Genomic DNA, 111027 nt, shown 5'->3' on the forward strand with positions numbered 1-111027 from the left:
GACGACCTCGTCCTGAATGAAGGCGGTCGAGGGCTGCTTGATCTCGTGAACAGGGATAGCGATGTTCTCCTGGACACTCGGGTCCCGAATGCACCGATGAGACTCGTGCAAGACCAGATGATAATCCCTCTCAGAAACCCACGTGACATCAACGTCCGTCTCACCGTCTAACTCGTCCTCTAAACTCTTTATTGCCCCCGCGCCGGCATACCCCGACCCGAGCACGACCACGTTCTCTGTCATACCGAGGACTCCGAAACCAACTGATACAAACCCTTTGAAATCCCTCTCAGCGGGGACAGGATTCTCCGGTGAGACTCGCCGCCATGCAAAATGATGCGATCCCGGTGACCGCAGGAAAACAATTCAAAAGACCAGTGACACGGACTAGTGTTCCGGCTCGCCCGCCGGTGCCCGCATATCGTCGATAGCGAGGATGAGTTTGTTGTTGGTGTCGTCCTTCCCTTCGAGGGTCCCGATAATCTGGAGCTTCGACAGCGGCGTCGGACCGACTGTCACTGAGTCACCCTCGTGGAATTCGGACATCGTGCCCTGCAGCTGAATCTCCGCACGGCACTCCTCGGGGTGGTGGACGCTGGTCAGGTCAATCTCTTCGACGTTCGAATGTTCGACAAGCTCGCCGTTGTGCCGAAGCGGGACCTCCGCGGCCTGGTCCATGTCCTGGATCTGGAGCGCGTCGTAGGCGTTGGCGGTGGGCTTGTACCCTCCCTTGGGGCCGGGGACGCCCTCGACAAGCTGCAGGGCTTTGAGACTCTGCATCTGGTTGCGAATCGTACCGGGATTTCGGTCGACCTTCTCGGCAATATCCTCGCCTTTGACAGCGCTTTCACTTTCCCGATAGAGATTTACCAGTTCCTGCAGAATGTTCTTTTGACTGGGTGTCAGTTCGATAGATGACATAATGTCCTGTTCGGTACAGCCGTCCTTAAATGCGACGGTAAACCGTCTGGAACCGTCTTAGAATCGCGGAAAACGTTAGTACTTTATTGCATCGCTGATCTGACATAGATATGGAAGGTAATCGCGTTTTGGTGACCGGCGGTGGGGGGTTTATCGGGGCAAACCTCGCGAACAAACTGGCCGAAAACAACGACGTTGTCGCCCTGGATGACGGCTACCTCGGCACGCCGGAAAACGTATCAGAAGACGTAGAGTACGTCGAGAAGAGTGTCCTCGATGACGACCTGCCGACTGACGTGGACGTGGTGTTTCACCTCGCAGCGCTCTCCTCCTACGCGATGCATGAGGACAACCCGACCCACGGCGCTCGCGTGAACGTCGAGGGGTTCGTCAACACTGTCGAGCAGGCCCGGGACGACGGCTGTGACACCGTTGTCTACGCCTCCACTTCCTCCATCTACGGCAGCCGGACCGACCCGTCGCCAGAGGACATGGACGTGACGGTCAACACCGGCTACGAGGCCTCGAAGATGGCCCGGGAGACGTACGCGGAGTACTTCCAGAACCACTACGACCTGACACTGGCCGGGATGCGCTTTTTTTCGGTGTATCAGGGCTACGGCGGCGCAGAGGAACACAAAGGGGAGTACGCCAACGTCATCGCGCAGTTCGCCGACGACCTGGCAAGCGGCGACGCACCGAAGCTGTACGGTGACGGCGAGCAGACCCGGGATTTCACCCACGTCGACGACATCGTCCGCGGGCTTGTTCTGGCCGCCGAACACGAACTAAACGGCGTGTACAACCTCGGTACTGGCGAGGCCTACGACTTTAACACGGTCGTCGAAATGCTGAACGATGAACTGGGAACGGACATCGAACCGGACTACGTCGAGAACCCGATCCCTGAGGACGTGTACGTCCACGACACCTGTGCTGACTTCTCGAAGATGCACGAGGCGACAGGCTGGGAACCTGAGATACGTTTCGAAGAAGGTATCGAACTAGTCTGTGCACCCTACACGTAGGGGCCGCTGAATATCGCTTGCCCAACGCTGGGTCTTTATTCGCCGCCCGTGGAGGCGACGGTATGCAACAACAGGTTCGTGTCCTCGGCGTCCCAATGGACCTCGGGGCCGACCGGCGTGGCGTCGACATGGGGCCGTCAGCGATACGGTACGGCGGCCTCGCTGACCAGCTGACAGATATCGGGATCGATTGCGTCGACGGCGGCGACATCGCCGTGCCGCGGCCGGAGGAACGCGACCCCGACGCCGGCGGCCTGAAAAGCGGTCACGCGAAGTTTTTCAGGGAGACGAAGGAAGTCTGTGAGGACGTGACGACGGCGGTCGATGCGACGCGCAGGGAAGGCCGGTTCCCGCTCGTTCTGGGTGGCGACCACTCGATCGGTATCGGAACCATGGCCGGCGCAGCCAGCGATGACGAGGAGCTGGGCGTCATCTGGTTCGACGCACACGGTGATTTCAACACACCGGAGACAACACCCAGCGGAAACATCCACGGGATGTCGCTGGCGGCCGTCCTCGGTCTCGGTGTGTTCTCCGACCACGAGTGGGCGCACACGCCAGCCGTGAGCGAAGAAAACGTCGTCATCGTCGGGCTGCGAGACGTGGACGACAGGGAACGTCGGCTGATCGAAGACAGCGATATCACGGCGTACACGATGTCGGATATCGACGCCCGGAGCGCACCGGCGGTCGTCGACGAGGCACTGGACATCGCGACCGACGGGACAGATGGGATTCACGTCTCACTCGACCTCGACTGGCTCGACCCGACGGAGGCCCCTGGCGTCGGGACACCGGTTCGTGGCGGCGTCTCCTACCGCGAGGCTCACATTGCGATGGAATACGTCGCTGAACAGCACGACCAGCTGCGGTCGATGGAACTGGTCGAGGTGAACCCGATTCTCGACGAACACAACCGCACTGCGGAACTGGCCTGTGAGCTCGTCGCCAGTGCCTTCGGCAAGCGCGTGCTGTAACTGCGACGGGGTCGCCGAAAACAGCGCGGCCGGAACCCGCTACTCGTCGGTGACAGCAGGAACGACCGTCACGCTCGCCACGCGGTCGTCGTCTTCGAGTCCCATAATCGTCACACCTTTCGTGTTCCGACCGACCTGGGACACGTCGCCGGCGCGGATACGCATGATCTGGCCCTGTTCGGACATGATGACCAGATGGTCCTCGTCTGTGACCGCCTTGGCCGTCGACACCCGACCGTTGCGGTCGTCGGTCTTGATATCGATGAGCCCCTTGCCGTACCGGGACTGCGTGCGGTACTCGTCGAGTTTGGTCCGCTTTCCGAAGCCGTGTTTCGTGACGGTCAGCAGCGACCGGGGGTCGTCGTCGTCAGTGGCGACCATCGCCGCAACCTTGTCGTCACCCTGTAGTTTGATGCCGTTGACACCGCGAGCCGAACGACCCATCTCGCTGACTTCGCTCTCACTGAAACGGATGGTCATCCCTGCCTCCGTGGCGATGACGAGGTCGCCGGTGCCGTCAGTGACATCGACGTCGATGAGTTCGTCGCCGTCTTCGAGTTTAGCGGCAATGATTCCCGTCGAGAGGATGTTCTCGAACTCCGAACAGCAGGTCCGCTTAACGTAGCCGTTCCGGGTCACCATCGTGATGCACTCATCGTCGCCGAACTCGTCGGTCGAGACGACGGCGGTCAGTTCCTCGTCGTCGTCCAGGTCGATGAGATTGATAGCGGACTTGCCCCGCGCAGTCCGAGACATCTCCGGGATCTCGTAGGTTTTGAGCCGGTAGACCTGCCCCTGATTGGTGAAACAGAGCAGGTAGTCGTGGCTGTTGGCCCGGAACACTTTCGAGACGCGGTCGTTCTCCTTGGGGTCGGCTCCGATGATCCCCTTGCCGCCGCGGTTCTGGGGGTCGAAGTTCTCGACCGGCATCCGCTTGATGTAGTCGTCCTCGGTGATGACGACGACGCAGTCTTCTTCAGGGATGAGGTCCTCGTGGGTGACCTGGCCCTCGTCCTCGATGATGCTCGTCCGGCGGTCGTCGTCGTACTCGTCTTTGACTTCCCGGAGTTCGTCGGCGATGACGCTGTCGAGCTTCTCGCGGCTGTTGAGGACGGATTCGAGGTAGTCAATCGTGTCCTGTACGTCCTCGTACTCCTCCTCGATTTCAGCCGCTTCCATCGAAGTGAGCGAGCCGAGTTGCATCCGGACGATGTGAGCGGCCTGCTCTTCGGAGAACTCGAAGGACTCCTGCAGACCGGCCCGAGCGGCATCGCGGTCCTCGCTGTCGCGGATCAGTTCGACCACGTCCTCGACGTTGTTCAGGGCCTTCAGCCGGCCTTCGAGGATGTGGGCGCGCTCCTCTGCCTCGGCGAGGTCGTACTCGGAGCGCCGACGGACGACTTCGCGGCGGTGGTCGATGTAGTGCTGGAGGCTCTCTTTCAGCGAGAGGACCTTCGGCTGACCGTCGACCAGCGCGAGGTTGATAACGCCGAAGGTGGATTCCAGATGATGGTCGAGCAGCCGGTTCTCGACCACGTCGATGTTTGCCCCACGCTTGAGTTCGACGACGATGCGGACGCCGTTGCGGTCGGACTCGTCGCGCAGGTCCGAGATGCCCTCGATTTTCCCCTCGTTCACGTCGTCGGCGATTCGCTCGACGACGCGGGCCTTATTCTCCTGATAGGGGAGTTCACTGATGACGATGCGACCCTCCTCGGGGTCGACTTCGTACTCTGCGCGAACCCGCAAACGGCCCCGGCCGGTCGCGTACGCCGAGTAGATGGCATCGCGGCCAACAATGTTGCCGCCGGTCGGGAAGTCCGGCCCCTTGACATGCTCCATCAGGTCCTCAACGGTGGCGTCGGGGTTTTCCAGCAGGTGGACCGTCGCGTCGACCAGTTCGCCGAGGTTGTGCGGCGGGATATTGGTCGACATGCCGACGGCAATCCCGGACGACCCGTTGAGCAGGAGGTTCGGGACCTTCGACGGCAGCACGTCGGGTTCCTGCAGGCGGTCGTCGTAGTTGCTGGAGAAATCGACTGTGTCTTTCTCGATGTCTTCAAGCAGTTCCTCGGCGATAGGGGCCATCCGTGCTTCCGTGTACCGCATGGCGGCCGCCGGGTCGCCGTCCATTGAGCCGAAGTTCCCCTGGCCGTCTATCAACGGATATCGCATCGAGAAGTCCTGTGCCATCCGGACGAGCGTGTCGTAGATGGCCGAGTCGCCGTGTGGGTGGTAGTCACCCATCGTGTCCCCGACAATCGAGGAGGACTTCCGGTGGGCGGTGTTCGAGGAGACGCCCATCTCGTGCATCGCATAGAGGATACGCCGATGAACGGGTTTGAGTCCGTCCCGAACGTCTGGGAGCGCCCGACCCGCGATGACCGACATCGCGTAGTCGATGTAGGACTGCTCCATCTCGTCCTCGATGCGGACGTGCTTGATCTGCTCTGCCGGGGCGTTCGCGTCGTTAGCGTCGGAACTCATATGTCGACCCACTCCGCTTCAGGCGAGTGCTCCTTGATAAACTCCTTGCGCGGTTCGACAGCGTCGCCCATCAGGATATTGAACATCTTGTCCGCGGCTGCGGCGTCCTCGATGGTTATCTGCTTGAGAATCCGGTTGTCGGGGTTCATCGTCGTCTCCCAGAGCTGGTCGGGGTTCATCTCACCGAGGCCCTTGAACCGCTGGACCTGCGTGGGGTTCCCGTCACACTTCTCCTCGATGATTGTGTCGCGCTCCGCGTCCGTCATCGCGTCGTAGGTGTTCCCGCGGTAGCGAATTCGGTACAGGGGCGGCTGGGAGGCGTACACGTAGCCTGCTTCCAGCAGCGGCTTCATGTGCCGATAGAACAGCGTCAACAGGAGCGTCCGGATGTGTGCTCCGTCGACGTCCGCGTCCGTCATCAGGATTATTTTTTCGTAACGCAGGTCGTCGATGTCGAACTCGTCGCCGATACCGGTCCCCAGCGCGGTGATGAGGTTCCGTATCTCGTTGTTCTCAAGAATCCGGTCTAGCCGGTGTTTCTCGACGTTCAGAATCTTCCCCTTGATCGGGAGGATGGCCTGGAAATCCGGGTTGCGGCCCTGTTTGGCGCTGCCACCCGCGGAGTCACCCTCGGCGATGAACAGTTCGGCTTCCTCGGGGTCCCGCGTCTGGCAGTCGGCCAGCTTTCCGGGCAGTGCGGTCGAGTCGAGCGCAGACTTCCGGCGGGTGAGTTCCTCGGCCTTCTGTGCGGCCTTCCGTGCCTTCGCGGCCTCGACGGCCTTGCCGACGATGGCTTCGGCCGTGTCGGGATTTTCCTCGAAGAAGGTCGCAAGTCCGTCGTGCATCGCCGATTCGACGATGCCGCGGACCTCGCTGTTGCCGAGCTTGGTCTTGGTCTGCCCTTCAAACTGTGGGTCGGGGTGTTTAACAGAAATGACAGCCGTCAGCCCTTCGCGGATGTCGTCGCCTTTGAGTGTATCATCCAGATCTTTCAGTAGATTATTGTCGGTCGCGTAGTCGTTGACCACCCGTGTCAGCGAGGTTTTGAATCCTGTGAGGTGTGTCCCGCCCTCGCGCGTGTTGATGTTGTTAGCGAAGGCGTGGATCGAACCTTGCAGGTCATCTGTCCCCTGCATGGCGATTTCGACCTGGACCGGCCCTTCCGCGATCTCCTCTTCGTCCTCGAAATAAATGATATCTCGGTGGAGCGGGTCCTTGGTCTCGTTCAAGTACTCGACGAACTCACGGATGCCACCGTCGTAGGCAAACGTCTCCGTGTCACCGTCGCGTTCATCGTGGATAGAGATGGCGACGCCGGAGTTGAGGAAAGCGAGTTCCCGCAGTCGGGACGAAAGCGTCGAGAACTTGAACTCGCCGGTCTCGAAGATTTCGTCGTCGGGCCAGAACCGGACCGTCGTGCCCGTCTCCTCGTCGGGTTCGAGGTCGCGGACCTTCTTGAGGTCGTACTCCGGTTTACCGTGGTCGAAACGCTGCTTCCAGAGCGCGCCGTCGCGCCTGACTTCGACTTCGAGCCACTTGGAGAGGGCGTTGACCACGCTCACCCCGACCCCGTGGAGGCCACCGGAGACCTGGTAGGACTTGTTGTCGAATTTTCCACCAGCGTGGAGAATCGTCATTACCACCTCGACGGCCGGACGGCCGTGTTCTTCGTGGGTATCGACGGGGATGCCTCGTCCATCGTCGCTGACAGAGACGGAGCCGTCGTCGTGAATCGTTACGTCGATGTTGTCACAGTAGCCGGCGAGCGCCTCGTCGATCGCATTGTCGACCACCTCGTAGACGAGATGATGGAGGCCGCGAGCGTCCGTCGACCCGATATACATCGCGGGTCGCTTCTGGACGGCTTCCAGCCCTTCGAGGGTCTGGATCGACTTTGCGCCGTACTCATCAGACTCTCCTGACATAGGAACTTACCAGTTCTAATAGAGGGGCACGTATAAAGCTCCCGCACGCGCGCGGGGCCGCGGTTTCGGGGATAGCGTTCACTTTCACTCCGGTGGCGATTACCTTTTAACCCCGACGCGGGTACGTACCGCACGACAATGACCTCGTATCAGTCGCGACTCGGCGAGGGCGAGGGGATCGCCGAGGAGTTGGCCGAATCCCAGCGGGCCATCTCCATCGCCGAGTTCTTCGAGAAGAACAAGCATATGCTGGGCTTCGACTCGGAGGCCCGGGCGCTCGTCACGGCTGTCAAGGAAGCCGTCGACAACGCGCTCGACGCCTGCGAGGAGGCCGGTATCCTCCCCGATATCTACGTCGAGATTCAGGAGGCCGGGGATTACTACCGGCTGGTCGTCGAGGACAACGGGCCCGGTATCACGAAAGAGCAGGCCCCGAAAATCTTCGGAAAGCTCCTCTATGGCTCCCGCTTCCACGCCAGAGAGCAGAACCGCGGCCAGCAGGGGATCGGAATCTCTGCGGCGGTCCTCTACTCGCAACTGACCTCCGGCAAGCCCGCGAAGATAACCTCCCGGCCGAAGGGCCAGGACGAGGCACAGTACTTCGAACTCATCGTCGACACGGACACCAACGAACCCGAGATCAGCGTCGACGAGACGACGACGTGGGAGCGCCCTCACGGGACCCGGATCGAACTGGAGATGGAGGCCAACATGCGCGCCCGCTCGACGCTGCGGGACTACATCCAGGACACCGCCGTCGTCAACCCTCACGCCCGCATCGAGTTCGACGAACCGGGGCTGGACGAGTCCCTGAAGTTCGAGCGCGCGGAAGGTGCGGACCTTCCCGACGAGACCGAAGAAATCCGCCCGCACCCCCACGGCGTCGAACTCGGGACCCTGCTGAAGATGCTCGAAGCCACCGACTCCTACTCCGTCTCGGGGTTCATGCAGGAGGAGTTCACCCGCGTGGGCGGCAAGACCGCCGACAGCGTCATCGCGAACTTCAACGACCGCCACTACGGCCGCGGCATGGCCTGGCAGCCGCCGAAAGTCGGCGAGGACGCGGACATCGAGGCCGCTGTCGAGGACGCCGTGGCGAACAAAGGCGCTGAAACCACGGCGACCTTCGCCGCCGCCGTTTCCGAGGCGATTCACGACCGCGCCCGGGTCGCGTACCACGAGGTCGAAGCCATCGTCGATTCGGCGGCCGAAGACGCCGAGGCCGACGGCGACACCACGTTCGGCGCGACAGTTCGAGAAAACGCCGTCGAGGCCGCTTGGGATGCCGTCAGTGATACCCTGTCGAGCGACCTCTACACCCTCATCGACGACGTAACGACGAAACGCAAAGACGACGCGGTAGTCGAGGGGCTGGCGAGCCGGTTGGCCGACAAGTTCGCCGACGAGGGCCGCCACCGACTGACCCGCGACGAACTCCGGGAGTACGTCGACCGCGCGGCCGACATGACCGAGGAGCAGGACGACGCCACCTTCGGCGAGACGGCCCGCGAGAACGTGCTGGAGGTACTCTGGACCGCGGCCGTGAACATCCCGGAGGACCCGCCGAAGGTAGACGACATCGCCGCCGACCGCGATACGGCGAGTCAGTTGCTGTCGGCGATGCGCGAGACGGACATCATCGCGCCGCCGACGGACTGTCTCTCCCCCATCAGCGCGGAACTCGTCGAGGAAGGCCTCCGGAAGGAGTTCGACGCGGACTTCTACGCCGCCTCGACGCGTGACGCGTCAGTCCACGGCGGCGACCCGTTCATCGTCGAGGCCGGCATCGCCTACGGCGGCGAACTGGAGGCCGAGGGTAGCGTCGACGTGATGCGTTTCGCCAACCGCGTACCGCTGGTGTACCAGCGCGGTGCCTGTGCAACCACAGACGTGGTCAAGTCCATCCGCTGGCGCAACTACAACCTCGACCAGCCCGGCGGCTCCGGCATCCCGAAGGGGCCGGCTGTCATCATGGTCCACGTCGCCTCGACGAACGTGCCCTTCACCAGTGAGTCCAAGGACGCCATCGCCAACGTCCCCGAGATGGAAGACGAAATCGAACTCGCCATCCGGGAGGCCGCCCGCGAACTCAAGAGCTACCTGAACAAGCGCCAGTCGATGCAACAGCGCCGCGAGAAACAGGACAAACTGGCGACCATCCTGCCGGAGATGGCCGAGAAGCTCACCGAAGTGACCGGCAACGACGACCTGCACATCGACGACTCGCTGGCCCGCATCATGAACAACGTGCTCGTCGAGCGCGAAATCGAGGACGGCACCGTCCGCGTGACCGTCGAGAACAACGACGACACGAACGCCGACATCGACCTGACCGACATCGTCACTGCCGAGCCACAGGACACGAACGGCGCGACCGTCGTCGAGATGGACGGCGAGTGGTTCGTCAAGTGGTCGCCGACGGTGGCGGCCGGCGAGACCGCTGTTCTCGAATACAGCGTCCCCGACGAGGCCGAGTTCACCGTCTCGGTCGACGGCGTCGAAGAGGAGAAACTCACGGTGAACGCCTGATATGAGCACCGACTCAGACACCACACCCGACACCGAGGAAGCGCGCGAGCAACTCATCGACCTCGCGGCGGACTTCTACGACCAGTTCGCCGACGGCGAGGTGCCGACGATGACCATTCCAACCCGGACCAAGTCGAACATCGTCTTCGACGAGGACGAGCAGGTCTGGGTGTACGGCGACCGGAACTCCACGCGGTCGGCCAAGACGATATCCGGGGCCGAGAAGATTCTGAAGGCCGTCTATACCATCGACTTCCTCTCACAGCAACTGGAGGAAGACCGCTCGTCGACCCTGCGTGAACTGTACTACCTCTCGGAATCCTGGGACCTCGACGAGGCCCAGTTCAACACGCAGGACGAGTCGAACAACCTCATCGAGGACCTCGAAATCGTCTCCGACGTCAAACGCGAGGACTTCCACATGCGCCCGGAAGAATCCGGCGCGAAGGTGATGGGGCCGCTACTCCTCCGCGAGCAGACCAACCGCGGCGACCGCGAGATTCACTGTCAGGACGACGTGGGGCAGGGCGGCTACCAGATTCCGAACAACCCCGACACCATCGAGTTCCTCGACAACGACGCGGAGTTCGTCCTCTGCGTGGAGACCGGCGGGATGCGGGACCGCCTCGTCGAGAACGGCTTCGACGACGAGTACGATGCCCTCGTCGTCCACCTCGGCGGCCAGCCCGCGCGGGCGACCCGGCGGCTCATCAAACGGCTCCACGACGAACTGGACCTCCCGGTCACGGTGTTCACTGACGGTGACCCGTGGTCGTACCGCATCTTCGGGTCGGTCTCCTACGGCTCCATCAAGAGCGCGCACCTCTCGGAGTACCTGGCGACCCCCGAGGCCCAGTTCATCGGCATCCGCCCGGAGGACATCGTTGAATACGAACTGCCGACGGACCCCCTGTCGGACTCCGACGTCAACGCCCTAGAGAGCGAACTTGAGGACCCGCGCTTCCAGACTGATTTCTGGGAAGAACAGATCGAGCTCCAGCTCGACATCAACAAGAAGGCCGAGCAGCAGGCGCTCGCTTCTCGGGGCCTCGACTTCGTGACGGAGACATACCTGCCCGAGCGGCTGGACGAGATGGGTATCCTCTGATTAGGTCTCGTCAAGTACGACCGGAGCGCCGCGTTTTGCGACGTCGTCGGCGAACGCGCCCGAGTCGGCTTCCAGAGACTCGAACGTGTTGTAGTGCATCGGGAGCACGAGGTCCGGGTCCATCGCCTCGGCCAGCTCGGCGGCTTCGTGGCGGTTCATCGTGAAGTTCTTGGCGATAGAGGGGACGAACAGCGAGACGTCGAGTTCGGCGTGGCCGTCCAGCACGTCGGTGTCGCCGGGCCAGAACACGCGCGTGTCGTCCAGCGAGACGAGGAACCCACAGCCGATACCCTTCGGGTGAATCGGGTTGCCGTCGTCTTTCACATTCCGGCCGTCCTCGTGGTTGTACGCCGGCATGGTCCAGATGGGCACGTCGTCGACTAACACGTCGGCTTCCATCGACACTTTGCGGACCTCGTAGTCGAGGTCAGCGAGGCGGTCGAGGTCACGGTCGGTCGCGTGGACGTTGATACCCTCGAAGGCGACGACGGTGGCGTCCTCGCCCGCGACGCGGCGGATGCCGTCGGGGTCGTAGTGGTGGATGTGGGTCACACAGACGATGTCGCCGTCATTCGGGGCGTAGTCCCGCGTCGGCGGATGGCCGACGCCGGGCGTGTCCGGTTCCCACTCGCCGGTGAGCACGCCGTAGCGGCCGGGGTCGAAGTAGACGACCGTGTCATCGCCTTCCAGCCGCAGCGTCGCGTAGCCGAGCCACTCGGCGGTGATGCCGTCGTGTCTGACTGTCATGTACGGGCGTTCTCGGAGCGGCCCATTACGCGTGTCGGTCCGTCCCAGTCTCGACGGTCTTACTGGGACTCGGCCAGCCGCTCGACCCGTTCGAGCGAGTCGGCGTCGGCGGGCGTCTTGTCCTCGCGGACCGAGAGGAACCGGGGGAACCGGAGCGCGTAGCCCGAGTCGTAGGACTGGGAGGCCTGTATCTCCTCGTAGCCGACCTCGAAGACGACCGCCGGGGTGAGCGCCACGTCGCGCCCGTCCTCGGCGCGGACGTGTGGCTCGAACCGCTCGGTCAGGTCGTCCAGTTCCTCGTCGGTGATACCGGTCGCGACGTTGCCGACGGTGGCGTAGCCGTCGTCGGTCCGGACCGAGAGTTCGAACGACCCGAGGACGTTCGCCCGGCGGCCCTCGCCCCACTCCGCGCCGGTGACGACGCAATCCAGGGTCTCCACGTCGGGCTTGCGCTTGCGCCAGTGCTTGCCCCGCTTGCCGGGCGAGTACGCCGCTGTCGGGTCCTTCAGCATGATGCCCTCCTGACCGGCGGCGAGGGCCGCGGCCTCCAGGTCCTCGATTTCCTCGGGGTCGCCGGACAGCCACATCTCAGAGACGGCGTCGCTCCCGTCGGGGAACAGCGATTCGAGGCGGTCGTGGCGCGTCTCCAGCGGCGCGTCCAGCAGGTCCTCACCGTCGGCGTGCAGGCAGTCGAAGGCGTGCAGGCGGACCGCCACGTCCTCGCGGGCCGCGGCCACGTCGTGTTTCCGGCGGAACCGCCGCAGCACTTCCTGAAACGGGAGCGGGTCGCCGTTGGCGTCGACCGCGACCACCTCGCCGTCGAGGATTGCCGGGGCGTCGAGCGCCGCCTCGACGGCTTCGACCACCTCCGGCAGCGGGTCGGTGACTTCCTCCATGTTCCGCGAGAACAGCCGGGCGGTTTCGCCGTCGAAGTGGACCTGCACGCGAGCGCCGTCGTACTTCCACTCGACGGCGGCGCGGTCCCAGTCTTCGAGCGCGCCGGCGACTGTCCCGGCCTGGGCCAGCATCGCCTGGACCGGGCGGCCGATTTCCAGCGTGATGGTCGCCAGTCCCGCCTCGCCCTCGTCGCGGGCCATCTCGGCGACCGTGCCGTAGTCGTTCGACACCTGGACGGCCCGTTCGACGGCGTCGACCGGCACGTCGAAGGCGGCCGCGACGGCGTCCCGGACGGTCCCCTCGCCGACGCCGATGCGCATCTCCGAGAGGACGAGCCGGGCGAGGTAGCTCGCTTCCGTCGGCGAGCACCGCGAGAACAGGCCAAAGAGGATGTCGACTTTCGTCCCCTGGCTCCCGCTGCCATCGACGGCGGCCAGGTCCCGTAGCTCGGCGTCGAGTTCCGCGACGGTCAGCGCGGCGGTCCCGCCGGCACCGAACGCGGCGAGGCCCTGCTGGCCGCCGAGGTCGTAGCTGGCCGCGACGGCCCCGATTTCGCCCATGTCGGCGAGGCGCTCCTCCACGTCGTCAGCGCTGATATTCTGGCCCGCTGCTCGGGCAATCGCCTCGTAGCAAAGCCGCGGCCCGATGTCGAGCGTGCGCGACTCGTAGGCCGGGAACACCCGGCCCTGGACGAAGCGAGCGAGCGTCGAGAGGTCCGATCCCGCATCGGTGAACAGGTCAGTGACCGCCTCCGTAATCGCGGTATCGGCACTCTCGGCTTCGATTGCGTCGGCCCGGTCGGCGAAGGCGGCAAACTCCATCAGCGCCTCCTACCCGATTGGGCACCGTAAATCCAGCGTCACTCGACCGTGTACTCGACGGTGACGTTCTCGCCGGCCGTCGACGACGCATACGGTCGGTCCGGCGACCCCGAAGTGTCGCTGACGGGATAGTCGAGTTGCTGGTTCCCGTTGGTGTCCTGATGGGCGACGAGCACGAGCGACTGGCCGGTCGACGGCGGCCTGTCCAGCGTTATCTGGACATCGCTGTGGGACCCCGACGAGAGATACTCAGAGGTCCCGAGCACTCTACCGTCCGCTTCGAACTCCCGGACAACAATGAACCCGCCCTCTGACAGCGATGCCGATTCGACCGTTATTTGATCACCGGAAACAGCAGGGCTGGTGACCGTCATCGACGCAACCGGCGAGGAGAGGAGAATGAAGGCGACGTAGGCGACGCCCAGCAAAATCGCGGCGTGTTTCGCGCCGTCCTTGAGCGTCCCTTCACCCAGTTGGCCGCCGATGAAGCCGGTGAGAACTGCTTGAATGAGAGCAGTGTGGAAGAACACGAGCGTGTACGCGGCCTTGTCGACGCGCCCGAAGCGAGCGAACTGGTCGACGCCGACGCCGAGGCGGTTCGACTCGCCGGCCGGCGTCGGCACGCTGGAGGGCAGACTCGGGACGAGCACTTCCTGTACAGCGACGATGATGACCAGAAACACCAGGAAGGCGACGTAGATGACGACGAGGTAAGTGAGCATCTGCTGGCGTCGCCGCCGTTTCAGCCGGAGGTCGGCCCGTGACTGGGTCGCCGCGATGCGAAACACCGGGCCGAGCTGGCCCGAGGCGTGCATCGCGTGAGTCAGCAGGGTCACGATGCGCGTTATCGCCGTCGTCTGGACGCGGCGGCCGAACCGGACCAAGGCGTCAGTGACGTTCGCGCCCATCCGGATGTCGGCCCAGATGCGGTGCATCTCCTGTGTGAGGACGCCGATGTCACTGCCCCGGACCCGTCGGAGGCTCTCCACGACGGTCATCCCCGCCTCGTTCAGGCTCGCCAGCCGTTCGAGCAGGTCGGGTGTCGCGTTCTCGATACGTGAGAGCCGCTGGGTGTAGACGAACCGCACCAGCGCAAATGGCCCCAGAACCAGCAGGAGCGACTGGATAACGAGATCGTCGAGAATGCGGACGTTGATAGACGAGGTCTGAAACGCCGCAGGGGCGCGGAGGAGCAGTAGCACCACAGCGACTGGGACGGCGAGGTAGAGGACGTACACCGGGTTCCAGACGAGCGACTGGATCGGGGAGCTGAGCAGGTCCCGAAGCGATTTGACGCGGTCGTAGAACCGCAGTCGGAGCCAGTTCGCTTCGTCGGCCGGGACGACGCCGCTGTCGGGCAGGCCGAGACGGCCGGAGGCGAAACTGGGCTTGCCGAGCGACGCCGTTTCGTAGCGCTCTAGAACGTCCGTCGTGCCGGCGCTCCCGATGCCGAGCGACTGGAGCTTGATATCCAAGTACACCATGAACCCGACGTTGGCGAGCGGGATGACGAGATACGCCATCATCTGTAACAGCCAGAGGGTGTCCGTCGTCGTCAGGCCGAACACGAGCAGAATCGTCATCAGGAAGAGCACGGCGGCGACGAACACGGTGACGTACGCCTCGGCGACCGTGGCCAGCCGTTCGAGCAGATCCTCCTGGCGTTCGGCGGCCTCCTCCTGATGGCGCTCGTACTGCTCGCGGAGGAACGGGGCCAGCGACTGGCCGCTCTGGAGGACGCTGGAGAGGTTCTCGGTGAACGTCTTGAACTGTTCGCTGGGGGTCCGCCGGGAGACATGTTCGAGCGCCGTGATCATGTCCCGGCCGAACAGGTCCATCTCCCTGACGGCGACACCGACTTCCCTCGCCGTGTCGCCGTAGATTTCCTGATTTCGGGCCAGTACACGCATCACGTCCGGGAAGGACATCCCACCACGGGACAGCGCGTACATGAAGGCGATAGTGCGGGCCATCCCCTCGTCGATGTTCCGGCTCCGCACATCCGCCTGATTCTTGAGCCGCTCCCAGCGGTAGAGGTACGCGAGTCCGGCCGTTACTGCGCCGGAAAGCACGCCGCCGCCGATGAGGATGTACAGCGTCTGTGTCGGCGTCAACACGAGCTCAAACGTCCGCAGGCCGAAGGCGGTCACCATCGTCGAGGGGAGTCTCTGCGCAAGCTCCACCAGCGCCGGCAGAATCAACAGCAGGCCGCCGATAGCGTACGCGCCGGTTATCGCTCCCGAAACAGCACCAGCACAGGCGTACACCAGCGTTCTGGCGGCGTAGCCGCGGTAGGTCTCGTCGACGTATGCGGCTTCGAGCTGGCGTTCCCGCTCGGGCGACTGTCCCACATACCGACCGAAAAGCCGTCGGGACAGCCGCGTGACGTTGCGGTCGAAGCGCTCGTTGACCGTGCTGTAGCCGATAAGCCCGAGAATCCCAACGACGACGGCGAGCGGTGCCAGACCGAGCGGATTCAGCGCCATGTCAGGCTATCTCGTCGTCGATGTTCGCCATGACCTGCTCTTTGTCCGCGTAGTACTTGTTGACCATCGCCGTGAACTTCCGGTAGTCGGTGATGCCTTCGGACTGGAGATAGCGAAGGAACCGCTGGCGGTTGCGGAGTTCGGTGAGCAGTTCCGACTGTGTCCAGCCGCGCTCTTCGCGGATCTCGTCCAGTAGCTCGCTGTTGTTCTCGGAGAAGCGGTCCTCCGTGGCCCGCCAGTTGTACGTCGTCGAGTAGTCCAGTTCGCCGGTCCGCTGGTCGATGCCTTCGATTTCGGCGAGCGTCTTCGCGCGGCGGACGCGCTCGTCGCCCGAGCGGGCCAGCACCTGCACACAGAGGATGTCGAGGCTCTGGACCATCGGCCGCGGGACGTTGATCGGCTCGTTCTCAAGCCGGTTGATGACGGTCTGGACCGAGTCCGCGTGCATCGTCGAGAACGTCGTGTGACCGGTGTTCATCGCCTGGAACAGCGTGATGGCCTCCTCACCGCGGACCTCGCCGACGATGATGTACTCGGGGCGGTGCCGGAGCGCGGACCGCAACAGGTCGTACATCGTGATGTCCGAGTCGTCCAGCCGCTCGCGGGTGACCGAGGAGAGCCAGTTATCGTGGTACAGGGATAGCTCGCGGGTGTCTTCGATTGAGAGCACCTTCGACCGGGGCGGCAGGAACATCGCGAGCGCGTTCATCGACGTGGTCTTACCGGCCGCCGTCCCGCCCGCGAAAATGAGCGACTTGTTGGACTCGATGGCCAGCCAGAGGTAGGCGAGCATCTCCACGGAGAACGTGCCGTACTCCAGCAGTTCGATGGGCGTGAACGGCTCGTCGGCGTATTTCCGGATAGTGAACGCCGAGCCGCGGGGAGTCACCTCCTCGCCGAGCGCCAGTTCGATACGGGAGCCGTCCGGGAGCGTCGTGGAGACGACTGGGTCCGAGACGGAGACGTGTCGGCCCGAGCGCTGGGCCAGTTGGATGACGAAGTCGTTCAGTTCGTCGGCGTCGTAGGTGATGTTCGTCTCGATATCCGTGTAGCCGTCGTGGTAGACGAAGATGGGGAGGTTCGCCCCGTCACAGGAGATGTCCTCGATATCCGGGTCGTGCATCAGGGGGTCGATGTGGCCGTAGCCCTGGAAGGAGCGATGCAGGTAATAAAACAGCCGGTAGAACGTCTCCGGCTCGATGACGACGCCGTACTCCTCCAGCCTGGCTTCGAGTTCCTCGGCGAGGACACGCTCCGGATCAGTGTCGACGTCGTCGCGGTAGATGAGTGGGATGCGGATGTCTTCAAACAGGCGGTCGAGCAGTTCTCGCTCGATGTCGGTCAGCGACGGCTCGACGACGTGATACAGGTGCTCGTCGCGGTCCGGGTCGTGGTTGATAGAGGCGAAGGCGAAGGGGGCGTTCAGCCAGTAGCGTTCCACCTCGTTGTAGCCGTCGAGGCCGTCGAACTCGACCAGTGTCCCGTGGCGGCTGGGGTCGTAGTTCGCCGTCGGAACCGCCGCCCCGCTCAACACCGTCGCGGTCCGCGAGAGCCACGACTGGATGTGGCCGAGCGGGTCCGAAACGATGTCACCGGGTTTGGGAGATTCTGGATTCGACATCGGTAGTGTAGTGGGGAGCACACGGTGCTCCGCGCAATATACCTCTGCTATCGTATCCACCTACTTAAATTCGCTCGCCAAATTATCAGGAGTATAATCGCCAGCGGTCGGACGAACGGGACCGGACTGGCAGTCACGCTCGGTCGACGGTCAACAGGAGATAGGCGAACACGAGCGCGACAAGCGCGCCGACGGGGACCGTGATGCCGGGAAACGACGTGATGAACAGCCCGCTGGCCGCGAGCGTGAGGACGCCGACGAGGCCAAGCAAGCCGCCAAACAGGCGAACCGGGTCCACGGGGAAGGTCGCTTCAACACGGTCCTCAGCGGCGTAATAATAGATGCTGAGGCCGAACGGAAGCAGGAAGACGGCTAGGGCTGCGAATCCGAGTGTTCCGGCGAGCGCAAGCGGGTCCGACTCCTGAAATGTGGCGACCTGCCAGGCCCAGAGAAACGGCCGCTCTCCGGGGAGCGTCGCACCGAAGATAAACTGGAACCGGAACGGGAGAAACCGAAGCCCGACGACAGTCACCCCATCAATCTCGAACAGCGACACCGACCACGGGGCCAGTCCCACGAGCCACGTCGCAAGCACCGCGAACTCGCCGGCGTACTCTGACTTCACCCAGGCCATGCTACTGTCAGAGGGTGGGCCGGTCCGGTAAAAGCTACCGATACCGACAGTCGGTGCGCCGTTACGTTCATTTGGCCGGGACACGTACCAGTAAACACCGGAATGAGGCGTGATTACTTCACTGTCGACATCCAGGCTTCGGCCACCGACAACGACGACCCGACGATCGCGATTGTATACGATGGGCCGACAGGAGAGCTTCGCGAGCGCCTCACCAAAGTAGACGGTGGCACACTCGATGGCGAGGACATTGACGTGACCTTCCGCCGCCAGCCTGAAAGCGACGGCGTGCTCTCGCTAACGAACCGACTCACCGGTGAGTACGTCTTCGAGGCGACAGCACCGACAGCGGCTGTCGACGCGCTCGTCTCCGCGGCGGACGCTCAAGAAGACCCACAGTTTAGAGTCCGTCTCACCGACGGCGAGGGCGAGTCACGGACCTACGAGTTGCGGACGCTGCTCGTCTATGACCACGACGGGAGCCTCCTGCGCGGACAGAGCCTGATCCCCGGCGGCGTCGAGTTATAGCGGCGTCCGCTGCTACAACCGCTCGACAATCGCCGGGAGAACCTGCGTGACATCGGCACGAAGCACGTGCGCCGCACTCGCGTCACGCGGCGTTTCCTCGTAGTTTATCACGATCAGCGTGCTACCCGCCTCCGCCGCGATTTTCGGAAGCAGTGATGCGGGCTGTACCGACAGGGACGACCCTACAGCCAGGAACACGTCGCTGTCCCGGGCGAGGCGCTGGCCTTCGTTCATCGCCACGTCGGGCATGGCCTCGCCGAACAGCACGACGTCCGGGCGGTAGACGCCGCCGCAATCACAGCGCGGCGGCGGGTCGCCGTCTGCAGCGACCTGCTCGAACACCGCCTCGGCGTCCCGACGGTGACCGCAGTCGTCACAGACCACGCGCCGATGGGTCCCGTGTAGTTCGATGACCCGGTCCGTGCCGGCGTCGTCGTGCAGTCCGTCGATGTTCTGCGTGAGCACAGCGTCGAGATGCCCCGAAGATTCGAGCCTCGCCAGCGCCTCGTGGGCGGCGTTGGGTTTGGGGTCTACATCGCCGTAGATGGCCTCCCGAAGTGAGAGTCGGTCCGCCCAGAAACCCGCCGGGTCGGCGTCGAGCCGACGGCGGTGGAAGTCCGCCGGGTCGTGGCGCTCCCAGATACCGTCGTCGCCGCGAAAGGAGGGGATGCCCGACGCCGTCGAGACGCCCGCGCCGGTGAGTGCGACGCCAGTTTCGGCGGTGCGAATCGCCTCTGCCACAGCATCGAGCGTCCCATCGTCGACATCGTCGGTCCCGTGCCTGTCGTCGGCCATACGCTCGCTTCGCAGTGCGACGGTGTGGGTCTATCGGATTGGATTCGGTGTGGGAGACGACTGCGGACGCTCCCTTGTATCCCGAGTCGCTCCGGAGCCAGCCGTATCGCGCCACAGTGTGCGCTCCTGAACCGCTATCCCGACCCACAGTAAACTGGGACGGATTCCGCGTGGTCGCAGGAAGAGAAAGACGGATTTAAATCGCCACCGCTCGCCTCTCTGCATGACATGCGCTTGCACGAATACCAGGCGAAGCAAGTCTTCGCTGACGCGGGCATCCCGACGCCCGCCTCGCAGCTGGCCGAGACAGTAGATGAGGCCGTCGACGCGGCCGAGGAAATCGGATATCCGGTCGCCATCAAAGCACAGGTACACGTTGGCGGCCGCGGCAAGGCCGGCGGCATCAAGCTCGTCGAGTCCAAGGAAGAGGCTCGCGAGGCCGCCGAGGACATCATCGGGATGGACCTCAAGGGCTACCACGTCTCGAAGGTGCTCGTCGAGGAGGCCGTCGACTTCGTCAACGAACTGTACGTCGGCGTGACGATGGACCGTGGCGAGGGTCGCCCCGTCGCCATGGTCTCGACGAAGGGCGGCGTCAACATCGAGGAGGTCGCCGAGGAGGACCCTGACGCCATCGCTCGTGAACACATCGACCCGGCCTTCGGAATGCACCCGTTCCAGGCCCGGAAGGTCGTCTACGAGGCCGGCGTCGACCGCGAGGTCGCAAACGACGTTGCGAGCGTCCTCACGACGCTGTACCAGCTCTGGGACGACCGTGACGGCGCTGACACGGAAATCAACCCGCTGATGATTACCGGCGACGACGAGGTTATCGCGGCCGACGCCGTCATGAACATCGACGGTGACGCCCTGTTCCGCCAGCCCGAGATCGCGGAGATGGGCGAGGAAGCGGCGGAGGGCGACGAACTCGAACAGAAGGCCGACGAGTACGGCTTCGACTACGTCCGGCTCTCGGGCAACGTCGGCATCATCGGTAACGGTGCGGGCCTCGTGATGACGACGCTGGACCTCGTCGACTACTACGGCGGCGAGCCGGCTAACTTCCTCGACGTGGGCGGCGGCGCGAAGGCCGACCGCATCGCGAACGCCCTCGACATGGTGTTCTCCGACGACAACGTCGACTCGGTCGTGTTCAACATCTTCGGGGGCATCACCCGCGGCGACGAGGTCGCCAACGGCATCAACCAGGCACTTGAGCAGTTCGACGAGATTCCGAAACCGGTCACCGTCCGCCTCGCCGGCACCAACGCCGAGGAGGGGATGGAGATTCTGAACGAGGACCTCGTCACGGTCGAACACACGCTGGAGGACGCCGTCCAGCGTGCAGTCGAGTACGCGAAGGAGGTGGAAGCATGAGTGTGCTAGTCGACGAAGACACGCGCGTCGTTGTACAGGGAATCACCGGCGGTGAAGGGAAGTTCCACACCGAACAGATGCTGGAGTACGGCACCAACGTGGTCGCCGGGGCCGTCCCCGGCCGCGGCGGGCAGGAGGTCGCCGGCGTGCCGGTCTACGACACGGTCCAGCAGGCCGCCCGCGAGGAGGACGCCAACGCCGCCGTCGTGTTCGTGCCACCGGCCTTTGCCGGCGACGCCTGTTTCGAGGCCCTTGACGCGAGGGGCATCGACCTCGTCGTAGCCATCACCGAGGGCATCCCGACCCAGGACATGGCGCGGGTCTACCGCAAGCTGCAGGAGACCGACACGCATCTCGTCGGGCCGAACTGCCCCGGCGTCATCACGCCCGGCGTCGCCAAGCTCGGCATCCTCCCGGGGAACATCTTCTCGTCCGGGAACGTCGGTCTCGTCTCCCGCTCGGGGACGCTGACCTACCAGGTCGTCGACAACCTCACCAACCGCGGCATCGGCCAGTCGACGGCCATCGGCATCGGCGGCGACCCCATCATCGGGACGGACTTCATCGGGGCCTTGGAGCAGTTCGAGGCCGACCCCGACACGCACGCCGTCGTCATGTGCGGCGAAATCGGCGGCGAGGACGAGGAGGAGGCCGCCCGCTACATCGGCGAGCACATGGACACGCCGGTCGCCGGCTTCATCGCCGGCCGCACCGCACCGCCCGGGAAGCGGATGGGCCACGCCGGCGCTATCGTCTCCGGCTCCGGCACCGGGACCGCCGAGTCGAAAATCAACGCGCTGGAGAACAACGGCGTCCCGGTCGGTGACACGCCGGAGGAAGTCGCCGACCACGTCGAGGACCTGCTGTAGGGCACCGTCGGTTTCTTATCAACCGTTTTCGTAATATCACGGGATGACGCCTGCTCGTGGGACCGTCTATCTCGTCGCCGGGCGCGAAGTGACTGATCTAGCTGAGGCACTTTCCGAAGCGCTGACCACGGACGGGGCAACAGCCGAGGCGGTCCCAGACACGAGCGACGTACAGAACCGGCTGAGTGACGGGAACATCAGGGGTGTCGTCATCAGTGACGACGGCGACTGTGACGGGGTTGCGGTATTCGAGGGGCTACGGGCAGCGGGTACCGATATTCCGATAGTATTCGTCGGAACCGACCCCGAACCGGACCGGGTCACCGAGGCGCTCCGAGCCGGCGTCAGTGATTACGTGACCGCAGCAACGCCGGCATCCCTGCTGGCCGCGAAGCTCGAAGCGTACGCGACCCGGTGGCCGACTGACTGGTGGGTCGGTGCCAGCCAGTGGAACGATATTTCCAGCGGCGTCTCCCACGACGCGAAGAACCCGCTGAACGTCGTCATGGGCCGGTTAGAGCTTCTCGATATCGGTGAGCCGCATGAAGACGCATTGCTTCGGTCCGTCACCCGGGTTGAGTCGCTCCTTACCGACCTGTCTCGTATCGGAAGCATCGGACGCCCCGTTTCGGAACCCGACTCGCTCTCGCTTTCTGACGTCGCTACCGAAGTCTGGGCCGCAGCGAGCTACGAGGACGCGACGCTCGAAGTGACGACAGACGCGGCTATCGACGCCGAAAACGACCGACTGCAGTTGCTCCTTCGCGAGCTGTTTGACAACGCCGTCGCTCACACCGAGGGACCGGTGACCGTCACCGTCAGTGACACCGAGTCGGGATTCTACGTGGCCGACGATGGCCCGGGGATTCCCGAATCAGACCACGACAAAGTGTTCGAACAGGGCTTCGGGACGACGCGGGAAGGGGAAGGATACGGACTGTTCCTCGTCGACACCGCGGCGCGGGCACACGGATGGACGGTGTCGGTCGGGGACAGCGAATCCGGCGGCACGCGGATTGACGTGACGACAGTCTAGCGGCGTCGTGACAGACGATAACCGTGGACCGCTTGGAACGGTAGCTTGCGTGTCTGCTCTCGAACTGGCTGTTGCCGAGATGTGTACGTTGGTAGTCAGCGTTGGGAACCATTACTGTCCAAGATATGAGGTGTACGAACTATCGAAAATCGACGGACGGCGGACGACCCGAACCCTCTGTCAACGGAAAGAAGCGGGCGTGAACGTTCCGGTATCGCTATAAGGGATGAATCTGTATCTTCGAATATGCCTCATATTTGTCGGAACTGCAAGCGGACCTTCGGCACAGAACTCGAACTCGAACTCCACCGCGACACGTGTTCGGACGGGCAGCTCTACTGTGACGAATGTGGTGACCGGTTTACCGAGCGAGCGGCGACGGAGGACGGCTGGCACTATCGATGTCCGAATGACGACTGTGACGGCACCGGGATCGACGACGACATCCACAAGGTATCTGACGCACGCGTAACCAAACAGTAGCATCGGGAAGGACAGGCTAGGTTAGCAATCCGGTGGACGGCAGCGCGGAGAACTCGACACACGCCTGTTCCGTTGGCCAGTAGCAGTAAATGCTCACCTAACAAACTGATGCAGAAGTGACAGACCCGGATCGCCTGCCAGCCCATATTCAGGGGGTTGGATGGACTCTTCTGCTCGGGGTTATCGGCAATTACTTTTATTTTTCTGATTCTGGAATTCCGGCTGTCCTCACGGCCGATTTCGTCGTCAGTATGCTGGCAGTCGTGCCGTTTGCCGCGGTGATTATCGTCGGTGGGTTCTGGCTAGAAAACTCAGCATTGACTTCGTCACGGTACCAGCGGGTCGGAATCTGGTTCACCGGCGGGCTCAGTGGCTTCCTGTTACTGAACCTGGTGATGATGTGGACCTGGCCCGCCGAGTCGCTCCGGTGGACTATCGGATGGGCGCTGTTTGCGATTGGTGTCGGCGGCTCCGGTGGTCTGGTCGCGGGCATCTTTGAAGCGCGAGCGATTTCGCGAACCGTCGAGGCCGAACGACAGCGGTTCCAGCGGCGGGCCGTCGAGCAGCGCAACGAACGCCTCGACGAGTTCGCGGCCGTTGTTGCACACGACCTCCGAAACCCGCTCAGCGTCGCGTCCGGTCAGCTCGAACTCGAACGAATGGACCGCGACTCGGAACACCTGGAAACGGCTGCGACAGCGCTGGACCGGATGGAAACGCTCATCGACCGGACGCTGACACTGGCCCGAAGCGGACACGTCATCAGCGAACCGGAGCCCGTTGACCTCGAAGAACTGGTCGAGAGCTGCTGGGAGGCAGTGCCGACGGCGGATGCGACACTAGCAAATGAAGTAACAGCCGTCATCGACGCCGACCCGGATCGGCTCCGTCACCTGTTCGAGAACCTGTTTCGGAACGCCGTGGAGCATGGCTCCACGGGCAGTGTGAATTCCGACGACGCCCTCGAACGTGGCAGTGCTGACCTGACGATTCGTGTCGACGAGCTGTCTGGGGGGTTTTATGTCGCCGACGACGGTTCCGGAATTCCGCCGGAAAAGCGTGATGCGGTGCTTGACGACGGCTATACTGCCACCGACGGTGAAGGCGGGCTGGGGCTGGCAATCGTCCAGCGCATCGTCGAAGCCCACGGCTGGGAAATCGACGTGACCGAAAGCGACGAGGGTGGGACGCGCTTCGAGATAACGGGCATCGCGAGGACGGACGACCCAGAGGAAGACACTCGCACGCGCTCGAAGACGCCAGTACAGCCCTGACGGGTCGGCCCGGCGTTACCTACGCCTCGCGTTGCTTTCCCAGAGCGGCGATCCGTTGGCACGCTCGGGCACACACCGGGGCGTAGCCAGTCGCCAGCGGCGGAATCTCGAACCCAACGACGGAGCCGGTGGTCCGTTCCTCGGCGAAGTGGCCGGTCGCGGGGAGCCGTGCGATGGTCCACGTCCAGCGATACGGCGCGCACGCCGTCACCTCGAACGGGAGCCACACCGCGTCGGCGACGCGAACGCGACCGGTCGTCCCCGCGGTGATGTACCGGTCCGCTGTCTCAACGGCTGTGACAGACGGCCCCCAGTCTGCCCAGCAGTCGGTGTCGGTCAGAACATCCCACACGGTGTCGACCGACGCATCGACATCATGTCGGACGAGCAGGCGTCGGCCGTCCGGTGTTCGTTCGAGTGAGACGCTACTCGCGCCGAGTTCGAGTGCCATTATCAGAAGCAATAGGCCGGAGCCAAGGTATAGGTTAGTTCACTCACAACGAACCGGCAGATGATTGACGCCCGGGATATTCGGAAGGAGTACGGCGGTTTCGTCGCTGTACAGGGCAGTTCGTTTTCGGTCGACCGCGGCGAGGTGTTCGGTATCATCGGGCCGAACGGGGCCGGCAAGACGACGACGCTGAAGATGCTCGCGGGCCTGCTGGAGCCGACGAGCGGCTCCGCCGAGGTAGCGGGGCTCGACACTGAAACCGCGGAGATGCGCCAGCAACTGGGCTTTCTGCCCGAAGAATCGCCGCTGTACGAGGAGATGACGCCGATCTCCTACCTGAAATTCTTCGCCGATCTCTACGACGTTGACCCGGACGTGGCTGAGGAGCGGATGCACGACACGCTGGACGAACTCGAACTCGAACACCGCGACCGGAAGCTCGGCGACATGTCCAAGGGGATGAAACGGAAGGTTGCCATCGCCCGGTCGCTCATCAACGACCCAGACGTGCTCATCTACGACGAGCCGGCGTCGGGGCTGGACCCGCTGACGACAAACTACGTCATCGAGTTCACCGAGCAGTTGGCGAAGGAGGGCAAAACCATCGTCTTCTCGGCACACAATCTCTTTCACGTCGAATCTATCTGTGACCGGGTCGTCATCATGAACGAGGGCGAAATCGTCGCCCGCGGCGACCTCGACGAACTCCAGACCGAGTACGGTCACACGCGGTATCACGTCTATACGACCGTCGACGTGCCCGACGCGGTGCAGGAAAACGGCTCGTACAAGCGGGTCGTCGAGAGCATGGACGCCGTCGAAGCGACGCGCGAACAGGCGGAGGAAAACGGTGGAGAAGTAGTCGACATACGAACGGAGGAGTCCAGCCTTGAGGAGGTGTTCCTCAACGTCGCCGAGGCCGGGACCCGCGGCACGCGATACGTCGGGGAGGACGCGGAGTAGATGCAACCCGACAAGCTCCTGCGCGTCGCGAAGTGGGAGGTGACAAAAAACGCCGGCGGTGTCGACAAGCGGACCATCGTCGTGATGGCGCTGTCCCTCGTTGCGATGGGCGCGGTCGCCGCGATAGCCGTCAGCGGTGGTACCGGCGCGGGCATGGACGACGGCATCTACCGGATTGGCGTCGACGAGAGCAGCCCGTACTACGACGTGGCAGCTAATGACTCGACCTTCGATATCCGCGAGCCGGACCCTGCTGCCATTGAGCGACGCCAGCAGGAACTCCTGTATCGGGGGATACGGCTTCAGAACGCGCCACAGACGGCCAAAGAGCGGGCTGCGCTTACCGAACTCCGCGACAGCACGGCGCAGTACAACGACCGGACGCTCGCTCGGGACGACAACCAGACCGCCGCGTTTCCCGTTTCTGTGACGCTCATCTACGAGCAGCAGTCGGGGAGCAGCCAGCTCGACCCCCGGAGCGGCGACAGCGGTGACGGGTCTGGCTCCTCGGAAGACGACACCAGCGTCTCCGATGGGGAAGAGACGAGTACTTCGATCGGGAGCGATTCGGACACCAGTGGCAGTACTGGAGCGGGCGACGACAGCAGCGATGATAGCGACGGAAGCAATAGCGATAGCTCGGCAACGGGCGATGACAGCGATAGTAGCGGTAGCAGCCAAGAGACTGTCGACAGCAATGTGAGCAACAGCGGCTCGGTCGCGAGCGGTAACGGCGGAACCGCCGGTGGCAGCGGCGCGAACCTCGGCGCTATCGGCGCGCGGTTGACCGGCGATGTCCAGGGCGGCACCCCCTCTGATATCTCGCCACCGTTCCCCTTCGAGTCGCTCGTGCTTGCCTTCCTCTACATCGTGCCGATGAACTTCGTTATTCAGGCCTACGGCTCGTCGATGCTCTCGGAACGGTTGAACCGCCGCGGTGAACTCCTGCTGGTGACGCCAGCCTCGCGGGGCGACATCATCGGCGGCAAGACGCTCCCGTACCTCGCGGGCGCTGTCGGCGTGGCGGCGCTCATCACCGCGGCGCTCCGGTTCGGGAACATCGCGCCGGCGGGGAGTTACGTCGCGGTGCTGGCGGTGGTCCCACTCGTCGTCCTCTTCCTCTCGGCGACGTTCTGCGGGGCGATGTTCGCCCGCTCGTTCAAGGAACTCACCTTCGTGACGGTGACAATCACGGTGACGCTGACCTCCTACGCGTTCGTGCCGGCCATCTTCACCGACGTGACGCCGATTGCGCTCATTTCGCCGCTGACGCTCGTCGTGATGGACCTCACCGGCCAGCCGATCGGGCTCTCGTCGTTCGTCTTCTCGACGGCACCGCCGCTGCTGACCGGACTGGTGCTGTTCGGTCTGGGGGCCGGTCTCTATCGAGAAGAGGACATGTTCACCCAGCGGCCGATTCCGCTGAAGGTGCTCGACGCGCTGGCCGGCGGTATCACTGGTCGCCGGAGCGCGCTGAAGATGAGCGTCGTTCTGTTGCCGCTGGTCATCGTCGCCGAGCTGGCTGCCATCGCGTTCCTGTTTGTCCTCGATTCGGTGTCGCTGAACGTCTTCGGGACGAACCAGTCGCTGGGCATCGTGCTCGTGCTCGGTGTCATCGTCGTTATCGAGGAGGTGGCCAAGAGTCTGCACGTCTACGCCGGCTACGAGCACGCCCGCTACGAGCGGACGCTCCGGTCGGCGCTCGGCGTCGGTGCGCTCTCCGGACTCGGCTTTTTTATCGGGGAGAAAGGGCTGCTTATCGCACGGCTGTCAGACTTAGAGAGCCTCCCCATCGGCGAAGCCGCGCTGCAGGGCGCAACGCTGCCTGCCGGCCTGCCGCTGTGGGTCGCGGGCCTGCTGTTCCTGCTCCCGCTGGCACTGCACACAGTGACGGCGGCCATCTCGTCGGTTGGCGCGAGCCGCGGGCGGCGCGCCTACGTGACTGCCCTGACTGTGGCCATCGTCGTCCACTTCGCCTACAACTTCGCGGTGGTGAGTACCCTTGTCTGAAGACCGTCCGGTCTGGCGCGACCCGCGAATCGTCATCGCGCGGCGTGACATTCGGTCGCTGTCCCGCGAGAAGACCATCGTGCTGGCGTTGCTCATTCAGCTGTTCGTCGCGGGGTTCTCCTCGTTCCTCGTCGTCGGCCTCACGTCGCTGTACGACCCGAGCTCGGTCGCAGCCGGCGAGGTGGAGATGGCCGTCACCGGCGACGCCCGGGAGGAACTGGTGGCCGCGGCCGCCGAACAGGACGGAACCAGCGTTACCGCCTTCGAGAACGAGAGCGCGGCACAGCGGGCGTTCGACCAGCGCCAGGTTGACGCGATACTGCGCGGCGACTACGTGCCGTCAGCGCGCGGGCCAGGAGAGCAGATAGCGGTCACTGCTATCGTGCCGGAGGGGAGCATTCGATCGACGCTCATCGTCGTCGAAGTGCGCCGGGTCCTCAGCGCGCTGGAGCGTCAGGAGCGGCTGGAGCGGACGCCGTATCTCGACTCGCCCCCCGTACCACTGCCTGAGACCGTCAGTGCGAGCCAGTACTTCGGGTTCACCTACACCATCCTGATTCCACTGCTCCTGTTCCTGCCGCCGTTCATCAGCGGTTCGGTGGCCGTCGACACCGTCACCGAGGAACTCGAACGCGGGACGATGGAACTACTCCGCGTGGCCCCGGTGTCGCTGCTCGACATCATCGACGGGAAAGCCCTCGGAATGGTGTTGCTTGCCCCTGCACAGGCGCTCCTGTGGCTCGCCCTGCTGTCGACGAACGGTATCGCCGTCTCGAACCCGGCCGCGATTCTGCTGTTTATCACCGCCGTCACCGTCGTCGTCGTGACGCTCGGCGTCGTGCTGGGCGTCACGCTCCAGAACCGTCGCCCGGCGCAGTTGCTGTTCTCCGTGCTCACCCTCGTCCTCTTCGGTGGGGCCGTCGTCCTCCCGGAACACCCGGCGACGACGGTGGCGAAGCTTGCAGTGGATAGCCCGACCCTACTGACCTACGGCCACGTCGGTGGGGCGGTCCTGCTGGCGGTCGCTGGCTACGTCGTAGCCAGACTATACATCGGGCGGGTCGCGGCGGAATCACTGTAACCAGCGGCGAACCTTTTTCGCCAGCGCGGACGCGAACCTGAGCATGGAGTACACGACACTCGGGTCGACTGGCATGGAAGTCAGCCGGCTCTGTCTGGGCTGTATGAGCTTCGGAACCTCGGAGTGGCGCGACTGGGTGCTCGACGAAGCGGAAAGCCGCGAGGTCATCGAGCGGGCCATCGACCTCGGCATCAACTTCTTCGATACGGCCAATATGTATTCGATGGGCGAGTCCGAGCGTGTTCTCGGAACCGTCCTCGACGACTACGACCGCGACGGACAGGTCGTGGCGACGAAAGGATACTTCCAGATGGACGAGGACAACCCAAACTCCGGGGGGCTCTCGCGGAAGGCCATCGAGCAGGAACTGGCGAACTCGCTGTCCCGGCTCGGGATGGACACCGTTGACCTCTACCAGACCCACCGCTGGGATTACGACACACCTATCGAACAGACGCTCCGGGCGCTGGACGACGCGGTCCGACGGGGACAGGCACGGCACGTCGGCGCGTCGTCGATGTGGACCCACCAGTTCGTGGATGCGCTCCGGACGAGCGAGCGCGAAGGACTGGAGCGGTTCGAGACGATGCAGAACCACTACAATCTGCTGTACCGCGAGGAGGGGCGCGAGATGCTCCCGCTGTGTGAGAAGGAGGCCGTCGGCGTTATCCCGTGGAGTCCGCTCGCCCGGGGCTATCTTACCCGCCCGCACGAGCGGGTCGAGGAGACGGTCCGGGGCGAGACAGACGACTACGCTCGTGAACACCCCTACTTCGAGGGCAACGGCCGCGAAATCAACGAGCGCGTGCAGGAACTGGCCGACGAGTACGACGCCTCGATGGCACAGATTGCGCTTGCCTGGGTGCTCGACAAGGAGTGGGTCGACGCACCGATTATCGGGACGAGCAGTCTCGAACACCTCGAAGAAGCGGTCGCGGCGCTGGAGATCGACCTCACGGCGAGCGACGTAGAGTGGCTGGAAGAGCCATACGAGCCAGTTCGGGTGTCGGGCCACGAGTAAGCCGCCGAAACGGTTATTGCGCTGTATGATGAAGCTTGATACTAAGGAAAGGTAACAATGACCAATGCTCGGGGGCCGAGCAACGAGGCGTTCGAGGAGCCGACGAGCGGTGACGCCTGCGTGTGTCCGGTACGGAACGCAATTGAGCACTACGTGACCGGGATACTGGGACTTGCCGCGACGCTCATCGTCGGTGTGCAAGCGTATCCGTGGCTCCAGTCCGTCACCGGGACCACGACGTATCTCGGCTCGACGTGGCTGGTGTTTAGTTTCGCTGCGATATGGCTCGTCTGCTGGATCGCACTGGAACTCGCCTGGGAGTGGCGTGCCGGCCGGATACACCTGCTGTAGCGGGCAGTCAGCTGCGAACGTCGGCCGCGACCCGTTGCATTGCCGCGAAGTCGTCGTCGGAGTAAGCGATGAGTCGCACGTCTGTCAGAGAGTCGGGCTGGTACTCGTCGATAACAGTACAGATAACTCTGATACCCGCCTCAAAGTCGAACCCGGCGATGCCACAGCCGATGGCCGGGAGGACGACTGATTCGCAGTCCAGCGCGTCAGCTTCTGCCAGTGCGTTTCGGGTCGCTGTGCGGATGCTCTCAGCGGTCGACTGGCCGCCCGGTGGCATCGCAGCGGCGTGGATGACGTACTCGGCGTCGAGGTCGTAGGCGTCGGTCGTGGCGACACCGCCGAGGTCGACCGGGCCTTTCGCGACGGCTTCATCGTTCAGGCCCGACCCGGCGGCGCGCTTGAGCGCCCCGGCGACGCCGGAGCCCATCCGGAGGCTCGTGTTCGCCGCGTTGACCAGTGCGTCCGCCGACTGTGTAGCGATGTCGCCCTGGATTACCTCGAACTCCATACGCGACGCTGGGAGCGGCACTGACAAAGTTTTAGCGCCAGCGCGACCGAGCGGTTTTATTGGTGCCTGTCACCGAACCCCACAGCAGGCAAAAACCCCTCTGGTCCCTACAAACAGGTATGGACCTGTTGACGATGACGTGGCGAGACGTGGGGTTCATGCACTGGCCGATCGAGCCCGACAGTATCCAGACGACACTGCCGGATCAGCTCGACGTCGACACGTACGACGGGCAGGCGTGGCTCAGCGTGGTCCCGTTCCAGATGGCGGACATCAGACCACGAGGCAGTCCGATTGGGCGGTCCTTCGGCGAGCTAAATCTCCGGACCTACGTAGTCGCCGACGGGACGCCGGGGGTGTACTTCTACAACCTCGACGCTGACGACCGCCTCAGCGTCACGCTGGCACGGCAGCTGTTCCAGCTGTCCTACTACCAGGCGTCGATGCAGGTCCGGACTGACGGCGACAGCGTCGAGTTCCGGAGTCGCCGGACCAGTTCGCGCGCGCCACCGGCGGATTTCCACGCCACATACGAGCCGACCGAACCGCCGTCGCCGCCCGAACCGGGCTCGGTGGAGTCGTTCCTAGTAGAGCGGTACCGCTTTTATGCCGCGAGTGACGACGGGACGGTGTATTACGCCGACATCGACCACGAGCCGTGGCCACTGCAGAGAGGACACGCAGATATTCGGATGAACGGCCTGTTCGCCGCGTCGGGCTTTGAGAACCCCGATGGCGACCCGCTCGTCCACTACTGCGCCGAGATTCCAGTGACTGCGGGTCGGCTTCACCGGCTCGACGGGGGTGCCCAGTACACTGATTAGCGTGTCGGCCCCAGTGAGTATGTGGTCGCCCTCCGTCCGCTGCAGGTCACGCTTGATGACGTCTGCTTCTGTCACTGGCCGGTCTCCGAGGCCGCGGTACGATCGGCGGTCCCCGACTGGCTCACCGTCGAGACGGCCGACGGTGACGCCTGGGTGTCGGCCGTTGTAGCGACCGTCGACCGCGTCGAGACGTTTGGTATCGAGGTTGCTGGGCCGTCTGAGTTGCTCACGGTTCGAACCTACGTCCGCGGGCCGACCGGCCAGCGCGGGGTCTGTGTGCTCGGGCTGTTCGGTGACGACAGGCGGACAGCGACGGCGGTTTCGGAACTATTTCGCATTACGGTTGGTGATGCCGTCCCACGGACGCTCTCAACGGCTGACCGTCGCCGGGTCCTTGACGCCGGGGAGCGACGACTGTTCGAGTGTCGGTACACGGCCGGCGGTGAGCCAGTGGCGATTCCACCGGACTCACTGGCCTCTTTCCTCGTCGACCGGCAGCGATATTTCACGACCGGGCGCTTCGGGACGCACCTCGTCGGCAGCCTCGGTCACGACCCGTGGCGACTCGACCGCGTTGACGCCACTGTGACCGGATCTGTACTCTCAATAGTTGATATGTCGGCCCCTAACTCGGACCCGTTGGTCCACCACAGCCCTGCGCTTCGGGTTTCGGTCGCCCCACCGGTACCGCGATAGCCGTGACCAGCGGGCAACCTGGCTCCCTTGAAATATAAGTACGGACAGACCGTTGGGGGAACAAGGACCCTGCCGCCTATATGACAGCTGAAACTAATATACGAACGCTTGTTGTTGACGATAGCGATTTTTTCGCGGAGATGACCGCCGATACGCTCACGCAACAACACGACATCGAGTCCGTTGCTGCAAACAGCGCCATGGAAGCGCTGGAACGACTTGACGGGGGCGGGTTTGACTGCGTCGTCAGTGACTACGAAATGCCCGAGATGGACGGGCTGGAACTGCTCGAGGCAATCAGAGAAACGAACCCGTCTATCCCGTTCATTTTGCTGACCGGGCGCGGGGACGAAGAGACGGCGAGCGCGGCTATTGCGGCGGGCGTCGCCGACTACCTGCTGAAACTGGAAGTCGTCGAAGACAAGCAGTACGGTCGGCTAGCGAACCGAATCGAGAACGTTGTTTCCCAAGAGCGGACCCGCAAGAAGTTCGAATCGCTTGTGTCGGACTCGCCGGACGGTATCGTCCACCTGACGACTGACGGGACCATCCTCTCAGCGAACCCCTCGATGGCACGCAGACTGGGTAGCGACCCCGACACGCTCGTCGGACAACAACTGAGCGATGTGATGGACAGCGAAGCGGCCAATCAGCGTCTCGAAGCCGGGAAAAGCGCAGTCAAAAACGGGACTGCGACTCGCTCCGAGGACGCCGTTGGGGGACGACACTACCACAACCAGTACATCCCTGTCGACAGCCACCGCAAGGCGGATACCTTCCAGCTGGTGTCACGCGATATCACGGAACGCGTCGAACGCCAGCGCGAACTGGAACGCCAGAACGAGCGACTCGAAGAGTTCGCCAGCGTCGTCAGCCACGACCTGCGGAACCCGCTGAACGTCGCTCAGGGCGCGGTCGATCTGCTTGAGGAGCCCGCCGATAGCGAGGAAGCCGAACTGGTCGCCAAGATCGACCGGTCACTGGACCGGATGGGCTGTATTATCGAGGACGTGCTCACGCTGGCGCGGCAAGGCCAGACGGTCAGTGACCCACAGGAGACAGAGCTGTCGACGCTGGCGTCGACCGCGTGGACATGGATCGAGGCTGAGCAGGCCTCCATGTCGGTCGAGTCGAGCACGGAGCTCAACGCCGATAGCGGGCGTGTCCAGGACATGCTGGCGAATCTGTTCCGGAACGCCATCGAACACAACGACGGCGACGTGGAAATCGAAGTCGGACTACTGGGGTCCGACGACGGCTTCTACATCGCAGACAACGGCGAAGGTGTCGAGGGCGACGCTGAGGACGTGTTCGAGATGGGCTACTCCTCGACGGAGGACGGAACCGGATTCGGCCTGGCTATCGTCGAACAAGTCGCTGAAGCCCACGGCTGGGAAGTGTCTCTGACCGAGAGTGACAGCGGCGGGGCGCGTTTTGAAGTGGCAGGCGTCGAACTGCACAACTGAGACGGACTTTTCACTGCTGGGACCCGAGCAGTGGTAATGACAGTTGCGGGGGTTATCATCGACCTCGATGGAACGGTGTACCACGGAAACACGCTGTTGCCGGGCGCGGCGTCGGCAATCGATACGTTCAGGCAGCGTGGTCTGGGAATCTGCTTCTTCTCGAACAACCCCATCCACGACGGGAGCGAGTATGTCGAGCGGTTGCAGGGATTGGGTGTCGACGCCCGCGAGGGCGAGGCCTGTTCCTCCGGCGTCGTCACCCGCGAGTACCTCAACGGATCTCATGCGGGTGACGACGTGTTCGTCATCGGGAGTGAGCCGCTCCGCAGCATGGTCACGGGGACAGAGGCACGGCTGGCCGAAGACCCAGCCGAGACAGACGTGTTACTGGCCTCTTGGACGGACGGCTTCCACTACCACGACATGGTCGACGCGCTCCGGGCCGTCGACGACGACACCGTCTTCCTCGGAACCGACCCGGACCGGACGTTCCCTGGCGAAGACGGCGACCCGGTTCCGGGCTCCGGAGCGATAATCAACGCCGTCGCTGGCGTCATCGAACGGGACCCGGACCGGATACTCGGGAAGCCTTCGGAGATTGCCGTCCAAGCGGCCCTGGAGCGGTTGGACTGTGGGCCAGCGGACTGTCTGGTCGTTGGCGACCGGCTGGAGACGGACATCGCAATGGGCGAACGGAACGGAATGACGACCGTTCTTGTCCGGACCGGCGTGTCCAACGAGCGGTCGCTGGAACGGAGTGCTGTGACACCTGACTATGTCATCGACTCGCTGGCGGAGATTGAGGACGTGCTGGTGGCGCTCGACGCATGACACCGTTCTGGTAATTCACCTGCGGCTTTATTTTGACTGCGGCAGTAGCTTTCAGTGGTGTTTCCAATGGGCAAAGACATCCTCATGATCGTCGGTGATTTCGGCGAAGACTACGAGATAATGGTGCCGTTCCAGGCGCTACAGATGGTCGGCCACGAGGTCGACGCAGTGTGTCCCGACAAAGCGGCCGAAGAGACGATCAAAACAGCGATACACGACTTCCGCGGCGACCAGACTTACATGGAGTCCCGCGGCCACGATTTCGTCCTCAACGCGACGATGGCCGACGTGAATCCCAGCGACTACGACGCGCTCGTCGTCCCCGGTGGGCGTGCCCCCGAGTATCTCCGGACGTATGACGAGGTGCTTGACGCTGTACGGCACTTCTTCGAGGAAGACAAACCAGTCGCGGCGCTGTGTCACGGTCCACAGATTCTCGCCGCCGCCGACGTACTGGACGGCTACGAGATGACATCGTACCCGGCCTGTCGCGCAGAGTGTGAGGCCGCCGGCTGTTCGTGGGTCGACGAAGTGGTCACCGACGGCAACCTCGTCACCGGGCAGGCCTGGCCCGACCACCCCGAGTGGCTCGCGCAGTTCATGGCCCTGCTCGGGGACGACGTATCCCACGGCGAGCCCATCCCCGCCGACGACTGAGAGAGCACAAGATTAGATGGATTCATAACAAACAAATAATCTGGCCGTTTCCCTCCGTTGAGGCGGGTGGGTACTGGCATAGTGCACCATTACGTTCGCCCGCCTCGTTTTCCACAATTACAAAATATAACAGATTCCAGTAACGAACTGCCACCGCCAAGAAGGGACCGAGTGCGTGTCACAGTGCCACCAGATTTGTTATGCTGGGGAGAGAACAGTCGTGTGTAATGCCCTCCGACACCTCCCGAAACGACGACCGCGGCTGTCCGAAGTGCGGCCACACTGGGACTGACGTGGGTAGCATCTCAACCACCGGCGGCGGTCTCTCGAAGATGTTCGACATCCAGACGAACCAGTTCCAGGTCGTCACGTGTACGAACTGCGGCTACTCTGAACTATACCGTGACACCGGGTCCGCTGGCAGTGACCTGGCAGACATCTTCCTCGGGTGACGATGGCCGCCGTAAGCGGACTGTTCGTCGTGGTCGTGTTACTCGCACTGGTTGCACCGCTGGCCCTGTACGCGCTGGTCAGAAGCGAACACGACCAGCGGGTCGAGACGGACCGGGAGACTGCCGAACGGCTTGCCCGCCGCGATACGAACGACGAGGGTCGAACCCGGTGAGTGGCCCGGGCCGTCTCGTCGACCGCAGCGGCGAGTTGTTCACACAGTGATACAGCACCACGATTGTCAGAACGGCGCAAGGTTCGAATAAACTCAAAACAATGGGAAAGTGTACCGATGTCGAACCTTTTATCATAACACTCGCACAACGTCCGACCATGGTTGACAAAGAAGACCTCAGATCACAGTTCGTTGATGCGTTCGAGGAAGCTGACTACCCGATTTCCAGTCCGATGGACCTCGTTCCGGCACTTCCGGGCGGCCCGTCGACGAAGTTCGAGTCCGGTGACTTCTCGATGACAGCGATGGAACTGAACACGAAGCTCAACGGGGAGTTCCCGTACGAGAGTGTCGACGATTTCGTCGACGACGTCATGGCCTCGCTGGAAGATCAGGACCTCATCTAAACAGACCACACTGAATCCGACCGCGGTACCGCTTTTGCGCCACAACTCACAGGGTTCCGAAGAGGGCACCGGTCGCCGTCTCCGCGTACCCTTGAGGTTTATCAGGGCAACGTCCCTACCTAGGGTATGGTCGGTTTGTCGGGGATCGAGACGCTCGTTCGGACGTTCGGACCGTTTCTCATCCCCGCAACGCTGTTCGTTCTGGGTGCCATCGGCTATCTGTTTCTGTGGCTCCTGACCCGGAACCGACGAGAAACATACGCCGCCGACGAGTGACAGCAGGCGGCCGGGCGCACGAAGTTGTTGGAACCGTCAATTTTTTGCGTTAGATTCGTCTAATCCGGTGTATGCTGAGTGCCAAGATGGAGGATTATCTGAAAGCCATCTATCGCCTCGAGCGGGACGGCGACCCGCCGATTGCTCCGTCTACTATCGCCGAGATGCTGGACGTGACCGCACCGACCGTCACCAGTATGGTGGAAAAACTGGCCGACCGCGGGCTGATCGAACGCGAGAAGTACAAGGGCGTACAGACAACCCCGGAAGGCGAGACAGTCGCCCTCGAGATCATCCGCCATCACCGCCTGCTCGAGACGTTTCTCACCGAGCAGTTGGGGTACGACTGGGCCGAAGTCCACGAGGAAGCGGAGGTACTCGAACACCACATCAGCGAGGAGTTCGAGCGCCGAGTTGCGGCGGTCCTCGACGAACCGGAGTTTGACCCCCACGGGGACCCGATTCCCAGCGATTCGCTCGACCCCCTTGACGACGAGTCCGCGACGGCGCTGTCAGAGCACAGCGAAGGTGGGCGACTCGAAGTCGCACGTGTCCGGGACCGCGACCCCGACGAACTCACGTATCTCTCCGACGCCGGCGTCACGCCGGGGACCGTGTTGACTGTCGAGGAGGTCGCGCCCATCGGGATGGTGACGGTCCAGCTAGAGAGCGGGTCGTCAGTGTCGCTCCCGGACCACATCGCCGATGCGATTCAGGTCCGCGCACCGGATACGCAGGGCGAGGACGGAGTGAGTCAGGCGTGAGCGACGCGACGTGGCTGACAGTGGTCGCGATAGCAGCCGGTGCACAGCTTGCGGTCCTCCCCGGCGAGAAAGTACAGTTCATCATCGCCGGCCTGTCGACGCGGTTCAATCCGTTCCTCGTCGTCAGCGCCGCGGGCACCGCCTTCGCCGGCTGGACGGCACTGGAGATCTGGTTCGGCTCCGCAATCACGGCGGTACTACCCGGTATCGTTCTCGAAAGCCTCACCGCCGGGATGTTCCTGCTGTTCGCGATACTGCTGGTCCGCAGTGCCCCGGCAGCCGACACAGAGCAGCAGGAACCCGCGTCCGGGTTCACCACTGACGGCGGACAGCTAGACGTTCGCGTTCCCGTCGTCGACTGGCAAGTGCCGAACAAGCTCGGCGGCTTCCTGCCCATCTTCGCGATGATGGCCTTCGGCGAGTTCGGGGACAAGACCCAACTCATCACCATCACGCTTGCCGCTCAGTACAGCGCCCACGCCAGCGCTATCTGGACCGGGGAGATGCTCGCCATCATTCCAGTGAGCCTCGTCAACGCGCTGTTTTTCCACCGGTTCACCCACCGTTTCGACCTGCGGAAAGCGCACTTCCTCGGCGCAGGGCTGTTCCTGTTTTTCGCCGCGGACTTCGCCCTGAGCGTGACGATGGGGTTCTCGCTGTGGGAAACGATGGTCTCGACCATCGCGGCGCAGGCGGGTGTCTGAGACGAGCAGTTTGGCTGTCTTGAGCCGACAGAAGACTTTTGCTAAACGGTTGACCAGCCCCGAGTGATGCCTCCAGACGGAGTATCCTCGCAGCAGCAACACTCGCTGCCCTCTCGGGGTGTGTAGCACTCAGTCCTGCGAGCGCTCGACTTGCCGGCGTACGGCTAACCAACACCGGTTCAGCGACACATGAGTTCGAATTCACGGTCACGGTCGACCGCGAGACGGTGTACGAGGAGACACACACTGTGAGGGCTGGGGCAGACGGTGCAGTGGAACTGGACGATGCGCTGCCGGACAGACAGGGCAAAATAACGATAGCGACGGCCATCGCCGGGACCGATGTGTCGGCGGAGACGACGTTCGACGACGACAACTGTTACGACATCATTGTCGAGTACACCGGGGACGACGTCGTCCACTGGCAGAGCGCGAGCAGCGACTGTGATGCGTTCCGGTGACTCGCCCGTCGGCCAGCGTGTCGCCGCCAGACGTGGCTCTCAGTTGCACCCACCGCCCCCAGTCGAGACCGGCGTTCAGTCCTGACTGATGCTGTCAAGTTCCCGCGCTTCGTCCGGCGCGCCCCTCTGTCGGACGTTCCCGACGAGAACCGAGAGGACGTAGATCCCGACTGCGACGAGTACGATGACGCCGCCGGCTGTTGCACCGACGTAGTACGAGATACCGATGCCGAGCAGGACGGCGAGTTCGGCCAGCACAATCGATACCAGCAGTGATTCCGAGAAGCTCCGGGACACCTGCGTCGCGCCGGCAACCGGGACGACCAGCATGGCCGCGACGAGGATGACGCCCATAATCTGCATCGCACCGACAACGACGAGCGCCGTCAGCATCACCATAATCCGGTTGTACCAGGCGACCGGCAGTCCGGAGACGGCGGCGGCGGTTTCGTCAAATGTGACGTACAGCAACTGGTTTCTGGTGATCCCGACCGTTGCGACGATGACGCTGAACAGCCCGAGCATGATGACCGCGTTCTCGGCAGACACCGTCGAGAGGTTACCAAAGAGGTACTGATTGATACCCACGGCCAGCCCACCAGCGTTGAGGCTGATGAGAACCGTCCCAAGTGCGAACCCCGTTGAGAGGACAATCGCCATCGATACGTCGTTGTAGGCGTCGGTCGCCTCGGAGATGAGTTCGATGAGCAGCGCCGCGATGACGGCCACGACGACAGCGGTGAGATACGGCGACACGCTCAGTTCGAGGACGGCGTTGAGAAACAGCCCGACGGCAACGCCGGCGAAAGCCGTGTGGGCGAGTGCATCCCCGATGAGGGCGAGCTGGCGGTGGACAAGAAAAGTTCCGATGAGTGGTGCGATAACACCGACGCACAGCCCGACCAGTATCGCCCGGTACATGAACGTGTATTCGGGGTTGATAAGCTCCAGTCCGGTCAGGTGGTAGAGCAGTGCCAGAAGCCAGTACCACACGTCGAGGATCGGGACGAACGCCTCGTAGACGCCGCCGGCCGCAAACGCGAACGTCATCGGTTGCCTCCGGTCAACGACTGTGCACCCGTCCCGAACGCTCTGGCCAGCGCCGCACTGTCGGTGAATTCCGCCGATGGCCCGTCGAAGTAGATCTCCCGGTTCAGACAGATGACGCGCTCCGCGTGTTCGATGACGGCCTGCAGGTCGTGTTCGATAAGCAGGACGGTGATTCCCTCGGCGTGGAGCGATTCGAGCAGTCCGTAGAAGGCGTCGACTGATTCGGTGTCCACGCCGACGGTCGGTTCGTCCAGCACGAGCAGGTCAGCCTCACCCGCGAGCGCCCGAGCGATGAACGCACGTTGGCGCTGCCCGCCGGAAAGCTGGGTGATTCGCCGGTCGGCAAAGGCAGACATCCCGACCGTGTCGATGGCCCTGTCGACGATACGCCAATCGGCTGCGGAAAGACGTCCGAACCCGACGTGTGGGAACCGGCCCATCTTCACCACTTCGCGGACTGTGATGGGCATCTCCCGGCTCGCCCCGGCACGCTGTGCGACGTAGCCGACCTTGGCTCCGTCGTCGAACGCCGTCGCGTCGACGCCGAACAGCTTTGCAGTCCCGCTATCTGGCTCCAGCAGGCCGAGCAGCAACTGCATGAGCGTCGACTTGCCGGACCCGTTGGGGCCGACAACGGCGACGTACTCTCCGGCGTCGATGCTGACAGTGATGTCTTCGACGACAGGCGTGGACGTGTACCCGAACGACACGTCTGTGAGTTCGACGACTGATGACCTGCTTTCGTTCGAGTCGGTCGTCGCTTCGTCGGTATCGTCTCGGTGGTGTGAGCGCATGGCCATCTTTATTCGAAATTCCGCCACTTCTCGCTCCAGCCGTCGGGGCCCGCGTCTTCAGGAGCCGTGTTGCCCAGAACGACCTCGAACGTCGGCATATTTATCTGGTAAGCGATTTCCTCGTATCCCCAGCCGTTTTCGACCCACTCCTCACGGACGCCAGCATATGGCGTCACCGGGTAGTAGGCTTCGACCGGTGTTTCGGCGAGTAGCTGCTTCGCTGGTTTGCGCGTCTCGAAGACGCCGGCTCCGATGTACCGGATATCGTTGTCCTCGATGACCGCTTTCGCCTCAGTGATGTCAGAGGGTTTCACGTCACCGCTGGCAGCGAGGTTAACCACAAGCGGGCGCATCTCGACGCCATAGCGCGTTCCGATGTACTGGAATGCGTTGTGCGCCGCGAGCTGGACCACGTTTCTGTCGGCCCGGTCGAAAATATCGGCGTAGTCCGCGTCGATGCGGTCGAGGACCTCAGCGTTGTACGTATTGGCGTTGTCCCGGAGCGTGTCTTCAGCGTCCGAGGCGAGCGCGACCAGCCCCTCGGTGATGTTGTCGACCGACTGTTTCGCGCGCTGTGGGTCAAGCCAGAAATGAGGGTCGCTGGCTCTGTTCTGCCCGACGCCCTCTTCGTCGCGGTCAAGGCTCGCCGCGAGCGATTCGAGTTCGATACCCTCGCGGACATTGATGAGGTCGGTATCGACGTTGTCGTCTTTGAGCGTCTGAATCGCGCGGTCGGCCCATGGCTGGAAGTCCGGGCCGACGTGGATGAACGCGTCCGCGTCGATGATATCTCGCGTGATCCCGGCGTCCGGTTCCCAGCCGTGGCCGTGCAACCCAGTCGGGATGAGGTTCTTGACCGTTATCGGCGTCCCGCGTGCGACCTTGCGGGCGAAGTCGTAGAAGCTGAAGAACGACGCGACCGCAACCGGTCCGTCCGAACCGTCCGTCCCGCCGCTGCTAGTCGATGCCGCCTCTCTCCCGCCGCCGGTCAGGCAGCCGGCAAAGCCGGTCGCAAGGGCTCCGGCTCCGGCACTGAGTGCCTGCCTGCGGGTGACTCCATACGGCCGCTCGTCGCAGGGTTGGTTAGTTTCCATGTGTGGCTTGCTGTCGAAGAAGAATATAATAGTTTCTATCTAACTATAGTGTTAGACTAGTCTAATTCGCAAGCCAGCTCGTACCTGAAGGCAGCTCTGTGGCACAGACGCGGGTGGACACAACACATAAACCGGCGCTGGAAGTTGGTCCGGTATGCCCGGACTCGACGACACGGACCACGAAATTCTCCGACTGCTACTCGAAGACGCGAGGCGACCATACAGCGACATCGCCGAACGAGTTGACCTCTCGGCCCCTGCCGTCTCCGATCGGGTCGACAGGCTCGTCGAAATGGGACTGATACAGGGATTTACCGTCGATATCGACCGCTCACTGCTACAGGCCGGCGTGCCGGTTCTGATCGAAGTCACTGCGAAGCCGGGTCGGGCCGCCGACATCGCTACAGCGGTCAGCGACGCAGACGCCGTCGAGCGGGTCTATCGGACCGCTGGTGGCCGAGTCGTACTGGTGGCGAACGTCTCTCAGGCCGACGCGAGCGACCTCCTCTCCCAACACGTCGACCTCGGGGACGTGGATCGCTACGAGGTCCGGATGATTGCGGACACCGAATGGACCGCCGGGCTGGGTGCGGCGGAGTTCGCGCCCGACTGCGCGGAGTGTGGCAACTCCGTCGACGAGGAGGGGGAACAGCGAACGCTCGGCGGGGAGCGGTACTACTTCTGCTGTGGCTCCTGTGCCGAGCGGTTCGTCGACCAGTACGAATCGCTCAAAGAAGGGGCCTGAACCGGTTCGGGGTTCAGAATGGAAACTTATCGGCTATTCGAGTTTAGTTCTAAATTAAGCAGCCGGGTCTGACCTTCGAGTCAAAGGGACAAACCGCATGAATACGGGGGGCGTACAGTAAGACAAGATGAGCAACCGGACCACCCGGCTCGAACTGACGGGAATGAGTTGTGCCAACTGCGCGGGCACCATCGAAGAGTCGGTGGGCGAACTGGACGGGATTACATCCGTCGACGCGAACCACGCCACCGACGAGGGGAGCGTCGAGTACGACCCCGATGTGGTATCGCTAGCTGATATCGTCACGGCCGTACAGGACGCTGGCTACGGCGTGGCGACGGAGACGGTGACCATCGGCATCACCGATATGTCGTGTGCGAACTGCGCGGAGGCAAACGAGGAGGCGCTGGAGGAGACTGCAGGCGTCATCGAAGCCAGCGTGAACTACGCCACCGACGAAGGTCAGGTCACCTACAACCCGGCCGACGTGTCGCGTTCGGACCTCTACGACGCTATCGAATCCGCCGGCTACACGCCCGTAAGAGAGAGCAGCGAGAGTGCAAACGCCGACGACAGCGACGGCGGTGAGCAGTCCGGCGCTGATCGCCGCGCCGCCGCGCGCAACGAGGAGACGCGCAGACAACTTCGGCTCACGCTGTTTGGAGCGGTTCTCTCGGCCCCGCTCTTGCTGTTCATGGCGGACCACCTGTTCTCGCTCGGTCTCTTCCGCGAGACGGTTCTGGGCGTCCCACAGGGCTGGGTCGCCTTCGCGCTGGCGACGCCGGTCCAGATACTCCTTGGCAAGCCCTTCTACGAGAACTCCTACAAGGCGCTTGTCAATAACGGGCGGGCGAACATGGATGTCCTCATCGCACTGGGGTCCTCGACGGCGTACCTCTACTCAGTGGCCGCGCTGGCGGACCTCATCGCGAGCACGGGGCTGTACTTCGATACGGCCGCGCTGATTCTCGTCTTCATCACGCTCGGGAACTACCTCGAAGCCCGCTCGAAAAGTCAGGCCGGGGCCGCCATCCAGCAGCTCCTGGAAATGGAGGCCGACACGGCAACGGTCGTCCGCGAGGACGGCAGCGAGGAAGAGATGCTTATCGACGAGGTCGGGGTCGGCGACCGGCTGAAGGTCCGGCCGGGCGAGAAGGTTCCGACCGACGGCGTCGTCGTCGACGGCGACTCGGCGGTAGACGAGTCGATGGTGACCGGCGAGTCCGTCCCGGTCGAGAAAGGCGAGGGCGACGAGGTCATCGGCTCGACGGTGAACCAGAACGGCGTCCTCGAAATCGAGGCGACGAAGGTCGGCTCCGAGACGGCCATCCAGCAGATAGCCGAGCGGGTCCGGCAGGCCCAGTCACGCCAGCCCGACATCCAGAACGTCGCCGACCGCATCTCGGCGTACTTTGTCCCGGCGGTCATCGGCAACGCCGTCCTCTGGGCAGTGCTGTGGGCGGTCGTGCCGGAGACGCTGGCGGCCGTCGTCGACGCGCTCCCGCTGTGGGGGCTGGCCGCGGGCGGCCCGGCCGGCGTCGGTGTGAGCGAGTTCGCGGTCGTCGTGTTCGCCTCTGCCGTCCTGATCGCCTGTCCCTGTGCGCTCGGACTTGCGACGCCCGCCGCGACGATGGTCGGGACGGCTATCGGCGCGCGCAACGGCGTCCTGTTCAAGGGCGGGGACGTGCTCGAACGCGTCCACGAGGTCGACACGGTCGTCTTCGACAAAACGGGGACGCTGACGAAAGGCGAAATGGAACTCACGGACGTGGAAGTCGTCGGTCCCGCTACGGACGGCGGGACGCTCAAGCCCGGGCGCGAGCTGACCGAAGAGTTCGTCCTCGAAGTCGCTGCCAGCGCCGAACACGCCAGCGAACACCCGCTTGCCGAGGCCATCGTCGACGGTGCACGCGAGCGCGGTATCGAGGTGGAGGACCCCAAGGAGTTCGAGAACGTCCCCGGCCAAGGCGTGAAAGCGACGACGCGCCACGGTCGCGTCCTCGTCGGCAACCGGAAACTGCTGTCCGAGGCCGGCGTCGACACCGCTCCGGCAGAGGACCGGATGGACACACTCGAGCGAGAAGGGAAGACGGCGATGCTGGTCGCGCTGGCCGAGGACGAAGGCGATGACGGCATCGAGGGCGACGGCGACCCGGACTACCGCCTCATCGGTATCGTCGCCGACGCCGACACAGTCAAAGAGTCCGCGAAGGCCGCCGTAAGCGGTTTGCGAGAGCGCGGGCTCGGCGTCTGGCTCATCACCGGCGATAACGAGCGGACTGCCCGCGCTGTCGCCGAGGAAGTCGGCATCGACCCCGACAACGTGATGGCCAACGTGTTGCCGGAAGACAAGGCCGACGCCGTCGACGACCTCCAGAGCGACGGCGACCAGGCGATGATGGTCGGCGACGGCGTCAACGACGCGCCCGCGCTGGCGGCCGCGAGCGTCGGCTGTGCCATCGGTTCCGGGACCGATGTGGCAATCGAAGCCGGGGACGTGACGCTGCTCCGGGACGACCCCGCCGACGTGGTGAAGGCCATCCGAATCTCCGAGGCCACGCTCCAGAAAATCAAGCAGAACCTGTTCTGGGCGCTGGGGTACAACACGGTGATGATTCCGCTGGCCTCGCTGGGACTCCTTCAGCCGGTGCTCGCCGCCGCCGCGATGGCCGCCTCATCCGTGTCCGTTCTCGCAAACAGCCTCGCATTCCGCCGGTACACGCCGGATTCGGCGTATCGGCTGTTGGGCTTCCTCCGGCGCTGAGCGAGGACCGTCTCCAGCAGACTCATTTGTCGCCGGGCCTCAGTTGCGAACAGTGACTGCTGAGGAGCGTGTCGCCGACGAGCCGACGGGACAGACAGTGTCACAGCCAGGCGGCGTCGGCGTTCGGCTCCGGGCGCTCTGGCGGGCGCTGGTCATCGTCTGGCAGTTCGTCCCGCTGCTCTGGCAGTGGGGCCGGGACCGCAAGCGGTACCTTCTGTTCGGACGGTCCCGGACAGTGGCCCCCGAAACCCGGACGCGGCGCGCACGCTACCTGAAAGACACCTTTGTCGACCTCGGCCCGGCGTTCATCAAACTCGGACAGATGTTGTCGACCCGGCCCGACGCGCTGCCGCGAGCGTACGTCGACGTGCTCTCTGAACTGCAGGACAACGTCCCACCGGACGCGTGGGCGACCATCGAGCCCGTCATCGAACGGGAACTGGGCAACGATATCGACGCGCTGTTCAAGGAGTTTGACACCACGGCGATTTCCGGGGCGTCGCTCGGGCAGGTGTACGAAGCACGCGTCGACGGCCAGCGGGTCGCTGTGAAAGTGCTTCGACCCAACATCAGAACGCGCGTCGAGACCGACCTGCGCGTACTGTCGACGCTGCTACCAGTGCTCACCTACGGCGCGGACCCGGGTCAGGCGTTCACGCTAGAAAACCTCACCGAGGAGTTCGCAACGACTGTCCGCCGAGAGATGGACTACGGCCACGAGGCGCGGATGCTTCGGGAGATTGGCGACAACTTCGCAAACGACGACGACATCGCCATCCCGGATGTCGTCGAGAGCCACTCGACGGACCGCGTGCTGACGATGACGTACCTCGACGGGGTGAAGATCGACGACGTGGAGCGGCTGGACGACCTCGGCATCGACAGGCCGGCACTCGTCCGGCGGCTCGAAGAGGTGTACATCCAGATGATCGTCGAGGACGGCCTCTTTCACGCCGATCCACATCCCGGCAATCTGGCGGTCCAGTCAGACGGGACGCTCGTGTTCTACGATTTCGGGATGACGGGCTACCTCGGTCCCCGGACGCAGGACCAACTGCTTGACTTCTACGTCGGACTGGCGACTGATGACGTGGACCGCGTGATGGACGCCTTCGTCGAGATGGGCGCGCTAGACCCGATGGCCGACCGCGGGGTGATGCGGGAGGCGTTCGACATCGTCATCGAACAGTTCCGCGGGGAAGACATCAGTGAGTACCGCATCGAGCAGCTAGTGGGCCAGTTTGAGACGCAACTGTACGAGTTTCCGATGCGGCTCCCGCAGGACCTGGCGCTGGTGGTTCGGGTGACGACGGTCCTCGAAGGCGTCTGTCGGACGCTCGACCCCGAGTTCGACTTCATCGAAATCATTTCCGAGTACGTCATGGAGCGAGGCGCTGTGAACGACGTGCGAGAGCAGGTGAAAACAGAGCTAGAGGACGCGGTGACATCGTCGACCCGATCAGCGGTGCGGACAGCGCCGAAGGTGGAGGACACACTTGACAGAGTCGAGCGCGAAGAACTGCTCGTCAAGACCGTCCTCGAAGACTCCGACGGACTGAGTCGGGTGCTCGCCAAGCGACTCCTGCTCGGTATCGTCGCCAGTGCCGGCGTGCCGGTGAGTGCTTACCTCTACACCGTGAGCGGGCTTCAGCCTGCGGCCCTCGCACTGAGTGGGAGCGCGGCGGTGGTCGGAATTCTCGCGTGGTCGTTCCGCCGGAGTCGCGGACCGGCGCTGTCGTCGCCGCAGTTCACCCGCCACGAAATGCGACAGCGGCAGGCGACTGACGCGACTGAGAGAGAAGAGTAGGGAACCCCGCTGTTACGCGCAGCGGCGCTCAGAGTTCGCCCTCGGCCGCCATGTCCCGAATTTCCGCGGCCCGCTCGCGGATCTCCGTGAGTTCATCGTCGCTTTTGTTGTCAACATGGCTATACATCAGCCCCATCCGGTGGTTCGACCGGAGCGTGTCCTCGTTGCGGTCGAGGAAGTCCCAGTACAGCGCGTTGAACGGACAGGCTCCGTCACCGGTGGTCTTCGTCTTGTAATACGGACAGCCCGAACAGTAGTCGCTCATCTTGTCCACGTAATTCGCCGACGAGGCGTAGGGCTTGGTGGCGAACACGCCCGCGCCGTACAGTCCCATCTCGACGACGTTCGGCGTCGTCACCCAGTGGAAGGCGTCGACGTAGCCAGCGTGGAACCAGCGGTTCAGCTGTGCCGGCTCGACGCCGTAGATAAGCCCGAAGTTGGCGAGAATCATCAGCCGCTCGATGTGGTGTGAGTACCCGCGCTCCCGAACCCCGTCGACCACGTCGGAGAGACAGGCCATGTCGGTGTCACCGTCCCAGTAGAAATCCGGCAGGGCCTCGCTCGCGCCGAGTTGATTCGCCTCGCCCAGCTCCGGCATCTCCCGGCGGTAGACGTGCCGGAGGAACTCACGCCAGCCCAGCACCTGGCGGACGAACCCCTCGACGCTGTTGAGCGGCGCGTCTCCGTCCTCGTAGGCGGCGATAGCGCGCTCGATGACCTCCGCAGGGCCGAGGAGTCCCAGATTGAGCGACGTGGAAAGCAGGCTGTGGCTCATCGCCCACTCGTCCTCCAGCATCGCGTCCTGATACGGCCCGAACTCCGGCAGTCGGTTCGTGACGAAATGGTCCAGCGCGCGGACGGCCTGTCGACGAGTGACCGGCCAGCGGAACGGGTCTGGGTCAGCCCAGTCACCGCCGTAGGGCCGCTCGTCGTAGCTTCCCTCGAAGGTCGTTTCGACCCACTCGACGACGTTCCGGGTCACGTCGTCGGGCTCGAACTGCGGGGGGTCCGCTGGCGTCCACCCATCGGGCGGCGTCTCACGGTTCTGGTCGTCGTAGTTCCACTCGCCGCCGACGGGGTCTCCGTTCGCCATCAGGTAGCCCGTCTCACGGCGCATGAACCGATAGAAGTCCTCGTGACGGTAGCGACCGTCACTGCACCAGTCGTCGAACTGTGACGGTGAGCAGAGGAAGCGTTCGTCGGCGACAAACTCGACAGTTCCGCCGGCATCAGCGACCAGCGATTCGAGACGCGACTGTGCAGACTCAGTCTGTGGTCGGTGGGTGACGAGCGTGTCGTCAGGGGTGGCTTCGAAATGTGCTGCCAGTCCGTCCTCGAAGGTCGCTGCTCGCTGGTAGCGGACCGGTCGGCCGTCGTCGCGCAGTTCGTCGCGGAAATGCCGCATCGCGCTGAACAGCAGAATCAGCTTGTGTGGGTGGTACGGTAACTTGTGAGCGAACGACTCCGATTCTATCAGAAGCACCGGTTCGTCAGGTCGTCGAGCGACGGGACCGGACCGCCGGACAAGGTGGTCTCCGCGAAGCCAGACAGTCATCGACAAACAGACACTCCCATTAGTTCCACTACGGGCCTGTATCAGCATCAATCCCCGTCCGAACTGTGTTGGTATTCCGGGACAGCGGAGCGGTCAAAACCTCAATTATTGTTTCTTGACAAACGACAGAAACGACTCGCTTATACGTGCACAGTCATAAGTTTAAATGCATGACAGACGACCTCGACAGGCGGACGTTCATCCGCACGACGGCAGCCGTATCAGGCGCTGGACTCCTCGCTGGCTGTGGCGGGTCCGGCGGCGATGGCGGCAGTGGCGGCGATGGTGGCAGCGACGAAACGGAGGCCACCGACGCCGAGGAGATGGAAACCACTGATGCCGAGTCAATGGACACCGAGAGCAGCGGGGGAGTGGAAACCGCCGAAGCGCCGGGCGAGGTCGCGGACTACGTCGGCGACTCGTCGAACTTCGATGGCTCCATGGTCGTGATGACCGACCAGGACGAGGTCACAGTCGCTGTCGGGGCCGAGGGCAACGGCGGCGCGTTCGCCTTCGACCCGCCAGCGGTCAACGTCTCGACCGGAACGACGGTTGTCTGGGAGTGGACCGGCGAAGGAGCCGGCCACAACGTCAAATCCGAGGGCGACGGCCCGCTCGACTCGGGCTCGGCTGTCGCAGAGGAAGGGACCACCTACGAGTACACGTTCGAAGAAACCGGCACCTACCTCTACAACTGCGTCCCGCACAAGGCGCTCGGGATGGTCGGCGCAGTCGTCGTCGAATAACGGATCGCTGTCTGGCAGATTTTTATCGTGTTACCAGCGCGGAGCGGCTGGTGACGTACAGCGAGTACGCGATGACCGCGAAGCCGACCGCGGTGAGCGCGTTCTCGACTATCAGCGCGACGTCGGTCGGTAAGCCAAACAGCTGGTCTGCGACGCCGGCGAGCAACGAGCCGACAGTAATCGTCGCGAATCCGACGGCGAGATACGTGAGTCCGGTGGCCCTCGTTTTCACTGCTGCGCGAACAGCGAAGTAGGTGATAAGCCCACCGAGTAACACTGTCACAGTCTTGAATCCGATGACGATGAGTGGGATATCTGCGTTCATAGTTCCTCGCTGACACGAGACCACAGGAGGGCGAGCCGATCACTCGGCCGCTCCTCGGTCGGCAGAACGTCGACCTCGAACGCGCCGTCGGCGTCGATACCAACGAACACACCGTCACAATCCCGGACGTACGCCGTCGCGTGATGGCCGTCGGCACGCACCTCTGTTTCCTCGGCGACCAGTTCGGCCTCGCTCAATTGTTCGAGCTTCCGGTAGGTGCTTGTCTGGGGAAGATCACAGACCGAGGCGACCTCCTTGGCTGGCAACGGCTCGTCGAGCACCCTGAGTATGTCGCGACAGTCAGGGTCGGCGAGAGCGTCGAACAGCGCCTGTGTCTCGCTCGTGTCGTTGTGTGCCACGGAGGGGCCCTCTCAGGGAACGGGTGGAGGTGGTTCTGTGGACGGTTCGGTTTCGATATGACGGGGCAACGACGGGAATCCTGTGGGATACTTCGACCCGATGTCCTGCGGTACCCCGGTAGCAGTTTCCTGTCAGTGTCGGAAATATAAAACACCCTCAGATAAAGGGCGACCGTTTGTTTCCAGAATCTGGAAAGGGCACACTCCCTTTTCTATCATCGAATGACAACAGCTAGATTGCTATGCAACGGCCCTCCACTCGCAGACAGTTTCTCGCAGGCACAGGGTTGACAGCGCTCGCCGTTACCGCCGGGTGCGTGTCCTCGGGAAGTAGTTCGAAACCAGCGGCCGAAACCGGAACAGCGACCGAAACTGCGACGCCAACCACGACGCCTGAACAGACGCCTGAACCGACGCCTGAACCGACGCCTGAACCGACGCCTGAATCGCTTGACGACTGGCTTGATGATGCCAACGGCTACGACGGCGAACCCCACAGGTACGGCCCCGAGTCCCGGCCGACAATCCTGGTTGGACAGGAGACGGATGGCGGACTAGCATTCAGCCCACCGGCCATAGAAGTCCCACCGGGGACGATAGTCCGCTGGGACTGGACTGGGCACGGCGGTCAGCAGAACGTAGTCGCCGTAGACGGTACCTTTGACAGCGGCCGAACAAACGCCCAGCCCGGGACGGGGTATCACTACTTCTTCGAGGAGACCGGCGAGTACCGCTACGTCTCCGAACCGCATCGCGACGATGGGATGAAGGGTGCGATTATCGTGAAAGAGCCACCGTCTTCAGGCAACACAGAGGTCGACGAGTGGCTCGTAGAATCCAGTAACTTCGACGGCACCATTATCGATCGGACCGGCACTGACACGGCAACTGTCACAACCGGCGCGGAAGGCAACGGCGGGGGGTTCGCGTTCGACCCCCCGGCGCTGAAGGTTTCGACTGAGACGACCGTCCGCTGGGAGTGGACCGGCGAGGGGGGTCCCCACAACATCGTCTCAAAGGGAGATGGGCCGCTCGATTCGGAACTCGTCGCCGAAGACGGAAGCGCTTATCAGCACACCTTCGAGGAAACCGGGACCTACCTGTACTCGTGTAAACCGCACCAAGGCCTGGGGATGAGAGGCGCAATCATTGTCGAATAGTAATCGTCGTCGAACCGCGTCGGAACGGACGTGTCGGTCGCCTACGGAATCTTGACGCTGTGTTTGAGCGTCCCGATACCTTCGATTTCGACTTCGACTTCGTCGCCGTCTTCCATCGGGCCGACGCCCTCCGGCGTCCCCGTGGCGATGACATCGCCGGGTTCCAGCGTCATGTATGACGTTATTTCGGCGATCAGTTCGGGGACGGAGAAGATGAGGTGGTCGCGAGAGGAGGACTGCTTCGTCTCGCCGTTGAGACGGAGTTCGATGCTGGCGTCTTCGGGGACGTGTTCTGGGGTGGCCACGAGTGGGCCGATGGGACAGGCGTTGTCGAAGGCCTTCCCGCGGACCCAGTTCTGTTCCTGGCGCTGGTCGTCGCGGTTCGAGATGTCGTTGACGCAGGTGTACCCTGCGACGACATCCATCGCGCCCGATTCGCTGACGTTCCGGCACTGCTCGCCGATGACAACGCCGAGTTCCGCCTCGTAGTCGATGCGCTCCTTCCCCGAGGGCATCGTGAGGTGCTTGCCGTGCGAGGCGACGGCGTTTGGCGCTTTGAGAAACAGCATCGGCCGGTCCGGGAGCTCCGAGTCCATCTCCTCGGCGTGGTCGGCGTAGTTGCGCCCGATGCAGACGACTTTCGTCGGCTCGCAGGGCGGCAGGATATCCACCTCGTCGGGGTCGTAGGACTCGTCGCCGAAGGCGATGCGGCCGTACGGTCCGGCGGCGGCGGTGACGACGGGCTCACCGTCCTCGACGGTCCAGCGACCCCCCCGGACGTTCCCCGCGGTATCACGGAATCGAACGCGCTTCATGTCACCGTTCTCTCAGGGCCGACAGATAAGCGTTTAGGAGGGGGAAACCGGACTACAGCGGGCTGTTCGACGGCTGTCTACCCGTCCATCGTCACCTGCGGTGTCGCGGCGAGCAGAAGCGTGACCGAACGGCTTTTGAGACGGGACGGGCTACGCTGGGCCGATGAACGTCCTCGTCGTCGGTGCCGGCGCGATGGGCCGGTGGTTCGCCCGCACGGTCCGGACTCACGCCGACGCGTCCGTCGCCTTCACCGACCTCGACCAGTCGGCCGCTGAAGCCGCCGCTGACGCGGTCGGCGGGCGCGCTGTTGCCAGCGACGCGGCCGAGACTTTTGACGTGGTCTGTGTCGCCGTGCCGATGCCCGTCGCCGGGGCGGCCATCGACGAGTTCGCGCCGCTTGCCACGGGTGCAATCGTCGACGTGACCGGGAGCATGGCCGGCCCCGTCGCGGCGATGCAGGACGCGATGCCCGACGGCCAGCGACTCAGCCTTCACCCGCTTTTCGCCCCCGAGAACGCGCCCGGCAACGTCGCCGTCGTCGCCGACGCACCGGGGCCAGAGACCGAGGCCGTCGTCGACGCCCTCGCCGCGGCCGGGAACAACTGCTTCGAGACGACGGCGGCGGAACACGATAAGGCCATGGAGACGGTCCAGGCCAGCGCCCATGCAGCGGTGCTCGCGTTTGCGATGGTCGCCGACGACGTGCCGGACCGGTTCCAGACGCCGATTTCGGCTGGTCTGTTCGACCTTGTCGAGCAGGTCACCGGCGGCGACCCGCGGGTGTACGCCGACATCCAGGACGCCTTCGACGGCGCGGACGCCGTGGCTGACGCGGCCAGGGAACTCGCCGATGCCGACGCTGACACTTTCGAACGGCTGTACGAGCGACTCTCATGAACCAGGACACACGCCAGCAGATACGCGACAACGCCCAGTACCTCCGGAACGTCCGGCCACTGGACCCCGAGGAGCTACACGAGTACGTCGAGGGCCAGCCCCACCCCGCCGTCGTGAGGCAGGTACTCCGGGAGGAAGCCTTTGATCTCGGTCTCGTCGAGCGCGAGGACGGGACCTTCGTCCCGGCACCTGAGGAACGGCTCTCGGTGACTTTCGACGGCGTCGACCGGTTCCCCGACCGCTACGAACAGCAGGTCATCGACCTGCTGACAGAGTGGGGCGGGCTGGAGTGGCACAGCGGCGACAGCGGCGACCAACTCCGCGAGCGCATCCGCGACATCAAGGAGCGGTACCTCCGCGGGCAGGCCGTCGAGTACGACGAACTGACGGCGCTTGGCTACGCCGTCTACCACCTCCCGGACTACTACGCCGTGGCGAAGTACGTCCTCGCGGACCTCGCCGCGGACGGCCTGCTCCCCACACAGCTCCGGGTGCTGGACGTGGGGGCCGGTGTCGGCGGCCCGGCGCTGGCCCTGCGGGACCTGCTCCCCGACGACGCCCTGCTCGACTACCACGCGGTCGAACCCAGCGCCGCTGCGGACGTGCTGGAACACCTTCTAGAGGGCAGCAGCGGGAACGTCCGCTGGGAGATTCACCGGGAAACGGCGGAGGCGTTCGACCCGTCGTCGTCGTTCGGTGACGACAGCGGTGGAGAAGATGGACCGGTTGCGGGCTACGACCTCGTCATCTTCGGGAACGTCCTCAGCGAACTCGACGACGCGGCGGCGACGCTCTACCGGTACGTCGAGGCGATCGCCGACGACGGGACGTTGCTGGCGCTGGCTCCGGCCGACCGCAACACGGCGATACAGCTCCGAACCGTCGAACGGGAGGTGGCCGACGGCGGCCCAGCAACGGTGTACGGGCCGACGGTGCGGCTCTGGCCCCACCAGTCCCCCGACAGCGAGTCGTGGTCGTTCGACCGCAAGCCGGACATCGCGGTTCCGACGATGCAAAAACGGCTCGACGACGCCGGTGGCGGCACGGGCGAGTTCGTCAACACGGACGTGCAGTTCGCCTACAGCGTCCTGCGAACCGACGGGAAGCGAACGCACGACGTGACGCCGGACCGCGGCATCCACGCACCGATGGCCGACGCCGAGAACTACGTCACCGACCGGGTGAACTTTCTGGGCGTGAAGCTCAGCCACGACCTCGCCGAGCGGGAGGGCGCAAACCCGCTGTACTTGCTCGGAGACGGGAGCCAGCAGGTCGACCACTTCGCCGTCCTCACAGAGGCGTCGATACTGAACGAAGACCTCCGGAAAGCCGACTACGGCGACCTGCTGTCCTTCGAGAACGCGCTGGTCCTGTGGAACGACGACGAGGAGGCGTACAACGTCGTCGTCGACGGCGAGACGGTTGTCGACCGAGCGCGCTAGCGGTGGGCTTTTCTCGCAGACGGCCCCACGGAACGTATGGACGAGCCGACGATTCTGCTGACGAACGACGACGGAATCGAGAGCGCCGGCCTCCGGGCGGTGTACGACGGTCTCTCGACAGTCGGCGACGTGACCGCTGTCGCCCCGGCGGAAGACCAGAGCGCGGTCGGGCGGGCTATTTCCCACGAAGTGACCGTCCACGAGCACGAACTCGGCTACGCCGTCGAAGGGACGCCCTCAGACTGCGTCGTGGCGGGACTGGAAGCGCTCGTCACCGACGCTGACCTCGTCGTCGCGGGCTGTAACCGCGGGGCGAACCTCGGTGCGTACGTTCTCGGCCGCTCGGGGACCGTCAGCGCCGCCGTCGAGGCTACCTTCTTCGACGTGCCGGCGATGGCCGTCTCTATGTACATCCCGGTCCGCGAGGACGCTGCGTTCGCCGATATCGAAGCTAACGGCGACAGCTACCGCGAGGCAGCGAAAGCGACGACCTACCTCGCCGACCACGCCGTCGATGCCGGCGTGTTCGAACAGTGCGACTACCTGAACATCAACGCCCCCGTCGCCGAGTGGGGCGACGCACAGATGACGGTCACACGACCGTCTCACCTCTACGAGATGGACGCTGTGCAGGATGGCGACGCCGTGACCCTCCACGACCGCATCTGGGAGCACATGGCCGAGGGCGACATCCCCGACCCCGAGGGGACGGACCGCCGCGCCGTCGTCGACGGAAAAGTCAGTGTCTCGCCGCTGACTGCGCCACACACGACGGAACATCACGAGGCGCTCGACGCTATCGCGGAGACCTACGAGCCGGGCGACGAGGCGGCCGACTGAGCGGACGATGCGGTTCCGTAACGCAATCCTCTTCGTCGCGCTCGCAGTCGCCTGGGGCAGCGCATTCACCGCTATCAAAGCCGGGCTGGAGTACTTCCCACCGATCCTGTTTGCTGCGTTCCGGTACGACCTCGCCGGGGTGTTGATGCTCGGCTACGCGGTGTACGCTACCGACCAGTGGGTCCCGAAGGGCCGCTCCGACTGGATCGTCATAGGGATCGGCGGCACACTCATGATTGCGGCGTATCACATCTTCCTGTTCGTCGGCGAGCAGGGGACCACGAGCGCCGCCGCCGCTATCGTCGTCAGCCTCTCGCCGATTCTCACGACCGGGTTCGCGCGGGCGTTCCTGCCGGACGAACGGCTCACGACGCTGGGCATCGTCGGCCTTCTCGTCGGATTCGTCGGTGTCGGCGTCCTCAGCAACCCCGACCCGGGAAACCTCCTCAACCCCCGGACTGTCTCGCTGGTTCTGGTGTTCCTCGCGGCCACGGCCTTCGCTCTCGGAAGCGTGCTGACCCGTCGGGTCGACGACGATCTGGAGATAGAGACGATGGAAGCGTGGTCGATGCTGCTCGGTGCGGTGCTTATGCACGGTGTCAGCCTCGGGGCCGCTGAATCGATAGCCGATGTTCAGTGGACTGGTGAAGCCGTGCTGGCCCTGCTGTATCTGGTCGTCGTCGCCAGCGCGCTGGGCTTTCTCATCTACTTCGACCTGCTGGAGCGGCTGGGACCTATCGAGATCAATCTCGTCTCTTACGCTGCGCCGGTCGTCGCCGCCGCCACCGGACTGCTGTTCCTTGGCGAGACGCCGACGGTCTACACTGGTGTCGGGTTCGGCTGTATTCTTATCGGATTCGGCCTGCTGAAGCGGGACGCGCTGCGAAACGAGGTCGCGCGGTTCGGCGGGACGCCGAGGCGGGGGGACTGAAGTCAGTCGCCGCCGGCCGTCGTGTCACGGATGAACGCGACGACGTCGTCTCCGTCGGCGTCGAGCCCGCCGCCCTGCGCGACGGTCGGCCGGCCGCCGCCACCGCCGCCGAACTCCGCGGTCACGCGGTCGACTACCTCGCCGGCGTCGACGTCGCCGGTCGTCGCGACGCCCAGGTACTGGCCGTCGTCGTCCACCAGCGCGGCCACGTCGACGACGTCGCCGACGGCACCTTCCGCCCGGTCGGCCAGCCCGTTCGCGTCGAGTCCGGCGACGGTGCCGACGAGCCACTTCCGTCCGTCCGCCTCGACGGCGTCGTCCCGCAGGTCGGCGATGCGGGCGTCGACGAGGCGCTCCCGGAGCGTCGCCACGGTGTCCTGGAGGTCGTCGCGCTCTGACTGCAGGGCCGCCACAGCGTCCGGGAGTCCGGCGACGTTCGTATCCAGTGCCCGTGCCGCCCGCCTGGATTGCTCGTGTTCGGTCGCACGCTGGCGAATCGCCCGCGGGCCGACGGCGAACTCGACGCGGGTCAGCCCCTCGCCGGGGTTCGACCGCCCCAGCACGGTCACCGGCCCGATTTCGCGGGTGTTCCCGACGTGTGTCCCGCCACAGGCCGCCACGTCCCAGTCCTCGATGGTGACGACCCGGACCGTCTCGCCCTCGATTCCCTCCTCGGTCTTCGTGTTGAACGCGATGTCGTCGCGGCCCAGCGCCTCCTCGCGGGGGATTTGCTCCCAGGTCACGTCGTAGGACTCCCAGACGGCGCGGTTGGTCAGCCGTTCGAGGTCCGCGAGCGTCGAGTCGTCGATTTCGGTCGTCGTCTCGAAGTCCACCCGCACTTTGCCGCCGACGGCGGGGCCGAAGTCGTCGTCCCCGTCCTCCGGGACCGTCGCGCTGATGTCGAAGCCGCCGTAGCCGAGGTCCGCCAGCACCCGGCGGCCAGCGCCGTAGAGGACGTGACTGGCCGTGTGGGCGCGCATGCAGTAGGTCCGAAACGCCGCGTCGACGACGCCTTCGACCGACTCGCCCGGCTCGAAAGACGGCGGTTCGGCCAGTTCGTGGACGATGTCCCCGTCCCGGTGTTGCACGTCGACAACCTCGACGCCACCGAGCGTCCCCCGGTCCGCCGGCTGGCCACCGCCTTCGGCGTAAAAGTACGTCTCCGTTAGCACGACGGCGGTCGAATCGATACGGTCGACGGTCGACGTAAACGTCGTCACAGTGGGCTCGGCTGCGGCTGTTCCCGTCATCGGAGGTGGCTACGTTGGCGTGCACAAAAACGTCTGGGCGTGCCCTGGACGGGCAGGCGTCTGGGACCACCCAATCGACAGGAGCGCAGTGTTCATGCGCACCGAGTCGATTCGGCTGTAGAGTGACCGACACCGGTTGCACCGTTATCGACGGCATAATCCGCTGTGTGGCACTGTCCCCGTTCCCGATACAGAGCTCCTAATTAAGTACCGACAGTGACGCGTACCGCTCATGCTCGGGACCGGGGTCCAGTCGATAGTGCTCTTGCTGGTGGTGGTCTGGCTGTTTGCAGTCGGACTGGTTCTGGCGCTTCTGTATGCGTCCGGCAAGCAGGATCGGGAGCAGGTCCGGGCGTAACAGGGGTGGCTGTATAGGCCGGACGGTCTGTTAGCGGCGTCTGACGCTCGGCTGACGCCCATCCGAATCGACCCTATGTCTTGCGATTTTCACTTTCACCGTGGATTGACTGATGATATGAGTCTTGGTGTCCTGTCTGGCAATATGATGGAGCGATTACGCCGGGTCGTAGGGGCTCGACAGCAGTCACATCTGGAGTGTCGACGCTGTGGAACGACCCTCGAAACGGACGCGACGACCTGCCCGGTCTGTGACTCCAGTGCTATCGCGCGGTACGATCTGTAGCCGTCGGCGCTCAGTTAGTCCGTCGTCACCTCCGCACTCACAGTCCCCGGCCGGGCCTGTTGCTCCTGAACGTCAAATTGGGCGACGAGAGAGAGTAGTCGATCTGCACTGTCCGACAGCGACTCAGCGCTGGTCGCGATTTCCTGAATCGTCGCGGTCTGCTCCTCCGTCGCCGCCGACACTTCCTGTGCCTGGTCGGCTGTCCGGTCGCTGATCGATGTTACCTCGTCCAGCATCGTGACGACCTTCTGTCCGGAATCAGCCTGCTGGTCGGTGGCCTGACTGATCGACTGGATCGCGCTGCTGGCCTCCTCGACCTCGGTGACAATCCGGTTCAGTACGGAGGCTGTCTCGTCGATTGTCTCTCGCGTTTCCTCGACCTCTGACTGCGTGTCATAGATATCGTCGGCGACACTTTCGGTCGAGTTTTCGATGCCCTCAATGAGCGTTTCGACTTCCTGAGTTGCGTCGGCGGTCTCACCGGCAAGCGATTTGATTTCGGATGCGACAACAGCAAATCCTTCACCCGCTTCGCCGGCACGCGCAGCCTCAATTGACGCATTGAGGGCGAGCATGTTCGTCTGTTCCGCGATGTCGTTTATCAGGTTCACGACCTCTTCGATTCGCTCGACAGCGTTCTGGAGGTTTGCCACCTCTGAGACAGTTTCGTCAGTCCGGGCTTCAAGCGTAGCCATCTTGTCGACGGCTGTTTCGGCCGCTTTTTCGCCTTCCTGACCCAGTTCTGCGGCCTGCTGTGACTGGGTAGCGACTTCTTCTGATGAGGAGGCGATCTCTTCAATCGTCGCCGATAAGTCGCTCATCTCGCTGCTCGCTTCGTTGATTTTCTCGCTCTGTGTTTCTGTTCCGGCCGAAATCTCTTCAGTGCTCTCCGCGACTTCTGCGCTGGCGGACCGGATATCCGAGGCACCGCCCGTGACTTCTGTGCTTTCCGTATCAACCTGCTGTGCAAACGATTGAATCTCGGCGATAACGGTCTGGAGTTCGTCCATCATCGAATTAAACCCCGACCCGATTCTTGCCATCGCATCGTTCTGGCTGTCCGCATCTACCCGGACAGTAAGGTCCCCGGCGGCTGCTCGTTCCATCGCCTGACCGTATGACGTGGCAGTTGATTCAAGCTCCGTGGTCAGCTGCTCGAGCTCCGCCTCGCGTTCCTCAATTTCTGCGCGCGCCTCCTCAGATTCGCGCTGTGCGTCTTTCGCCTGCTTGCGCTGTTCCTCCGCTTTCTGTTTCGCTTTCTCTGCTTCCTGTCGTTTCGTCTCTGCCTCGTCGACCAGTTCCTGCATCTCTGTGACCAGCGAGAGAGTCGCTGTGCCCCCGATTGCGAAGACAGCAACTGTTGCTGTCATCAACGGCCCCGTTGCCAGATTGAACACCTCCTCGTAGATGCCGGCCTTCTCCAGCATAAGGCTGAATGTCCAGACAGCACCAAGCGTGGATGCGAAGCTGAACGTCAGCCAGAAGGCCGATTCAGCCTCCGTGTCTCGATAATTGAGCCAGCCGAGCGCCGTCGCAGCAATAAACCCCAGCGCGCCCAGCCCATCAAAGATAGGTGCAATTCCGACCATCGTTATCCCTCAGTCTTGATCCGGTTTTCCCGACGAAGATAGGCGGCCAGGAAGAAGGTAAGTCCGGCAGCACCGATTCCGACGCCGTGCTCAACGAAATTTAGGACGTCACCGAGAACGACCGCTTCAAGATTCGTTGCGACCATGCCAACCACAAGGAGGACATACCCGGCAGTGAACCACCGAGTTTCCTCCCGGTATTGTGAGAGAACGGGTACTAAGCCGATTACTGCAACGAGCAGACCTACAACTTCCAGTGTTCCGAATGGGCCAATGCCAGCCATACCCGGTCAAGCCATTGGGTTTAAAAAAGGTTCTCGTCCGAGGCATCAAAATCGATAATAACCGCGCGCTCAGCGTTATATATCCACAATTAGTCACACATAATAACAGTACACAATAACGAGTTCTACACAGGCAAAGAACGGGTTACAGCTTCACTATCCGAAGCGATCTGAAACCATTCCAGTGAGCGGGGAGTGGCAATGCCGGATTAAAAAGGAGGTGGTGTTCTGCGGTTACTGCTCGACGTCCATCCACATATCAGATGTTATTTTCGCGTCCGAGTTGTCTGGGTGCGTCATCGTGAGCTGGTCTCCGCCCTCAACTGCGATCAGGTCGACAGTGTTGCTCTCCGTGTGATTCCGCGTCGGGTATGTAAATGGTCGTGACCGCGTCGGCAGGTCGCTGATCGACGGGCACTCCGGCGGCGCAACGACATCGTCAGCGAACCCATCGGTGTGAATCTGTGACTGTGGTTTGTCTCGACCACGTCTATCAAGCCATGCAGAGCATCGCTCCCCAACTGAAATGGTCTCAATGGCTGAGCGCACGCGGTACCTGACCCGGTCCAGAAGCGAGGGCGACGGCACGTCGCCGTCATCCGTGTTGCCCCGGGCACCCCGTGGCTCATCCATGGGTGTGAGACTCATGGGCATAGCTAGGGAACCACGGTACAAAACCGTTGTGTCGATCCGGATTAGAGCTCGATTCGTTCGACGATCTGGTTGCCGTCCTCTCGGGTGTTGAGCGCTACGATGCGGACGTGTTCCTCCAGACCGGAGTCTTTCAGTTTGGCTTTCAACAGATTATCGACCTGATAGACGCCGGCCGCGTTGTTCATCGCGATTTCAACGAGGACGGGGTAGTCATCGCCCGTGGTCAGCGTCACCGTCTCGATGGCCTGGCTGGAGACGGTGTCGATGCCGCGGCCGCCGCGCTTGTACGGAATCCGCGACCGGCCACGCTCCATGTCCAGCGCGTCAGCGACCCGAACAACGCCGGCTTCCAGCGTCAGCGGGTTTTCTTCGGTGTGGTGGCAGAGAATCGCATGGAGGACCTCACCTTTTATTTGTACCGCCTGACGGATGTCGTAGAACTCCGGGAGGATGTCATCAAGGATGTCGGCCGCAAGCGGAATCGAATAATACGGATGTGAGTCGCGGTGGACGACGTGTCCGATGTCATGCAGCGTCGTTGCGAATGCGATGATGACGGCCTCGTCTGCCTCGTCGAGGCCGTGGTCTGCCGCGCCGTTGAACTCGACGCCCCCCTGCTTGAGGAGGTCGTACAGGCACAGCGCTCGATTTCGGACAATGCCGATGTGTTTCGCGCCGTGGTCGTTGTACCGCTTGCGCGCGACGGGATTGATGTTCTGGGCCTCGAGATACGCTTGAATCTCCTCGTCAGTCGTGATCGTGTCTAGAACCGCGTTCAGTCGTCCGTCCGGGAACGCATGGTCCGCTTCGGGGTCGTAGATACGGCCGCCGGTATCGTCTCTGTCGACGCTCATACGACTACCCAGACGGCCCACCGCGAAAAATCCCCCACCGCTCAGGTGGCGGCGTCGATAACTTCGTCGTAGTCCGGTTCGACACCAGGGTCGTCGCTGACCCAGGCGTACGTGACTTCCTGGTTCTCGTCGATAACGAAGACGGCCCGCTTGGCGACGTTCGGAACGCCGAGTGCCTCGAAGTCCATCGAGATGTCGTAGGCGTCGACTATCTCCCGCCCGGAGTCACTCACGAGGTCGAATTCGAGTCCCAGTTCGTCACGGAACGCGTTCTGTGAGAACGGCGTGTCGATGCTGACGCCGTACAGCGTCGCTCCCGCATCGGTGAGTTCATCCAGTCGGTCCTGGAACGTGTTCATTTCGTGGCTGCAGACGCTGGTGAACGCCCCCGGGAAGAACGCGAGGACGACAGGGCCGTCCGCGACCGCCTCGGACAGTGTTATCTCGTCGATATCGCCATTTGCTATCGGTGCCGTGAAATCGGGCGCAGCGTCGCCGACTGATACCATAGTGGCGACCTGGGTCGTGGCAGGTAAAACCCTTTCCGACCCGGGCGAGTACAGCGGCTGTCAGAACTGTGCGAACTTCGCCGTGACCTCGTCGATCCACTCCGGGAGCTCGCGGTCCGCGAGTGTCCCGTCTGCGTCCCGGGTCGTGACGACATCCGCAATCTCGCCCTCGCGCGTGATATCGAGCCGCCACACCCCATCGGCCTCAATGTCGACCCGAACGACGTCCTCCCCGACGGGTTTGATCGGTCGAATCGTTACCTCCTGTCCGCTCCTGACTTCCATCGTGTGGCTATCAGCCGGCATCTGGTATCTCTGAGCGCCCGACAGTAGTTATATCCCCGGGCGGCGGAGTCCGCTGCTCACGGTGTGGTCTCGCTGTTGAGTTCCCAGCCCATCGAGATGGAACAGTCGGAAACCTGGTGCCTCGTGGCGCTCCGTCCGATCCACAACCCCCTGACGTCGGGCCTCGTCGGCAGTCCCCGGCGAGGCCACTGCCACAGGCTGCTCAAGTCTGTCTCAGTTGTGTTCTCGTTTTGTTGCCAAGAGGCCGATACAGCGCCCCAACACAGTCCCGACGGCGGTGAATCACCCAGCAGGCCATCCTGAGCAAAAAGGTTATAATAGCAACCACGTAACCTTCGGACACAATGTTAGGGACATCCGGAGTACTGTTCCCGGGAATGCCCGGGACGACGGAGATGATGGTCATCCTCCTCATCGCCGTCCTGCTGTTCGGGGCGAACAAGATTCCAAAACTGGCGCGGTCGACCGGCGAAGCCATGGGCGAGTTCCAGAAGGGGCGAGAAGAAGTCGAACAGGAACTCGAAGAGATGCGTGATGGCGGCGCTGCAGAGGGGGCCGACGCGTCCACCGTGGACGCGGCCGAGTCTTCCGAGAAAGCGACGGAAACCGAGACGTAATCTCGACCACTTCTCCGTTTTCAGCGGGCGCTAGTGATAACGAAAGGATTTTTCACCGCTCAATCGACCATCCGATAGGGCGTGTGGCCTAGTGGACCAGGGCGAGGGGTTCCTAACCCCTAGAACGCGGGTTCGAATCCCGCCACGCCCGTGCAGCGACCGAAGGGAGCGAACCGGCATGGCGGGATTCTAATCAGGGAGGTCGCGCGCAGCGAAGCGAGCACGTCCGACCGTGGTTCGAATCCCGCCACGCCCGCTTCGTGGTTTCTCGCCTCCGCTCGAGACACACTCGCGGCCGTGGCGTAGCTCGCAAACGCACCGCGTTTGCTCACTCCCGCCACGCCCGTGCAGTCACCGCTGAGAGCGGAGCCGGGCTGATGACTTACCTGCCACACGACGAGACCCCATCGCGCCGGTGTGCAGACAGCCCACAGCACCTGAGATGCCAACGTATAAGTTTAGGCTTGCCTAACTCCTGCTGAAATGGACCGGGAGCCGTCCGAGCGGGCGGATGTCTGTGTCGTCGGAGCCGGGCCGGCAGGGGCACTCATCGCAAGCCAGCTCGCTAGCGAGGGCCAGAAGGTCGTGGTGCTAGAGGCCGGGCCGCGGTTCGACAGGTCGAAACGAGAGCAGCAGATGGAAGAGACGATTCGACCCGGCGACCACGGCTCCGTCTGGGAAATGGGCGGCGACCGCGACGCGTTCAGTGCGAGCGGCGAGCGGTACTACCCGCTGAACATCTCACGGGTCAAAGGCGTCGGCGGGTCGACGCTGCACTGGCAGGGGATGGTGATGCGGCTGCACCCCTCGGATTTCGACGGGAGCCACGACACCGACGACCCCGCGTGGCCAATCGACTACGACGACCTGCGGCCGTACTACGCCGACGCCGAGCGGGCGCTTGGGGTCGCCGGCGACGTGGACAACCCCTTCGCGCCGCCGCGTGACGGCGCGTACCCCTTGCCCGGGTTCCCGCCGTCGTACAGCGACTCGCTGTTCGCCGAGGCCTGCGAGCAGCTGGGCATCACGATGCACTCCGTCCCCAACGCCCGCAATTCAGAGCCCTACGACGGCCGAGGCCCCTGCGTCGGCTACGGGACCTGCCAGCCGGTCTGTCCCTCCGGAGCGAAATACGACGCCAGCGTCCACATCGAAGACGCCGAAGCCGAAGGGGCCAAAGTTATCGACCGGGCGCCGGTCCAGCGCCTGGAAACCGACGGCGACGGGCGCGTCGAGGCGGCCGTGTACGCGACGCCGGACGGGACCGAACACCGACAGACGGCCCGCGAGTTCGTCATCGCGGCGGGCGGCGTCGAGACGCCGCGGCTCCTCCTGCTGTCGGCCAACGAGGACCACCCCGAGGGGCTGGCGAACGGGTCCGGGCTGGTGGGCCGCTACTTCATGGACCACCTGTTTGCCGGCGCTGGCGGCACGCTCGACCGCGAGACGCGCCAGAACCACGTCGGCTTCCTCACGAGCGAGTGCCACCAGTTCTACGACGACCCCGGCCAGCCGGTCGAGCGGGTCGCGGACGGCGAGACGGTGGTCGAGGCCGCCGACGGGGCGCTGTCGCCGCTGAAACTGGAGTTCCTGAACTACGCCGGCCCGTCGCCGGTCGAACTCGCCCTCTCAGGCGAGGAGTGGGGCGACACCCTGCTGTCGAGTCTGCGGGACGCCTACGGCAACAGCATCGCCATGGGCGGGCTGGTCGGCCAGCCGCCGCGGAAGGAGAACCGCGTGACGCTGGACACCTCGACGACGGACGACCACGGGAACCCGGTGCCGGACATCCAGTGGTCGTGGGGCGACCGGCTGGAGCGGTCGCTCTCGCGGGCGAACGAGATTCAGCACGCGATTCTGGACGAACTCGGCGTCGACGTCTCTTGGACGGTCGGGCCGGAAAACACCGGCCCGGCGTACCACCACATGGGGACGACGCGGATGGGGACGGACCCCGCAGAGAGCGTCGTGAACCCACAGTTGCAGACCCACGACGTGTCGAACCTCTCGATTGCGTCCTCGTCGGTGTTCGTCACCGCCGGGTCGATGAACCCGACGCTGACCATCGCCGCGCTGGCGTTGAAATGTGCCGACCATATTTCCGAGCGGCTTTAATCGGTGAAGTCGGTGAACATGGCCTTGCTCCGGCGAGTGACCGACCGAAGCCCGGGCGCGCCATGGACGAGCCACACGGCGACGGCAAGGCCGAACAGCCCGAACTGAAACAGGACGTACGGCTCGAGCGAGAGCGACGCGAACTGCTCGACGAAGGAGGCGTCGTTGGCGTACGGCGGCGGTGGCTGCAGGGGCCAGACCAGAAAGCGCAGCCACTGAAGCTGTGTCAGGTCACCGCCGAGTACCCCGCCCACCGCCGTCGGGCTCATATCCGTCAGCGTGTGTGCGAACGCACCGAGCGTGAACGCCGTCGAAAGGTCCGTTCTGCGATACAGCGCGGCGAGCCGGTGCAAGACTACGGCAATGAAGAGAAGTGAGAGCAGTGAATGTGCCAGTGACCGACCGGACGGCAAGACGCCGAACGTCCAGGCCAAGGGCTTGTCGATCAGGTCCGGGAACTGCGACCCCACCGCCAGCGCGGTCAGCGTGGCCGCTGTCTGGCGACGGGTCGGGTCGAACCGAGTGTACACAGCGTAGACGAGGTAGGCGACGGCGAGATGTCCCCACGGCCACATTGTGTCGTGCTATGCTGGATTGTGATTTGTATCTGCTGATACAGGTGTCCGTGAGTCGAGCCCGGGGACCGAGATGCCGGCTGTTCAGTACAGGCCGAGAATAGCGCCGGCGTCAAGCAGAAGTAAAATCGACACGAGAGACGCCCCCAGCAGGAACGGGCGCGCGTTCCGAGCCGGTTCGCGTACCTTCTGCTGGGCGAAGCCATCGCTGAGTTTCGATGCGCCGACCTCTACAAGGCCGGCCAGAATGAACCACAGGACGATCATCGTAATGACGAGGTGGCCGCGACCGGTTCCAGTCAACGACTCAGCGGTGTAGCGGGTCGCTGCCAGATGTCCCCCCGTCAGAAACAGGAGCGTCGCACTCGCACGCGACACCGTCTGGAGCTTCGCGGTAATCGCCGACAGCGGCCCCGGCGAGGAGTCGCCGTTCAGCGCCGTCGGGAGCACGGCATAGGTCATGAACAACACGGTTCCAGCCCACAGCGCGGCGAATATCAGGTGTACCCCGAAGACAGCCGCGTTTACGACACTCATATCCGGCGGTTGGACGCGACCCTCTTCAACGTCGTGGGTTTGGTCCAGCTACTTCGAGGAATCAAAGGCATCGAGGGCGTCCGCATCACCCGACATATCGAGTTCCTTGACCGCGTCAGTGTCGGCGGAGATGTGGGTTTCGCGGTCGGTGTCGTAGTCCAGTTGGTCGATAAGGTGGACGAACGAGCCGGGGTCGGGGATGAGGAAGATACGAAGCGAGAACGCCACGTCGCTTTCCTTGATGTCGACCAGCGAGTCGAGCACGATGGTCAGCGAGTCCCGGCGGACGTGCGAGAGGGCCTTGTCGGCGATCTCGGTCGCGTCGTCCTGGACGACCGTCGGCGTCCCCATGTTGATGGTCGCGTCCAGCGTGTTCGCGATGCCGTCGATAAAGCCCGAGGTGAGGATGTTACACATCTCCTGGAGCGCGGACTCGTGGAGCTGTGTGAACCCATCGTCGACACTGGAGCCGGTCATTAACTCCGCAATCTCCGCGGCTGTCTCCGTCTCGAACGTCATCAGGAAGACGCCGTACGGCGGCTCTGTCAACCGGACGCGAGCACTGTAAATATTCCCGCCGCCCATCTCGGTGGCGATGTCCTCCGGCTGAACGAACGAGAGGCTCTTGATCTCAACGGCCGCGTCGACGCCGGCCAGCGTCGCCAGCGAATCAGCGACCTGCTCGGCCCCATCCTGAATGAGTCTGGTGATGAGCGTGAGTTTCCGAATATCGATGAGAAGCGGCATTGCAGGCTAACAGGACCTATGGTATGTTACCGTTTTCGGTGGGGACGGCGTCCCGGGGCTGCACGGTGGGTCACCGTAACGCTCATTACCACTGACTGACAGGGTTTCGGTGGGGAGCGTGCTATTCCGTGTCGTACCCGTCATCGACGGGTTTCTCACGGGAAGCCGCCAGCGGATTTCTGTGCGACACTGACTGGGGAAGCCACGGCCACGCCCGATGTGAGCACGCTTAAGCCGCCCCGTCCGTTTTGCACAGCCATGGAACCACGGGACCTCTCCGCTCACACTGTCTATCGGGCAGGTCGCGGTATCGAGGAAGTCGCCCGGGAACTCGGCCTCGACCCGGACGACATGGTGAAGCTGGCGTCGAACGAGAACATGTACGGGCCGAGCCCGAGAGCCGTCGAGGCGATTCGCGGGGCGGCCGAGCGAATGCACTCCTATCCGAAGGCCTCCCACGCCGACCTCGTCGACGAGCTGGCGGATATGTGGGACGTAACGCCCGAACAGGTGTGGCTGAGCAACGGCGGCGACGGCGCGCTCGACTGCCTCGCCCGGGCGATGCTCGAACCCGGCCAGGACGTGCTCGTCCCGTCACCGGGCTTCGCGTACTACGCGATGAGCGCACGCTATCACCACGGCGAGGTCAACGAGTACACGCTCTCGAAGGCCGACGACTTCGCTCAGACCGGCGACACCGTCCTGAAAGATTACGACGGCGAGCGGATCGTCTATCTCACCAGCCCGCACAACCCCACCGGCGCGGAGTTCACGACCGACGCGGTCCGGACTATCGCAGAGGAAACCGACGAGCAGACGCTGGTCGTCGTCGACGAAGCCTACGGGGAGTTCACCGAGAAACCGAGCAAGCGGCCATTACTGGACAACCGCGACGACGTTGCGCTCCTGCGAACGTTCTCGAAGGCCTACGGCCTCGCGGGGATTCGCCTTGGCTACGCGGTCGTCCCGGACGACTGGGCCGACGCCTACGCCCGCATCAACACGCCCTTTTCGGCCAGCGAACTCGCCTGCCGGGCCGGGCTGGCGGCGCTCGACGACGACGAGCACGTCGAGCGCTCCGTCGATACTGCCGCGTGGGCCCGGGAGTACCTCGCCGAGGAACTCGACGCGCCGACCTGGGACAGCGCGGGGAACTTCATTCTCGCGGAGGTCGGCGACGCGTCGGCCGTCGCGGACGCCGCCCAGGAACGGGGCGTCATCATCCGCGACTGCTCCTCGTTCGGGCTCCCCGAATGCATCCGTATCACCTGCGGGACGCGCGAGGACACGGAGCGCGCCGTCTCGGTACTGAACGAGGTCATCGAGGTGGTCGAGCCGTGAGGGTCGCCGTTACTGGCACGCCGGGGACGGGCAAGACCACGGCAGCGGAACACCTCGACACAGACTTCGATGTCTTCCACCTCAACGACATCATCAAGGCCGAGGGGTTCTCGACGGGCATCGACGAAGACCGTGGGAGCCTTGTCGCCGACCTCGACAGGCTGTCCGAGTGGCTCGACGGCCGCGACGACGTGCTGTTCGAATCCCACCTCGCGCATCACTTCGACGCCGACCGCGTGATTGTGCTGCGAGCGCACCCCGAAACCATCGTCGAGCGACTTCGAGAGCGCGGCGACGACGATTCGAAGGCCTACGAGAACGCGGAGTCAGAAGCGCTCGACGTCATTCTCGGGGAAGCCGTAGAAGAGCATGGCGTGGATTCCGTCTACGAAATAGAGACAACGGACCGGGACCCCGACGCGGTGGCACAAGAGATTCAGGCCGTCGTGGCTGGCGAGCGCGAGCCGAGCGCGGGCACTGTCTCCTACATCGACTGGCTATGACACTCGACAAGTTCCGCCCGCTGGCCGACCGCGCGCTGGGCCCGTTCGTCAGCGCCGCGAAGGTGGCCGGCCTCTCGCCCAACGGCGTCAGCGTCATCGCCTTCCTGCTGGCGCTCGGCGCGGGTGGGGTGTACGCCGCCGCAACGCGGGAGCCGCTGCTGTATCTCGGCGGTGCCGTTCTCGTCTTCCTGAACGGCTGGCTCGACCTCGTGGACGGGGCGCTGGCGCGAGAACTGAACGTCGCGTCCTCGGGCGGCGACCTGCTGGACCACGTGCTCGACCGCTACGCCGATATCGGCATCATCATCGGCCTCGCCGCCGGCGTCGGCCAGTGGGCGCTCGGCATCGCCGCTGTTACCGGCGTCCTGATGACCTCCTATCTCGGAACGCAGGCTCAGGCGGTCGGCCTCGACCGCGTCTACGGCGGCCTGCTCGGGCGGGCCGACCGGCTTGCGCTCGTCGGTGTTGTCACAGGCGTCGCGGCGTTCGTCCCGACCGCACTGGCCGGCCTGACGCTGGTCGGCTGGTTGCTGGTCGTGTTCGCCGTCGTTGGGCACGTTACCGCCGTCCAGCGGTTCTATCACGCGATGGTCGCGCTGGAGTAGCCAGCGCACCATTTATACCGCGCCCCGTCCAAGCCGTCGGTATGGTTCAGTGCGAGATGTGCGGAACGGAGGTTTCGTCTCCGAACCGCGTCAAAATCGAGGGCGCCGAACTCGACGTCTGTGACGAGTGTACCGACTTCGGCACCGAGGTCAAGACGGAGGAGACGTCGTCCACGTCGACGAAGTACTCGACGTCGTCCTCCTCGTCATCGTCGTCGAGTTCGTCCTCCTCATCGAGTTCCTCGGGTGGTGGCGGATCCGGTGGCCGCCGCCGGGATATGTTCGACGAGATGGACGAGATCGCACAGGATTACGACGACCGGATCCGCAAAGGCCGAGAGTCACAGGGCCTCAGCCAGGAGGAACTCGCCAAGCAACTCAACGAGAAGGCGAGCCTCATCCGGAAGCTCGAACAGGGCAACTCGCTGCCCAGCGACGACGTACAAAAGAAGCTCGAAAGCGCGCTCGAAATCTCTCTGAGCGCCGGCGGTAGCGCTGACGAAACGGAGTGGTCCGGCGGCAGCAGTGACGGCGAGTACACGCTCGGCGACGTCGTGAAACGAAAGGACTAGGTCACAGCTGGAGGTCGTCTTTCTCGACATCGAGTTCGTTCGCGAGTGACTCGACGTTCGACGAGATCCGCTCGATCTCGTCCTGCAGTGCCTGATACCGTTCGCTGTCCTGGAGTTCACGGTCGGTCTTCTCGACCCGGAGAACATTGCGCTTGAGCTTTTTCGACGTGAGCGTCCGGAGTCGGTTGTTGTACTCCCGGATTTTGTACAGTCGGTCGACGACCTCCTGCAAGTCGTCCCGGGTGACAGGCTTGACGAGGTAGTCGTCGACGCGCATCTCGATGATGTCGAAGTCGGGGTCGATGGCGGTCACCATCGCGACGCGGCATCGAAGCCCCTTCTCCTCGATCTGTGCAAGCACTTCGTTGCCGGAGACGACCGGCATCCGGCGGTCGAGCAGCACGACATCGATGTCGGGCGACAGCAGTTCCAAGCCCTCTTCGCCGCTGTAGGCCGTCTGGACGTGATACTGGTCGGACAGATAGTCGGTGTACAGGTCAGCCAGATGTTGTTCGTCCTCGACTATCAGAACGGTCGGTGTGTCATCATCCCCTGCTGTCACGGCTTGTCTCGTTTCTTGTCTCGGCTGAACCGTAATAACTGTCATCCCCGAGCCGTGGTTCGGGAGAATCGAAGGCGAAGTGGTAGGGACGCCAAACGGCGGCTTCGCAACCTATTTCCCCACAGCAACCGGTGCGTTTCGTATGTTCGTCCTTGTCAATCTGAAGGCGTACCCGTGTGATCCAGTCGAAGTAGCGACCGCCGCTGCTGACGTCAGCGACGATTCCGGTGTCCGTGTCGCCGTCGCGCCACAGGCCGCACAGATCGGCGCTGTGGCGGAGACTGGTGTCGAGACGTGGGCCCAGCACGTCAGCGCCGTCGAACACGGCAGCCACACCGGCAGCACCCTCGCCGAGGCCGCTGCGGACGCCGGTGCTGTCGGGACGCTGCTGAACCACTCCGAGAACCGCCTCAAGCTCGCGGACATCGACGGCGCGCTCGACGCCGCCGACCGCGCGGACCTCGAAACCATCGTCTGTGCGAACAACCCCGCACAGATCGGCGCGGCCGCCGCGCTCGACCCCGACGGCGTCGCCGTCGAGCCCCCGGAACTCATCGGGACCGGCACGCCCGTCAGCAAGGCCGACCCGGACATCGTGACCGGCGCAGTCGACGCCGCCGCCCGCGTCAACGGCGACGTGGACGTGCTCTGCGGGGCCGGCATCTCGACCGGCGAGGACCTCGTCTCGGCGAGCGACCTCGGCGCGAGCGGCGTCCTGCTGGCAAGCGGCGTTGCGAAAGCTGACGACCCGCGCGCGGCGCTGGAAGACCTCGTCGAACCGCTGCTGTAGAATCGCTGTCGTCGAGGTTCGAACTTTTCAGTCGCTGTCTCCGTCCAGAAACGCCGGTTCGAGTCGAGAGATCACCGACTTGACTTCATCGTCGTCGAGTCCGCGGTCGCTCTCCTCTCGGACCAGCGCCGCCAGCCGGGCGTCGTACTTTCCACGGCCGACGTGTTCGACCAGCCCGCGAAGCCGGAGCTCCCTGTTCCGCGCGTAGGCCGCCGTCCGGTCGCCGGAGCCGCCTGCCGAGAAGTGGGCGTTTAGCGGCGTCCCGGGTCCCTGATCCCGGTAGTACGCGAGCATCCGGCAGGTCTTTCGGTCCAATTCCTCGATGTCGGCTCGAAGGTCAGCGTAGACGGCGGGACCGTCGACATCTGAGGGCATCTCGTCGTCGGTGGCTCCGGTCACCTCCGCCGACTGCTCAGCTTCGACGGCCTCGGCGATGGCCGCTCTCAGAGCGTCGTCGTCAGCCTCAGCGATGTCCGTCTCAGCCCGGCCGTTGACTGGTACGCCCGCCGCACTGCTGTCTGGGCTGTCCCCGTTCGTCGCCACAGCAGCGTTGTCAGCGTGGCCATTTGACGCCGGCTCTGCGTCCGTATTGCTGGCATCCGACACCGATTTAGCGTCCGCGCTGCTCCCAGTCGCGTCCGCGCCGCCACTGGCGCTGCCGCCGTTCATCGCAGCCTCGTCCGCGGCGAAGGCGCTGAACGCGTCGCCGAACCCGCCGCCCGACGTGGCATCGGCCGTCTCGTCTGGTTCGGGGGGCTCGTCGCGGGGACCGTCGGCGTCCGCCTCATCCTCGGCGTCTGCGTCGCCGTCCGACGGAGATTGGTCGGCGAACCGCTCGCGCTTGCGGCGCATGTTCTCCTGTTCCGTCCGGCCGGGGTTGTAGTCCTCAGCCTGCTCCACCATCGCCTCGGTGAACTGCTCGGCCATCCGCGAGAGGTCCCGGGCGTCCTGCAGTTCCGCCTCCAGTTCGGCGATGCGGGAGTTCTTCTTGTCCAGTTCCTCCCGGAGCTCCTTGATGCGGTTCTCCGTCTCCTGTTGTTCCTCGCTGATGGTCTCCAGTTCGGAGACGAGGTCGTCGCTGACGGACTTGAGTTCCGGGCGCTCGAAGTCGTCGAGGCCGGGCGTCGCGCCGGCGTCGAAGGTCTGCTTGCGGTGGAACTGCACCCTGCGGACCTGCTCAGCCCAGTCGTTCATCATGAACGCCTCGCCGTCGTCCAGGTCTTCGACGGCGTCGGCGTACTTGTTGTCGAGGATGCGCCCGACTACTTTCGTATCGTTGTTCCAGGTCAGGCGATGCCAGACGAGCCAGTCGCACTGGGTGATGTAGTCTTTCTTCACGTCGGCGGGGCGCTGGCTGATGCCGACGATGCCAAGCCCGTGTTTCCGGCCGCGCTTCCCGATTTTGATGAGCATCTTCCCGACCTCGCCCATCGACCCCTTCTCGGGCATCCACTCGTGGCACTCCTCGACGAGCATCAGGAACGGCTGTTTCTGCTTTTTGGCCTTGGCGAACAGTTGCTTTGCGACCTCTGTCAGCAGCGTCTCGGCCTCTTCCTCGTCGAGAAACGACGAGATGTCGAGGATGATGGGGACGTTCTGTTCCAGCGCCAGCGAGGCGATCTTGCCGGCGTGGTCCTCCGTGACCTGAATGTCACACTCCTCGTCACCGCCAACGTGGAGGATCTCGTACTCCTCTTTCAGGCCGTAGTACTCGCCATCGATGTCGACAATAAGCAGGCCGAACCCGTTGTCCAGCAGTTTCTCGGCGATGACACTCGCCGTGTTCGACTTCCCGGACCCGCTCTTGCCGGTGATGAACCCCCGGCCGGTGAGCAGTTCCACCACCGGGAGATTGACCGTCTCGCCCGGCTCCCCGGTCCCACCCGGCCCCGCGCTCGTCGTCGCGACAGTTATCTGTTCGGTCTCTGCCATGCGTTACTGTCGGAACGGAGACGCTCACACCCCATAACTCTCCGTCAGACGCCCATCAACTGTGGAACAGGTTCGCGGCGGAGGGCAACGGCTATTGTGGTGGGACACCTTGACACACTCGTTCGCTGAGGGCTGTCCATGGACAGATACGAGACGTTCGTCGAGGACGGGACCGTGTACGTCGGGAGCCCCGACGGACCCCTGGAAGTGGCACCGCTGGACGACATCGTTGCGGCCGCCGGCGGCCCGGCCTGGACCATCTCCTACTCCGACGTGGAGAAGGAGCGCTACGCCGGCATGGACACGAGCGACGAGGGACTGGTGGTCGACGTGGTCGACATGCTACACGCGATGACTCACAGCGAGCGGTTCGCCGAGACGCTGGCCGCACACCCAACGGAGGTGCCGGCCGACGACACCATCTCCCCGCGGGCCGGGCTGTTCGTCGGGAAACTGCTCGAAAACCTGGAACACGGCGTCGCCTGAACACCGTTAGAAATCTGTGAGGGTGGTCTGGCCGGGCGGGAGCGAAATGTTGGTACTGACGGTGTCTTCTCCCTCGTTTGCCGCATCTCCCGCAGCTTCGTTTCCCTCGTCGTTCCCACCGAACGTTCCGAGTCCGACCTGTCCTTCCTCGTTCTGTTCTTTGGCCCTCTCTGAGCTGTTGTCGGCGACGGAGCTATCGCTCGTCTCCTCGGTTCTAGCGTCGCCGCTGAACCCGTCCAGATTGGCCTGCTCGCCGGCCGAGAAATCAAGGTTCGAGACGCGGACGCCGACCTTCCGGACCGGGTCGTCGTCGAACTCCCCGAGCAGGTCCAGCGCGACGCGCTTGACCAGATCGGGCTCCTCGACCGGGCCGGGGAGCGACCGGGCGCGCGTGTTCACGTCGAACGGCGGCGTCACGACCTTGATGCCGATGGTCTGGTAGCGCGCGCCCTTCCGCCGGGCGCGGTCGGCGACGGCCTCGGCGAGCGTGCGGACCTGCCGGCACTTGGCCTCCGAGTCGGTCGTCGCCTCGGTGAACGCGGACTCCCGCGAGAGGCTCTTGGGGTCGCCTTTCGGGGTCACCGACCGCTCGTCCTCGCCGCGGGCGTAGCGGCGTATCTCGCGGCCGCGCTCGCCGAAGCGGTCGGCCAGTAGTTCCGGGTCGGCGGCCGCCAGGTCTCCTGCGGTCTCGATGTCGAGCGAATCGAGTTCGCTGGCGGTGACCGGGCCGACGCCGTGGACGTCCTCGACGGGCAGGTCGGCGAAGAACTCGCGGACATCTCCGGGTTCGACGACGACCAGCCCGTCGGGCTTGTCGCGGTCGCTCGCCACCTTCGCGGCGCTCATCGTCGGGGCGACGCCGACGCTGGCCACCACGCCGACTGCCGACTCGATTGTGTCTTTCAGGTCCTGCGCCCACGAGTCGACGGTCTCCCAAGAGACCCGGTCGGTGACGTCGAGGTACGCCTCGTCGATACTCACCTCGCGGACGACCGCTGCCTCAGCGTGAAGTATCTCCCGGACGTCCGCGGCGACGGACTCGTAGAAGTCCATGTCGACGGGGCGGTAGAACCCCGCGTCCTCGACGTCCAGGTCCGGGTCCTCGACGGCATCGACCTTCCGGGGGAGCCGCTCTAGGGCCTCCGAGATGGCCATCGCGGATTCGACGCCGTACGCCCGCGCCTCGTAGCTCGCCGTCGCGACGGCCCCGTGTGTCGTGCCGTTCTCGTAGCCCATTCCCACGACGAGTGGTTCCCCGCGGAGCGCCGGCTCCCGCCGCTGTTCGCAGGCGGCGTAGAAACAGTCCATGTCGACGTGCGCGACAATCTGCTCGGGTCCGCTGGTCCCGGGGAGTCGCGCAGCGTCCATACTCGACGCTACGTGTACTGGCAGAAAACCCCACCGGCCCTCGCCGAACGCATCAGGTCAGGGTACTGTCCGATGTATCGAAAACACCTCGAAAGGCGGGAGCAGGGAAAGTGGTGGGGGTGGGGGTTGGGTGTCAGGTGCTCCGTACGCCGTTGGTTTCAAAGCGATACGTGGCCGGTGGAGTGGCCATCGCTCCACCGGTGAGTGGTCGTCCGCCGATGCCAATCCCGGATGGTACGACGGTCGTTCCCGCCGGGAGCGTCAGAAGCTCCATGTTAACAAAACGCATGGAAACACTTCAATGTTGGCTGCAGTGCTATCTGGCACAGACTTTGCGTCCGTTCCGCTCGAAACGTTTTCAGTCCTCTCCACGTGACTGCGACGTAATGACGGAACTGACGAACTCGCTGCCGGACAGGCCGCTCTCGACGAGCGAGATTTCTGCCCTCGAAGCCCAGCACGACGACTACGGATTTGCGCCGGTCGGGTTCTTCCCCGACCTCGACGTAGTGGCCGCGTTCGTCGTCATCATCGACGGCGACCGGGGCTATAGCCTTGGCTACAACCGCGACGGTGATGGCTGGGTCGTCGTAGAGTCCTTCGAAGACGGCGAGGACTTCGCGGGCGTTACTGATCGCCTGCAGGAGTGGATGGGCGACGACTGGGAGGAGTTCGAGGAAGCGGCCGTCGAACCGGAGTGAAGTGTCGATTGGTCGCGGCGGCTGAATGGCTCTCGAAGGCAAGACCGCCTGCTACCGCTTCAGTCGGTCGCTGTTGTCACGCCAGAATTAGGCAACCGGGAGTGAACTTGACTGCAAATCCTCGCTATCGCTCGGATTTCCGTAGTTCAAATCCGCCATTCCGCATTTCCGACTCACGAATTGTTCGTCGAAAAAGTGCGGCGACCGGGATTTGAACCCGATGGCGAGACTCGCTGCGCTCGTCTCGCGTGATTCAAATCCCGCCGTACGGCCTTCGCTCGTCACGTCCGTTCCTCGCAGAATGCGGCGGCCGGGATTTGAACCCGGGCCATGAGCTTGGAAGGCTCAGGTCCTACCACTAGACCACCGCCGCTCGCTCACGCCGTTCGCTCGCGGCGTCGTTCGCAAATCCGTTGGATTTGCTCACCACCACCGCTCACTCATGCAGCCCTGATTCTCTCGAATCGGGACCGCCCGAGTGCGAACGTATACACTCATAGATGGAAGGCAATTAAGTGCGTTTCCCTTCTGGTTCGACAACCCCGTAACAGTTGCCGCTTGAGAGTTCCATCGAGACGAGCCGGAGGTTGCTGTCGGCGACATCGCGTTCGAATTCGGCCGGCGCGTAGATGTGATAGAACCGCGGCACTGTCTCGCCGCCGGGGAGCGTCCAGTCGACTGTCGTGTCAAAGCCTGCGTCCGCGTCGGGGCCGGCGTCGAAGCGGTCGTGGGCCGTACTCCACGCGCTGAGAAGCGCGCGAGCGCCCGGCGCGAGCACGCGAGCCAGTTCGTCCAGACTGGCGCGGCGGGCGGACCGCGACGGGAGGTGATGCAGCGTCGCCACGTACACCGCGAGGTCGACGGACCCGGCAGCAAGCGGGAGCCGCGTCGCGTCGCCCTGCAAGAGCGTGACACTGTCGCCAACGCGGTCGGTCGCCGCCTGCAGGAGCGCGCGGCTGGCGTCGAGGCCGACAACGCGGTCAGCGATCTCTGTGAGCAGTTCCGCGTGGCGGCCGTTGCCACAGCCGACATCGAGCGCCGTTCGAGCACTGCTGGACTCGTCGACGAACGATTCGACCTCTGGCCAGGCGTACTCGCGGGTCTTCGAGAAGTGATCGCCGATGTCCTCGTACGTCCGGCGAACGGCGGCCCGCGAGCGCGCGGGTTCCTCACTGTCGGCGCTCGGGTCGGAGGGGGGCATCGCGACGCGGCGTTACTCCGCGCCGTACTTCTCGGGGTAGGCCTCGGCGAGGAGGTCCTCCTCGTCGGCCAGGCGCTCCCGGACCGGGTCGATAACGTCCGAGATAGCGCCCGCGGCGGACGGCTTCAGGTCGGCGGGGTGGAGTTCGCCGCTGACGAAGTCCGATTCGACCTCGTCGTAGCTCTCGTAGGTGAGGTCGCCGCCGTACTCCTCGGGGCGCTCGACGACGAAGGACTCGTCGCGGACGTCCAGCACCGGGAACACGAGGTGTTCGAGGTACTCCAGCACGCCGTTTTCCTCGACCTCGCCGGCCGGGCAGTACGCCTGCCCGATTTTCTCGTCAACCTCGTCGGGGCTGTCGGTGAGGTTGACCTTCGACGCCTCGTCGGATGCGCTCATCTTGCCGCCCGAGAGACCGGACAGGAGCGGCGCGAACAGGCAGATCGGCGACTCGCCGCCGTGGTCCGGCAGAATCTCACGCGAGAGCATGTAGATGCCACGCTGATCGACGCCGCCGTAGGCGATGTCGGCGTCCAGCGCCTTCACGTCAAGCGTCTGCATCAGCGGATAGATGAGCCCGCCGAGGTTCGGGCTCTCGGACTCGCGAACGACCTCGCTGGCCGCACGCTGCGTGCGGGAGATCGTCGTTTCGGCGGCCATCCGGTACATCTCCAGCGTGTACTCCTCGTCAAGCTGGAAGTCAGTCCCGCGGACGAACTCCACGTCCTCGGGGTCTGCGCCGGCCGCTTCAATCATCCCCTCGATGGCCGTTTCGTAGTAGGCCGAGCGGGCATCCAGCAGATCAAAGGGCGATTTGTTGTCGTCGAGGTGGGCGTGCAGGTCCGCGATGAGGACCGTCACGTCGACGCCGGCCCGCAGGAAATCCGCGAGCTTTCGCATCGTCGTGAAGTGACCGATGTGCATCTCGCCGGTCGGCGCGTAGCCGATGTACGCCGACGGGTCGCTCTCCTCGAACAGCGTCCGCAGTTCGTCCTCGGTGACGACTTCTGTGGTGTGTCGCGTCACCAGATCGAGTCGCTCGGCGGTATCCATACCGCAGTGTGGCCGGTCCGGCGATTAAAACGTTCCTGTCCGGTGTGACGCGCTGTCGAGGTGGGCCGTACTGTTTTACCACAGCGGCGCACAATCGGCGATAGATGTCCCTCCTGTTCGACCACGTCATCGGGTCGTTTGCCCTCGACGACGCGTCGTTGTGTGCCGTTACCGACGCTGCTCTCGACGACAGCGGCGATGTCGTCCCCGCGCGGCCCGTTGCCGAGTTTGCGGCCCACCACGACGAGCTCGCCCATCCCGCGGAAGACTGGGTCTGTATCCCATTACACGAACCAGACTCGGCGCGACCGACGGGAGAGTACGTCGCCTTCACTGACCACTCGTTACACGGACAGATTTTCGTCTTCGAGCGCGACGGCGAGCGGGACTTCGTCGATGCGGACGGGTTCGGAGCCACGGGGCTGGCCGACCGTCTCCGGTTCTGGCACTCCGACTACGTCCCGAAAACGTACCCACCCTCCTACGACGCACCGATAGACGACAGCGAACCGCCCCGAAATCCGATCCCGTCGGCAGAACTGATCGACGGCTTGCGGTCTCACGTCGAGCGCGAACGTGCGGCGACTCGCCAGCAAAACCGAGAGCGCGCCGAACGGCGCTCACCTGCCGAGGTGTACGGGGCCGGTGGTGATGCAGTCCCCGACCTGCACGCGCGCGGCCGTGATGACGGAGCGTATCGGTTTCGCGTCGACCCACCCGCTGACATCGCCGCCGAGTGGGACGGTGACTGGGCGTTTGTCGTCGAATCCGTGTTCGGCATTCACGAGGGAAACGAGGTGCTGATTCACGCCGAGAGGGAGCGCGGACGCGGCGACGACCCGTTCCCTGTCCCGGCGACAGTCGAGCGCATCCGCGGGCGTTCGGTCTGGCTCGCGGTGGACTGGGGCGAGGTCGACGGGGCGACAACACTCGAAAGCGCACTCACTGACAGTGATGCCACCTACGGGCTCACGGCGCTGCTCAATCCCGTTCCGTTCGACCGCGAACGTGCGGCGATTGAGTTGCTGACCGACCACCGATTTCGGGCCGTACTCGCCGGCGACCGGCCGATAACCTTCTCGAACGGGGCTGCCGCCCGGAGCGACCAGTTCGACGGGGAACTGAATCAGGAGCAGCAACTGGCTGTCGAGCATGCGCTGCTGGCCGACGACCTGTTCTGTATCCACGGCCCACCGGGGACAGGGAAGACGCGGACGCTCGTCGAAATCGTCCGGCGGGCCGCACAGGCCGGTGAGGATGTGCTGGTGTGTGCGGACTCGAATCAGGCCGTCGACAACCTCGTGGCAGGGTCGTCGACGGGTGACGGGGCCGACCCGCAGTCGCTGCACGCCTATGGCCAGCACGGCGACGGCGACTACACCCTCGACCGCGTGAACGCGAGCCAGTCAGCAAACGATGTTGTGGGGCGCGCCTACAGCGACGTACCCGGGCGGGCTGACGTAGTGGCGGTAACGAACAACAGCGCCGCGACGCTCGCCAGGGAGTTCGACCTGGTAGTCCTCGACGAAGCAACGCAGTCAACCTGCGCAGCGTCGTGTATCCCGCTGGTCCGGGCCGACCGCGCCGTCCTCGCAGGCGACCACCGACAGCTCCCGCCCTACAGCGCCAGCGACGAACCGCCGGCGTCGAGCTACGGCCACTCGCTGTTCGAGCATCTCTACGCTGACGGCGGCATCTACGAGGGTGTCGGCCTCCAGCTACAGACCCAGTATCGAATGCACCGCGACATCGCGTACTTCCCGAACCGTCGGTTCTACGACCGGACGCTACGGAACGGTCGCGCCGTCGACCCGCTCCCAGACAGGCCGGCGCTTGAAGGGTACAACGTCGGCGGTCGGGTCGAAACCGCCGGGCACTCCAAGGCGAATCCCACCGAAGCCCGCCTCGTCGCGCATCTCGTTCAGGACCTGCTGGCAGACGTACCTGCCGAGGAAATCGGTGTCATCACGCCGTACAGCGCGCAGGTGTCACGCATCCGGGAGATGCTCGCAGAGCGAACCGACGCCGGAGACGGAGTGACTGTCGACACCATTGACTCGTTTCAGGGCGGCGAACGGACAGCCATCGTCCTCTCGCTCGTCCGGAGCAACGCCGACGGAACCGTTGGGTTCCTCGGGCGGCCGGTCGACGGCCCCCGGCGGCTGAACGTCGCGCTCACGCGGGCCAAGCGCTACTGCGCCGTCGTCGCCGACTGGCACACACTCCGTTACGACGCCGACGGGAAGTGTACGGATCTCTACAGCGACTTCTACCAGTTCGTCTCGAACACCGACCGCCTGAACGACGTGGACCCCGAATTCATTCCGGTGTAGCCGGCCAGCGACCGCCCAACTGCGATGGGTCCAAATACGTCCGACACAACTGTCTCATATGTACACGGGGAAGACCGAGAAGGCATGCTGTCTGTGCGGGAATCCCGACACTGAGACCCGTCTCGATCTGCCGCCGCGGGCGGTCCCGCTGCTCAAGCACGCAGACCCAATCGCCTGGCAGGACATCGTCGGCGAGGTGTCCATCTACTTCTGTGGCTCCGACTGGGAGACGGTGCGGGACCTCGTGTTAGAGACCGGAATGAGCCCGCTGTCGCGGTGTAACGCTGCCCGCGCGTCCTTCGATCTCCGTGAGGATTTCGAGGCACTGCTGAATGACATCCGAGACGAACCGGACCATACGGAAATCGAAGCCGAAATGCGCGCTGAGGCCGCGGAGACGCTGGCGAACCGCGACGACCCATACGTCGAGGAGCGGGATCTCGTGGAGGCCCGTGTTATCGAATGGGTGTTCGAAGACACCGAGCGCGAGTAACCCGACGAAGGCAGCGGCATGGCCCCGTATCCAAACTGTTTTGACCACCCGTAGCCGTGTGTCAACCGATGACTGTACGCGTAGGTGTGCTCGGTGCGACTGGCGCGGTCGGGCAGCGACTTATCCAACTGCTTGACCCCCACTCCGAGTTCGAGATCGCAGCACTGACCGCCAGCGACGCAAGCGCTGGCGAGACATACAAGGACGCCGCAAAGTGGCGCGTCAACTCCCCGATTCCCGAAGACGTGGCCGGGTTAGAAGTCCGCGCCACCGACCCGGATTCGGTGCCCGACGACGTCGATCTCATCTTCTCCTCACTCCCGTCGAGCGTCGGCGCGGAAGTCGAACCGGAGTTCTGCGAGGCCGGCTACACAGTCTCGTCGAACTCCTCCAACGGCCGGATGGACGAGGATGTGCCCCTCATCATCCCCGAGGTCAACGCCGACCACGTCGACCTCCTGGAAGTCCAGCGTGACGAGCGCGGCTGGGACGGCGCGCTCCTGAAGAACCCGAACTGCTCGACGATCACGATGGTCCCGCCCCTGGCCGCGCTGGACCGCGAGTTCGACCTGACCGACGTGCGCGTCTCGACGCTCCAGGCCGTCTCCGGTGCGGGCTACTCTGGCGTCACATCGATGGAGATCATCGACAACGCCATCCCGCACATCGGCGGCGAAGAGCAGAAGATGGAGACCGAATCGCGCAAGCTGCTCGGCTCGTTCGACGGCGCGGAGGTCCACCTCAACGAGATGGACGTGGCCGCCTCCTGTAACCGCATCCCGACGCTCGACGGCCACCTCGAAAACGTCTGGGCCGACACCGCCGAGGACATCTCTGCGGCCGACGCCGAGGCCGCGATGGAGTCGGTTACCGGCATCGACCTGCCGTCTTCGCCGGAGAAACTCATCACGGTGTTCGAGGAACCCGACCGCCCACAGCCACGCCTCGACCGCAACGTCGAGGACGGCATGGGCGTCGCAGTCGGCGGGTTCCGCGAGACGACGGACGGCGTCCAGTTCAACTGCCTCGCGCACAACACGATGCGCGGTGCCGCCGGTGCGAGCGTGCTGAACGGCGAACTGCTGAACAAGCGCGGCTATCTGTAACGGTCACGCTCGCCGAGCGCCGTTCTTCCGAGTCGCACGAGAACTGCTAGGCGATCCGATATTTTTTCACGGCCAGACTCGACTTCTGGCATATGGTCTCCCGCGATACGAAGCTTCAGATCGGGGTGGTGAGCGCTGTCGTCCTCGTCTGGGCGCTCCTGTTCCGGGCGGTTCCACTCGGCCCTGTTGCCTCGGTCGTGCTCGTCGCAGCTACGTACTTCGCCGTTCTGGCTGGCACACACCTGTATCTCGCGCTGGCAGGTGATAGCGAGACGCTTCCGGTCGCGGCTCGCTGGCGGTACATTGGGCTCGCGGCGGTAGTGGCCGTAGTCGAACTGCTGCAGGGTACCGTCGGGAGAACTAGCCTCGGGAGCGTTACAGTCTCGCACCTACTCGGCGGCGTGTTTGGTGTGACCGTCGTCTCGTATCTGGTGTACGAAGCCCGCGCTGGCCATCTCGCCAGCCGGCAGTGACTACAGTTCGATCTGGTTTCTGAGCCCGTCCCACTCGCCGGTTCGCTCGGCCTGCCTGACGTTTTCGGCCACAATATCGGCCAGTCGATCGTAGTAGCTCGGCGTGTGGCCGGCGTTGTGTGGCGTGATGAGGACGTTCTCGAAGTCCCACAGCGGGTGGTCGCCGGGCAGCGGTTCGGGGTCGGTCACGTCCAGTGCCGCGCCGCCGATGTGGTTGCGCTGTAGCGCACTGACCAACGCGTCGGTATCGACAACGGGGCCACGGGCGACGTTGGTGAGCACCGCTTCGGGGGGCATCGTGTCGAACACCGCTTCGTCGACGAGGTGGTGTGTCTCGTCGGTCAGCGGGCAGGCGAGTCCGACGTACTCCGTATCGGCGACGGCCTCGTGAATCTCGTCGAAGCCGTACACCTCGTCGGTGGGGCCGCCCTTCTCCGGCGAGTAGCGGACGCCGACGGTCTCCACGTCGAACCCTTGCAAGCGGTCGACGATGGCCTGCCCGATTTCGCCGAGGCCGACAACGCAGACGCGGCTGCCAGCGAAGTCGTCGGTGTGGAACGACTGCCAGACGCCCTCGCGCTGGTGGCGGCGGGCGGTGAAGAAACCGCGGGCGAAGGCGAGCCACGAGCCGACGACGTTCTCGGCGACGTTCGGGCCGTGGACCCCGGAGGCCGTCGTCAGGGCGATGTCGCGGTCTGCCAACTCCGACAGCGGAAGGTGGTCGTATCCAGCGTACGTCCCTGCAAACAGTTCCAGGGCGTCGGCCGCATCGACCAGTTTCGGCGAAACATCATTACCGGTCAGGACTGTCGCCTCCGCAATCAGGTCGCGCTCGGCGTCTGGTGTCTCCGCGACGGTGATGTCCCACTCGGGCAGTCGGTCCCGGAGCGCAGTCGCGTACTGGTCGACCGGCATCCCGTGAACGTCGTATCTCATCACGACGATATCGGCCATTGAACCCCTCCTGTGGCGTGCGGAGCCATACCGGCTGTTCCACGCGGGGGCCTCAAAACGGTGCCGGCAGACCGCTGGTCGCACGCCAAGGCTGGTGTTGGTATTTCTACATCTAGAGAGTAGGAGAATTACCAGCCTGAATTAGTAAAATTTGTAGTAATAGTACACCGATATCTTAGCATATTTGTAGGATGACCAGCGTATGAGTTCCAAGAGATGAGGAGACCGACGAGCATTGTGGTGGTCGATGACGACGAGGACTACAGACAGCTCTACAAGCTCTGGCTTCCGGACGAATACGAGGTTATAGAAGCGGAAGACGGCCGTACAGGGTTACAGTGCATCGACGACACAACCGATGCGGTATTGCTGGACCGCCAGATGCCGGACCTGAGCGGCGCAACGGTCGCGGAAAAACTCCAACAGCGGACAGTTACCCCTGCGGTCGTCATGATCAGTAGCGTCAAGCCTGACGTGGATATTCTGGATATCCCTGTGGATTCGTATCTCAGAAAGCCCGCTGACCGGGACACTCTGCTGTCGGTTCTTTCGACCGTTCGTACCCGGTGTGAGTACGAGGCGAAACGCCGCGAGCTCCTGGGCCTCGCCGACCGCCGAGCAACAGTTGCCGACGCTGTCCGGGCCACAGCGCTCGCTGAGAGCGACGCGTACCAGCGGGTCGTCAAGCGGCTGGAGCGACACGACGTATCACTCGGCGGCGCAGTGTCCGGACCGTAGCGCGCAGGGCGTTCCAGTTCAGTCCGGTGAGCGCGTCACACCGTAGTTTCGATGCAAGACAATAGGTTTTAGCGGGCGCGGGACACCGTAGCGGGTATGGAACACGTAGACGTCGCCATTGTGGGTGGTGGCCCGGCCGGCTCGTCGGCGGCCGAGGCCGCAGCCGACCACGGGGCCGACGCCGTCCTCCTCGAAAAGGGGGTCCCCAGAGCCGACCGCGAGGGGGCGGGACCGGACTCGACAGATGCCGCCGGATTGCTCGATTACTGGTTCGACATCATGGGTATTCCCCGGTCCGAGTTCCCCGAGGACGTGGTGTTGAGCGAACTCGACGGGGCGAAGTTCTATGGTCCTTCGACGGAGATGACGCTCACGGAGACCGGGATTAGTTCTAGCGCCGACAGCTTTGGCATCACGTTTCACCGAGCGCGGTTCGACGACTGGCTCCGCAGACGGGCGACGGAAGCGGGCGCGGACTACCGCGTCGGTGTCAGCGTCACCGGCGTCGAGACCGACCTGCGGAGTTCGCCGCGACACACCGTTCGATTGGCCAACGGCGAGGACATCGCTGCGGAGTACGTGATACTCGCGGATGGCCCCCAGCGAACCGTCACCGGCGGGACGCTCGATCAGTTTCTCCCAGACGGGCAGACGATGGCCGACATCATGCCGTCGAACAAGGTCAATCACATCGCCTATCAAGAGCACCGCCGGATGCCGGAGGAACTGTTCACACCGGAGTTCATCGAGTTCTGGTGGGGCATCATGCCCGGCCACACAGCGTATCCGTGGATTTTCCCAAACGACGCCCCGGTCGCCCGCATCGGTCTGACGATGCCTATCGGGCTGAATATCGACGCGTACGACCGCAGCGAGTGGGACCTGCTCAAAGCGAGCGACGACAGCATCCCGCAGGGACGGCAGTACATCGAACGGCTGCTCGAACGGGAGTTTCAGGCGTACGACCTCGACGACTTCCCGCTTGTCGAGGACCGGGGAAAATCGAAGGGCACAGAGACGTACCCTATCTCCTCGACCCGCCCGATAGAGTCCCCAGTTGGTGCCGGCATTGCCGTGGCCGGTGGGGCAATGGGGACTACGTCAGCGTTCCACGAGGGCGGCGACCACGTCGCTGTTCGCACTGGGAAGATCGCCGGCCGCCTCGCCGCGAACGACCGCCTCGAACGCTACAACGACGCCTGGCACGACGCCATCGGCGACGAAATCCTCCGGAACGTCACCTTCGCGGACATGGTGCGGGACTGGCGGCCCGGCGACTGGGACCGGGCCTTTACCACCGCCAACGACCTGATGGACGCCCGCGGCATCAAGGCCGACGCAGCGCTCCGTGGCGGCTTCAACGGCATCAAGATGGTTCTGGCTTACAAATGGGGGAAGTTCTCCTACCGTAACGGCAAGTACGTCCAGTTGCGCGAGGACGACTACGCCGTCTGAACGTCACCCTTAGGTGTCCCACCGGCGAAATACATCTGCGTGCCTTTAATCCCCGGCTGAGACCCGTCACCGGGACAATGACGACCCGGAGAACCCGGGCACGCGACATGACCGCGGTTCACACCGCATCTGGTCGCCGTATCCGGCGACCCGCCAGACGGTTGCACCGTCTGGGCGTTCGGTGATTACGCCGTAATCACCCGCGCTCGCGGCTGACGCCGCTCGCGCACTTGGTCGTCTGTGGACGACCCGCCCGGCACGAGGGTTTGCCGGCTGACATGGCACACCGCCGAGGATGATGCCGGACGTTAGTGTTCCGGGCGACATGCTACTGTTAATTGGAGACGGAGGTGTGTCCCGAGAGCGTCGGAAATCGTTCTGCGAGCCGGCTACGCAACACTCGATGTGAGCAGGATTGTGGCGGCCACTGGCTCTGCCCGTCGCATCGGCTCAGTTCGTATCTGGGCCAGCGGGTAAGCAGTTCGACGAAGGCCTGTTCGTCCTCTCTGAACGTAGTTGACCGGTGGACGGGCAACGAAACAGGCTGTCTCGAATAGCCTACCGTTGAGTTCGATTTCCGCATCGATGGACCAGTTGCTACTCCACCGCTGATATGCAGCGTCGGCATCCAGCCCTTGCTGCTCGGTGTTGTAGACGGAGAGCAGGCCGTCGGATTCGCCGATTTTCGGCAGTAGGGGTGAGACGAAGATGTGCTATCGCCGGGACGGTGAGAGACAGGTCGCCGCTGGTATCCCTTGCGAATACAGGGCAGGAAATCATTCAAGTCAGGTACGGACCTGCCAGATTGCGGACCTGGTGAGATAGGGGCCGGTCAGAAGCCGCTGATACCGAGCACGGCCGGAGCGGACGAGAGGTCACCGCTGAATTTCACGAAGACGTACAGGCCAGTAAACAGCGTCGCGTTGTACGCGCCGTGGATGAGTGACGGGACGACGATGTTGTCCGTGTACTCGTAGGTGGCGCCGAGGATGAGCGACGGAACGAGAAGGGCACCCACCCCGACGAGTTTCCCCGTGACCGACCCGCCACTAAGGGCGGGGTAGTGAATGCCGGCGAAGATGACGCTCGCGATAGTGACGCCCGAGATTGGGCCGAAGTAGTCCCGAATGCGGCCCTGAACGACACCGCGGAACAGCAGTTCCTCGCCCGGGCCGATGAGGAGGAAGGAGGCAGGGATCAACAGGAGGAGGACATCAGGGTTTTCCATGCCAATCTCAGCCGCCTGATTGGTTGCCGTTTCGATCCCGAACAGCGAGACGAGTGTCGTAATAATGGTGGCAACCACCACGAGTCCGCCCATCGCGCTGACGTAGCCCAGCACGACGATGCCGGCCTCACGGAGACTCGGTACAGCAATGCCGATACTGAATGTACCGGTGTCCGGTGCATAGGAGAACACCTCGCGGACCTTCGCTCTGATTACCGGTCTGAGTTTGATGTACGTGTACGCGATGACCGGACAGCCGATTCCCTGAACTGTTATCAGTCCGAGGACCAGCGTCTGTACTTGCGTTATCTGTACTCCGGCACCGAGTGAGAGGAAAAAAGCGATGCTGAGAAGCAGGATCGAGCCGAACCCGAGTCCTATCACACCCAGCGAGAGTGCCGAAAAAAGCGTAAACCCGTACTGGAAGGCCTGTAGAACCGGACGGTCGCGGGTCGCCGTTGCCATACGCTACCTTGGTCGTGGCGATGTGTAAACAATTCGTTTGGTATTGGTGTCGCGACCCGCGTTCAGTCGGTCCGCTCGCCGGCCGTCACTGCCGCATCGAGCCAGTTCGACTCCGGCGGCAACGGGCAGGAGAACGTGTCGCTGTAGGCACAGAACGGCGAGTAGGCGAGGTTGAAATCCAGCGTAATCTCGTCGCCGTCGCTCAGGTCGCGGTCGGGTTCCAGTTCCATGTATCGACCGCCGTCGTAGCTCTGCTGGCCGGTGGTCTTGTCCCGGAACGGGACAAAGAGCGTCCGTGACTCGTCGGCGGCCTGCCGGAACGCGTGGAGTTCGCGGGACTTGCCGTCGAGGTCGAACGACAGTGTTGCGACGTGGAGATAGCGCACCGCCCGGTCGTCGCTCGTCTCCAGATCGACCGACTCCGGTGTCTCGTGAACGGTAACGGTCGCTTCGACCCGATAGTCGGGGTCCGGGTCGAAGTAACTGAGTCCGTCGAACTCGTCGCGTTCCTCGGGCGGAATCGGTGATTGGCGATGCTCTGCGAAGAAGCGGTCTTTCTCGGCCCGGTTGGCCTCCAACTGCGCTGCCCAGTCTTCGGTGTCTTCGTCCATACTGAGACGGTGGTGGCCACGCAGTTTCAGTCCGGCGACTCAGCGACAGCTCGGCAATATCGTGTCGTGAGGGAGTGAATACCTTATTATACGTATAGTCCAACTCGATAACTACACAGGGGTGTGTATGGAAGCGACGTTCTACGGTATTCTGGGGGTGGACCCAGATGCCACCGAAGGGACGATAGTCCGCGCCTACCGGGAGCAGACGAAAACGCATCACCCGGACGTGAGTGACGACCCTGCCGCTAGAGACCGGTTTAAGCGCCTCACGCAGGCGAAAGACGTGCTCACAGACGAGGCCGAGCGAGCGCGATACGACCGGCTCGGCCACGACGCATACGTCAACAGGCACGTCGACAGCGTCGCGGACGGAGGTACAGCCACGGGCGGTGTCAGTGACATCGCACAGCAGTACGTCGACCAGCGAGCCGACGCAGAGACGGCAGGCGAGACAACGGCGAAAGCGACACAGCGGCCAACCCAGACCCGCGGTGGAAGCACGGGTACGGGACTGCCGCGGAGTACTACCGGCCCGGCGAGCGGGTTCGGCCGGCACAGCCGTCGGGAGTCGAGACACTGCTCGAGTCACTGCGACGTGTCGGGCCGTGGCTGTTCGTCCATCTGGCACTGCTGGTCTGTACGATCATTGCCGCCGTACTGCTCGCAGTCGGTGGCCTCACTGGAGACCTCTCACCGGTCGTCGCCGGTGTCATGGCAGCCTCGATGGTGACCATCTCGCTCGCCGTCTCGGCGACCCATGTCCTCACACACATCTCGGGCTGACTGGCACGGAGCGGTTCGCACAGCGGCAGTTTCGAGAGCCAGCAGACGCGAAGCCGGCAGCACAGCCACATTCACGACAGCGGCCGGAACCAAACAGCGGTAACGAGGACGGCCAGCAGAAGATACGAGCCGCGGATCAGCAGCATCGTCGCAGTTTCAGGGTCGCCCCGCTGGGCGATAGCCGCGACCGTCCCGAAGACGACCGCAGCCGCCGCAGCACTCGGCGGGACCCCGGGCAATGCCACAGACAGCCCAACGATTCCGAGAAGGCCCGCTCCGAACAGACCGAACGCGAGTCGCCGGGCGTCTTGATGGCCAAGTACGACGGCGACGGTGCGTTTCTGTATCGACCGGTCGTAGTCGTAGTCCTGCTCGTCGTCAATTATCTTGATGCCGGTCAGCAACAGCAGAAACACGGCCGCGAGACCGACAGCACGCGGCGTCAGCGTCGTCACTTGTGCGTAGTAGCCGCCCAACAGTGACAGCGCGATACCCGTCGGGTAGCCCATCGTCGCACCGATAGGGTTCATATCCAGTTGTGGCGCGTGGGTGTAGCCGATAACCCATGTCGGTAGCGTCAGCAGCGCCGCGCCGGGACCGACCAACAGCCAGATAGCTGCCGTGCAGAGCGCAAAGCCGACGCCAGCGCCGACCAGCGCCATGCGACACCCCGAGCCAGTGAGAGGGTGGTCGTCGTCCTCGCCGCGGACGTGGAAATCGACGTAGCCGTCCTTGACGTGGGCCGTGTAGACGGCGAAGAACATCGCACTCGCGTGAAGTGCGGCCACCGGGGGCCAGAACCCACCGGAAAGCAACCCCCCAAACAGCGAGGTCGCAAGCGGTGGCAGCATAAACACCGGGTGCACCTGCGAGGCCAGGGCACTCACGGTCGCGAGCGGACCGGTCTCGTGTCGGGCGACTGCCATACGGACTCAAGGTACGGCTGTGGCAAAAATCCCCAGCCGCGTTGTTTCGGTACTACCGCCAGTTCGAGCGGTCGAGCACGAAGCCAGAGATGTGCGAGGCCAGTTCTCTGGCGGCCTGTTCGCTGTCCGCGTGGAGTTCACCGGACACCGGGCCGGCTTCGCCGCCGACGCCCTCCGTCTCCGAGATCGGGTCCGTCGTCGTCGGATACGGTCGGCGGGAGCGGACACGGTCCCGCAGTTCCTGAACAGTGGCGTCCGAGAGTTCGTAGGACAGATGCTGGAGGTCGTATCGAACGATGAATCCCCGCGTCGCGTCTCGGACGGCGAGGACCGGGTGGCCCCGGTCCCGACAGCGCTCCCAGATCTCGCGCTGGTGGTCCCGCGTAACATACACCGGCACGTTCGACGGTGCGAGGTGTTCCATTGATCGTTTATAGGGACTGGAGGTGTATTACCTTTCGGCAGTACCTCGCGGCCAGAAATGCCATGCAGGAAACGTTTAGGGGGAGGGCTGTGTCCACAGAAATGCTATGGCAGATATTGAAGTCGAGAGTACCTGTGAGGAAGGATACACGGTAGAAAGTATCATCAACGGCGAGTGGGAGCTCATCGTCGACGCGCTGAGCGAGAACGGCCCGTCGCCGAACGAGGTTCTGGCCGCCGATTACGCCTCCTGTTACATCCCGGCGCTGCGCGTCGCCGCCGACAAGTACGGCCACGAAGACATCGGCAGCGTCGACGTCGAAGTCGCCGCAGGTCTCGACGAGGATGACGACCTAGAGTATATCGACTTCCATGTCGAGGTCGAGGAGTCACTCGCGGACGAGGAACAGGACATCGTTGAACTCGCCGAGGACATCTGCCACGTCCACTCGGCGCTGCAGGACGAGCTACACGCTGAAATCACTATCGAGTCCGGCGTCTGAGCGGGCAAGGGCCGGGGTTATTTTCGCTGGTAGCAGCCCCGTCGTCGTTACTCCGGGAACAGCAGGATAACCGAGGACGTGTTGTGATAGCCGGTGTAGTCCTGGTCGGCCGAGCAGACTTCGCCGTAGGTTTCGAAGCCGGCGAAGGGCGCGTCGATAGCGCTGTGAATCGTCTCGACGGCGTCGTCGAAGTCGTCGCCGAGAATCATCGCCCGGCAGGCGCAATCGTAGACGAATCCGCCCGCGACATTTCCACCGCGGAGTTCATTGGCGGCGTTGGTGGCGGCGTTCCGGACCGCATACACCTGGTCGGATTTGTTGCTATGTGTCACCCGCACTTCCGTCCCCTCGGAGACAGCGACGGCGAAATCCAGCGGCCCATCGGTATCGGTTGTATGGCCCGGCCATCGGATGTTGTATCCCGTCGTCGAGATGAGTTTGCTCTCGATGAAGGTCTTGATTCGTGAAGCGAGTCCGTCAGCGTCGGCATCCGGTTCCGATTCGATACCGAGTTCGTAGCGGCCAAGCAACATGACGAGGTCCTCGGACCCTGCTTCCAGCTCGTCAACATCAATATCGTACGTCTCCATCGCATCTTCCCGAATCGCGTCCCGCCAGGCCTCGAACGCGGGCCTGCCGTCGAGTTCGTACACGGTACTGCCCTCTGCTCGGGTTACCGTCATCGCCTCGGAGATCGGTTCGTGGCCGTGGTTGACTGTCACTGGAAGCGGGTCCTCTGAGGCAATGAGCGCGAGGACGACGGCGTCCGTCTCGACGCGGTCGTTCCGGAAGGCGTGGGTCTGCTGTAACTGGAGGTCGTCACCTGCAGACCCGCCGACAACCGGCGTCTCCTCGTCGTCGAGGTACTGCTCGGTGAGCCGAGTGACTTTGTTTCCGATTCCGGCCATGCCGTCGTGGAGATTGATGACCGTCCGATGCGGATACCCCTCGACAGTGGCGTCCTCGCTCGCAGGGAGGTCATGGACGGCTTCGAATAGACAGCGTTCGGGGTCAGCGCTCAGTTCGGTCGACAGGCTGGAAAAGAACCGCATCGAGTCCGACGAGACGACACCGACTGTGACAGTTCCGTTCCCCGAACCGGATTCAGTGAACTCTCCGGAGGACGAACAGCCCACGATTTCGGTGTCCGAACCGACAACACTCCGAGCACCCCACAGCACCGCCTCGTAATCGTACGTCGGAGAGCAGAAAATCTGACAGAAATCCGGTTCGCTGGCCGATATATCGGCCATGGCATCCCGTATGGCGTCCATCGCTGCGGCATCGCCCGAGTCTCCCGTCGCCTGCCCTGTCCCAAACTCAGTAGTCATTGAAATGCAAGTATATCGTGGGCTAACTTAACATATTGGAACTGTTTTGAAAATAACAGTGCGGAGCAGGGGTCTCACTCGAAGCCCCCGGCAGTCGCGCCGGAAGCGGTACGCCCTCTCGTAGATCACTGCACGGAGCGGGAAACGCTCATACCGTCGGCCCGCAAACACCAGTCCATGAGTGACTCAGACTGGACCGACCGTATCGCCGGCGAACGGATGGCGGTCGACCAGCAGTTCAACGAACAGGTCAAAGCGTCGTCGTTCTCCAGCCAGCAGTGGGGGCTGGTGATGACTGCCGTCGAGTTCGAGATCGAGAACCCGGAGGACCCGGACGCCGCTCGGATCGTCGCCGATACGTCGAAACTCTCCAGCGTCATGCCGGAGATGGAACGGGTCGCCAACCAGGGACCGATGGCCGGTCCCGGGGGCGACCAGTCCGGGAATTCGGGCGGCGGCCTCCTCTCTGGCGTCAAGGACGCGCTTGGACTGGGCGGGTCCGGTGGCGGGGACAAGCAACAGAAAGAAGAGGCGGCCCGGCTCGCACAGGCGTACGCTGAGCAACTACAGGAGAAACTGGAGTCGAACGGGCGCTGGAAGTCTGTCTGCGAGCAGGCACAGGGTTAGTCGCCGCTGTGAAACAGTGTTAGCTCCTCGGCCTCGTAGATGTTGATAAGTTCCGTCACGATGTCGTCGTACGACTCGTCCTCGACGCGAAGGTCATCGAGGCGCTCCACTGTCTCGGCATCCAGTTCCACGGATGGCATATCTGAACCTTTCAGTGGAACACACTTAATTCCCGCCCACAATCAAAAACAAACGCGAACAGTAGTAACAAATCAGAACCGAAAACGGTTAATGGTCGTTCTCGGTAGAAACACGACACATGCGACCACTGGGTGACTCACCGCTTGTACGGAACGACAAGACGCTCGTGCTGGCCCACGACCACGGACTGGAACACGGTCCCAAGCAGTTCAGCGGCGTCGAGGAGCGCCTCGACCCGCGTGAGGTGTTCGAGATGGCGACCCACGACGCCGTGACGGCGCTGGCCGTCGGGAAAGGCCTCGCCGAGACGTACTACCCGAGCTACGAGGACGACGTGAACCTCCTTGCGAAGCTCAACGGCGGCTCGGACCTCTGGATGGGTGACCCGTACTCGCCACAGAACTGGTCAGTCGACTACGCGGCCGAACTTGGTGCCGACGCCATCGGTTACACCATCTATCCCGGCGTCAACCGCGAGACGGATATGTTCGAGGACTTCCGCCCGGTCCAGGAAAACGCCCGCGACCACGACCTGCCCATCGCCATGTGGTCGTACCCGCGCGGACAGGCCATCAAGGAGCACCGCAGCCCCTCGACCATCGCCTACGCGGCCCGCATCGGGCTGGAACTGGGCGCTGACTTCACGAAGGTGAAATACCCCCGCGACAAGGAGGCGATGGCCCACGCCGTCCGCTCGGCGGCGGACAACCGCGTCCTGCTCTCCGGCGGGTCGAAGACTTCCGACCGCGACTTCCTCGAACTCGTCGAGGACTGCATGGATGTCGGCGTCGCTGGCCTCGCCGTCGGCCGCAACGTCTGGCAGCGCGACGACCCTTACGACATCCTCGACAAGCTCGAAGGCGTCATCTTTGAGGACGCGACCGCCGACGACGTCCTGTAGGCCATGGACGAGGAGACGCGCCGAGCCGTCGCCGCGGCGGACGAGGCGTTGCCTGACAGCGACGCGCTCCCCGACACTATCGACACCGGCCGGGTCGTCTTTGGCTTCGACGGCTACCTCGACCGCGTCCGGGAGGTCGTCGCCGACCGCATCGACCCCGAGAGCCACGAGCGCCTCGCCACGCTGGAAGGCTTTGGCGACCGCATCGACCGCTCCGTCGCCGCCGACAGCTCGCTTTCCTTCGAGTGGCTCCAGCAAGACAGTCGGACCGGCGGCCACACCAGCCACCTCGCGCGGGCCTTCGGCGGCTGGTCGTTCGATCCGGTGATGGTCGGGATGTACGGCGAGCCGGTCCACGACGCCTTCGAGACGGAGTTCGGCGACTACGAGCTCCATTCACTGGGCGAGCCCGGCGTCACCGACGCCGTTGAGTTCGACGACGGGAAGCTCATGCTCACCGAAATCGGCGACACGATGTCGCTGGACTGGGCTGAACTCGACGCGGCCTTCGGCCATGACCGACTGACCGAGACGCTGGAGGGCGCGAGCCTGTTAGGGACCGGCTACTGGTCGGAGACGCCGGACCTGCCGACGGTCTTCGACGGCCTGCGCGACCTCTGGGGCGACATCGACGACCCGCCAGGGACGGTGCTGGTCGACCCCGGCGACGTGCGCAAACTCGACGCCGACCGCCTGCGGGCCGGCCGCGAGGCCATCAGCCGACTGAACGAGGTGACCGACGTGGTGGTCACCTCGAACCGCGCCGAGACGGGCGTGCTCGCCGACGCCTACGCAGGGGAAGGGGAGCGCTCGTTCGCCGAGGACGCCGAGGCAGTGTTCGAGGCACTCGCACCGACCTGGTTCGTCGGCCACGGCGTCGAGCGCTCGGTCGTCGTCACCGCTGAGGGCACCGACAGCGTGGCCGTCCCCGCCGTCTCTGACCCGGAACTGACGACCAGCTCCGGCGACCACTTCAACGCCGGCCTGGGGCTCGCCCGCATCGCCGGCCTCCCGTCCGCCGCCGCCGTCGTCGTCGGCAACGCCGTCGCCGGCTACTTCGTTCGGACTGCGGACCAGCCGTCGCTGGCCGACGTGCGCGCGTTCGTCGACGACTACCTTGAGAAGTTCTGAGCGCCCCGCTTGGAGTTCTATTTCTGCGCGAAGCCCCGTCTTAGAGCCGCCGTACCGTCACACCGTCTCGGAGCGAGTCGATATCCGCTAGGTCGGGGACGGCCGTCCCGGCCCGCTGGACGACCTGCGCGGAGACGGCCACGCCGGTCCGGAGCGCCGTCTCGTCGTCCGCGCCGGCCTCCCAGGCGCTCAGGACGCCCGAGAGGAGCGCGTCGCCGGCCCCGACGGTGTCGACGACGTCGACGTCGAGCGCCTCGGCGTACAGACGGCCCGCGTCGCCGACGAGGACCGCGCCGTCCGGGCCGAGTGAGGCCAGCACGTGGTCGAAGCCCCGCTCACGGAACGTGTCCGCCGCGCCCGCACACCCCTCGACGGTGGACACGTCGGCCCCGGTCGCGTCGCCGAGTTCGGCGCGGTTGGGCTTGCAGAGCCCGTACTGGGCGTCGAGGGCCCGGAGCACGTCGCCGCCGGTGTCGACGACGGTCTCCCAGTCGCCGCCGGCCGCGATGCGGTCGATGGCCTCGGGGGACAGCCCCGGCGGCAGGCTCCCACCGACGAGCACGCGGTCGGGAGACTGCGCTCGCACCCGTTCGAGCAGCGAGTCGGCGACAGCCTCCTCGACGGTCGGCCCGGCCTGGTTCAGTTTGTACTCCTCCGCGGCCGCGATGGCGGTGGTGTTGAGCCGGGTTATCCCGTCTACGTCGACGAAGGCCGTCTCGACGCCGTCGCCCTGCAGCGTCTCCCGGATGAACGAGCCGGTGAACCCGCCCAGCAGTCCCGTCGCGACGCAGGGCCGGTCCATCGCGGTGAGCAGTTGCGCGGCGTTGATACCCTTCCCGCCCGCGTCAAACTGCGCGCTGTCGGCCCGCATGACGCGGTCGGGGGCCATCTGTTCCTCGAACTGGACTGTCTGGTCGACTGCAGGGTTGTAGGTGACGGTGACAATCATGTGCTGACCTCCTCAACGGGCACGTCGGCGTCTGCGAGCGCTGTGGCGAGTGCCCCCGACGGGCTGGCGTCGGTGACGAGCAAATCGACCTGGTCCAGGTCGGCGAAACTGACGAAGCTCCGGTCGCCGAACTTCGACGCGTCGGCGACCAGCACGACCCTGCGGGCGCGTTCGACCATCAGTTCCTTGACGGCCGCCTCGTCCTCGTTTGGCGTCGACAGCCCGGCGGCGCTGTCGAGGGCGTTGGTCCCCAGGAACAGCAGGTCGAAGTTCATCCGCTCGATGGCGCGCTCGGCCGTCGGGCCGACGAGCGCGCGGGTTCGGGGCCGCAGACTGCCACCGGTGAGTTTGGCGTCAACGTCCCGTTCGGCCAGTTCTGTCGCGAGGTCCGGCATGTTCGTCGCCGCGACATAATCACTGTCCGGAACCGCACGGGCCACTTCCATTGTCGTCGAACCCGCGTCGAAACAGACGACCTGTCCCTCCCGGACCTCCTGCGCGGCTCGCTCCGCAATCGCTTGTTTCTCGGCGTAGTGGTCGACCTCACGCTGGCCGTAGGGTCGTTCGGTGCCGACAGAGGACGCCGGTACCGCGCCGCCGTGGGATCGCTCGATCCGGCCTTCGGATTCCAAATCCCGGAGGTCGCGGCGTATCGTCGCCTTCGAGAACTCCAGTTCCGCGGCCAGCTCCGACACTGAACAGCCGTCTCGCTCTGTCACCAACTGGACAATAGTGCGCTTTCGCTCGGCCGGGAGCATTCTTTCGGGCGTGATTGTTTCGCTTCGGTTTTACCTCTTTCTATTGGACCGTGCTTGTTTCTGCCCAGATAGAACGCGAGAAAACTGCTTACAGTTCGTCGATAACCGCGGCGGTTACGTCCGCAGTAGACGCGTCGCCGCCCAGATCCGGCGTTCGAGGGCCTGAGTCGAGCACGGACTCGACAGCCGTTCGGACTGCATCGCCCTGTTCGTCGTAGCCGAGGTGGTCGAGCAACATCGCTGCGGAGAGAATCATCGCTGACGGGTTAGCGATGCCCTCACCAGCGATATCGGGCGCGGAGCCGTGAACCGGCTCGAACAGCGCGTTCTCCTCGCCGATGTTGGCCGACGGCAGCAGGCCGAGGCCGCCGACGAGGCCCGCAGCAAGGTCCGACAGCATGTCGCCGGCGAGGTTCGGACAGATGACGACGCCGTAGTCCTGAGGGCTCATCACGAGGTGCATCGCCAGCGCGTCCATCAGCGCGGTGTCGTAGGACGCCCCCCGGTCGTCGCCGACCGCCGAGGCCGCATCGAGGAACAGGCCGTCGGTGGTGCGCATGACGTTGGCCTTGTGGGCGATAGTCACATCGTCGTAGTCGTTTTGCTTCGCGTAGCTGAAGCCGTACTCGGCGATTTTCTCGGATGCGTCCTCGGTGATGACCCGCGTGCAGGTGGTGACGCCATCGGCGATTTCGCTCTCGATGCCCTTGTAGACGCCCTCGGTGTTCTCCCGGATGAACACGATGTCGGTGTCGGGCTGGACGGCGTCTAGGCCAGGATACGAACGGGCTGGGCGGACGTTGGCGAACGAGCCGACAACCTGCCGGAGCGGCAAGATTACGTCGGCCGCCGTCTCGCCGGCCGCGCCGAACAGCGTCGCGTCGGCGTCAGCCGCCAAGTCACGCGTCTCCTGCGGGAGCGCCTCGCCGGTTGCTTCCTTCACTGCGTCGCCGGCCTCGCCCTCAACAAAGTCGAAGTCGACGGTATCGATGGCCTCCAGCACTTCCACCGCAGCGGGTGTGACCTCCTGTCCGATTCCATCGCCGGGAATAACGGCTATCTCGTGTGTCATGGCGGGAGGGACGTAGCCGCCCGGTGAAAGTGGTTCGGTTCCGACCGTCTCCCGCGAACCGCCGGTGCACCACATGCGAGTGATCGGTTCGCGCTATCGGCGCGGCAGCGAAGAAAACGACAGACAGTGGACACGCTCAGGGGAATGGCACGGGTGACCAGCGGACGACGTGAGCGTGTGGAGGGCCGAAGCGAATCAGGGGTGATCGCTGGCGACCCGTGCGCAACTGTTCGTAGCGATGGTGGCTATGTATGTTCTATCTCAATACTACGAACACAGTTGATACTATGTATACTAACAATACAATCTGTGCTACTGGTGTACGCCATGGACTGAGACAGACTACCAGAGTCATCTACGAATACGGTCCTCGCAACCGCCCGCCAGCTATCGGTACAGCATCGCCTGCGCGACCTTCTCACCGCGGTAGTAGCCGGGTGCGGTGGCAACTGTCGCTGTCTTCGTCTCTCCTTCGACGGTCACCACGCGGTACTCCCGTTCCGGAACCGAGATGTCCTCACGCATCAGCCGCTGGAACCGCTTTCTAGCCGCCTCCCGGTCGTCGGGGTGGAGAAAGTCGCTCGCCTTCTTCCCAGCAATCTCGGTGAAGGAATCCGTATCGAGAAATGCGACGGCCGCCTCGTTAGCGTACAGAGCTTCCCAGTTATGATCAAAGAGGAGGATCGGGATCGGCGCAGTGTCGACGAGATTGTGGTATCTGTCTTCCGTGCGCCGCACCGCGGTTTCGGCTCGACTGCTCCGGACCGCGTTCCTGACCCGGTTTGCCAGCACGGTGTACTGCTCTGTCCCGGTCCCCTTCTGGAGGTAATCGGTGACCCCGGCCGAAATCGCTCGGCTTGCGATTTCTTCCGAGCCCTTGCCGGTAAACAGGAGAAACGGGAGTCCGGGATAGTCGTCTCTGACCAGTTCGAGAAAGTCCAGCCCGTCCTTTTGCGGCATATCGTAGTCACTGACGACGCAATCGACCCGGGCGTCCTGAAGCACTGTCAGCGCATCATCAACGCTCGTTGCGGTCTCAACGGAGAACGCGTCGTCTTCCCGTTCGAGGAACTCCGAGACGATATCGGCGAAGCCGGAATCGTCGTCAACGTGGAGTACCCTGATGTTATCTATCGAGAAGTGGTCCATGCGGGCGTCTCCCAACTGTATGCAGGTATCGTGTGAAACCACGAAAGCGTTGGGTTGTATCTTAGATGCAATGACAATCGAGACAACAGAAGCTCAGAGCTTGTGTCGGAACGCGTGGAGGACGTTCTCTCCGGTCTCGGTCAGTTCCACCTGCTTCGTCCGGCCGACATCGTTTACCTCAATGTAGCCGTCTTCGACCAGCGGGTCGACGACGTTGGCGTTCAACAGCGCGAACTTCGCTTTCTCGTTTGCCGGATCCGCATCGTCGATGAACGAAAGCCGGGCGTCCTCAGCGAACCCGATGAGGTCCGATTTCTTTGCCGTGTACTTGTCTGTATTTGTCCGCGTGAGATAGTCCAGCACTGCGACCTGGTCACGGGAAATGGCTTCGATGGGGTACGAGGGGAGGACCTCCGCGCGGTCCATCCCGCGTGTGAGAGGCTTCGCTGAAATCGGTGGGACGTGTTCTTCTGGGTGGACGTAGTAGGCCGTCGCCGCTGTGGCCATACATGCGATTGCGCTCCCGATAGCTGCCACCTTGGGTCCTGTAGAGACGTTGACGCGTACGATGTCCTCGGGATGGTCGGCGGTCAGTGTCGTGACCTCGGCCAGCACATCATACAGGTCGTGTAAATCTGTTTGTCGTAGTTCGACGCTGACACCGTCGGCGTCCAGTTCTTCGATAAGTGCTTGCTGATACGGTGTCAACCGTGACAGCTCCGGCGTCGCCGTGAGGAGGTATACGTCGTCAGCGTTGTGCTGGTGAATCGGCTCGGTGACCCGGTCGCGTTCGTGTCCCAGCGGCGCGATGTGTATCTCCCGAATCTGGTCCATGCGGGAAGAACGCGCCCCGCACAGCTATTGGTCTTGCCATCTCCGGGACAGAAGATCACTGGACGACCGCTACGGCGGTATCGTCCGAAATCCAAAATAGCGGGCGTCGCTCAGTCGTCCGCTTCGATATCTGACCGCGTCTGGTCGAGATACGGCAACTGTGAGGCCGTCTCTTCGATGGCGTTCTTGTTGGCCTTCATCAGCGCCGTCGTGTCCCAGTTGCCCTCGACGAGAGCCTCGCGCTGGGCGCGGTCAACGCTGACGTCGATCTCGTTGTCGCCGTAGGTGACAGTCTCCGCTCGCACGTCAACCTCAATCTCGCCGTCGGGGTTGTCATCAACCCACTGCTGGAGCGCGTTGATGGTCTCGTGGTCGGCGGTGACCGTCGGGATGCCGAGCGCGAGACAGTTCCCGGCGAAAATCTCTGCGAAGCCCTCGCCGATGATGGCATCGATGCCCCAACGCATCAGGGCCTGGGGCGCGTGTTCGCGCGAGGAGCCACAGCCGAAGTTGTTGTTGACGACCATCACGTTCGAGTCCTGGAACCGCTCCTCGTTGAACGGGTGGTCCTTCTCGTTGTCTTCGTCGTCGAACCGCAGGTCGAAGAAGGCGAACTCGCCCAGCCCGTCGAAGGTGACGACCTTCATGAACCGCGCGGGGATGATCTGGTCCGTGTCGATGTCGTTCCCGCGGATTGGGATGCCGGAACCCTCGACGTAATCGACCGATGGGATGTCCTCAGTGGGGTCGCTCACGCTAAATTCACCTCCTTCAGTTCGCGCACGTCAGAGACCTCGCCAGTGATGGCCGCGGCGGCCACCATCCGGGGGTTCATCAGGACCGTGCGGCCGTCCTTGCTGCCCTGCCGACCGACGAAGTTCCGGTTGGAGGAAGAGGCACAGGCCTCGTCGCCCTCCAGTTGGTCCTCGTTCATGCCCAGGCACATCGAACAGCCGGCGTTTCGCCACTCGAAGCCGGCCTTCTCAAAGATGTCCTTGAGCCCTTCTTCCTCGGCGGCGCGCTGGACGCGCTGGCTGCCGGGGACGACGAACGCGCGCACGTCGTCGGCGACTTCTCGGCCCTTGACGATGCGAGCCGCGCGTCGCAGGTCGGGGAGTCGAGCGTTCGTACAGGAGCCGAGGAAGGCCACGTCAATGTCGTAGCCTTCCATGGTCTCGCCGGGCTCGACGCGCATGTGCTCCTGAGCGCGGCGGGCGGTGTCGACCTTGTCGTCGGCCAGCGACTCGGGTTCCGGAATCGGGTCGTCGATGCCGATGCCCTGGCCGGGTGTGGTTCCCCAGGTGACGACCGGGTCCAGTTCGCTGGCGTCGATTTCGACGACGTCGTCGTATTCGGCGTCGTCGTCCGAGCGGATGGACTCCCAGTACGGCTTGAGTTCCTCGAACTTCTCGGGGTGCTCCTGGAAGTAGTCCGTCTGCTCCAGCCACTCGTAGGTGGTCTCGTCGGGGTTGACGTAGCCCGCGCGAGCGCCGCCCTCGATGGACATGTTACAGATGGACATCCGCCCCTCCATGTCGAGGTTCTCGATGGTCTCGCCGGCGTACTCGTAGACGTAGCCGACGCCACCCTCGGTGCCGAGCCGGCGGATGATTTCGAGGATGATGTCCTTGGCCTCGACGCCCTCGTCGAGTTCGCCGGTGACCTCGATCTTTCGGACCTTCTGTTTCTCCATCGCGATGGTCTGGGTGGCCAGCACGTCCCGAATCTGGCTGGTCCCGATACCAAAGGCGAGCGCGCCGAACGCGCCGTGGGTGGAGGTGTGGCTGTCGCCACAGACGATGGTCTTGCCGGGCTGGGTGATGCCCTGCTCCGGGCCGATGACGTGGACGATCCCCTGATCGCCCGTCGTCGGGTCGGAAAACTGGATACCGGCGTCGCGGACGTTCTCTTCGAGTTCGGCCATCATCGTCTCGGCCGCGTCGTCGCTGTAGGGCCGGTCCTGGTTCGCGGTTGGGACGATGTGGTCAACTGTCGCGTGGGTCAGGTCCGGGCGCGCGACTTCGAGGCCGCGCTCTTTGAGCATACCAAAGGCCTGCGGGCTGGTGACCTCATGAATGAGGTGCAGCCCGACGAACAGTTGGTCCTGACCGTTCGGCAGGGTTGTGACCTTGTGCTGGTCCCATACCTTGTCGTACAGCGTTCCCGAACTCATACTGTCTCGTCCCGTCCTTCAGTTCCGCGCTCGTACGCGCGGGTGACACCCTCGTCGGGAGCTTCGTGGTCGATGTCTTCCATCGTCTCGTCAGTCTCCTCCTCCGCATCGCGTTCGCCGCCGTCGGCAGCCACAACCGGGCCGCGGCGGAACACCGCGCCGAAGGTCCCGTTCGTCTCGGGGTGGGTGTGCTCGATGCTGCCCATCGTTGTGCGCGATTCGCTCTGTTCGCCGTCCGTCGTATCCGTGCGTTCGTTAGTCATCTGCTGGAGCTTCTGTCTTCTCTGCGTCGGCGTCCTCGCCCCACGCGAACAGTTCGCGCAGGTTCTCGCCGACGGCTTCGATCTGGTGGTTCTGTTCTGCGTCGCGATACTGCTTGTAGGCGGGTCGGTTGGCCTGATTCTCGTTGATCCACTCGCGGGCGAACTCGCCGTTCTGGACCTCTTCGAGAATCTTCTCCATGCCATCGCGGTCGATGACTTCCTCGCCGCGGGTCAACCCACCGTACTCGGCGGTGTCGGAGACGGAGTTCCACATGCCCATGTGGCCGCCCTCGTACATCAGGTCGACAATGAGCTTGAGTTCGTTCAGACACTCGAAGTAGGCCATCTCCGGGGCGTAGCCGGCGTCGACCAGCGTCTCGAAGCCGGCCTTGACCATCTCGGTGACGCCGCCACAGAGGACGGCCTGCTCGCCGAAGAGGTCCGTCTCGACCTCTTCCTGGAAGGAGGTCTCGATGACGCCGGCGCGGGTGCAGCCGATGCCCTTCGCGTAGGCCAGCGACTCTTCCTTGGCGTTGCCGGTCGCGTCCTGATAGACCGCGATGAGACCGGGCGTCCCCTCGCCGCGCTCGTAGGTCCGGCGCACGAGGTGGCCCGGCGATTTGGGCGCGACCATCGTCACGTCCACGTCCTCCGGCGGTTCGATCTGGCCGTAGTGGATGTTGAAGCCGTGGGCGAACTGGAGCGTGTCGCCGGCGTCGAGTTCGTGCTCGATGGCTTCGTACACGGCCGGCTGAATCGTGTCGGGGACGAGCATCACGACGCGGTCCGCCTCGCCGGCGGCCACGTCGGGCGTCTCGACGCGGAGGCCAGCGTCCTCGGCGTCGGCCCACGACGACGAGTCCTCGCGGAGGCCGACAATCACGTCGACGCCGGACTCGTGGAGGTTCAGCGCGTGGGCGTGTCCCTGTGAGCCGTAGCCCAGCACGGCTACGGTTTCGTCGTCGATAGTCGATACGTCAGCGTCCTCGTCGTAGTAGACTGTTGTGGTAAGTTCGTCAGACATCTTTCTCTAGTGTTTTCGGGCCGCGTTCCAGTGCGGCGGCCCCGGTTCGCACAATCTCCTGCACATCGAACTGCTTGAACGCCTCGATGGCGGCGTCGATTTTCTGCTTGCTGCCCGTGATTTCGACGGTGACAGAGTCGGTCGACGCGTCGACGGCCTGCCCGTTGTACATGTCGGCGACGGCGTTGACGTCGTCGGGCTTCTCGCCGCTGACTTTCACCAGCGCGAGCTCCCGGCGGACGGCCTCGCCTTCGAGTTCCCTGACCGAGATGACGGGAACGAGCTTCCGCAGTTGCTTTTTCGCCTGGTCGATCCCCGGGTCCGGCTCCTCGATGAGGATCGTCATCCGGGCTGTGTCCTCGTCGACTGTTGGCCCGACGGTGAGACTTTCGATGTTGAACTGCCGCCGGCTGAACAGCGCCGACACCTCCGACAGCACACCCGGTCGGTGTTTGACCAGCGCGGACAGCACCGCCTGGCGCGGTTCGTGTGTCACTTCGGCCTCGGGGTCGACGCGGATTCCCTGCGTGTTGCGTCGGCCCTTCGGGCGCATCCGTTCGTCCGGCGCGGGGCCTGGCATTCCTCCAGTCATTGTTAGATCATGTCCAGATGGTCTTCGTTGAGCGCGAACAGGCCGTTGTCACCGCCGCTGGGGACCATCGGGAAGACGTTCTCCCCGGGGTCGATGTGGGCGTCGATGACGCTCGGGCCGTCGTAGTCGCGTGCTTCCTGTATCGTCTCCTCGACGTTCTCGTAGGATTCGAGCGTGAACCCGCGTGCGCCGAAGGCCTCAGCGAGCTTGTCGAACTGCGGAATCCACGGGTACTCCGAGGCCATCCGGCGGCCCTCGTAGAAACCGTCCTGCCACTGCCGGACCATCCCGACCGCCTCATTGTTGAGGACGACGTAGGTGATGTCCAATTGCTCTCGAACGGCGACGGAAAGGCCCTGGACGGTCATCAGGAACGAGCCGTCGCCGTCGAAGCAGACGACCTCCTGGTCCGGGGCGGCGAGTTTCGCGCCGATAGCGGCGGGCACGCCGTACCCCATCGTCCCGAGACCATGCGAAGACACCCACGTGCGGGGTTCGGTGTACTCCCAGAACTGGGAGGCCCACATCTGGTGCTGGCCGACGCCGGTACAGACGATGGTGTCGTCAGGTGTCACGTCCGAGAAGCGCTCGACGACGTACTGCGGCTTCAACGGCTCGTCGTCGGGCGTGTCGTACTCCATCGGGTACTCGTCTTTCCAGGTCTGGCACTGGTCGCGCCACTCGTCGGCGTCCGGTGCGCGCGGCATCGCGTCGAACAGTTGCCGCAGCACGTTCCGGGCGTCCCCGATGAGTGGGTAGTCAGCGTAGACGTTTTTGCTGATTTCGGCGGGGTCGATGTCGACGTGGATGACCTCCGCGTCGGGGGCGAAGGAGTCGACGCCCCCGGTCAGGCGGTCGTCGAAGCGCGTCCCGATAGCCAGCATGCAGTCGGTGTTGCTAATCGCCATGTTGGCGTAGCCGGTGCCGTGCATCCCGGCCCATTCGAGCGAGAGCTCGTGGTCTTCAGGGAAGGAGCCGATACCGGGCATCGTCGTGATGACCGGAATCTCGTACTCCGTGGCGAACTCCCGGAGCGCGCTCGACGCGTTCGCCTTGATGACGCCGCCGCCCGAGAGGATGACCGGGCGGTCGGCAGCGGCCAGTGCCTCTGCGGCTTCCTGAACGTTTTCGTCGTCGGCTTCCTCGGGCACGTCGTATGTGTCCGGGGTCTCGGGGACACCGGGTTCGACCTCGGTCTCGCCCTGGGTCACGTCCTTCGGAAGGTCGACCAGCGTCGGTCCCTGCCGGCCGGCATCGGCAAGCGCAAACGCTTCGCTGACATCGTCGCCGACTGTATCGGAGTCGGCGGCGAAGTAGCTCTCCTTCGTGATGGGCTGGGTGATGCCGACCGTGTCCGTCTCCTGGAAGGCGTCGTTGCCGACGAACTCCGTCGGGACCTGGCCGGTCAGTGCGATGACCGGGTCCGAATCCATGTTGGCGTCGGCGATGCCGGTCACGAGGTTCGTCGCGCCGGGCCCGGACGTGGCGAAACAGACGCCGGGGTCGCCGGTGACGATGCCGTACGCGTCTGCCGCGTGTGAGGCCCCCTGTTCGTGGGCCATCGTGACGTGGTTGATGTCTGAGTCGTACAGCGCGTCGTAGACGGGCATGATCGCGCCGCCCTGAACGCCGAAGACGTAGTCTGTCCCGGCGTTTTCAAGCGCACGGATGACCGATTGTGCGCCCGTTGTGACCGGTTCCGGTTCGGTTTCTGGCTCCGTGTCGTCCTCTTCCTTGGGGACGGATGCGCGTTCGCTCATCGTGTTAGCCCTCCGTCTGTTCGTGTTCGGGGTCGATACCGCGGTGATGTGTGTGCTGCGTGCATGACTGATGACTCTGTGGTGGTATGACGAATCGATTCGGCCGGGGGTGAAAAGGTGAAGAGAGGGGCTATAGTGCCCCTACAATACGCACGTCGAAAATAGCGGTCGCGGTGCTGGCGGGGGTTCGAACCTGTTGTCCAGCAGCCGCGGTCATCACACCCGAATGCAGTTCGTCCCGAATAATAAACGTTCTGTGATAGCTGTTGGCGGGCAGCCGCTCGAAACCGGGTACTCACCGGTGGCTGGTCACTCGTAGTGACGGCCGGAAGCGAGGTCATCGGCCTACGCCCGGACCTCCTCGCTCTCCTCGGTCACGCCGATCTCCTCGGCGAACCGTTCGAGCACCGACATGGTGACCTGTTCCTCCGCGCCGTACTCTTTGACGCGGCGGGTCACTTCTCTGACCTCCGCCTCGGTCGGGTCGTAGCCCGCGTCGACGAGCCGCTCCCGAACCGAGTGGGCCCCGGTGTGCTTGCCGAGCACGAGTTCGCGCGTGGCCCCGACCATCTCGGGGGTCATGACGCCCGGCTCGAACGTGTCGGAGTTCTCGATGACACCGGCGGCGTGGATGCCGCTCTCGTGGGAGAAGGCGTTGCGCCCGACGACGGGCTTGTTCGCCGGCACCCCGATGTCGGACTTCTCCTCAACGATCCGCGACAGCTCCGTGATGCGGGTGGTGTCGATTCCGGTGTCGACGTCGTACAACGACTCAAGCGCCATCACGACCTCTTCGTAGGCCGCGTTGCCGGCGCGTTCGCCGATGCCGTTGACCGACACCTGCGCCTGACTGGCCCCGGCTTCGAAGCCGGAGATGGCGTTGGCCGACGCCAGCCCGAAGTCGTCGTGCGTGTGCACGTCGATGTAGGCGTCGGTGCAGTCGTCGACGATTTCGATGAGGTCGTAGAACCGCCGCGGCGTGGCGACCCCACACGTGTCCGGGATGTTTATCCAGTCCGCCCCCGCCGCGGACGTGGCCTCGATGACTTCGACGAGGAAGTCCTCGTCGGTCCTCGTGGCGTCCATCGGCGAGAACATGCATTCGACGCCCGCATCTTTGATCATCTCGACACAGTCGACGGCAGTGTCGAGCGCCTCTTGACGGGTCGCGTGCATGGAATCCTGCAACTGTACATCCGACGTCGAGACGAAGGTGTGGACCATGTCCACACCCGAATCCAGAGCCGCCTCGATGTCTTTCTCGACCACGCGCGCCAGTCCGCAGGTCGTCACTCGCGTGGACTCAGCGATATCGCGCACTGCCTCGAACTCCGCGTCGGAGTTGACGGGGAACCCGGCCTCGATGACGTGGGTGCCCATCTCGTCGAGCAGCGCGGCTATCTCGCGTTTGTCCTCGTAGTTGAACGACGTACGTGGTGACTGCTCACCATCGCGCAGCGTGGTGTCGAAAATCCGTGCGTCTGTAATCTCAGACGTGGAATCCAGTGTGCCCTGGAAGAACTCGATCCGCCGGAGATTCCGACGTGCCCTCGTTGTTGGACATAAGCACCCGTAACTGGATGCTTCCACTATTTATACTTGTTCATAAGGCGGTGGCACGTCGACACGGCACACAGCCGCAAGCCGGGTATTGCAGCCAGCGCGACTGCCGCGCGTCAGACAGGTGGGGAGGATTTTTGCTCCGTCCGCGCATGGATGTGGCTATGAGTGATTTCGAGGGCCTGGACCTGCAGGCCGTGGAGGACCAGATGGACGAGGACCGTGACGGGGCCGGCAGCAACCGCGTCGTGCTTGGGGTCCTCGACGGGTCGGAACCGTCCGAACAGTGGGTCAACACCATCGAAAACGGGTCGGTCCTGGTTCTCAACGTCGAAGGCGACCTGAACGAACTCGCCGCCGGGTTCGCCCGCCCGGTCCGGGAGGCCGGTGGGGAACTGATGCACTTCCGTGGGTTCCTGATTGTGACGCCACCGGGAGTCAGCATCGACTCCGAACGCCTGGATTGAGCGCCAGAACAGCCGGTCCCCACCGAGCGGTCCTGTCGCAGGCAACACGTTTCTGTGGGGCATTCGCCGAAACCCAGCGTAGCGATTTTGATCGACACGGTCACAGTTAGCACGACCGCTCAGGGGGAGAGCAGTCGCTGTAACAGTCCGTTCCACGCTCGAATGCCGTGGTTCCACGCTTGCCAGTAGGTGTCGAAGAACCGGGACGCTCCACAGTCAGTGTGGCTCGGTCTGGTCGCAATCTGAGCGTGGCACTCCGGGCAGCGATAGTGCGTGCTACCGCGCCGTTCGACCACGACCCAGTCACCGTCGTACCTGCTCTGGTGCCCACAGTCCGGACAGAACAGTGTCGCCTTTGTGAGGCCACCGTGCTCGGTCCGGGAGTCAGTTGGGGACATCCTCACTTAGACGGTGGCTATCGACGGGAAAAGAACCTGCCTATGAGGGGTCTATACGGCTACTAGTACAGGGGAGGTCATTATATTCGCGTCCAGCGAGTGTCTCCCCCGGTACCGCTAGTCGGCCGCGCCGACACCCGCGGCTACCTACGCGGACACCAGCGTCAGGTAGTGGCCGTCCGGGTCCCGGATTCGGACGCCGTCATCGACCGACGTGACCGCAAGCGCGTCGTCGGCGGCCTCCCTGGCCGTCGATTTCGGGTCGTCAGCGACAACGCCGAAGTCGACGTGGACGCCGCCGCGGGCGTCGGCGATGCCCAGCCGCGGCGACCACAGTTCCAGATCGAGTTCGCCAGTCGAGAGTCTGACCCGGCCCTCGTCACGGCCGTCGTCGACCACCTCGAACCCGAGCGTGGTGTAGAACTCCACCGCCGAGGACAGCTCCTCGGCTTCAAGGACGAGTTCGAACAGGCCCGTGACGCCAGTGCCGTCGATCGCACGCTCCCCGAGTTCGACGCAGTTGCCCTCCGGGTCGTAGAAGTACAGCGAGCGCGCGTCGCCGAAGGTGTGTTCGACCAGGTCGAAGCGCTCGTCCAGCCGGTCGTACCAGTCGTCGTACTCCCGCTCGGGGATTGTCAGTGCGTAGTGCGTGTGGAGCCCACCGCGCGGCACTGTTCCCGGTGCACGGAGTCTAAGCTCGGTATCGCCGGCCGCGAGTACGGCTTCATCTGGGCCCTCTGAAACGATGTCGAGCTCCAGAAAGGCCTCGTAGAACGCTGTGGCACGGTCCGGATACTTCACTTCTAGCGTGAGCCAGGCGGGCGATGAGAGCATAATCGGCGCTTCGACCGCCACCGACAAAGCCGCTGTGGACCCGTTTCGGGGGCGAAACAACCCCAGCACGCGTGTTTCCCGTTCTCGACCATTTATTCACCTCAGGCTCGTACGGAAGCGTATGCCAATGAAAGGCCAGGGCGAGGCAACGGAGTGGCTAGAGACGAACCGCTGGGAGCGCGGCGTGAGCTACATTCCGTATCCCGACGAAATGATGGTCCGGGCGAGTCACGTTCTCGAAACGGAAGCCGGTGTGTTCGTCGTCGACCCGATAGACGTCGACGGTATCGACGAGCTATTCGCTGAGTTCGGCGCGGTTGCCGGCGTCGTCATTCTGCTGGATCGGCACAAACGTGACAGCGCCGCCGTTGCAAACCGACACGACGTATCAGTGTACATCCCCGACTGGATGTCTGGCGTCGAAGAGGATATCGACGCGCCGGTCGAACGCATGCATCGACAACTGCCGGACACGGACTACGGCGTCCACAAGATAATCGATAACACGTTCTGGCAAGAAGCCGCGCTGTATGGCGATGCAGACGACACGTTAGTCGTCCCCGAAGCGGTCGGGGCGGCGGACTACTTCCTCGCCGGCGACGAGCGGCTCGGCGTCCACCCGATGTTGCGCCTGTTCCCGCCGAAGAAGCTCAGCCGCCTCGACCCCGAGCGAGTACTAGTCGGACACGGAGAGGGCGTGATGGAGGACGCCGCTGAGGCCATCGCCTACGCACTTCGTGGGTCTCGCGGCCGGACGCCGGGGCTGTACGCGAAGAACCTCAAGTCGCTCGTGCTCGGCTGAACCGGGGCAAGCGACGCCGTTTTACCCGGGCCGTGCGAAAGAATGGCGTGGTCTACGTCACACGCGGACTCGTCGAGACGCTGTTACGGCTCGCCAGCGAGGCCGAACCTGACGACGTGACGATTTCGCTGGCCGTCACACCTGCAGGGGACCTTCCCGATGCGGACCTACCGGACGAAACACCGGTATTTACTGACTTCTACCTCCCCTCAGCCGGGGCCTCCGTGAAGGCGGTGTTCGGCGTTGATCTGGGGACGCCGGCCGGCCAGACGCAGGGCCGGTTCGTCTCCCATCCCGACGGCTACATGGGAGTCAGCAAGACCGACGACCTCCACGAGGTGGTCTTCGTCGGCATCCCGCCGTGGGATATCGACGCCTTCGGGGCCTTTGACAGAGCCGGGCAGGCACAGGAGATTACGGTTCTCGACGTCGAACCGCCCGAGAAGTATCCGCAGTAGCGGCCCGACTACTCCAGATAGCCTAGGTCCCGCAACTGGTCGGTGATATCCTGAAACTGTGCTTCGGTCAGTTCTCCTTCCCGCTGGTGTTCGACGACGATACTCCGGAGCAGGAACCGAACGAGGTCGGACGTACTGGAGAAACTCGTCCCTTCGATAGTCTCTTCGACGCGCTCCGCGAGGTCCTTCGGGATGGATACTGTGGTGTAGTCAGCCATATCGGGACGGAGGCGGGCCGTCGGGATATGCGTTATGTCCCAGTTCAGCGCGGGTCCGTCGCCTCAGTGTCGAACTGGCCCATCGTCGCGTGATTGGTCGGCGAGAACATCTTCGGCGCATGGCGGGACCGGGACTGGTCGTCCGCGCTGTCGAATGGCAGCGTGGTTGTCGGGTACGAGTCGTCGTTTCGAGGGGTCGTGATTCGTGTTGTCATCCTGGGGGTGGTGTCGGCCGGCGTCTGTGGTTCGTGGGCAGTGCAGTGTGTGGGTCGCGTGCGGGGCGTACGTCGGATACAAGCATTGGGTACCACCACCTTTTGCCCCATCCATCATAAATGTTCATGATGTAGGTGTGGAAAATACTGTCTCATGGTAACAAGTGTTTTGGTAATAGGTAACACAGCGTTGGCCAGTAGCCAGATTACAACTGCTACCGTGCCTCTCGCGTCTGTTCGACTGCTTCAGACGACGAACTGAATCTCGTACTCAGTCAGGTTTTCGTATCCGTCGGGGGTGACGACGGCGATGTCCTCGATTCTCACACCACCCACGTCGGGATCATAGAGGCCAGGTTCAATGGTGACGATGTGCCCGGGTTCGAGCTCCCCCCCGTTCGGTGCCAGCCGTGGAAGCTCGTGGACATCCAGCCCGACGCCGTGGCCCGTGCTGTGGATGAACCCAGTCTCCGTTCGGTCGTCGTCACGCAACGTCGGCTCGCCGGCGTCCTCGTACACGTCACAGACAGCGTCGTGTACGTCTGCGCCGGTCGCGCCGGGTTCCAGCGCGTCGAACGCAGCGTCCACCGCGCGTTCAGTGAGGTCGTACCACTCACGCACCGTCTCGCTTGGCTCGCCTTTGACGAACGTCCGCGTCATGTCGGCGTGGTACTTCGTCATCTTGTCCTGTGGGAAGATGTCGATGATAATCGGCTCGTGAGCGAGGAGCGGCCCGCTCCCGCGGTCGTGAGGGTCCGCAGCGTCCGCGCCACAGGCGACGATTGTTTCGTCCAGCGAGCAGCCGTTGCGGAGCAGCGTCACCTCGATCTCCTCTTTCACCCGCTCGCTCGTCAGCGTCTCGCCGTCGACTTCGAGCGTGTCATCTTCCGCAATGTCCGACGCGTCAAGCAGCGACTCGGCCGCCGCCATCGCCGCTTCGTTTGCCCGCTGTGCCGTCCGGATGTGGTCGACTTCCGTCTCTGTCTTCGTCGCTCTGATCTCCGTGACGATGCCGTCAGTGTCGGCCGTCACGTCGACGCCGCGTGCGCGCAGGCCGTCCGCGGTCCGAAGGGGGAACCGCGGCGGCACGGCCACGCTCTCGACGTCGTAAGCCGCGA

118 protein-coding genes, 2 tRNA genes and 1 pseudogene (1 of these 121 only partly in view) are annotated in these 111027 nt (G+C 63.8%); 62 read left to right on the forward strand and 59 right to left on the reverse strand.

Annotated elements, in window-relative coordinates; translation table 11 throughout:
• Positions 1-243 (reverse strand): annotated as a pseudogene (locus tag D3D01_RS00005) (NAD(P)/FAD-dependent oxidoreductase); the annotation flags it as partial.
• A gap of 144 nt (positions 244-387) precedes the next feature.
• A complete protein-coding gene (locus tag D3D01_RS00010) occupies positions 388-921 on the reverse strand; it encodes an Rrf2 family transcriptional regulator (protein ID WP_004515710.1) in 534 nt (177 codons plus the stop codon).
• A gap of 110 nt (positions 922-1031) precedes the next feature.
• On the opposite strand from D3D01_RS00010, the gene D3D01_RS00015 reads away from it, so the two are divergent.
• Both D3D01_RS00015 and rocF read left to right on the forward strand, forming a co-directional pair.
• Positions 1032-1949, forward strand: a complete 918-nt coding sequence (locus D3D01_RS00015; protein WP_121510832.1) for an NAD-dependent epimerase/dehydratase family protein — start codon at positions 1032-1034, stop codon at positions 1947-1949.
• Between the two features lie 62 nt (positions 1950-2011).
• Positions 2012-2926 carry an arginase gene (gene rocF / locus D3D01_RS00020; RefSeq protein ID WP_121510833.1) on the forward strand — a complete coding sequence of 305 codons (915 nt, stop codon included), beginning with the start codon at positions 2012-2014 and terminating at the stop codon, positions 2924-2926.
• 39 nt (positions 2927-2965) lie between these two features.
• On the opposite strand, the gene gyrA is transcribed toward rocF, so the two are convergent.
• Positions 2966-5413, reverse strand: coding sequence for a DNA gyrase subunit A (gene gyrA / locus D3D01_RS00025; protein WP_121510834.1), 2448 nt, complete (start codon positions 5411-5413; stop codon positions 2966-2968).
• Entirely contained in the window at positions 5410-7338 is a 1929-nt protein-coding gene (gene gyrB / locus D3D01_RS00030) for a DNA topoisomerase (ATP-hydrolyzing) subunit B (protein ID WP_101349794.1), read from the reverse strand. The genes gyrA and gyrB overlap by 4 nt, the downstream gene beginning before the upstream one ends.
• Positions 7339-7476: 138 nt before the next feature.
• Here gyrB and D3D01_RS00035 point away from each other — a divergent pair, with 138 nt between their 5' ends.
• On the forward strand, positions 7477-9867 hold the full coding sequence (locus tag D3D01_RS00035) for a DNA topoisomerase VI subunit B (protein WP_121510835.1): 2391 nt from the start codon (positions 7477-7479) through the stop codon (positions 9865-9867).
• Position 9868: 1 nt separating this feature from the next.
• Complete coding sequence (locus tag D3D01_RS00040; RefSeq protein WP_121510836.1) at positions 9869-10975, forward strand: DNA topoisomerase IV subunit A; 1107 nt, start codon at positions 9869-9871, stop codon at positions 10973-10975.
• On the opposite strand, the gene D3D01_RS00045 is transcribed toward D3D01_RS00040, so the two are convergent.
• The 5 genes from D3D01_RS00045 to D3D01_RS00065 all read right to left on the reverse strand — a co-directional run bounded on the left by D3D01_RS00045 (position 10976) and on the right by D3D01_RS00065 (position 18181).
• Positions 10976-11722: an MBL fold metallo-hydrolase gene (locus tag D3D01_RS00045; RefSeq protein WP_121510837.1), complete on the reverse strand. Its 747-nt coding sequence runs from the start codon at positions 11720-11722 to the stop codon at positions 10976-10978.
• 59 nt (positions 11723-11781) lie between these two features.
• On the reverse strand, positions 11782-13440 hold the full coding sequence (gene ligA, locus D3D01_RS00050; protein ID WP_121510838.1) for an ATP-dependent DNA ligase LigA: 1659 nt from the start codon (positions 13438-13440) through the stop codon (positions 11782-11784).
• A gap of 38 nt (positions 13441-13478) precedes the next feature.
• A complete protein-coding gene (locus tag D3D01_RS00055) occupies positions 13479-15926 on the reverse strand; it encodes a type II secretion system F family protein (protein WP_121510839.1) in 2448 nt (815 codons plus the stop codon).
• Position 15927: 1 nt separating this feature from the next.
• Positions 15928-17547: a type II/IV secretion system ATPase subunit gene (locus D3D01_RS00060; RefSeq protein WP_101349787.1), complete on the reverse strand. Its 1620-nt coding sequence runs from the start codon at positions 17545-17547 to the stop codon at positions 15928-15930.
• A gap of 133 nt (positions 17548-17680) precedes the next feature.
• Positions 17681-18181, reverse strand: coding sequence for a TIGR04206 family protein (locus D3D01_RS00065; RefSeq protein ID WP_121510840.1), 501 nt, complete (start codon positions 18179-18181; stop codon positions 17681-17683).
• A 102-nt stretch (positions 18182-18283) separates the two neighbouring features.
• On the opposite strand from D3D01_RS00065, the gene D3D01_RS00070 reads away from it, so the two are divergent.
• On the forward strand, positions 18284-18709 hold the full coding sequence (locus tag D3D01_RS00070; RefSeq protein ID WP_121510841.1) for a DUF5793 family protein: 426 nt from the start codon (positions 18284-18286) through the stop codon (positions 18707-18709).
• Positions 18710-18721: 12 nt separating this feature from the next.
• On the opposite strand, the gene D3D01_RS00075 is transcribed toward D3D01_RS00070, so the two are convergent.
• Entirely contained in the window at positions 18722-19504 is a 783-nt protein-coding gene (locus tag D3D01_RS00075) for an NAD-dependent deacylase (protein WP_121510842.1), read from the reverse strand.
• 228 nt (positions 19505-19732) lie between these two features.
• Here D3D01_RS00075 and sucC point away from each other — a divergent pair, with 228 nt between their 5' ends.
• From sucC to D3D01_RS00100, 5 genes are all read left to right on the forward strand, one after another.
• Positions 19733-20881 (forward strand): ADP-forming succinate--CoA ligase subunit beta, encoded by a 1149-nt coding sequence (gene sucC, locus D3D01_RS00080; protein ID WP_121510843.1) that lies wholly within the window; start codon positions 19733-19735, stop codon positions 20879-20881.
• Positions 20878-21750 carry a succinate--CoA ligase subunit alpha gene (gene sucD, locus D3D01_RS00085; RefSeq protein WP_101349783.1) on the forward strand — a complete coding sequence of 291 codons (873 nt, stop codon included), beginning with the start codon at positions 20878-20880 and terminating at the stop codon, positions 21748-21750. The genes sucC and sucD overlap by 4 nt, the downstream gene beginning before the upstream one ends.
• 43 nt (positions 21751-21793) lie before the next feature.
• A complete protein-coding gene (locus tag D3D01_RS00090; protein ID WP_121510844.1) occupies positions 21794-22786 on the forward strand; it encodes a hybrid sensor histidine kinase/response regulator in 993 nt (330 codons plus the stop codon).
• Between the two features lie 246 nt (positions 22787-23032).
• Entirely contained in the window at positions 23033-23269 is a 237-nt protein-coding gene (locus tag D3D01_RS00095) for a hypothetical protein (protein WP_004593153.1), read from the forward strand.
• A gap of 251 nt (positions 23270-23520) precedes the next feature.
• Complete coding sequence (locus D3D01_RS00100) at positions 23521-24543, forward strand: HAMP domain-containing sensor histidine kinase (protein ID WP_121510845.1); 1023 nt, start codon at positions 23521-23523, stop codon at positions 24541-24543.
• Between the two features lie 19 nt (positions 24544-24562).
• Here D3D01_RS00100 and D3D01_RS00105 read toward each other — a convergent pair whose 3' ends face one another.
• Entirely contained in the window at positions 24563-24994 is a 432-nt protein-coding gene (locus D3D01_RS00105) for an SRPBCC family protein (RefSeq protein WP_121510846.1), read from the reverse strand.
• Between the two features lie 60 nt (positions 24995-25054).
• Between D3D01_RS00105 and D3D01_RS00110 the strand changes: the two genes are divergently transcribed.
• The 5 genes from D3D01_RS00110 to D3D01_RS00130 are packed head-to-tail and all read left to right on the forward strand — an operon-like array spanning position 25055 to position 30420.
• Positions 25055-25957 carry an ABC transporter ATP-binding protein gene (locus tag D3D01_RS00110; protein WP_121510847.1) on the forward strand — a complete coding sequence of 301 codons (903 nt, stop codon included), beginning with the start codon at positions 25055-25057 and terminating at the stop codon, positions 25955-25957.
• The gene (locus D3D01_RS00115; RefSeq protein WP_121510848.1) at positions 25958-27967 is read left to right on the forward strand and encodes an ABC transporter permease; all 2010 of its coding nucleotides are present in this window, start codon (positions 25958-25960) and stop codon (positions 27965-27967) included.
• Positions 27960-29048, forward strand: coding sequence for an ABC transporter permease (locus tag D3D01_RS00120; RefSeq protein WP_101349778.1), 1089 nt, complete (start codon positions 27960-27962; stop codon positions 29046-29048). The genes D3D01_RS00115 and D3D01_RS00120 overlap by 8 nt, the downstream gene beginning before the upstream one ends.
• 43 nt (positions 29049-29091) lie before the next feature.
• Positions 29092-30069 (forward strand): aldo/keto reductase, encoded by a 978-nt coding sequence (locus D3D01_RS00125; protein ID WP_121510849.1) that lies wholly within the window; start codon positions 29092-29094, stop codon positions 30067-30069.
• 57 nt (positions 30070-30126) lie between these two features.
• Complete coding sequence (locus D3D01_RS00130) at positions 30127-30420, forward strand: hypothetical protein (RefSeq protein ID WP_121510850.1); 294 nt, start codon at positions 30127-30129, stop codon at positions 30418-30420.
• 7 nt (positions 30421-30427) lie between these two features.
• On the opposite strand, the gene D3D01_RS00135 is transcribed toward D3D01_RS00130, so the two are convergent.
• On the reverse strand, positions 30428-30928 hold the full coding sequence (locus tag D3D01_RS00135; RefSeq protein WP_121510851.1) for a macro domain-containing protein: 501 nt from the start codon (positions 30926-30928) through the stop codon (positions 30428-30430).
• Between the two features lie 119 nt (positions 30929-31047).
• On the opposite strand from D3D01_RS00135, the gene D3D01_RS00140 reads away from it, so the two are divergent.
• From D3D01_RS00140 to D3D01_RS24445, 12 genes are all read left to right on the forward strand, one after another.
• Positions 31048-31752: a YqjF family protein gene (locus D3D01_RS00140; protein WP_121510852.1), complete on the forward strand. Its 705-nt coding sequence runs from the start codon at positions 31048-31050 to the stop codon at positions 31750-31752.
• Positions 31753-31773: 21 nt separating this feature from the next.
• Complete coding sequence (locus D3D01_RS00145; RefSeq protein ID WP_121510853.1) at positions 31774-32448, forward strand: DUF2071 domain-containing protein; 675 nt, start codon at positions 31774-31776, stop codon at positions 32446-32448.
• 80 nt (positions 32449-32528) lie between these two features.
• Positions 32529-33914 (forward strand): response regulator, encoded by a 1386-nt coding sequence (locus D3D01_RS00150; RefSeq protein ID WP_121510854.1) that lies wholly within the window; start codon positions 32529-32531, stop codon positions 33912-33914.
• A gap of 36 nt (positions 33915-33950) precedes the next feature.
• Positions 33951-34745 (forward strand): HAD-IIA family hydrolase, encoded by a 795-nt coding sequence (locus D3D01_RS00155; RefSeq protein WP_121510855.1) that lies wholly within the window; start codon positions 33951-33953, stop codon positions 34743-34745.
• Positions 34746-34811: 66 nt separating this feature from the next.
• Positions 34812-35402, forward strand: coding sequence for a DJ-1/PfpI family protein (locus D3D01_RS00160; protein ID WP_121510856.1), 591 nt, complete (start codon positions 34812-34814; stop codon positions 35400-35402).
• A 227-nt stretch (positions 35403-35629) separates the two neighbouring features.
• Entirely contained in the window at positions 35630-35854 is a 225-nt protein-coding gene (locus D3D01_RS00165) for a zinc ribbon domain-containing protein (protein ID WP_101349769.1), read from the forward strand.
• A gap of 2 nt (positions 35855-35856) precedes the next feature.
• Positions 35857-36027, forward strand: a complete 171-nt coding sequence (locus tag D3D01_RS23890) for a hypothetical protein (RefSeq protein WP_198560227.1) — start codon at positions 35857-35859, stop codon at positions 36025-36027.
• A gap of 158 nt (positions 36028-36185) precedes the next feature.
• Positions 36186-36434 carry an MTH865 family protein gene (locus D3D01_RS00170; RefSeq protein ID WP_004515677.1) on the forward strand — a complete coding sequence of 83 codons (249 nt, stop codon included), beginning with the start codon at positions 36186-36188 and terminating at the stop codon, positions 36432-36434.
• Positions 36435-36560: 126 nt separating this feature from the next.
• Positions 36561-36710 carry a hypothetical protein gene (locus D3D01_RS23895; RefSeq protein ID WP_170083661.1) on the forward strand — a complete coding sequence of 50 codons (150 nt, stop codon included), beginning with the start codon at positions 36561-36563 and terminating at the stop codon, positions 36708-36710.
• A gap of 71 nt (positions 36711-36781) precedes the next feature.
• Positions 36782-37474 carry a metal-dependent transcriptional regulator gene (locus tag D3D01_RS00175; protein WP_198560226.1) on the forward strand — a complete coding sequence of 231 codons (693 nt, stop codon included), beginning with the start codon at positions 36782-36784 and terminating at the stop codon, positions 37472-37474.
• Positions 37471-38178 (forward strand): TMEM165/GDT1 family protein, encoded by a 708-nt coding sequence (locus D3D01_RS00180; RefSeq protein WP_101349768.1) that lies wholly within the window; start codon positions 37471-37473, stop codon positions 38176-38178. The genes D3D01_RS00175 and D3D01_RS00180 overlap by 4 nt, the downstream gene beginning before the upstream one ends.
• Before the next feature lie 248 nt (positions 38179-38426).
• Entirely contained in the window at positions 38427-38639 is a 213-nt protein-coding gene (locus D3D01_RS24445) for a hypothetical protein (protein ID WP_233563183.1), read from the forward strand.
• A 75-nt stretch (positions 38640-38714) separates the two neighbouring features.
• Here the strand turns inward: D3D01_RS24445 and D3D01_RS00190 are convergent, their stop codons facing one another.
• Genes D3D01_RS00190 through D3D01_RS00200 form a run of 3 tightly spaced genes read right to left on the reverse strand, consistent with a single transcriptional unit; the run spans position 38715 to position 41577 of the window.
• Positions 38715-39689 (reverse strand): metal ABC transporter permease, encoded by a 975-nt coding sequence (locus tag D3D01_RS00190; protein WP_121510858.1) that lies wholly within the window; start codon positions 39687-39689, stop codon positions 38715-38717.
• The gene (locus tag D3D01_RS00195; protein ID WP_101349765.1) at positions 39686-40489 is read right to left on the reverse strand and encodes a metal ABC transporter ATP-binding protein; all 804 of its coding nucleotides are present in this window, start codon (positions 40487-40489) and stop codon (positions 39686-39688) included. Before D3D01_RS00195 ends, D3D01_RS00190 begins: the two co-directional genes overlap by 4 nt.
• A 2-nt stretch (positions 40490-40491) precedes the next feature.
• A complete protein-coding gene (locus tag D3D01_RS00200; protein ID WP_121510859.1) occupies positions 40492-41577 on the reverse strand; it encodes a metal ABC transporter substrate-binding protein in 1086 nt (361 codons plus the stop codon).
• A 154-nt stretch (positions 41578-41731) separates the two neighbouring features.
• Here D3D01_RS00200 and D3D01_RS00205 point away from each other — a divergent pair, with 154 nt between their 5' ends.
• From D3D01_RS00205 to D3D01_RS00215, 3 genes are all read left to right on the forward strand, one after another.
• A complete protein-coding gene (locus D3D01_RS00205) occupies positions 41732-42322 on the forward strand; it encodes an Lrp/AsnC family transcriptional regulator (protein WP_101349763.1) in 591 nt (196 codons plus the stop codon).
• A 127-nt stretch (positions 42323-42449) separates the two neighbouring features.
• Complete coding sequence (locus tag D3D01_RS00210; RefSeq protein ID WP_121510860.1) at positions 42450-45086, forward strand: heavy metal translocating P-type ATPase; 2637 nt, start codon at positions 42450-42452, stop codon at positions 45084-45086.
• 52 nt (positions 45087-45138) lie between these two features.
• Positions 45139-46893 (forward strand): AarF/ABC1/UbiB kinase family protein, encoded by a 1755-nt coding sequence (locus tag D3D01_RS00215; RefSeq protein ID WP_121510861.1) that lies wholly within the window; start codon positions 45139-45141, stop codon positions 46891-46893.
• 28 nt (positions 46894-46921) lie between these two features.
• Here the strand turns inward: D3D01_RS00215 and D3D01_RS00220 are convergent, their stop codons facing one another.
• A complete protein-coding gene (locus D3D01_RS00220; RefSeq protein ID WP_121510862.1) occupies positions 46922-48448 on the reverse strand; it encodes a cryptochrome/photolyase family protein in 1527 nt (508 codons plus the stop codon).
• 170 nt (positions 48449-48618) lie between these two features.
• Between D3D01_RS00220 and D3D01_RS00225 the strand changes: the two genes are divergently transcribed.
• A complete protein-coding gene (locus tag D3D01_RS00225) occupies positions 48619-49194 on the forward strand; it encodes a halocyanin domain-containing protein (RefSeq protein WP_101349759.1) in 576 nt (191 codons plus the stop codon).
• Between the two features lie 22 nt (positions 49195-49216).
• Here D3D01_RS00225 and D3D01_RS00230 read toward each other — a convergent pair whose 3' ends face one another.
• Entirely contained in the window at positions 49217-49519 is a 303-nt protein-coding gene (locus tag D3D01_RS00230; RefSeq protein WP_101349758.1) for a hypothetical protein, read from the reverse strand.
• Positions 49516-49878: a helix-turn-helix domain-containing protein gene (locus D3D01_RS00235; RefSeq protein ID WP_121510863.1), complete on the reverse strand. Its 363-nt coding sequence runs from the start codon at positions 49876-49878 to the stop codon at positions 49516-49518. The genes D3D01_RS00230 and D3D01_RS00235 overlap by 4 nt, the downstream gene beginning before the upstream one ends.
• Before the next feature lie 317 nt (positions 49879-50195).
• Between D3D01_RS00235 and D3D01_RS00240 the strand changes: the two genes are divergently transcribed.
• Positions 50196-51038 carry a halocyanin domain-containing protein gene (locus tag D3D01_RS00240; RefSeq protein WP_121510864.1) on the forward strand — a complete coding sequence of 281 codons (843 nt, stop codon included), beginning with the start codon at positions 50196-50198 and terminating at the stop codon, positions 51036-51038.
• Positions 51039-51079: 41 nt separating this feature from the next.
• Here D3D01_RS00240 and D3D01_RS00245 read toward each other — a convergent pair whose 3' ends face one another.
• A complete protein-coding gene (locus D3D01_RS00245; RefSeq protein ID WP_101349755.1) occupies positions 51080-51853 on the reverse strand; it encodes a fumarylacetoacetate hydrolase family protein in 774 nt (257 codons plus the stop codon).
• A gap of 163 nt (positions 51854-52016) precedes the next feature.
• Between D3D01_RS00245 and D3D01_RS00250 the strand changes: the two genes are divergently transcribed.
• Genes D3D01_RS00250 through D3D01_RS00265 form a run of 4 tightly spaced genes read left to right on the forward strand, consistent with a single transcriptional unit; the run spans position 52017 to position 55964 of the window.
• Positions 52017-52751 (forward strand): prephenate dehydrogenase, encoded by a 735-nt coding sequence (locus D3D01_RS00250; RefSeq protein ID WP_121510865.1) that lies wholly within the window; start codon positions 52017-52019, stop codon positions 52749-52751.
• On the forward strand, positions 52748-54193 hold the full coding sequence (locus tag D3D01_RS00255; RefSeq protein ID WP_121510866.1) for a small ribosomal subunit Rsm22 family protein: 1446 nt from the start codon (positions 52748-52750) through the stop codon (positions 54191-54193). Before D3D01_RS00250 ends, D3D01_RS00255 begins: the two co-directional genes overlap by 4 nt.
• A 36-nt stretch (positions 54194-54229) precedes the next feature.
• Positions 54230-55033, forward strand: coding sequence for a 5'/3'-nucleotidase SurE (gene surE / locus D3D01_RS00260; protein ID WP_101349752.1), 804 nt, complete (start codon positions 54230-54232; stop codon positions 55031-55033).
• Between the two features lie 7 nt (positions 55034-55040).
• Positions 55041-55964 carry a DMT family transporter gene (locus D3D01_RS00265; protein WP_101349751.1) on the forward strand — a complete coding sequence of 308 codons (924 nt, stop codon included), beginning with the start codon at positions 55041-55043 and terminating at the stop codon, positions 55962-55964.
• Positions 55965-55966: 2 nt separating this feature from the next.
• Here the strand turns inward: D3D01_RS00265 and D3D01_RS00270 are convergent, their stop codons facing one another.
• Positions 55967-57214 (reverse strand): DHHA1 domain-containing protein, encoded by a 1248-nt coding sequence (locus D3D01_RS00270; protein WP_121510867.1) that lies wholly within the window; start codon positions 57212-57214, stop codon positions 55967-55969.
• A gap of 232 nt (positions 57215-57446) precedes the next feature.
• Here D3D01_RS00270 and D3D01_RS24755 point away from each other — a divergent pair, with 232 nt between their 5' ends.
• Positions 57447-57572 carry a hypothetical protein gene (locus D3D01_RS24755; RefSeq protein ID WP_255410216.1) on the forward strand — a complete coding sequence of 42 codons (126 nt, stop codon included), beginning with the start codon at positions 57447-57449 and terminating at the stop codon, positions 57570-57572.
• Positions 57573-57689: 117 nt separating this feature from the next.
• On the forward strand, positions 57690-57857 hold the full coding sequence (locus D3D01_RS23900; protein ID WP_199725358.1) for a hypothetical protein: 168 nt from the start codon (positions 57690-57692) through the stop codon (positions 57855-57857).
• A gap of 14 nt (positions 57858-57871) precedes the next feature.
• Here the strand turns inward: D3D01_RS23900 and D3D01_RS00275 are convergent, their stop codons facing one another.
• The 6 genes from D3D01_RS00275 to D3D01_RS00300 form a co-directional block, all read right to left on the reverse strand.
• Positions 57872-59446: a methyl-accepting chemotaxis protein gene (locus D3D01_RS00275; RefSeq protein ID WP_121510868.1), complete on the reverse strand. Its 1575-nt coding sequence runs from the start codon at positions 59444-59446 to the stop codon at positions 57872-57874.
• A gap of 2 nt (positions 59447-59448) precedes the next feature.
• Positions 59449-59730, reverse strand: coding sequence for a hypothetical protein (locus D3D01_RS00280; RefSeq protein WP_121510869.1), 282 nt, complete (start codon positions 59728-59730; stop codon positions 59449-59451).
• Between the two features lie 234 nt (positions 59731-59964).
• Positions 59965-60363 (reverse strand): hypothetical protein, encoded by a 399-nt coding sequence (locus tag D3D01_RS00285; protein WP_101351414.1) that lies wholly within the window; start codon positions 60361-60363, stop codon positions 59965-59967.
• Positions 60364-60425: 62 nt separating this feature from the next.
• Entirely contained in the window at positions 60426-61238 is an 813-nt protein-coding gene (locus D3D01_RS00290; RefSeq protein WP_101349747.1) for an HD domain-containing protein, read from the reverse strand.
• Between the two features lie 41 nt (positions 61239-61279).
• The gene (locus D3D01_RS00295; RefSeq protein ID WP_101349746.1) at positions 61280-61747 is read right to left on the reverse strand and encodes a peroxiredoxin; all 468 of its coding nucleotides are present in this window, start codon (positions 61745-61747) and stop codon (positions 61280-61282) included.
• 60 nt (positions 61748-61807) lie between these two features.
• Complete coding sequence (locus D3D01_RS00300; RefSeq protein ID WP_101349745.1) at positions 61808-62053, reverse strand: hypothetical protein; 246 nt, start codon at positions 62051-62053, stop codon at positions 61808-61810.
• 377 nt (positions 62054-62430) lie between these two features.
• On the opposite strand from D3D01_RS00300, the gene D3D01_RS00305 reads away from it, so the two are divergent.
• The 3 genes from D3D01_RS00305 (at position 62431) to D3D01_RS00315 (ending at position 64785) form a co-directional block, all read left to right on the forward strand.
• On the forward strand, positions 62431-62670 hold the full coding sequence (locus tag D3D01_RS00305) for a twin-arginine translocase TatA/TatE family subunit (protein WP_121510870.1): 240 nt from the start codon (positions 62431-62433) through the stop codon (positions 62668-62670).
• 77 nt (positions 62671-62747) lie between these two features.
• Positions 62748-62821, forward strand: a tRNA-Arg gene (locus tag D3D01_RS00310).
• Between the two features lie 332 nt (positions 62822-63153).
• Positions 63154-64785 (forward strand): GMC family oxidoreductase, encoded by a 1632-nt coding sequence (locus tag D3D01_RS00315; protein WP_121510871.1) that lies wholly within the window; start codon positions 63154-63156, stop codon positions 64783-64785.
• On the opposite strand, the gene D3D01_RS00320 is transcribed toward D3D01_RS00315, so the two are convergent.
• The 3 genes from D3D01_RS00320 to D3D01_RS00330 all read right to left on the reverse strand — a co-directional run bounded on the left by D3D01_RS00320 (position 64782) and on the right by D3D01_RS00330 (position 66644).
• Complete coding sequence (locus D3D01_RS00320; protein ID WP_121510872.1) at positions 64782-65360, reverse strand: metal-dependent hydrolase; 579 nt, start codon at positions 65358-65360, stop codon at positions 64782-64784. The genes D3D01_RS00315 and D3D01_RS00320 overlap by 4 nt on opposite strands.
• An 84-nt stretch (positions 65361-65444) precedes the next feature.
• A complete protein-coding gene (locus D3D01_RS00325) occupies positions 65445-65897 on the reverse strand; it encodes a transporter (protein ID WP_101349741.1) in 453 nt (150 codons plus the stop codon).
• 48 nt (positions 65898-65945) lie between these two features.
• Entirely contained in the window at positions 65946-66644 is a 699-nt protein-coding gene (locus D3D01_RS00330; RefSeq protein ID WP_101349740.1) for a chemotaxis protein CheC, read from the reverse strand.
• 258 nt (positions 66645-66902) lie between these two features.
• Here D3D01_RS00330 and hisC point away from each other — a divergent pair, with 258 nt between their 5' ends.
• The 4 genes from hisC to D3D01_RS00350 are packed head-to-tail and all read left to right on the forward strand — an operon-like array spanning position 66903 to position 69665.
• Complete coding sequence (gene hisC / locus D3D01_RS00335; protein ID WP_121510873.1) at positions 66903-67985, forward strand: histidinol-phosphate transaminase; 1083 nt, start codon at positions 66903-66905, stop codon at positions 67983-67985.
• Positions 67982-68488 (forward strand): adenylate kinase family protein, encoded by a 507-nt coding sequence (locus D3D01_RS00340; RefSeq protein ID WP_121510874.1) that lies wholly within the window; start codon positions 67982-67984, stop codon positions 68486-68488. The genes hisC and D3D01_RS00340 overlap by 4 nt, the downstream gene beginning before the upstream one ends.
• Entirely contained in the window at positions 68485-69093 is a 609-nt protein-coding gene (locus D3D01_RS00345; protein ID WP_101349737.1) for a CDP-alcohol phosphatidyltransferase family protein, read from the forward strand. The genes D3D01_RS00340 and D3D01_RS00345 overlap by 4 nt, the downstream gene beginning before the upstream one ends.
• Positions 69094-69134: 41 nt before the next feature.
• Positions 69135-69665 (forward strand): multiprotein bridging factor aMBF1, encoded by a 531-nt coding sequence (locus D3D01_RS00350; protein ID WP_004515642.1) that lies wholly within the window; start codon positions 69135-69137, stop codon positions 69663-69665.
• A 1-nt stretch (position 69666) separates the two neighbouring features.
• On the opposite strand, the gene D3D01_RS00355 is transcribed toward D3D01_RS00350, so the two are convergent.
• A complete protein-coding gene (locus D3D01_RS00355) occupies positions 69667-70272 on the reverse strand; it encodes a response regulator (RefSeq protein WP_101349736.1) in 606 nt (201 codons plus the stop codon).
• 97 nt (positions 70273-70369) lie between these two features.
• Here D3D01_RS00355 and tpiA point away from each other — a divergent pair, with 97 nt between their 5' ends.
• A complete protein-coding gene (gene tpiA / locus D3D01_RS00360; protein ID WP_008309909.1) occupies positions 70370-71017 on the forward strand; it encodes a triose-phosphate isomerase in 648 nt (215 codons plus the stop codon).
• Between the two features lie 27 nt (positions 71018-71044).
• Here the strand turns inward: tpiA and D3D01_RS00365 are convergent, their stop codons facing one another.
• On the reverse strand, positions 71045-72949 hold the full coding sequence (locus tag D3D01_RS00365) for a helicase HerA domain-containing protein (protein WP_121510875.1): 1905 nt from the start codon (positions 72947-72949) through the stop codon (positions 71045-71047).
• 138 nt (positions 72950-73087) lie between these two features.
• Here D3D01_RS00365 and D3D01_RS00370 point away from each other — a divergent pair, with 138 nt between their 5' ends.
• Positions 73088-73435, forward strand: a complete 348-nt coding sequence (locus tag D3D01_RS00370; protein ID WP_121510876.1) for a hypothetical protein — start codon at positions 73088-73090, stop codon at positions 73433-73435.
• Between the two features lie 6 nt (positions 73436-73441).
• Here D3D01_RS00370 and dinB read toward each other — a convergent pair whose 3' ends face one another.
• A complete protein-coding gene (gene dinB, locus D3D01_RS00375; protein ID WP_121510877.1) occupies positions 73442-74803 on the reverse strand; it encodes a DNA polymerase IV in 1362 nt (453 codons plus the stop codon).
• A 386-nt stretch (positions 74804-75189) separates the two neighbouring features.
• Here dinB and D3D01_RS00380 point away from each other — a divergent pair, with 386 nt between their 5' ends.
• A complete protein-coding gene (locus tag D3D01_RS00380) occupies positions 75190-75504 on the forward strand; it encodes a hypothetical protein (protein WP_121510878.1) in 315 nt (104 codons plus the stop codon).
• 302 nt (positions 75505-75806) lie between these two features.
• Here the strand turns inward: D3D01_RS00380 and D3D01_RS00385 are convergent.
• The 3 genes from D3D01_RS00385 to D3D01_RS00395 all read right to left on the reverse strand — a co-directional run bounded on the left by D3D01_RS00385 (position 75807) and on the right by D3D01_RS00395 (position 77758).
• Positions 75807-75877 (reverse strand) — tRNA-Gly (locus tag D3D01_RS00385).
• 138 nt (positions 75878-76015) lie between these two features.
• Positions 76016-76705 (reverse strand): class I SAM-dependent methyltransferase, encoded by a 690-nt coding sequence (locus D3D01_RS00390; RefSeq protein WP_121510879.1) that lies wholly within the window; start codon positions 76703-76705, stop codon positions 76016-76018.
• 12 nt (positions 76706-76717) lie between these two features.
• Positions 76718-77758, reverse strand: a complete 1041-nt coding sequence (locus D3D01_RS00395) for a tyrosine--tRNA ligase (RefSeq protein ID WP_101349729.1) — start codon at positions 77756-77758, stop codon at positions 76718-76720.
• Between the two features lie 104 nt (positions 77759-77862).
• On the opposite strand from D3D01_RS00395, the gene D3D01_RS00400 reads away from it, so the two are divergent.
• The 4 genes from D3D01_RS00400 (at position 77863) to D3D01_RS00415 (ending at position 82163) form a co-directional block, all read left to right on the forward strand.
• Entirely contained in the window at positions 77863-80091 is a 2229-nt protein-coding gene (locus tag D3D01_RS00400) for an AAA domain-containing protein (protein WP_121510880.1), read from the forward strand.
• 58 nt (positions 80092-80149) lie between these two features.
• Positions 80150-80584 carry a hypothetical protein gene (locus tag D3D01_RS00405; RefSeq protein WP_053968407.1) on the forward strand — a complete coding sequence of 145 codons (435 nt, stop codon included), beginning with the start codon at positions 80150-80152 and terminating at the stop codon, positions 80582-80584.
• Positions 80585-80652: 68 nt separating this feature from the next.
• Positions 80653-81690: an aspartate-semialdehyde dehydrogenase gene (asd, locus tag D3D01_RS00410; protein WP_121510881.1), complete on the forward strand. Its 1038-nt coding sequence runs from the start codon at positions 80653-80655 to the stop codon at positions 81688-81690.
• A 92-nt stretch (positions 81691-81782) separates the two neighbouring features.
• The gene (locus tag D3D01_RS00415) at positions 81783-82163 is read left to right on the forward strand and encodes a hypothetical protein (protein WP_101349726.1); all 381 of its coding nucleotides are present in this window, start codon (positions 81783-81785) and stop codon (positions 82161-82163) included.
• On the opposite strand, the gene D3D01_RS00420 is transcribed toward D3D01_RS00415, so the two are convergent.
• Positions 82164-83117, reverse strand: a complete 954-nt coding sequence (locus D3D01_RS00420) for a D-2-hydroxyacid dehydrogenase (protein WP_101349725.1) — start codon at positions 83115-83117, stop codon at positions 82164-82166.
• A gap of 216 nt (positions 83118-83333) precedes the next feature.
• On the opposite strand from D3D01_RS00420, the gene D3D01_RS00425 reads away from it, so the two are divergent.
• Complete coding sequence (locus tag D3D01_RS00425) at positions 83334-83855, forward strand: response regulator transcription factor (protein WP_101349724.1); 522 nt, start codon at positions 83334-83336, stop codon at positions 83853-83855.
• A 96-nt stretch (positions 83856-83951) separates the two neighbouring features.
• Positions 83952-85310 (forward strand): NAD(P)/FAD-dependent oxidoreductase, encoded by a 1359-nt coding sequence (locus tag D3D01_RS00430; RefSeq protein WP_101349723.1) that lies wholly within the window; start codon positions 83952-83954, stop codon positions 85308-85310.
• Between the two features lie 832 nt (positions 85311-86142).
• Here D3D01_RS00430 and D3D01_RS00435 read toward each other — a convergent pair.
• Positions 86143-87003, reverse strand: coding sequence for a CPBP family intramembrane glutamic endopeptidase (locus D3D01_RS00435; RefSeq protein WP_121510882.1), 861 nt, complete (start codon positions 87001-87003; stop codon positions 86143-86145).
• A gap of 62 nt (positions 87004-87065) precedes the next feature.
• On the reverse strand, positions 87066-87614 hold the full coding sequence (locus D3D01_RS00440; protein WP_121510883.1) for a DUF1684 domain-containing protein: 549 nt from the start codon (positions 87612-87614) through the stop codon (positions 87066-87068).
• Between the two features lie 127 nt (positions 87615-87741).
• Between D3D01_RS00440 and D3D01_RS00445 the strand changes: the two genes are divergently transcribed.
• Positions 87742-88347, forward strand: coding sequence for a DnaJ domain-containing protein (locus tag D3D01_RS00445; RefSeq protein ID WP_233563185.1), 606 nt, complete (start codon positions 87742-87744; stop codon positions 88345-88347).
• A gap of 124 nt (positions 88348-88471) precedes the next feature.
• Here D3D01_RS00445 and D3D01_RS00450 read toward each other — a convergent pair whose 3' ends face one another.
• Together D3D01_RS00450 and D3D01_RS00455 are read right to left on the reverse strand one after the other, a co-directional pair.
• Positions 88472-89326: a UbiA family prenyltransferase gene (locus D3D01_RS00450; protein WP_121510884.1), complete on the reverse strand. Its 855-nt coding sequence runs from the start codon at positions 89324-89326 to the stop codon at positions 88472-88474.
• Positions 89327-89378: 52 nt separating this feature from the next.
• Positions 89379-89750: a hypothetical protein gene (locus D3D01_RS00455; RefSeq protein WP_121510885.1), complete on the reverse strand. Its 372-nt coding sequence runs from the start codon at positions 89748-89750 to the stop codon at positions 89379-89381.
• A gap of 106 nt (positions 89751-89856) precedes the next feature.
• On the opposite strand from D3D01_RS00455, the gene D3D01_RS00460 reads away from it, so the two are divergent.
• The gene (locus D3D01_RS00460; protein WP_121510886.1) at positions 89857-90252 is read left to right on the forward strand and encodes an OsmC family protein; all 396 of its coding nucleotides are present in this window, start codon (positions 89857-89859) and stop codon (positions 90250-90252) included.
• Positions 90253-90299: 47 nt separating this feature from the next.
• On the opposite strand, the gene D3D01_RS00465 is transcribed toward D3D01_RS00460, so the two are convergent.
• Complete coding sequence (locus D3D01_RS00465; RefSeq protein WP_121510887.1) at positions 90300-91583, reverse strand: FIST signal transduction protein; 1284 nt, start codon at positions 91581-91583, stop codon at positions 90300-90302.
• A 177-nt stretch (positions 91584-91760) separates the two neighbouring features.
• Here D3D01_RS00465 and D3D01_RS00470 point away from each other — a divergent pair, with 177 nt between their 5' ends.
• A complete protein-coding gene (locus D3D01_RS00470; protein ID WP_101349716.1) occupies positions 91761-92210 on the forward strand; it encodes a DUF5799 family protein in 450 nt (149 codons plus the stop codon).
• Here D3D01_RS00470 and D3D01_RS23905 read toward each other — a convergent pair.
• Positions 92207-92350, reverse strand: a complete 144-nt coding sequence (locus D3D01_RS23905; protein ID WP_170083691.1) for a hypothetical protein — start codon at positions 92348-92350, stop codon at positions 92207-92209. The two genes, D3D01_RS00470 and D3D01_RS23905, sit on opposite strands and share 4 nt — an antisense overlap.
• A gap of 119 nt (positions 92351-92469) precedes the next feature.
• Between D3D01_RS23905 and D3D01_RS00475 the strand changes: the two genes are divergently transcribed.
• A complete protein-coding gene (locus D3D01_RS00475) occupies positions 92470-93252 on the forward strand; it encodes a class I fructose-bisphosphate aldolase (protein WP_053968421.1) in 783 nt (260 codons plus the stop codon).
• Between the two features lie 3 nt (positions 93253-93255).
• Positions 93256-94383 carry a hypothetical protein gene (locus D3D01_RS00480; RefSeq protein ID WP_121510888.1) on the forward strand — a complete coding sequence of 376 codons (1128 nt, stop codon included), beginning with the start codon at positions 93256-93258 and terminating at the stop codon, positions 94381-94383.
• Positions 94384-94423: 40 nt separating this feature from the next.
• On the opposite strand, the gene pfkB is transcribed toward D3D01_RS00480, so the two are convergent.
• The 12 genes from pfkB to D3D01_RS00540 all read right to left on the reverse strand — a co-directional run bounded on the left by pfkB (position 94424) and on the right by D3D01_RS00540 (position 106547).
• The gene (pfkB, locus tag D3D01_RS00485) at positions 94424-95332 is read right to left on the reverse strand and encodes a 1-phosphofructokinase (RefSeq protein ID WP_121510889.1); all 909 of its coding nucleotides are present in this window, start codon (positions 95330-95332) and stop codon (positions 94424-94426) included.
• Entirely contained in the window at positions 95329-96090 is a 762-nt protein-coding gene (gene glpR / locus D3D01_RS00490; RefSeq protein WP_101349712.1) for an HTH-type transcriptional regulator GlpR, read from the reverse strand. The genes pfkB and glpR overlap by 4 nt, the downstream gene beginning before the upstream one ends.
• Positions 96091-96178: 88 nt before the next feature.
• Entirely contained in the window at positions 96179-97162 is a 984-nt protein-coding gene (locus D3D01_RS00495) for an isocitrate/isopropylmalate dehydrogenase family protein (RefSeq protein WP_121511305.1), read from the reverse strand.
• 387 nt (positions 97163-97549) lie between these two features.
• Positions 97550-98311, reverse strand: a complete 762-nt coding sequence (locus D3D01_RS00500; RefSeq protein WP_121510890.1) for a response regulator — start codon at positions 98309-98311, stop codon at positions 97550-97552.
• Positions 98312-98404: 93 nt separating this feature from the next.
• The gene (locus D3D01_RS00505; RefSeq protein ID WP_121510891.1) at positions 98405-99145 is read right to left on the reverse strand and encodes a DUF6293 family protein; all 741 of its coding nucleotides are present in this window, start codon (positions 99143-99145) and stop codon (positions 98405-98407) included.
• 110 nt (positions 99146-99255) lie between these two features.
• Entirely contained in the window at positions 99256-99900 is a 645-nt protein-coding gene (leuD, locus tag D3D01_RS00510; RefSeq protein WP_121510892.1) for a 3-isopropylmalate dehydratase small subunit, read from the reverse strand.
• Positions 99897-101318, reverse strand: coding sequence for a 3-isopropylmalate dehydratase large subunit (gene leuC / locus D3D01_RS00515; protein ID WP_121510893.1), 1422 nt, complete (start codon positions 101316-101318; stop codon positions 99897-99899). The genes leuD and leuC overlap by 4 nt, the downstream gene beginning before the upstream one ends.
• On the reverse strand, positions 101315-101581 hold the full coding sequence (locus tag D3D01_RS00520; protein ID WP_101349706.1) for a hypothetical protein: 267 nt from the start codon (positions 101579-101581) through the stop codon (positions 101315-101317). The genes leuC and D3D01_RS00520 overlap by 4 nt, the downstream gene beginning before the upstream one ends.
• A complete protein-coding gene (gene ilvC, locus D3D01_RS00525; protein ID WP_121510894.1) occupies positions 101574-102605 on the reverse strand; it encodes a ketol-acid reductoisomerase in 1032 nt (343 codons plus the stop codon). The genes D3D01_RS00520 and ilvC overlap by 8 nt, the downstream gene beginning before the upstream one ends.
• Positions 102598-103185: an acetolactate synthase small subunit gene (gene ilvN / locus D3D01_RS00530; protein WP_101349704.1), complete on the reverse strand. Its 588-nt coding sequence runs from the start codon at positions 103183-103185 to the stop codon at positions 102598-102600. Before ilvN ends, ilvC begins: the two co-directional genes overlap by 8 nt.
• 14 nt (positions 103186-103199) lie before the next feature.
• Positions 103200-104957 carry a biosynthetic-type acetolactate synthase large subunit gene (gene ilvB, locus D3D01_RS00535; RefSeq protein WP_121510895.1) on the reverse strand — a complete coding sequence of 586 codons (1758 nt, stop codon included), beginning with the start codon at positions 104955-104957 and terminating at the stop codon, positions 103200-103202.
• A 345-nt stretch (positions 104958-105302) separates the two neighbouring features.
• Positions 105303-106547 carry a LeuA family protein gene (locus tag D3D01_RS00540; protein ID WP_014039970.1) on the reverse strand — a complete coding sequence of 415 codons (1245 nt, stop codon included), beginning with the start codon at positions 106545-106547 and terminating at the stop codon, positions 105303-105305.
• 134 nt (positions 106548-106681) lie between these two features.
• Between D3D01_RS00540 and D3D01_RS00545 the strand changes: the two genes are divergently transcribed.
• The gene (locus D3D01_RS00545; RefSeq protein ID WP_101349701.1) at positions 106682-106984 is read left to right on the forward strand and encodes a DUF5779 family protein; all 303 of its coding nucleotides are present in this window, start codon (positions 106682-106684) and stop codon (positions 106982-106984) included.
• Between the two features lie 119 nt (positions 106985-107103).
• On the opposite strand, the gene D3D01_RS00550 is transcribed toward D3D01_RS00545, so the two are convergent.
• Positions 107104-107382, reverse strand: a complete 279-nt coding sequence (locus D3D01_RS00550) for a hypothetical protein (protein WP_121510896.1) — start codon at positions 107380-107382, stop codon at positions 107104-107106.
• A gap of 147 nt (positions 107383-107529) precedes the next feature.
• Positions 107530-108216 carry a VOC family protein gene (locus tag D3D01_RS00555; protein WP_121511306.1) on the reverse strand — a complete coding sequence of 229 codons (687 nt, stop codon included), beginning with the start codon at positions 108214-108216 and terminating at the stop codon, positions 107530-107532.
• 127 nt (positions 108217-108343) lie between these two features.
• Here D3D01_RS00555 and D3D01_RS00560 point away from each other — a divergent pair, with 127 nt between their 5' ends.
• Together D3D01_RS00560 and D3D01_RS00565 are read left to right on the forward strand one after the other, a co-directional pair.
• Entirely contained in the window at positions 108344-109018 is a 675-nt protein-coding gene (locus tag D3D01_RS00560) for a hypothetical protein (protein ID WP_101351413.1), read from the forward strand.
• A 47-nt stretch (positions 109019-109065) separates the two neighbouring features.
• A complete protein-coding gene (locus D3D01_RS00565; RefSeq protein ID WP_101349698.1) occupies positions 109066-109476 on the forward strand; it encodes a hypothetical protein in 411 nt (136 codons plus the stop codon).
• A gap of 8 nt (positions 109477-109484) precedes the next feature.
• Here the strand turns inward: D3D01_RS00565 and D3D01_RS00570 are convergent, their stop codons facing one another.
• The 3 genes from D3D01_RS00570 to D3D01_RS00575 all read right to left on the reverse strand — a co-directional run.
• Positions 109485-109694 (reverse strand): ribbon-helix-helix domain-containing protein, encoded by a 210-nt coding sequence (locus tag D3D01_RS00570; protein ID WP_004593281.1) that lies wholly within the window; start codon positions 109692-109694, stop codon positions 109485-109487.
• A gap of 44 nt (positions 109695-109738) precedes the next feature.
• Entirely contained in the window at positions 109739-109909 is a 171-nt protein-coding gene (locus D3D01_RS23910; protein WP_198560224.1) for a hypothetical protein, read from the reverse strand.
• Between the two features lie 246 nt (positions 109910-110155).
• Positions 110156-111027, reverse strand: the 3' portion of a protein-coding gene (locus D3D01_RS00575) for a Xaa-Pro peptidase family protein (protein WP_101349697.1). 304 nt of this gene lie beyond the right edge of the window; only the last 872 of its 1176 coding nucleotides appear in the window; its start codon lies off the right edge, out of view; its stop codon occupies positions 110156-110158.

The sequence above is a fragment of the Haloarcula sp. Atlit-7R genome, from assembly GCF_003666065.1.
In the GTDB taxonomy this organism is placed as follows: domain Archaea; phylum Halobacteriota; class Halobacteria; order Halobacteriales; family Haloarculaceae; genus Haloarcula; species Haloarcula taiwanensis.

Bases quoted from the DNA above. Each gene is read 5' to 3' on its own strand.
- D3D01_RS00010 (WP_004515710.1), bottom strand. From the start codon at position 921: ATGTCATCTATCGAACTGACACCCAGTCAAAAGAACATTCTGCAGGAA.
- D3D01_RS00015 (WP_121510832.1), top strand. From the start codon at position 1,032: ATGGAAGGTAATCGCGTTTTGGTGACCGGCGGTGGGGGGTTTATCGGG.
- rocF (WP_121510833.1), top strand. From the start codon at position 2,012: ATGCAACAACAGGTTCGTGTCCTCGGCGTCCCAATGGACCTCGGGGCC.
- gyrA (WP_121510834.1), bottom strand. From the start codon at position 5,413: ATGAGTTCCGACGCTAACGACGCGAACGCCCCGGCAGAGCAGATCAAG.
- gyrB (WP_101349794.1), bottom strand. From the start codon at position 7,338: ATGTCAGGAGAGTCTGATGAGTACGGCGCAAAGTCGATCCAGACCCTC.
- D3D01_RS00035 (WP_121510835.1), top strand. From the start codon at position 7,477: ATGACCTCGTATCAGTCGCGACTCGGCGAGGGCGAGGGGATCGCCGAG.
- D3D01_RS00040 (WP_121510836.1), top strand. From the start codon at position 9,869: ATGAGCACCGACTCAGACACCACACCCGACACCGAGGAAGCGCGCGAG.
- D3D01_RS00045 (WP_121510837.1), bottom strand. From the start codon at position 11,722: ATGACAGTCAGACACGACGGCATCACCGCCGAGTGGCTCGGCTACGCG.
- ligA (WP_121510838.1), bottom strand. From the start codon at position 13,440: ATGGAGTTTGCCGCCTTCGCCGACCGGGCCGACGCAATCGAAGCCGAG.
- D3D01_RS00055 (WP_121510839.1), bottom strand. From the start codon at position 15,926: ATGGCGCTGAATCCGCTCGGTCTGGCACCGCTCGCCGTCGTCGTTGGG.
- D3D01_RS00060 (WP_101349787.1), bottom strand. From the start codon at position 17,547: ATGTCGAATCCAGAATCTCCCAAACCCGGTGACATCGTTTCGGACCCG.
- D3D01_RS00065 (WP_121510840.1), bottom strand. From the start codon at position 18,181: ATGGCCTGGGTGAAGTCAGAGTACGCCGGCGAGTTCGCGGTGCTTGCG.
- D3D01_RS00070 (WP_121510841.1), top strand. From the start codon at position 18,284: ATGAGGCGTGATTACTTCACTGTCGACATCCAGGCTTCGGCCACCGAC.
- D3D01_RS00075 (WP_121510842.1), bottom strand. From the start codon at position 19,504: ATGGCCGACGACAGGCACGGGACCGACGATGTCGACGATGGGACGCTC.
- sucC (WP_121510843.1), top strand. From the start codon at position 19,733: ATGCGCTTGCACGAATACCAGGCGAAGCAAGTCTTCGCTGACGCGGGC.
- sucD (WP_101349783.1), top strand. From the start codon at position 20,878: ATGAGTGTGCTAGTCGACGAAGACACGCGCGTCGTTGTACAGGGAATC.
- D3D01_RS00090 (WP_121510844.1), top strand. From the start codon at position 21,794: ATGACGCCTGCTCGTGGGACCGTCTATCTCGTCGCCGGGCGCGAAGTG.
- D3D01_RS00095 (WP_004593153.1), top strand. From the start codon at position 23,033: ATGCCTCATATTTGTCGGAACTGCAAGCGGACCTTCGGCACAGAACTC.
- D3D01_RS00100 (WP_121510845.1), top strand. From the start codon at position 23,521: ATGCTGGCAGTCGTGCCGTTTGCCGCGGTGATTATCGTCGGTGGGTTC.
- D3D01_RS00105 (WP_121510846.1), bottom strand. From the start codon at position 24,994: ATGGCACTCGAACTCGGCGCGAGTAGCGTCTCACTCGAACGAACACCG.
- D3D01_RS00110 (WP_121510847.1), top strand. From the start codon at position 25,055: ATGATTGACGCCCGGGATATTCGGAAGGAGTACGGCGGTTTCGTCGCT.
- D3D01_RS00115 (WP_121510848.1), top strand. From the start codon at position 25,958: ATGCAACCCGACAAGCTCCTGCGCGTCGCGAAGTGGGAGGTGACAAAA.
- D3D01_RS00125 (WP_121510849.1), top strand. From the start codon at position 29,092: ATGGAGTACACGACACTCGGGTCGACTGGCATGGAAGTCAGCCGGCTC.
- D3D01_RS00130 (WP_121510850.1), top strand. From the start codon at position 30,127: ATGACCAATGCTCGGGGGCCGAGCAACGAGGCGTTCGAGGAGCCGACG.
- D3D01_RS00135 (WP_121510851.1), bottom strand. From the start codon at position 30,928: ATGGAGTTCGAGGTAATCCAGGGCGACATCGCTACACAGTCGGCGGAC.
- D3D01_RS00140 (WP_121510852.1), top strand. From the start codon at position 31,048: ATGGACCTGTTGACGATGACGTGGCGAGACGTGGGGTTCATGCACTGG.
- D3D01_RS00150 (WP_121510854.1), top strand. From the start codon at position 32,529: ATGACAGCTGAAACTAATATACGAACGCTTGTTGTTGACGATAGCGAT.
- D3D01_RS00155 (WP_121510855.1), top strand. From the start codon at position 33,951: ATGACAGTTGCGGGGGTTATCATCGACCTCGATGGAACGGTGTACCAC.
- D3D01_RS00160 (WP_121510856.1), top strand. From the start codon at position 34,812: ATGGGCAAAGACATCCTCATGATCGTCGGTGATTTCGGCGAAGACTAC.
- D3D01_RS00165 (WP_101349769.1), top strand. From the start codon at position 35,630: ATGCCCTCCGACACCTCCCGAAACGACGACCGCGGCTGTCCGAAGTGC.
- D3D01_RS23890 (WP_198560227.1), top strand. From the start codon at position 35,857: ATGGCCGCCGTAAGCGGACTGTTCGTCGTGGTCGTGTTACTCGCACTG.
- D3D01_RS00170 (WP_004515677.1), top strand. From the start codon at position 36,186: ATGGTTGACAAAGAAGACCTCAGATCACAGTTCGTTGATGCGTTCGAG.
- D3D01_RS23895 (WP_170083661.1), top strand. From the start codon at position 36,561: ATGGTCGGTTTGTCGGGGATCGAGACGCTCGTTCGGACGTTCGGACCG.
- D3D01_RS00175 (WP_198560226.1), top strand. From the start codon at position 36,782: ATGCTGAGTGCCAAGATGGAGGATTATCTGAAAGCCATCTATCGCCTC.
- D3D01_RS00190 (WP_121510858.1), bottom strand. From the start codon at position 39,689: ATGACGTTCGCGTTTGCGGCCGGCGGCGTCTACGAGGCGTTCGTCCCG.
- D3D01_RS00195 (WP_101349765.1), bottom strand. From the start codon at position 40,489: ATGGCCATGCGCTCACACCACCGAGACGATACCGACGAAGCGACGACC.
- D3D01_RS00200 (WP_121510859.1), bottom strand. From the start codon at position 41,577: ATGGAAACTAACCAACCCTGCGACGAGCGGCCGTATGGAGTCACCCGC.
- D3D01_RS00205 (WP_101349763.1), top strand. From the start codon at position 41,732: ATGCCCGGACTCGACGACACGGACCACGAAATTCTCCGACTGCTACTC.
- D3D01_RS00210 (WP_121510860.1), top strand. From the start codon at position 42,450: ATGAGCAACCGGACCACCCGGCTCGAACTGACGGGAATGAGTTGTGCC.
- D3D01_RS00220 (WP_121510862.1), bottom strand. From the start codon at position 48,448: ATGACTGTCTGGCTTCGCGGAGACCACCTTGTCCGGCGGTCCGGTCCC.
- D3D01_RS00225 (WP_101349759.1), top strand. From the start codon at position 48,619: ATGACAGACGACCTCGACAGGCGGACGTTCATCCGCACGACGGCAGCC.
- D3D01_RS00230 (WP_101349758.1), bottom strand. From the start codon at position 49,519: ATGAACGCAGATATCCCACTCATCGTCATCGGATTCAAGACTGTGACA.
- D3D01_RS00245 (WP_101349755.1), bottom strand. From the start codon at position 51,853: ATGAAGCGCGTTCGATTCCGTGATACCGCGGGGAACGTCCGGGGGGGT.
- D3D01_RS00250 (WP_121510865.1), top strand. From the start codon at position 52,017: ATGAACGTCCTCGTCGTCGGTGCCGGCGCGATGGGCCGGTGGTTCGCC.
- D3D01_RS00255 (WP_121510866.1), top strand. From the start codon at position 52,748: ATGAACCAGGACACACGCCAGCAGATACGCGACAACGCCCAGTACCTC.
- surE (WP_101349752.1), top strand. From the start codon at position 54,230: ATGGACGAGCCGACGATTCTGCTGACGAACGACGACGGAATCGAGAGC.
- D3D01_RS00265 (WP_101349751.1), top strand. From the start codon at position 55,041: ATGCGGTTCCGTAACGCAATCCTCTTCGTCGCGCTCGCAGTCGCCTGG.
- D3D01_RS00270 (WP_121510867.1), bottom strand. From the start codon at position 57,214: ATGACGGGAACAGCCGCAGCCGAGCCCACTGTGACGACGTTTACGTCG.
- D3D01_RS24755 (WP_255410216.1), top strand. From the start codon at position 57,447: ATGCTCGGGACCGGGGTCCAGTCGATAGTGCTCTTGCTGGTGGTGGTC.
- D3D01_RS23900 (WP_199725358.1), top strand. From the start codon at position 57,690: ATGAGTCTTGGTGTCCTGTCTGGCAATATGATGGAGCGATTACGCCGG.
- D3D01_RS00275 (WP_121510868.1), bottom strand. From the start codon at position 59,446: ATGGTCGGAATTGCACCTATCTTTGATGGGCTGGGCGCGCTGGGGTTT.
- D3D01_RS00280 (WP_121510869.1), bottom strand. From the start codon at position 59,730: ATGGCTGGCATTGGCCCATTCGGAACACTGGAAGTTGTAGGTCTGCTC.
- D3D01_RS00285 (WP_101351414.1), bottom strand. From the start codon at position 60,363: ATGGATGAGCCACGGGGTGCCCGGGGCAACACGGATGACGGCGACGTG.
- D3D01_RS00290 (WP_101349747.1), bottom strand. From the start codon at position 61,238: ATGAGCGTCGACAGAGACGATACCGGCGGCCGTATCTACGACCCCGAA.
- D3D01_RS00295 (WP_101349746.1), bottom strand. From the start codon at position 61,747: ATGGTATCAGTCGGCGACGCTGCGCCCGATTTCACGGCACCGATAGCA.
- D3D01_RS00300 (WP_101349745.1), bottom strand. From the start codon at position 62,053: ATGCCGGCTGATAGCCACACGATGGAAGTCAGGAGCGGACAGGAGGTA.
- D3D01_RS00305 (WP_121510870.1), top strand. From the start codon at position 62,431: ATGCCCGGGACGACGGAGATGATGGTCATCCTCCTCATCGCCGTCCTG.
- D3D01_RS00315 (WP_121510871.1), top strand. From the start codon at position 63,154: ATGGACCGGGAGCCGTCCGAGCGGGCGGATGTCTGTGTCGTCGGAGCC.
- D3D01_RS00320 (WP_121510872.1), bottom strand. From the start codon at position 65,360: ATGTGGCCGTGGGGACATCTCGCCGTCGCCTACCTCGTCTACGCTGTG.
- D3D01_RS00325 (WP_101349741.1), bottom strand. From the start codon at position 65,897: ATGAGTGTCGTAAACGCGGCTGTCTTCGGGGTACACCTGATATTCGCC.
- D3D01_RS00330 (WP_101349740.1), bottom strand. From the start codon at position 66,644: ATGCCGCTTCTCATCGATATTCGGAAACTCACGCTCATCACCAGACTC.
- hisC (WP_121510873.1), top strand. From the start codon at position 66,903: ATGGAACCACGGGACCTCTCCGCTCACACTGTCTATCGGGCAGGTCGC.
- D3D01_RS00345 (WP_101349737.1), top strand. From the start codon at position 68,485: ATGACACTCGACAAGTTCCGCCCGCTGGCCGACCGCGCGCTGGGCCCG.
- D3D01_RS00350 (WP_004515642.1), top strand. From the start codon at position 69,135: ATGGTTCAGTGCGAGATGTGCGGAACGGAGGTTTCGTCTCCGAACCGC.
- D3D01_RS00355 (WP_101349736.1), bottom strand. From the start codon at position 70,272: ATGACAGTTATTACGGTTCAGCCGAGACAAGAAACGAGACAAGCCGTG.
- tpiA (WP_008309909.1), top strand. From the start codon at position 70,370: ATGTTCGTCCTTGTCAATCTGAAGGCGTACCCGTGTGATCCAGTCGAA.
- D3D01_RS00365 (WP_121510875.1), bottom strand. From the start codon at position 72,949: ATGGCAGAGACCGAACAGATAACTGTCGCGACGACGAGCGCGGGGCCG.
- D3D01_RS00370 (WP_121510876.1), top strand. From the start codon at position 73,088: ATGGACAGATACGAGACGTTCGTCGAGGACGGGACCGTGTACGTCGGG.
- dinB (WP_121510877.1), bottom strand. From the start codon at position 74,803: ATGGACGCTGCGCGACTCCCCGGGACCAGCGGACCCGAGCAGATTGTC.
- D3D01_RS00380 (WP_121510878.1), top strand. From the start codon at position 75,190: ATGACGGAACTGACGAACTCGCTGCCGGACAGGCCGCTCTCGACGAGC.
- D3D01_RS00390 (WP_121510879.1), bottom strand. From the start codon at position 76,705: ATGCCCCCCTCCGACCCGAGCGCCGACAGTGAGGAACCCGCGCGCTCG.
- D3D01_RS00395 (WP_101349729.1), bottom strand. From the start codon at position 77,758: ATGGATACCGCCGAGCGACTCGATCTGGTGACGCGACACACCACAGAA.
- D3D01_RS00400 (WP_121510880.1), top strand. From the start codon at position 77,863: ATGTCCCTCCTGTTCGACCACGTCATCGGGTCGTTTGCCCTCGACGAC.
- D3D01_RS00405 (WP_053968407.1), top strand. From the start codon at position 80,150: ATGTACACGGGGAAGACCGAGAAGGCATGCTGTCTGTGCGGGAATCCC.
- asd (WP_121510881.1), top strand. From the start codon at position 80,653: ATGACTGTACGCGTAGGTGTGCTCGGTGCGACTGGCGCGGTCGGGCAG.
- D3D01_RS00415 (WP_101349726.1), top strand. From the start codon at position 81,783: ATGGTCTCCCGCGATACGAAGCTTCAGATCGGGGTGGTGAGCGCTGTC.
- D3D01_RS00420 (WP_101349725.1), bottom strand. From the start codon at position 83,117: ATGGCCGATATCGTCGTGATGAGATACGACGTTCACGGGATGCCGGTC.
- D3D01_RS00425 (WP_101349724.1), top strand. From the start codon at position 83,334: ATGAGGAGACCGACGAGCATTGTGGTGGTCGATGACGACGAGGACTAC.
- D3D01_RS00430 (WP_101349723.1), top strand. From the start codon at position 83,952: ATGGAACACGTAGACGTCGCCATTGTGGGTGGTGGCCCGGCCGGCTCG.
- D3D01_RS00435 (WP_121510882.1), bottom strand. From the start codon at position 87,003: ATGGCAACGGCGACCCGCGACCGTCCGGTTCTACAGGCCTTCCAGTAC.
- D3D01_RS00440 (WP_121510883.1), bottom strand. From the start codon at position 87,614: ATGGACGAAGACACCGAAGACTGGGCAGCGCAGTTGGAGGCCAACCGG.
- D3D01_RS00445 (WP_233563185.1), top strand. From the start codon at position 87,742: ATGGAAGCGACGTTCTACGGTATTCTGGGGGTGGACCCAGATGCCACC.
- D3D01_RS00450 (WP_121510884.1), bottom strand. From the start codon at position 89,326: ATGGCAGTCGCCCGACACGAGACCGGTCCGCTCGCGACCGTGAGTGCC.
- D3D01_RS00455 (WP_121510885.1), bottom strand. From the start codon at position 89,750: ATGGAACACCTCGCACCGTCGAACGTGCCGGTGTATGTTACGCGGGAC.
- D3D01_RS00460 (WP_121510886.1), top strand. From the start codon at position 89,857: ATGGCAGATATTGAAGTCGAGAGTACCTGTGAGGAAGGATACACGGTA.
- D3D01_RS00465 (WP_121510887.1), bottom strand. From the start codon at position 91,583: ATGACTACTGAGTTTGGGACAGGGCAGGCGACGGGAGACTCGGGCGAT.
- D3D01_RS00470 (WP_101349716.1), top strand. From the start codon at position 91,761: ATGAGTGACTCAGACTGGACCGACCGTATCGCCGGCGAACGGATGGCG.
- D3D01_RS23905 (WP_170083691.1), bottom strand. From the start codon at position 92,350: ATGCCATCCGTGGAACTGGATGCCGAGACAGTGGAGCGCCTCGATGAC.
- D3D01_RS00475 (WP_053968421.1), top strand. From the start codon at position 92,470: ATGCGACCACTGGGTGACTCACCGCTTGTACGGAACGACAAGACGCTC.
- D3D01_RS00480 (WP_121510888.1), top strand. From the start codon at position 93,256: ATGGACGAGGAGACGCGCCGAGCCGTCGCCGCGGCGGACGAGGCGTTG.
- pfkB (WP_121510889.1), bottom strand. From the start codon at position 95,332: ATGATTGTCACCGTCACCTACAACCCTGCAGTCGACCAGACAGTCCAG.
- glpR (WP_101349712.1), bottom strand. From the start codon at position 96,090: ATGCTCCCGGCCGAGCGAAAGCGCACTATTGTCCAGTTGGTGACAGAG.
- D3D01_RS00495 (WP_121511305.1), bottom strand. From the start codon at position 97,162: ATGACACACGAGATAGCCGTTATTCCCGGCGATGGAATCGGACAGGAG.
- D3D01_RS00500 (WP_121510890.1), bottom strand. From the start codon at position 98,311: ATGGACCACTTCTCGATAGATAACATCAGGGTACTCCACGTTGACGAC.
- D3D01_RS00505 (WP_121510891.1), bottom strand. From the start codon at position 99,145: ATGGACCAGATTCGGGAGATACACATCGCGCCGCTGGGACACGAACGC.
- leuC (WP_121510893.1), bottom strand. From the start codon at position 101,318: ATGAGTTCGGGAACGCTGTACGACAAGGTATGGGACCAGCACAAGGTC.
- D3D01_RS00520 (WP_101349706.1), bottom strand. From the start codon at position 101,581: ATGACTAACGAACGCACGGATACGACGGACGGCGAACAGAGCGAATCG.
- ilvC (WP_121510894.1), bottom strand. From the start codon at position 102,605: ATGTCTGACGAACTTACCACAACAGTCTACTACGACGAGGACGCTGAC.
- ilvN (WP_101349704.1), bottom strand. From the start codon at position 103,185: ATGCCAGGCCCCGCGCCGGACGAACGGATGCGCCCGAAGGGCCGACGC.
- ilvB (WP_121510895.1), bottom strand. From the start codon at position 104,957: ATGAGCGAACGCGCATCCGTCCCCAAGGAAGAGGACGACACGGAGCCA.
- D3D01_RS00545 (WP_101349701.1), top strand. From the start codon at position 106,682: ATGAGTGATTTCGAGGGCCTGGACCTGCAGGCCGTGGAGGACCAGATG.
- D3D01_RS00550 (WP_121510896.1), bottom strand. From the start codon at position 107,382: ATGTCCCCAACTGACTCCCGGACCGAGCACGGTGGCCTCACAAAGGCG.
- D3D01_RS00555 (WP_121511306.1), bottom strand. From the start codon at position 108,216: ATGCTCTCATCGCCCGCCTGGCTCACGCTAGAAGTGAAGTATCCGGAC.
- D3D01_RS00560 (WP_101351413.1), top strand. From the start codon at position 108,344: ATGAAAGGCCAGGGCGAGGCAACGGAGTGGCTAGAGACGAACCGCTGG.
- D3D01_RS00570 (WP_004593281.1), bottom strand. From the start codon at position 109,694: ATGGCTGACTACACCACAGTATCCATCCCGAAGGACCTCGCGGAGCGC.
- D3D01_RS23910 (WP_198560224.1), bottom strand. From the start codon at position 109,909: ATGACAACACGAATCACGACCCCTCGAAACGACGACTCGTACCCGACA.